General features: G+C 68.3%; 116 protein-coding genes and 1 pseudogene (1 of these 117 only partly in view). 55 read left to right on the top strand and 62 right to left on the bottom strand.

Annotated features, from left to right (window positions below):
- The 6 genes from H5J31_RS07495 to H5J31_RS07470 form a co-directional block, all read left to right on the top strand.
- Positions 1 to 534, top strand: the 3' portion of a protein-coding gene (locus H5J31_RS07495) for a BMP family lipoprotein (RefSeq protein WP_181771736.1). 603 nt of this gene lie to the left of the window's left edge; the window shows 534 of its 1,137 coding nt (coding positions 604-1,137); its start codon lies beyond the left edge, outside the window; it ends in the stop codon at positions 532 to 534.
- 84 nt (positions 535 to 618) lie between these two features.
- Complete coding sequence (locus H5J31_RS07490; protein WP_181771735.1) at positions 619 to 2,199, top strand: ABC transporter ATP-binding protein; 1,581 nt, start codon at positions 619 to 621, stop codon at positions 2,197 to 2,199.
- Positions 2,196 to 3,284 carry an ABC transporter permease gene (locus tag H5J31_RS07485; RefSeq protein ID WP_181771734.1) on the top strand — a complete coding sequence of 363 codons (1,089 nt, stop codon included), beginning with the start codon at positions 2,196 to 2,198 and terminating at the stop codon, positions 3,282 to 3,284. The genes H5J31_RS07490 and H5J31_RS07485 overlap by 4 nt, the downstream gene beginning before the upstream one ends.
- Before the next feature lie 38 nt (positions 3,285 to 3,322).
- Complete coding sequence (locus H5J31_RS07480) at positions 3,323 to 4,552, top strand: ABC transporter permease (protein ID WP_181771778.1); 1,230 nt, start codon at positions 3,323 to 3,325, stop codon at positions 4,550 to 4,552.
- Position 4,553: 1 nt separating this feature from the next.
- Positions 4,554 to 4,952, top strand: coding sequence for a cytidine deaminase (locus tag H5J31_RS07475; RefSeq protein ID WP_181771733.1), 399 nt, complete (start codon positions 4,554 to 4,556; stop codon positions 4,950 to 4,952).
- A complete protein-coding gene (locus H5J31_RS07470) occupies positions 4,949 to 6,241 on the top strand; it encodes a thymidine phosphorylase (protein WP_181771732.1) in 1,293 nt (430 codons plus the stop codon). Before H5J31_RS07475 ends, H5J31_RS07470 begins: the two co-directional genes overlap by 4 nt.
- 312 nt (positions 6,242 to 6,553) lie before the next feature.
- Here the strand turns inward: H5J31_RS07470 and H5J31_RS07465 are convergent, their stop codons facing one another.
- Positions 6,554 to 7,642, bottom strand: a complete 1,089-nt coding sequence (locus H5J31_RS07465) for a PA containing protein (RefSeq protein ID WP_181771731.1) — start codon at positions 7,640 to 7,642, stop codon at positions 6,554 to 6,556.
- Between the two features lie 210 nt (positions 7,643 to 7,852).
- Between H5J31_RS07465 and H5J31_RS07460 the strand changes: the two genes are divergently transcribed.
- Together H5J31_RS07460 and H5J31_RS07455 are read left to right on the top strand one after the other, a co-directional pair.
- The gene (locus H5J31_RS07460) at positions 7,853 to 8,953 is read left to right on the top strand and encodes an adenosine deaminase (protein WP_181771730.1); all 1,101 of its coding nucleotides are present in this window, start codon (positions 7,853 to 7,855) and stop codon (positions 8,951 to 8,953) included.
- A 111-nt stretch (positions 8,954 to 9,064) separates the two neighbouring features.
- The gene (locus H5J31_RS07455; RefSeq protein WP_181771777.1) at positions 9,065 to 10,273 is read left to right on the top strand and encodes an MFS transporter; all 1,209 of its coding nucleotides are present in this window, start codon (positions 9,065 to 9,067) and stop codon (positions 10,271 to 10,273) included.
- 20 nt (positions 10,274 to 10,293) lie between these two features.
- Here the strand turns inward: H5J31_RS07455 and H5J31_RS07450 are convergent, their stop codons facing one another.
- Entirely contained in the window at positions 10,294 to 11,538 is a 1,245-nt protein-coding gene (locus tag H5J31_RS07450; protein ID WP_181771729.1) for a primosomal protein, read from the bottom strand.
- Between the two features lie 156 nt (positions 11,539 to 11,694).
- On the opposite strand from H5J31_RS07450, the gene H5J31_RS07445 reads away from it, so the two are divergent.
- Complete coding sequence (locus H5J31_RS07445) at positions 11,695 to 14,199, top strand: DEAD/DEAH box helicase (protein ID WP_181771728.1); 2,505 nt, start codon at positions 11,695 to 11,697, stop codon at positions 14,197 to 14,199.
- A gap of 125 nt (positions 14,200 to 14,324) precedes the next feature.
- Here the strand turns inward: H5J31_RS07445 and H5J31_RS07440 are convergent, their stop codons facing one another.
- Both H5J31_RS07440 and H5J31_RS07435 read right to left on the bottom strand, forming a co-directional pair.
- Positions 14,325 to 14,981 (bottom strand): DUF2269 family protein, encoded by a 657-nt coding sequence (locus H5J31_RS07440; RefSeq protein WP_181771727.1) that lies wholly within the window; start codon positions 14,979 to 14,981, stop codon positions 14,325 to 14,327.
- Between the two features lie 53 nt (positions 14,982 to 15,034).
- Complete coding sequence (locus tag H5J31_RS07435; RefSeq protein WP_181771726.1) at positions 15,035 to 15,625, bottom strand: NADPH-dependent F420 reductase; 591 nt, start codon at positions 15,623 to 15,625, stop codon at positions 15,035 to 15,037.
- 76 nt (positions 15,626 to 15,701) lie between these two features.
- Here H5J31_RS07435 and H5J31_RS07430 point away from each other — a divergent pair, with 76 nt between their 5' ends.
- Entirely contained in the window at positions 15,702 to 16,070 is a 369-nt protein-coding gene (locus H5J31_RS07430) for a winged helix-turn-helix transcriptional regulator (protein WP_181771725.1), read from the top strand.
- Here H5J31_RS07430 and H5J31_RS07425 read toward each other — a convergent pair.
- On the bottom strand, positions 16,039 to 17,019 hold the full coding sequence (locus H5J31_RS07425; protein WP_181771724.1) for a sugar-binding transcriptional regulator: 981 nt from the start codon (positions 17,017 to 17,019) through the stop codon (positions 16,039 to 16,041). The genes H5J31_RS07430 and H5J31_RS07425 overlap by 32 nt on opposite strands.
- Positions 17,020 to 17,148: 129 nt before the next feature.
- Between H5J31_RS07425 and H5J31_RS07420 the strand changes: the two genes are divergently transcribed.
- From H5J31_RS07420 to H5J31_RS07405, 4 genes are read left to right on the top strand one after another with little or no spacing between them, the layout of a single operon-like run.
- Positions 17,149 to 18,153, top strand: coding sequence for a zinc-dependent alcohol dehydrogenase family protein (locus tag H5J31_RS07420; protein ID WP_181771723.1), 1,005 nt, complete (start codon positions 17,149 to 17,151; stop codon positions 18,151 to 18,153).
- A complete protein-coding gene (locus H5J31_RS07415) occupies positions 18,146 to 19,486 on the top strand; it encodes an ABC transporter substrate-binding protein (RefSeq protein ID WP_181771722.1) in 1,341 nt (446 codons plus the stop codon). The genes H5J31_RS07420 and H5J31_RS07415 overlap by 8 nt, the downstream gene beginning before the upstream one ends.
- Positions 19,486 to 20,421 carry a carbohydrate ABC transporter permease gene (locus H5J31_RS07410; RefSeq protein WP_181771721.1) on the top strand — a complete coding sequence of 312 codons (936 nt, stop codon included), beginning with the start codon at positions 19,486 to 19,488 and terminating at the stop codon, positions 20,419 to 20,421. The genes H5J31_RS07415 and H5J31_RS07410 overlap by 1 nt, the downstream gene beginning before the upstream one ends.
- A complete protein-coding gene (locus tag H5J31_RS07405; protein WP_181771720.1) occupies positions 20,418 to 21,233 on the top strand; it encodes a carbohydrate ABC transporter permease in 816 nt (271 codons plus the stop codon). The genes H5J31_RS07410 and H5J31_RS07405 overlap by 4 nt, the downstream gene beginning before the upstream one ends.
- 68 nt (positions 21,234 to 21,301) lie before the next feature.
- Here H5J31_RS07405 and H5J31_RS07400 read toward each other — a convergent pair whose 3' ends face one another.
- Together H5J31_RS07400 and H5J31_RS07395 are read right to left on the bottom strand one after the other, a co-directional pair.
- Positions 21,302 to 21,496, bottom strand: a complete 195-nt coding sequence (locus H5J31_RS07400; protein ID WP_181771719.1) for a ferredoxin — start codon at positions 21,494 to 21,496, stop codon at positions 21,302 to 21,304.
- A gap of 9 nt (positions 21,497 to 21,505) precedes the next feature.
- The gene (locus H5J31_RS07395) at positions 21,506 to 22,723 is read right to left on the bottom strand and encodes a cytochrome P450 (protein ID WP_181771718.1); all 1,218 of its coding nucleotides are present in this window, start codon (positions 22,721 to 22,723) and stop codon (positions 21,506 to 21,508) included.
- Positions 22,724 to 22,939: 216 nt separating this feature from the next.
- On the opposite strand from H5J31_RS07395, the gene H5J31_RS07390 reads away from it, so the two are divergent.
- Positions 22,940 to 23,575, top strand: coding sequence for a TetR/AcrR family transcriptional regulator (locus tag H5J31_RS07390; protein WP_181771717.1), 636 nt, complete (start codon positions 22,940 to 22,942; stop codon positions 23,573 to 23,575).
- Positions 23,576 to 23,732: 157 nt separating this feature from the next.
- Here the strand turns inward: H5J31_RS07390 and H5J31_RS07385 are convergent, their stop codons facing one another.
- The 5 genes from H5J31_RS07385 to H5J31_RS07365 are packed head-to-tail and all read right to left on the bottom strand — an operon-like array spanning position 23,733 to position 28,815.
- Positions 23,733 to 24,599, bottom strand: a complete 867-nt coding sequence (locus H5J31_RS07385) for an aldehyde dehydrogenase family protein (protein ID WP_181771716.1) — start codon at positions 24,597 to 24,599, stop codon at positions 23,733 to 23,735.
- The gene (locus tag H5J31_RS07380; RefSeq protein WP_181771715.1) at positions 24,592 to 26,025 is read right to left on the bottom strand and encodes an aldehyde dehydrogenase family protein; all 1,434 of its coding nucleotides are present in this window, start codon (positions 26,023 to 26,025) and stop codon (positions 24,592 to 24,594) included. Before H5J31_RS07380 ends, H5J31_RS07385 begins: the two co-directional genes overlap by 8 nt.
- A 3-nt stretch (positions 26,026 to 26,028) precedes the next feature.
- Entirely contained in the window at positions 26,029 to 27,003 is a 975-nt protein-coding gene (deoC, locus tag H5J31_RS07375; protein ID WP_181771714.1) for a deoxyribose-phosphate aldolase, read from the bottom strand.
- Between the two features lie 19 nt (positions 27,004 to 27,022).
- Positions 27,023 to 28,177, bottom strand: a complete 1,155-nt coding sequence (locus H5J31_RS07370) for a serine hydrolase domain-containing protein (protein ID WP_181771776.1) — start codon at positions 28,175 to 28,177, stop codon at positions 27,023 to 27,025.
- Positions 28,178 to 28,206: 29 nt separating this feature from the next.
- Positions 28,207 to 28,815, bottom strand: coding sequence for a DUF1707 SHOCT-like domain-containing protein (locus tag H5J31_RS07365; protein ID WP_181771775.1), 609 nt, complete (start codon positions 28,813 to 28,815; stop codon positions 28,207 to 28,209).
- A gap of 105 nt (positions 28,816 to 28,920) precedes the next feature.
- On the opposite strand from H5J31_RS07365, the gene H5J31_RS07360 reads away from it, so the two are divergent.
- Together H5J31_RS07360 and upp are read left to right on the top strand one after the other, a co-directional pair.
- Positions 28,921 to 29,361, top strand: coding sequence for a protein-tyrosine phosphatase family protein (locus tag H5J31_RS07360; RefSeq protein ID WP_181771713.1), 441 nt, complete (start codon positions 28,921 to 28,923; stop codon positions 29,359 to 29,361).
- 10 nt (positions 29,362 to 29,371) lie between these two features.
- On the top strand, positions 29,372 to 29,995 hold the full coding sequence (gene upp / locus H5J31_RS07355; protein ID WP_181771712.1) for a uracil phosphoribosyltransferase: 624 nt from the start codon (positions 29,372 to 29,374) through the stop codon (positions 29,993 to 29,995).
- Positions 29,996 to 30,203: 208 nt separating this feature from the next.
- Here upp and H5J31_RS07350 read toward each other — a convergent pair whose 3' ends face one another.
- Complete coding sequence (locus H5J31_RS07350) at positions 30,204 to 30,797, bottom strand: TetR/AcrR family transcriptional regulator (RefSeq protein WP_181771711.1); 594 nt, start codon at positions 30,795 to 30,797, stop codon at positions 30,204 to 30,206.
- A gap of 84 nt (positions 30,798 to 30,881) precedes the next feature.
- On the opposite strand from H5J31_RS07350, the gene H5J31_RS07345 reads away from it, so the two are divergent.
- The 3 genes from H5J31_RS07345 to H5J31_RS07335 are packed head-to-tail and all read left to right on the top strand — an operon-like array spanning position 30,882 to position 33,294.
- Entirely contained in the window at positions 30,882 to 31,283 is a 402-nt protein-coding gene (locus H5J31_RS07345; RefSeq protein WP_181771710.1) for a MerR family transcriptional regulator, read from the top strand.
- Entirely contained in the window at positions 31,280 to 32,263 is a 984-nt protein-coding gene (locus H5J31_RS07340) for an aldo/keto reductase (protein ID WP_181771709.1), read from the top strand. Before H5J31_RS07345 ends, H5J31_RS07340 begins: the two co-directional genes overlap by 4 nt.
- A gap of 29 nt (positions 32,264 to 32,292) precedes the next feature.
- Entirely contained in the window at positions 32,293 to 33,294 is a 1,002-nt protein-coding gene (locus tag H5J31_RS07335) for an aldo/keto reductase (RefSeq protein ID WP_181771708.1), read from the top strand.
- A 48-nt stretch (positions 33,295 to 33,342) separates the two neighbouring features.
- On the opposite strand, the gene hisS is transcribed toward H5J31_RS07335, so the two are convergent.
- The 8 genes from hisS to H5J31_RS07295 form a co-directional block, all read right to left on the bottom strand.
- Positions 33,343 to 34,629 carry a histidine--tRNA ligase gene (gene hisS / locus H5J31_RS07330; RefSeq protein ID WP_181771707.1) on the bottom strand — a complete coding sequence of 429 codons (1,287 nt, stop codon included), beginning with the start codon at positions 34,627 to 34,629 and terminating at the stop codon, positions 33,343 to 33,345.
- Positions 34,630 to 34,665: 36 nt separating this feature from the next.
- Positions 34,666 to 35,055 (bottom strand): hypothetical protein, encoded by a 390-nt coding sequence (locus H5J31_RS07325; protein WP_181771706.1) that lies wholly within the window; start codon positions 35,053 to 35,055, stop codon positions 34,666 to 34,668.
- Positions 35,056 to 35,136: 81 nt separating this feature from the next.
- On the bottom strand, positions 35,137 to 36,321 hold the full coding sequence (locus tag H5J31_RS07320; RefSeq protein ID WP_181771705.1) for an amidohydrolase family protein: 1,185 nt from the start codon (positions 36,319 to 36,321) through the stop codon (positions 35,137 to 35,139).
- On the bottom strand, positions 36,318 to 37,451 hold the full coding sequence (locus tag H5J31_RS07315; RefSeq protein WP_181771704.1) for an MAB_1171c family putative transporter: 1,134 nt from the start codon (positions 37,449 to 37,451) through the stop codon (positions 36,318 to 36,320). Before H5J31_RS07315 ends, H5J31_RS07320 begins: the two co-directional genes overlap by 4 nt.
- Positions 37,448 to 37,969 carry a hypothetical protein gene (locus H5J31_RS07310; RefSeq protein ID WP_181771703.1) on the bottom strand — a complete coding sequence of 174 codons (522 nt, stop codon included), beginning with the start codon at positions 37,967 to 37,969 and terminating at the stop codon, positions 37,448 to 37,450. Before H5J31_RS07310 ends, H5J31_RS07315 begins: the two co-directional genes overlap by 4 nt.
- Positions 37,966 to 38,358 carry a helix-turn-helix domain-containing protein gene (locus H5J31_RS07305; protein WP_181771702.1) on the bottom strand — a complete coding sequence of 131 codons (393 nt, stop codon included), beginning with the start codon at positions 38,356 to 38,358 and terminating at the stop codon, positions 37,966 to 37,968. Before H5J31_RS07305 ends, H5J31_RS07310 begins: the two co-directional genes overlap by 4 nt.
- Positions 38,359 to 38,732: 374 nt before the next feature.
- A complete protein-coding gene (locus tag H5J31_RS07300; protein ID WP_181771701.1) occupies positions 38,733 to 39,185 on the bottom strand; it encodes a flavodoxin family protein in 453 nt (150 codons plus the stop codon).
- A 10-nt stretch (positions 39,186 to 39,195) separates the two neighbouring features.
- A complete protein-coding gene (locus tag H5J31_RS07295; RefSeq protein ID WP_181771700.1) occupies positions 39,196 to 40,833 on the bottom strand; it encodes a phospho-sugar mutase in 1,638 nt (545 codons plus the stop codon).
- 29 nt (positions 40,834 to 40,862) lie between these two features.
- Here H5J31_RS07295 and H5J31_RS07290 point away from each other — a divergent pair, with 29 nt between their 5' ends.
- Positions 40,863 to 42,017, top strand: coding sequence for a glycosyltransferase (locus tag H5J31_RS07290; protein ID WP_181771699.1), 1,155 nt, complete (start codon positions 40,863 to 40,865; stop codon positions 42,015 to 42,017).
- Between the two features lie 538 nt (positions 42,018 to 42,555).
- Here the strand turns inward: H5J31_RS07290 and H5J31_RS07285 are convergent.
- The 3 genes from H5J31_RS07285 to H5J31_RS07275 are packed head-to-tail and all read right to left on the bottom strand — an operon-like array spanning position 42,556 to position 44,737.
- Positions 42,556 to 43,341, bottom strand: a complete 786-nt coding sequence (locus H5J31_RS07285; protein WP_181771698.1) for a purine-nucleoside phosphorylase — start codon at positions 43,339 to 43,341, stop codon at positions 42,556 to 42,558.
- Complete coding sequence (locus H5J31_RS07280) at positions 43,338 to 43,766, bottom strand: ABA4-like family protein (RefSeq protein WP_181771697.1); 429 nt, start codon at positions 43,764 to 43,766, stop codon at positions 43,338 to 43,340. Before H5J31_RS07280 ends, H5J31_RS07285 begins: the two co-directional genes overlap by 4 nt.
- Positions 43,763 to 44,737, bottom strand: coding sequence for a hypothetical protein (locus tag H5J31_RS07275; RefSeq protein ID WP_181771696.1), 975 nt, complete (start codon positions 44,735 to 44,737; stop codon positions 43,763 to 43,765). The genes H5J31_RS07280 and H5J31_RS07275 overlap by 4 nt, the downstream gene beginning before the upstream one ends.
- Before the next feature lie 121 nt (positions 44,738 to 44,858).
- Here H5J31_RS07275 and H5J31_RS07270 point away from each other — a divergent pair, with 121 nt between their 5' ends.
- The gene (locus H5J31_RS07270) at positions 44,859 to 45,500 is read left to right on the top strand and encodes a MerR family transcriptional regulator (RefSeq protein ID WP_181771695.1); all 642 of its coding nucleotides are present in this window, start codon (positions 44,859 to 44,861) and stop codon (positions 45,498 to 45,500) included.
- Here H5J31_RS07270 and H5J31_RS07265 read toward each other — a convergent pair.
- The gene (locus H5J31_RS07265; protein ID WP_181771694.1) at positions 45,480 to 47,288 is read right to left on the bottom strand and encodes a serine/threonine-protein kinase; all 1,809 of its coding nucleotides are present in this window, start codon (positions 47,286 to 47,288) and stop codon (positions 45,480 to 45,482) included. The two genes, H5J31_RS07270 and H5J31_RS07265, sit on opposite strands and share 21 nt — an antisense overlap.
- Before the next feature lie 127 nt (positions 47,289 to 47,415).
- Here H5J31_RS07265 and H5J31_RS07260 point away from each other — a divergent pair, with 127 nt between their 5' ends.
- From H5J31_RS07260 to H5J31_RS07235, 6 genes are all read left to right on the top strand, one after another.
- Positions 47,416 to 49,296 (top strand): methylmalonyl-CoA mutase family protein, encoded by a 1,881-nt coding sequence (locus H5J31_RS07260; protein WP_181771693.1) that lies wholly within the window; start codon positions 47,416 to 47,418, stop codon positions 49,294 to 49,296.
- On the top strand, positions 49,296 to 51,464 hold the full coding sequence (gene scpA / locus H5J31_RS07255) for a methylmalonyl-CoA mutase (protein WP_181771692.1): 2,169 nt from the start codon (positions 49,296 to 49,298) through the stop codon (positions 51,462 to 51,464). Before H5J31_RS07260 ends, scpA begins: the two co-directional genes overlap by 1 nt.
- A 3-nt stretch (positions 51,465 to 51,467) precedes the next feature.
- Positions 51,468 to 52,466, top strand: a complete 999-nt coding sequence (gene meaB, locus H5J31_RS07250) for a methylmalonyl Co-A mutase-associated GTPase MeaB (RefSeq protein WP_181771691.1) — start codon at positions 51,468 to 51,470, stop codon at positions 52,464 to 52,466.
- Positions 52,467 to 52,537: 71 nt separating this feature from the next.
- The gene (locus tag H5J31_RS07245) at positions 52,538 to 52,846 is read left to right on the top strand and encodes a hypothetical protein (RefSeq protein ID WP_181771690.1); all 309 of its coding nucleotides are present in this window, start codon (positions 52,538 to 52,540) and stop codon (positions 52,844 to 52,846) included.
- 238 nt (positions 52,847 to 53,084) lie between these two features.
- Positions 53,085 to 54,383 (top strand): amidohydrolase, encoded by a 1,299-nt coding sequence (locus H5J31_RS07240; protein ID WP_181771689.1) that lies wholly within the window; start codon positions 53,085 to 53,087, stop codon positions 54,381 to 54,383.
- Positions 54,384 to 54,582: 199 nt separating this feature from the next.
- Positions 54,583 to 55,476: a DUF559 domain-containing protein gene (locus H5J31_RS07235; RefSeq protein WP_181771688.1), complete on the top strand. Its 894-nt coding sequence runs from the start codon at positions 54,583 to 54,585 to the stop codon at positions 55,474 to 55,476.
- A 105-nt stretch (positions 55,477 to 55,581) separates the two neighbouring features.
- Here the strand turns inward: H5J31_RS07235 and H5J31_RS07230 are convergent, their stop codons facing one another.
- Entirely contained in the window at positions 55,582 to 56,034 is a 453-nt protein-coding gene (locus H5J31_RS07230) for a gamma-glutamylcyclotransferase (protein ID WP_181771687.1), read from the bottom strand.
- Between the two features lie 127 nt (positions 56,035 to 56,161).
- Here H5J31_RS07230 and H5J31_RS07225 point away from each other — a divergent pair, with 127 nt between their 5' ends.
- From H5J31_RS07225 to H5J31_RS07200, 6 genes are all read left to right on the top strand, one after another.
- Entirely contained in the window at positions 56,162 to 57,565 is a 1,404-nt protein-coding gene (locus tag H5J31_RS07225) for an NAD(P)H-quinone dehydrogenase (protein WP_181771686.1), read from the top strand.
- 106 nt (positions 57,566 to 57,671) lie between these two features.
- Positions 57,672 to 58,118, top strand: coding sequence for a hypothetical protein (locus tag H5J31_RS07220; RefSeq protein WP_181771685.1), 447 nt, complete (start codon positions 57,672 to 57,674; stop codon positions 58,116 to 58,118).
- 231 nt (positions 58,119 to 58,349) lie between these two features.
- On the top strand, positions 58,350 to 58,946 hold the full coding sequence (locus H5J31_RS07215) for a hypothetical protein (protein WP_181771684.1): 597 nt from the start codon (positions 58,350 to 58,352) through the stop codon (positions 58,944 to 58,946).
- Positions 58,947 to 59,090: 144 nt separating this feature from the next.
- Positions 59,091 to 59,768 (top strand): class F sortase, encoded by a 678-nt coding sequence (locus H5J31_RS07210; protein ID WP_181771683.1) that lies wholly within the window; start codon positions 59,091 to 59,093, stop codon positions 59,766 to 59,768.
- A 5-nt stretch (positions 59,769 to 59,773) separates the two neighbouring features.
- Positions 59,774 to 60,328, top strand: a complete 555-nt coding sequence (locus tag H5J31_RS07205) for a hypothetical protein (RefSeq protein ID WP_181771682.1) — start codon at positions 59,774 to 59,776, stop codon at positions 60,326 to 60,328.
- 127 nt (positions 60,329 to 60,455) lie between these two features.
- Positions 60,456 to 61,073 (top strand): hypothetical protein, encoded by a 618-nt coding sequence (locus tag H5J31_RS07200; RefSeq protein WP_181771681.1) that lies wholly within the window; start codon positions 60,456 to 60,458, stop codon positions 61,071 to 61,073.
- Between the two features lie 65 nt (positions 61,074 to 61,138).
- Here the strand turns inward: H5J31_RS07200 and glpK are convergent, their stop codons facing one another.
- The gene (gene glpK, locus H5J31_RS07195) at positions 61,139 to 62,653 is read right to left on the bottom strand and encodes a glycerol kinase GlpK (RefSeq protein ID WP_181771680.1); all 1,515 of its coding nucleotides are present in this window, start codon (positions 62,651 to 62,653) and stop codon (positions 61,139 to 61,141) included.
- A 13-nt stretch (positions 62,654 to 62,666) separates the two neighbouring features.
- The gene (locus H5J31_RS07190) at positions 62,667 to 63,422 is read right to left on the bottom strand and encodes an MIP/aquaporin family protein (RefSeq protein ID WP_181771679.1); all 756 of its coding nucleotides are present in this window, start codon (positions 63,420 to 63,422) and stop codon (positions 62,667 to 62,669) included.
- Between the two features lie 234 nt (positions 63,423 to 63,656).
- Here H5J31_RS07190 and H5J31_RS07185 point away from each other — a divergent pair, with 234 nt between their 5' ends.
- The gene (locus tag H5J31_RS07185) at positions 63,657 to 65,396 is read left to right on the top strand and encodes a glycerol-3-phosphate dehydrogenase/oxidase (protein ID WP_181771678.1); all 1,740 of its coding nucleotides are present in this window, start codon (positions 63,657 to 63,659) and stop codon (positions 65,394 to 65,396) included.
- A gap of 99 nt (positions 65,397 to 65,495) precedes the next feature.
- A complete protein-coding gene (locus H5J31_RS07180; RefSeq protein WP_181771677.1) occupies positions 65,496 to 66,959 on the top strand; it encodes a benzaldehyde dehydrogenase in 1,464 nt (487 codons plus the stop codon).
- A gap of 74 nt (positions 66,960 to 67,033) precedes the next feature.
- Here H5J31_RS07180 and H5J31_RS07175 read toward each other — a convergent pair whose 3' ends face one another.
- The 5 genes from H5J31_RS07175 to H5J31_RS07155 all read right to left on the bottom strand — a co-directional run bounded on the left by H5J31_RS07175 (position 67,034) and on the right by H5J31_RS07155 (position 70,701).
- Positions 67,034 to 67,564 carry a GNAT family N-acetyltransferase gene (locus tag H5J31_RS07175; RefSeq protein WP_181771676.1) on the bottom strand — a complete coding sequence of 177 codons (531 nt, stop codon included), beginning with the start codon at positions 67,562 to 67,564 and terminating at the stop codon, positions 67,034 to 67,036.
- Positions 67,565 to 67,596: 32 nt separating this feature from the next.
- Positions 67,597 to 67,971: a DUF1707 SHOCT-like domain-containing protein gene (locus H5J31_RS07170; protein WP_181771774.1), complete on the bottom strand. Its 375-nt coding sequence runs from the start codon at positions 67,969 to 67,971 to the stop codon at positions 67,597 to 67,599.
- Between the two features lie 41 nt (positions 67,972 to 68,012).
- Positions 68,013 to 68,471, bottom strand: a complete 459-nt coding sequence (locus H5J31_RS07165) for a DUF1707 SHOCT-like domain-containing protein (protein WP_181771675.1) — start codon at positions 68,469 to 68,471, stop codon at positions 68,013 to 68,015.
- Between the two features lie 46 nt (positions 68,472 to 68,517).
- Positions 68,518 to 70,308, bottom strand: coding sequence for an acetyl/propionyl/methylcrotonyl-CoA carboxylase subunit alpha (locus tag H5J31_RS07160; RefSeq protein WP_181771674.1), 1,791 nt, complete (start codon positions 70,306 to 70,308; stop codon positions 68,518 to 68,520).
- Positions 70,309 to 70,416: 108 nt separating this feature from the next.
- Entirely contained in the window at positions 70,417 to 70,701 is a 285-nt protein-coding gene (locus H5J31_RS07155; protein ID WP_181771673.1) for an SAV_915 family protein, read from the bottom strand.
- A 50-nt stretch (positions 70,702 to 70,751) separates the two neighbouring features.
- On the opposite strand from H5J31_RS07155, the gene H5J31_RS07150 reads away from it, so the two are divergent.
- Entirely contained in the window at positions 70,752 to 71,465 is a 714-nt protein-coding gene (locus H5J31_RS07150) for a hypothetical protein (RefSeq protein WP_207897631.1), read from the top strand.
- A 232-nt stretch (positions 71,466 to 71,697) separates the two neighbouring features.
- On the opposite strand, the gene H5J31_RS07145 is transcribed toward H5J31_RS07150, so the two are convergent.
- Together H5J31_RS07145 and H5J31_RS07140 are read right to left on the bottom strand one after the other, a co-directional pair.
- On the bottom strand, positions 71,698 to 73,062 hold the full coding sequence (locus tag H5J31_RS07145) for a dicarboxylate/amino acid:cation symporter (protein ID WP_181771672.1): 1,365 nt from the start codon (positions 73,060 to 73,062) through the stop codon (positions 71,698 to 71,700).
- Between the two features lie 100 nt (positions 73,063 to 73,162).
- Positions 73,163 to 73,801 carry a Maf family protein gene (locus tag H5J31_RS07140; protein WP_181771671.1) on the bottom strand — a complete coding sequence of 213 codons (639 nt, stop codon included), beginning with the start codon at positions 73,799 to 73,801 and terminating at the stop codon, positions 73,163 to 73,165.
- 166 nt (positions 73,802 to 73,967) lie between these two features.
- Between H5J31_RS07140 and H5J31_RS07135 the strand changes: the two genes are divergently transcribed.
- Positions 73,968 to 75,773: a glycoside hydrolase family 3 protein gene (locus H5J31_RS07135; RefSeq protein ID WP_181771670.1), complete on the top strand. Its 1,806-nt coding sequence runs from the start codon at positions 73,968 to 73,970 to the stop codon at positions 75,771 to 75,773.
- Between the two features lie 272 nt (positions 75,774 to 76,045).
- The gene (locus tag H5J31_RS07130; RefSeq protein WP_236004812.1) at positions 76,046 to 76,225 is read left to right on the top strand and encodes a hypothetical protein; all 180 of its coding nucleotides are present in this window, start codon (positions 76,046 to 76,048) and stop codon (positions 76,223 to 76,225) included.
- Here the strand turns inward: H5J31_RS07130 and H5J31_RS07125 are convergent.
- From H5J31_RS07125 to H5J31_RS07085, 9 genes are all read right to left on the bottom strand, one after another.
- On the bottom strand, positions 76,222 to 76,542 hold the full coding sequence (locus H5J31_RS07125; protein ID WP_181771669.1) for a hypothetical protein: 321 nt from the start codon (positions 76,540 to 76,542) through the stop codon (positions 76,222 to 76,224). The two genes, H5J31_RS07130 and H5J31_RS07125, sit on opposite strands and share 4 nt — an antisense overlap.
- Positions 76,539 to 76,745 (bottom strand): DUF397 domain-containing protein, encoded by a 207-nt coding sequence (locus tag H5J31_RS07120; protein ID WP_181771668.1) that lies wholly within the window; start codon positions 76,743 to 76,745, stop codon positions 76,539 to 76,541. The genes H5J31_RS07125 and H5J31_RS07120 overlap by 4 nt, the downstream gene beginning before the upstream one ends.
- Before the next feature lie 220 nt (positions 76,746 to 76,965).
- Positions 76,966 to 77,787, bottom strand: coding sequence for a helix-turn-helix domain-containing protein (locus H5J31_RS07115; protein ID WP_181771667.1), 822 nt, complete (start codon positions 77,785 to 77,787; stop codon positions 76,966 to 76,968).
- 117 nt (positions 77,788 to 77,904) lie between these two features.
- The gene (locus H5J31_RS07110; protein ID WP_181771666.1) at positions 77,905 to 78,123 is read right to left on the bottom strand and encodes an acyl-CoA carboxylase epsilon subunit; all 219 of its coding nucleotides are present in this window, start codon (positions 78,121 to 78,123) and stop codon (positions 77,905 to 77,907) included.
- Entirely contained in the window at positions 78,120 to 79,757 is a 1,638-nt protein-coding gene (locus H5J31_RS07105) for an acyl-CoA carboxylase subunit beta (RefSeq protein WP_181771665.1), read from the bottom strand. Before H5J31_RS07105 ends, H5J31_RS07110 begins: the two co-directional genes overlap by 4 nt.
- 68 nt (positions 79,758 to 79,825) lie before the next feature.
- On the bottom strand, positions 79,826 to 80,488 hold the full coding sequence (locus tag H5J31_RS07100; protein WP_181771664.1) for a response regulator: 663 nt from the start codon (positions 80,486 to 80,488) through the stop codon (positions 79,826 to 79,828).
- Positions 80,485 to 81,636 (bottom strand): sensor histidine kinase, encoded by a 1,152-nt coding sequence (locus tag H5J31_RS07095; RefSeq protein WP_181771663.1) that lies wholly within the window; start codon positions 81,634 to 81,636, stop codon positions 80,485 to 80,487. The genes H5J31_RS07100 and H5J31_RS07095 overlap by 4 nt, the downstream gene beginning before the upstream one ends.
- A gap of 188 nt (positions 81,637 to 81,824) precedes the next feature.
- Positions 81,825 to 82,652 carry an SRPBCC family protein gene (locus tag H5J31_RS07090; RefSeq protein WP_181771662.1) on the bottom strand — a complete coding sequence of 276 codons (828 nt, stop codon included), beginning with the start codon at positions 82,650 to 82,652 and terminating at the stop codon, positions 81,825 to 81,827.
- 52 nt (positions 82,653 to 82,704) lie between these two features.
- Complete coding sequence (locus tag H5J31_RS07085) at positions 82,705 to 83,121, bottom strand: MarR family winged helix-turn-helix transcriptional regulator (RefSeq protein ID WP_181771661.1); 417 nt, start codon at positions 83,119 to 83,121, stop codon at positions 82,705 to 82,707.
- Positions 83,122 to 83,215: 94 nt separating this feature from the next.
- On the opposite strand from H5J31_RS07085, the gene H5J31_RS07080 reads away from it, so the two are divergent.
- Positions 83,216 to 83,785, top strand: a complete 570-nt coding sequence (locus tag H5J31_RS07080) for a flavodoxin family protein (RefSeq protein ID WP_181771660.1) — start codon at positions 83,216 to 83,218, stop codon at positions 83,783 to 83,785.
- A gap of 2 nt (positions 83,786 to 83,787) precedes the next feature.
- Here H5J31_RS07080 and H5J31_RS07075 read toward each other — a convergent pair whose 3' ends face one another.
- Positions 83,788 to 84,555: an NAD(P)H-dependent oxidoreductase gene (locus H5J31_RS07075; protein WP_181771659.1), complete on the bottom strand. Its 768-nt coding sequence runs from the start codon at positions 84,553 to 84,555 to the stop codon at positions 83,788 to 83,790.
- Positions 84,556 to 84,598: 43 nt separating this feature from the next.
- On the opposite strand from H5J31_RS07075, the gene H5J31_RS07070 reads away from it, so the two are divergent.
- From H5J31_RS07070 to H5J31_RS07050, 5 genes are all read left to right on the top strand, one after another.
- Complete coding sequence (locus tag H5J31_RS07070) at positions 84,599 to 85,609, top strand: GlxA family transcriptional regulator (protein WP_181771658.1); 1,011 nt, start codon at positions 84,599 to 84,601, stop codon at positions 85,607 to 85,609.
- A gap of 60 nt (positions 85,610 to 85,669) precedes the next feature.
- The gene (locus H5J31_RS07065; protein WP_181771657.1) at positions 85,670 to 86,368 is read left to right on the top strand and encodes a lysoplasmalogenase family protein; all 699 of its coding nucleotides are present in this window, start codon (positions 85,670 to 85,672) and stop codon (positions 86,366 to 86,368) included.
- A gap of 67 nt (positions 86,369 to 86,435) precedes the next feature.
- Positions 86,436 to 86,753: an ArsR/SmtB family transcription factor gene (locus tag H5J31_RS07060; RefSeq protein ID WP_181771772.1), complete on the top strand. Its 318-nt coding sequence runs from the start codon at positions 86,436 to 86,438 to the stop codon at positions 86,751 to 86,753.
- On the top strand, positions 86,750 to 87,187 hold the full coding sequence (locus tag H5J31_RS07055; RefSeq protein WP_181771656.1) for an SRPBCC domain-containing protein: 438 nt from the start codon (positions 86,750 to 86,752) through the stop codon (positions 87,185 to 87,187). Before H5J31_RS07060 ends, H5J31_RS07055 begins: the two co-directional genes overlap by 4 nt.
- Before the next feature lie 22 nt (positions 87,188 to 87,209).
- On the top strand, positions 87,210 to 88,973 hold the full coding sequence (locus H5J31_RS07050; protein ID WP_181771655.1) for a S9 family peptidase: 1,764 nt from the start codon (positions 87,210 to 87,212) through the stop codon (positions 88,971 to 88,973).
- Here H5J31_RS07050 and H5J31_RS07045 read toward each other — a convergent pair.
- The 7 genes from H5J31_RS07045 to H5J31_RS07015 form a co-directional block, all read right to left on the bottom strand.
- The gene (locus tag H5J31_RS07045; protein ID WP_181771654.1) at positions 88,970 to 89,404 is read right to left on the bottom strand and encodes a VOC family protein; all 435 of its coding nucleotides are present in this window, start codon (positions 89,402 to 89,404) and stop codon (positions 88,970 to 88,972) included. The genes H5J31_RS07050 and H5J31_RS07045 overlap by 4 nt on opposite strands.
- Positions 89,405 to 89,465: 61 nt before the next feature.
- Positions 89,466 to 90,089 (bottom strand): LysE family transporter, encoded by a 624-nt coding sequence (locus H5J31_RS07040; protein WP_181771653.1) that lies wholly within the window; start codon positions 90,087 to 90,089, stop codon positions 89,466 to 89,468.
- Between the two features lie 142 nt (positions 90,090 to 90,231).
- Positions 90,232 to 91,062 (bottom strand): MBL fold metallo-hydrolase, encoded by an 831-nt coding sequence (locus H5J31_RS07035; protein ID WP_181771652.1) that lies wholly within the window; start codon positions 91,060 to 91,062, stop codon positions 90,232 to 90,234.
- 279 nt (positions 91,063 to 91,341) lie between these two features.
- Positions 91,342 to 91,680 (bottom strand): thioredoxin, encoded by a 339-nt coding sequence (trxA, locus tag H5J31_RS07030; protein WP_181771651.1) that lies wholly within the window; start codon positions 91,678 to 91,680, stop codon positions 91,342 to 91,344.
- A complete protein-coding gene (locus tag H5J31_RS07025) occupies positions 91,681 to 92,076 on the bottom strand; it encodes a MerR family transcriptional regulator (RefSeq protein ID WP_181771650.1) in 396 nt (131 codons plus the stop codon). It lies immediately after the preceding gene.
- Positions 92,077 to 92,141: 65 nt separating this feature from the next.
- Entirely contained in the window at positions 92,142 to 92,537 is a 396-nt protein-coding gene (locus H5J31_RS07020) for a nitroreductase/quinone reductase family protein (protein ID WP_181771649.1), read from the bottom strand.
- Positions 92,538 to 92,589: 52 nt separating this feature from the next.
- Positions 92,590 to 93,246: a class I SAM-dependent methyltransferase gene (locus H5J31_RS07015; RefSeq protein ID WP_181771648.1), complete on the bottom strand. Its 657-nt coding sequence runs from the start codon at positions 93,244 to 93,246 to the stop codon at positions 92,590 to 92,592.
- A 58-nt stretch (positions 93,247 to 93,304) separates the two neighbouring features.
- Here H5J31_RS07015 and H5J31_RS07010 point away from each other — a divergent pair, with 58 nt between their 5' ends.
- Complete coding sequence (locus tag H5J31_RS07010) at positions 93,305 to 94,135, top strand: alpha/beta fold hydrolase (RefSeq protein WP_181771647.1); 831 nt, start codon at positions 93,305 to 93,307, stop codon at positions 94,133 to 94,135.
- Positions 94,132 to 94,659 (top strand): histidine phosphatase family protein, encoded by a 528-nt coding sequence (locus H5J31_RS07005; protein ID WP_181771646.1) that lies wholly within the window; start codon positions 94,132 to 94,134, stop codon positions 94,657 to 94,659. The genes H5J31_RS07010 and H5J31_RS07005 overlap by 4 nt, the downstream gene beginning before the upstream one ends.
- Before the next feature lie 145 nt (positions 94,660 to 94,804).
- On the opposite strand, the gene H5J31_RS07000 is transcribed toward H5J31_RS07005, so the two are convergent.
- Positions 94,805 to 95,929: a C40 family peptidase gene (locus tag H5J31_RS07000; RefSeq protein ID WP_181771645.1), complete on the bottom strand. Its 1,125-nt coding sequence runs from the start codon at positions 95,927 to 95,929 to the stop codon at positions 94,805 to 94,807.
- Between the two features lie 80 nt (positions 95,930 to 96,009).
- Here H5J31_RS07000 and H5J31_RS06995 point away from each other — a divergent pair, with 80 nt between their 5' ends.
- From H5J31_RS06995 to H5J31_RS06975, 5 genes are all read left to right on the top strand, one after another.
- Entirely contained in the window at positions 96,010 to 96,834 is an 825-nt protein-coding gene (locus H5J31_RS06995; protein WP_181771644.1) for a biotin--[acetyl-CoA-carboxylase] ligase, read from the top strand.
- Between the two features lie 98 nt (positions 96,835 to 96,932).
- Positions 96,933 to 97,517, top strand: coding sequence for a PH domain-containing protein (locus H5J31_RS06990; protein ID WP_181771643.1), 585 nt, complete (start codon positions 96,933 to 96,935; stop codon positions 97,515 to 97,517).
- Complete coding sequence (locus H5J31_RS06985; protein WP_181771642.1) at positions 97,517 to 98,449, top strand: hydroxymethylglutaryl-CoA lyase; 933 nt, start codon at positions 97,517 to 97,519, stop codon at positions 98,447 to 98,449. Before H5J31_RS06990 ends, H5J31_RS06985 begins: the two co-directional genes overlap by 1 nt.
- A 108-nt stretch (positions 98,450 to 98,557) precedes the next feature.
- On the top strand, positions 98,558 to 99,427 hold the full coding sequence (locus H5J31_RS06980; RefSeq protein WP_181771641.1) for a TNT domain-containing protein: 870 nt from the start codon (positions 98,558 to 98,560) through the stop codon (positions 99,425 to 99,427).
- Entirely contained in the window at positions 99,424 to 99,699 is a 276-nt protein-coding gene (locus tag H5J31_RS06975; RefSeq protein ID WP_016331362.1) for a hypothetical protein, read from the top strand. The genes H5J31_RS06980 and H5J31_RS06975 overlap by 4 nt, the downstream gene beginning before the upstream one ends.
- Position 99,700: 1 nt before the next feature.
- Here the strand turns inward: H5J31_RS06975 and hisN are convergent, their stop codons facing one another.
- Positions 99,701 to 100,489, bottom strand: a complete 789-nt coding sequence (gene hisN, locus H5J31_RS06970; protein ID WP_181771771.1) for a histidinol-phosphatase — start codon at positions 100,487 to 100,489, stop codon at positions 99,701 to 99,703.
- Positions 100,490 to 100,528: 39 nt separating this feature from the next.
- Between hisN and H5J31_RS06965 the strand changes: the two genes are divergently transcribed.
- The 3 genes from H5J31_RS06965 (at position 100,529) to H5J31_RS06955 (ending at position 103,157) form a co-directional block, all read left to right on the top strand.
- Complete coding sequence (locus H5J31_RS06965; protein ID WP_181771770.1) at positions 100,529 to 101,296, top strand: response regulator transcription factor; 768 nt, start codon at positions 100,529 to 100,531, stop codon at positions 101,294 to 101,296.
- A 1-nt stretch (position 101,297) separates the two neighbouring features.
- Complete coding sequence (locus H5J31_RS06960) at positions 101,298 to 102,581, top strand: ATP-binding protein (protein WP_181771640.1); 1,284 nt, start codon at positions 101,298 to 101,300, stop codon at positions 102,579 to 102,581.
- Between the two features lie 63 nt (positions 102,582 to 102,644).
- Positions 102,645 to 103,157 carry a hypothetical protein gene (locus H5J31_RS06955; protein ID WP_328701402.1) on the top strand — a complete coding sequence of 171 codons (513 nt, stop codon included), beginning with the start codon at positions 102,645 to 102,647 and terminating at the stop codon, positions 103,155 to 103,157.
- Here H5J31_RS06955 and H5J31_RS06950 read toward each other — a convergent pair.
- From H5J31_RS06950 to H5J31_RS06915, 8 genes and pseudogenes are all read right to left on the bottom strand, one after another.
- Positions 103,135 to 103,548: a hypothetical protein gene (locus tag H5J31_RS06950; protein WP_181771639.1), complete on the bottom strand. Its 414-nt coding sequence runs from the start codon at positions 103,546 to 103,548 to the stop codon at positions 103,135 to 103,137. The genes H5J31_RS06955 and H5J31_RS06950 overlap by 23 nt on opposite strands.
- A gap of 4 nt (positions 103,549 to 103,552) precedes the next feature.
- Positions 103,553 to 104,185, bottom strand: coding sequence for a helix-turn-helix transcriptional regulator (locus H5J31_RS06945; RefSeq protein ID WP_181771638.1), 633 nt, complete (start codon positions 104,183 to 104,185; stop codon positions 103,553 to 103,555).
- 163 nt (positions 104,186 to 104,348) lie between these two features.
- Positions 104,349 to 104,996 (bottom strand): response regulator, encoded by a 648-nt coding sequence (locus H5J31_RS06940; RefSeq protein ID WP_181771637.1) that lies wholly within the window; start codon positions 104,994 to 104,996, stop codon positions 104,349 to 104,351.
- Positions 104,997 to 105,231: 235 nt separating this feature from the next.
- Positions 105,232 to 106,068, bottom strand: a complete 837-nt coding sequence (locus H5J31_RS06935) for an NAD(P)H-binding protein (protein ID WP_181771636.1) — start codon at positions 106,066 to 106,068, stop codon at positions 105,232 to 105,234.
- A gap of 12 nt (positions 106,069 to 106,080) precedes the next feature.
- Positions 106,081 to 107,439 (bottom strand): MDR family MFS transporter, encoded by a 1,359-nt coding sequence (locus H5J31_RS06930; protein ID WP_181771635.1) that lies wholly within the window; start codon positions 107,437 to 107,439, stop codon positions 106,081 to 106,083.
- A 237-nt stretch (positions 107,440 to 107,676) separates the two neighbouring features.
- Positions 107,677 to 108,216, bottom strand: a complete 540-nt coding sequence (locus H5J31_RS06925; protein ID WP_181771634.1) for a GtrA family protein — start codon at positions 108,214 to 108,216, stop codon at positions 107,677 to 107,679.
- Between the two features lie 205 nt (positions 108,217 to 108,421).
- The gene (locus H5J31_RS06920; protein ID WP_181771633.1) at positions 108,422 to 108,919 is read right to left on the bottom strand and encodes a GtrA family protein; all 498 of its coding nucleotides are present in this window, start codon (positions 108,917 to 108,919) and stop codon (positions 108,422 to 108,424) included.
- Positions 108,920 to 108,932: 13 nt separating this feature from the next.
- Positions 108,933 to 109,962: pseudogene (locus H5J31_RS06915) on the bottom strand (DUF11 domain-containing protein); the annotation flags it as partial.

Here is a 109,962-nt window from a genome sequence, read left to right as displayed (position 1 = left end):
GTGAACACGCCGCTGATCCAGAAGTTCGAGGCCGGCTTCCTGCAGGGTGTGAAGGCCGCTTCGTCCAAGGCCGTCATCGAGGACGAGTACCTCACCCCGGCCGGTGACTTCTCCGGGTTCCAGGACCCGGCGAAGGGCAACGTGAAGGCCGCGGCGCAGATCTCCAAGGGCGCGGACGTGGTCTACCACGCCGCCGGCGCCTCCGGTAAGGGCGTTTTCGAGGCCGCGAAGACGGGCAACGCGCTCGCCATCGGCGTCGACTCCGACCAGTACAACCAGAAGACGGTCGAGGCGTCGAAGGACGTCATCATCACCTCGATGCTCAAGCGCGTCGACGTGGCGGTGTTCGACTACCTCCGCGCTCTGGCCAAGGGTGACCTGACGTCGCTGCCGAAGCGCTTCGACCTCAAGGTCGACGGCGTCGGCTACGCCACCTCCGGTGGCAAGATCGACGACATCAAGGACGTCCTCGACGGCTACAAGGCGCAGATCGTCTCCGGGGCGATCACCGTGTCGGACAAGCCGCAGAAGTAAGGTTTTCCTTGCAGCGGGGCTCGGGAGGGTGAACCACCCTTCCGAGCCCCCACCTGTTTCTCTTCCAGAACTGGATGGCTTTTCATGAGCGCTCCCCAGGCCGAGGTCACCGACGCCCCCGACCGGGGTGAACCGGCCGTGCAGCTGACCGGGATCACGAAACGATTCCCGGGTGTGGTGGCCAACTCCGACGTCAACCTCACCGTCACCAAGGGCGAGGTGCACGCCGTTTGTGGCGAGAACGGCGCGGGCAAATCGACCCTGATGAAGATCCTCTACGGCATGCAGCAGCCGGACGAGGGCAGCATCGCGATCAACGGCGAAGTGGTGAAACTGCGCAACCCGCAGGACGCCATCAAGACCGGTATCGGGATGGTGCACCAGCACTTCATGCTCGCCGACAACCTCACCGTCGGGGAGAACGTCTTCCTCGGCGCCGAGAAACTGCACGGCATCGGCCGCGCGGCCCGGGCGAAGCTGGCGAAATTCGCCGAACAGGTCGGCCTGAACGCCCGCCCGGACGTGCTGCTCGAAGAGCTCGGCGTCGCCGATCGCCAGCGCGTGGAGATCGTCAAGGTCCTCTACCGCGGCGCGCGGATCATCATCCTCGACGAGCCCACCGCGGTGCTCGTCCCGCAGGAGGTCGACGCGCTGTTCGAGACCGTCCGCGGGATGCAGGCGGAAGGCTTCACCTTCCTCTTCATCTCCCACAAACTCGACGAGGTGCGCGCGATCGCCGACACGGTCACCGTGATCCGCCGCGGCACCACGGTCGGCACGGCCGATCCGAAGAAGATCACCTCGCACCAGCTGGCCGAGATGATGGTCGGTTCGGAACTGCCCAGCCCCGAGACCCGCGAGTCCACCGTCACCGATCGGGACGTCCTGCGCCTGGACGACGTCTGCCTGAGCGTCGAGGGTTCCGAGCGGAACGTCCTCGACCACATCTCCTTCACCGTGCACGCGGGTGAGGTGCTCGGCATCGCCGGCGTCGAGGGCAACGGTCAGACCGAACTCGTCGAGACGATCATGGGCATGCGCAAGGGCGGTGGCCGGATCGAACTCGTCGACACCGACGGCAAGACCATCGAACTGCACAAACTGGGGACGCTCTCCCGCCGCGAGGCCGGCATCGGCTACATCGCCGAAGACCGCACACGGCACAGTCTCCTGCTCACCCAGCCGTTGTGGGTCAATCGGATCCTCGGCTACCAGACGCGGGAACCGGTCGCCAAGGGCCAGCTGCTCGACATCGCCGGCGCGCGTGAGGACACCCGCCGCATCGTCGAGCAGTACGACGTCCGCACGCCGGGGATCGACGTCCCGGCCGCGGCGCTTTCGGGTGGTAACCAGCAGAAGCTGATCGTCGGCCGCGAGCTTTCCGGGAACCCGGTGCTGCTGATCGCGTCGCATCCGACGCGCGGTGTCGACGTCGGCGCGCAGGCGTTGATCTGGGAACAGATCCGCCAGGCACGGGCGGCCGGGCTGGCCGTACTGCTGGTTTCGGCCGACCTCGACGAGCTGATCGGGCTTTCCGACACCATCCAGGTCATGCTCCGCGGACGGCTGGTCGGCGAGGCCGACCCCGCGACCGTGACCCCGCAGGAACTGGGCTCCGCGATGACGGGTGCTTCCGAAGACTCCGAAGAAGAAGGTGTGTCGTGAGTTCCTGGCGTACGAGGCTGCTGCCGCCTCTGCTCGCGATCGTTTTCGCCGTCATCCTGACGGCCATCGCGCTGATCATCTCGGGCGCGAACCCGCTCGAGGCGTACGGCACCATGCTCGGGCAGCTGTTCAAGGGCTCGACCGCGGTCGACACGGTCAACCTCGCGACGGTGTACTACCTGTCCGGTCTCGCGGTGGCCATCGGCTTCCAGATGAACCTCTTCAACATCGGTGTCGAGGGCCAGTACCGGTTCGCCGCCATCGTCACCGCCATCATCGGCGGGGCGCTGCAGCTGCCGCCGGTGATCCACACGCTGGCGATCCTCGTCGTCGCGGTGCTGAGCGGCATGCTCTACGCCGCGGTCCCGGCGGTGCTGAAGGTGACCCGCGGCGTTTCCGAGGTCATCTCGACGATCATGCTGAACGCGATCGTCGGCGGCATCGTGGCGTTCCTGGTCAACGCCGACCAGTTCGGCGTGCAGACCGGCAACAACATCGCCACCCGCGAGATCGCCGCCTCCGGCCGGATCCCGGGTATCCCGATCGGCTCCGGCGAACTGTTCGGGTTCGTGATCATCGCGATCCTGATCGGCGCCGCCTACTGGTTCATGCTCAACCGGACCCGCTTCGGTTTCGAGCTGAAGGCCAGTGGTGAATCGACGACGGCGGCCGCCGCGGGCGGCGTGAACGCCAAGAAGATGACGCTGATCGCGATGCTGCTTTCCGGTGGTGTCGCCGGTCTGATCGCGATGCCGGAACTGCTCGGCCGCGACTTCACCTACGGCATCACTTCGACCCAGATGTACGGCTTCACCGGCATCGCGGTCGCCCTGCTCGGCCGCAACCATCCGGCCGGGATCGCGCTGGGCGCCCTGCTGTGGGCGTTCCTCGACCGGTCCGCGGTGTCGCTGGAGCAGATCAACGTGTCCAAGGAGATCGCAGTCATCATGCAGGGCGTGATCGTGCTGTCGGTCGTCATCGCGTACGAGATCGTGCGCCGCGCGGACCTGGCCGCCGAACAGCGACGCGTCGGTCGCGCGCTGGCGGGTAAGGGTTCCAGCGTTTCCGAGGGAGGTGCGGTGTGAGCACGGATGTTCTTTCGTCCAACGCGGGCGGGACGACCATGCCGGTGAAGCGGCAGAAGCGCCGCATTCCGGGATGGGCCAAGGGCGCCATCTGGGGACTGCTGGCGGTCGGTGTGCTGGCGATCGCGTCGTACGCCACCGGCGTCAACACGCTGACCTCGACGAACACCGCGCACACCGCGTTGCGGCTGGCGCTGCCGATCCTGCTGTGCGCCCTCGGCGGTCTCTGGGCCGAACGCGCGGGCGTGATCAACATCGGTCTCGAAGGCATGATGATCCTCGGCACCTGGGGTGCCGCGTGGGGCGCGTTCTACGGCGGTGTCTGGGCCGGGCTGCTCGCGGCGGTCGTGTTCGGCGCCCTCGGCGGCCTGCTGCACGCCGTCGCGACGGTGACCTTCAACGTCAACCACATCGTCTCCGGTGTGGCGATCAACCTGCTCGGTCTCGGTGTCGCGAAGTATCTGGCGAACCTGGTGTTCACCCCCCTTTCGGGGAACCCGCGCCAGTCGCCGCCGGTGCCGAAGTTCGACACCTATTCGGCGACGTTCCTCTCGGACTGGCTCTCGGATCTGGAGAAGATGCAGCGCGTCTTCATCTCCGACCTCGCCGGTGTCCTCAATGGACTGGTCACCGAGGTCGCGCCGCTCACGATGATCGCGATCGCGCTGGTCCCGATCAGCTACCTCGTGTTGTGGCGCACGCGTTTCGGCCTCCGGTTGCGGTCCTGCGGTGAGAACCCGGTCGCGGCGGAGTCCCTCGGGGTGAACGTCTACCTGCACAAGTACGTCGCCATGATCATCTCCGGTGGGCTCGCCGGAATGGGTGGCGCGTCGCTCGTGCTGCTCGCCGGTGGCGCGGACTACCTGGAGAACCAGACCAACAACCGCGGTTACATCGGCCTCGCGGCGATGATCTTCGGAAACTGGCGGCCGGGCGGCCTGCTCGGCGGCGCGGCGCTGTTCGGGTACGCGGACGGTCTCCAGCTCGCCGGTGGCGGCACCGCGGTGCTCGCGCTGCTGTACGGCGCGGTGATCCTGCTGGCCGTGATCGTGGCCGTGCAGCTGTTCCGCCGCCAGTGGATCGCTTCCGCGCTCGGCGTCGTCGGCGCCGGCCTGCTGTACGCGATCTACTGGACCAACGACGACCTGCCCAGCGACCTCATCCCGTACACCGCGCACTTCGTGACGCTGATCGTGCTGGCGGTGGCTTCGCAGCGGCTGCGGCCGCCCAAGGCGGACGGCGCCCTCTACCGGCGAGGTGAGGACTGACATGGCGGAATACGACTGGGAAGCCCTTCGGGCGCAAGCCGTTGAAGCGGCGAAGTCGGCGTACGCGCCTTACTCGGGCCTGCACGTCGGCGTCGCCGGTGTCGTGGACGACGGCCGGATCGTCGTCGGCTGCAACGTCGAAAACGCTTCGTACGGCTTGGGAATGTGCGCGGAATGCACGATGGCGGGACAGCTGCGGCTGACCGGCGGCGGCAAACTCGTCGCCGTCGCGTGCCGCAGCGGTGACGGCGATCTGCTGATGCCGTGCGGTCGCTGTCGTCAGATCCTGTTCGAGCACGGCGGCGCGGAGTGCCTTGTGGACACTCCCAGCGGCATCCTGCCGATGTCCGCGGTGCTGCCGGACGCGTTCGGCCCCGACGACCTGCCGGAGAACAAGTGAGCACTTTCGCCGCCGTCGACATCATTCGCGCGAAGCGTGACGGCGGGCGGCTCACCGACGAGCAGATCGACTGGACCATCGACGCGTACACGCGCGGCGACATCGCCGAGGAACAGATGGCCGCCCTCGCGATGGCCATCTTCCTGCGGGGGATGGACTCCGGCGAGATCTCGCGCTGGACCGGCGCGATGATCTCCTCGGGGGAGCGGCTGGACCTGAAGGTCAGCCGTCCGACGATCGACAAGCATTCGACCGGCGGCGTCGGCGACAAGATCACGCTTCCGCTGGCGCCGCTCGTGGCGGCCTGCGGGGCGGCGGTGCCGCAGCTGTCCGGGCGCGGCCTCGGGCACACCGGCGGGACGCTCGACAAACTGGAGTCGATTCCGGGCTGGCGTGCCGCGCTGTCGACGTCGGAGATCATCCGGCAGCTCGACGACGTCGGCGCCGTCGTCTGCGCGGCCACCGAGGGACTGGCTCCCGCGGACAAGAAGCTGTACGCGCTGCGGGACGTGACTTCGACGGTGGAGTCGATCCCGCTGATCGCCAGCTCGATCATGAGCAAGAAGATCGCGGAAGGCTCGGCCGGGCTCGTCCTGGACGTGAAGACCGGTTCGGGCGCGTTCATGAAGACGCTGCCGCAGGCTCGGGAGCTCGCGCGGACCCTGGTGGAGATCGGGACCGCGCACGGCGTCGCGACGACTGCGCTGATCACGGACATGAACGTGCCGCTCGGGTACGCCGTCGGCAACGCGATCGAGGTCGCGGAGTCGGTCGAGGTCCTGCGCGGCGGCGGCCCGGCCGACGTCGTCGAGCTGACCGTGGCCTTGGCGCGGGAGATGCTGGCGCTGGCGGGTCTGTCCGATGTGGACCCGGCCGCGGTGCTCGCTTCCGGACGGGCCTACGAGACCTGGTGCCGGATGATCGCCGCACAGGGCGGGGACCCCGAGGCGGCGTTGCCGCGGCCTCGGCACGTCCACGTCGTCGAGGCGCCTTCGGACGGCGTGCTGGCTTCTCTGGACGCGTATTCGGTCGGGGTCGCCGCTTGGCGGCTCGGCGCCGGACGGGCGCGCAAGGAGGATCCGGTGCAGGCCGCGGCCGGCGTGCTGTGCCTGGCGAAGCCGGGCGACGAGGTCGAGGCCGGGCAGCCCCTGCTGGAGCTGCACACCGACACCCCTGACGCCGTCCCGTCGGCCCTCGCCGCCCTCACCGACGCCTACTCGGTCGCCTCCGAGGCCCCTGCGGCCACGCCCCTGGTGCTGGAGACGGTGCGGCCCACAGATCGCGATTAGCCCGCTAAACGCAGGTCGCCCGGCCCACCCGCACCCGCCGCGTTTCGCCCTCTGGATGCTGTAGTGCGTAATGCGAACTACCGCATTCAGAGGGCGAAACGCGAGCACCAGATCGCGATTAGCCCGCTAAACGCAGGTCGGCGGGGTGGGGGCGGGGAAGCGTGAAGGCCCCCTTCCGTCGGCGGAGCCGGGAGGAAGGGGGCCTTCAGCGCGTAGGGGAGAGACCTCACCCGTCGCGTTTCGTCCTCTGCGTGCTGAAGTGCGTAGTACGAACTACCACAACCAGAGGACTAAACGCGAAGGAGAGAGACGTCAGTCGGTGGTCTCGTCGGTGCCGTCGGCCTTCGCCTTGGCGTCGGCCGCCTTGGGCGCGCGGCCGTTGCGGGAGCTGCGACGCGGCTGACGCGGGGCGGGCGGCGGCGGGGAGATCTGCTGCACGGCCGGGCCACCGCCGAGCATCAGCTCCGCGAAGGTCGCCATGGCCTCGTCCAGCTGGCCGCCGATGCGGCGCACGGACTCGTCGTTGGACTTGCGGACCAGCGTGTCGACCGAGTCGGTGTCCGGCTGCTTCTGCAGGGTGCTCTCGACCTTCGACAGGCCGCTGCGGATCGAGCCGTCGAGGTCGCCGAGGCGTCCGGTGAAGCCGTCCTCGACCTTGTCGAGGCGCTCGGCCAGCGTGTCGAGCCGCGAGGTGACCTTCTCGAGGCGGTCGCCGAGGCCGTCGAGGCGCTCCGAGGCGTCCATCATCTCGCCGGTCTCGGTCAGCGCGGTCTTCAGCGCGTCGGCGTTCGCGGCGAGGCTTTCCTTGGTGGCCTTGTCGAGGTTCTCGACGCGGGTGCGCAGTTCGCGGTCGACGGTGTCGACGCGGTCGCGCAGCACCGACTCGGCCTGCTCGACGCGCTCGCGCACCGGGCCGATCACCGACTGCGGCAGCGTGTCCGTCTTGACGTCCTGCTTGTCGAGGTGCGCGCCGAGCTCGTCGAGACGGCGGTGGATGTTCTGGAGCTTGTCCTCGAGCCCGTCCATCCGGCCCGCGACACCCTCGAACTTCGCGGCCATGCCGTCGAGGCGGCCGTCGAGCTGGGCGAAGGGCTTGGCGAGCTTGTCGACGATGCTCTCGACGGCGCGGGTCAGCGCGGCGATCGCGTTGTCCTGCGCTTCGAGCCGCGACATGGTCTCGTCGAGGCGTTCGGCGAGCACGCTGGTCTCGGTGCGGTCGGGCATCTCCGAGAGCCGCTTCCGGACCGCGCCGAGCGAGTCGACCGGGGCCAGGCGGGCGTAGATGTCGTCGAGCGCGTCGAAGATCTGCTGCTGTTCGCTCTCACGCACTTCGGCCGCGCGCACCAGCATGTTGCGCATCCGGTCGAAGGACGGGGCTGCAATGTGGTTGTCAGTGGTCACTGCGGTGTCCTTCGTGGGCGGGGAAATGGGAGGGACGTGACGTGAAGCTTATCCATTGCGAAATTGCTGTGCGTATGGCCCCCGGGTATCGGACAATGCCGAGCTCTGCCCCTGATGGCCGATTCAGCCCGTGATCGACAAAGCTGAGGGTTAAGTCGAGCATGAGAGTTACCGCCATGTAGGGGAATGACAGGCTGGTTACCGTTACGTATGTCCTCTGAAAGCACCAGTTCCCGCATCCCGGAGGCGGTACTGACCCGCGCTCCGAAGGTTCTCCTGCACGACCACCTGGACGGCGGCCTGCGCCCGGCGACGGTCGCCGAACTCGCCGATCGAACGGGTTACACCGCTTTGCCCACCAGCGATCCCGTCGCGCTCGGCCGCTGGTTCCGCGAGGCCGCCGATTCCGGCTCGCTCGTCTCGTACCTTGAGACGTTCGCCCATACCTGCGGCGTGATGCAGACCGAGGAAGCGCTGGTCAGAGTGGCAGCGGAGGCCGTCGAAGACCTCGCGGCCGACGGCGTCGTCTACGCCGAGGTGCGCTACGCCCCCGAACTCTTCGTCGAACGCGGCCTGTCACTCGATGCGGTGGTCGAGGCTATTCAGGCGGGGTTCGCGGAAGGTGAACGGAGAGTGGCGGCCGGAGGGGGCCGGATCCGGATCGGGACGTTGCTCTGCGCGATGCGCCAGCATGCCCGCGCGCTCGAGATCGCCGGTCTCGCCGTCCGCTACCGGGACGCCGGCGTCGTCGGGTTCGACATCGCCGGACCGGAAGATGGATTTCCGCCTACCAGAAATCTCGACGCATTCGAGTTTCTGCGGACGAATAATGCGCATTTCACCATTCATGCGGGGGAGGCGTTCGGGCTGGCGTCCATTTGGGAGGCGATTCAGCATTGCGGTGCGGAACGGCTCGGTCACGGCGTACGCATCGTGGACGACATCAAGACCGACAGTGACGGCACGGTCCATTTGGGACGGTTGGCCGCCTACGTCCGCGACCGCCGGATCCCGCTGGAGATCTGCCCCACGTCCAATGTCCAGACCGGAGCGGTGCGCTCGATCGGCGAACATCCGATCGGCCTGCTCACCCGGCTGCGCTTCCGGGTCACCGTCAACACGGACAACCGCCTGATGAGCGGCTGCTCGATGACCAGCGAATTCGCCGCGCTGGCCGAGGCGTTCGGCTTCGGCCTGGCCGATCTCGAGTGGTTCACCATCAATGCGATGAAATCCGCGTTCCTCGATTTCGACCAGCGGCTCGACATCATCAACACGGTGATCAAACCCGGTTACGCCGCCCTCCGCTGACGGCCCGGGGGTGCCGACGCGGCCGCCGGGACGGCGGTTGCGTTCGTTAGCATGGCCAACTATATTTCACTATATAGGAGAACTTTCCCATATAGTGAAACGGTGGCGACGATGGCGCAGGTCGTGGACGTGGGGATCGGCGGAAAACGACGCTGGCTCATCCTCGCGCTCGGCCTCGCCGCGCAGACCGCGAGCTGTTCGTTCCTCTACGGGATCCCGTTCCTCGTGCCGTCCATGCAGCGTGCGGAGGGGCTGACCCTCGCCGAGGCGGGGACCGTGGTCGCGGCGCCGAGTATTGGCCTCCTGTTCACCTTGATCCTGTGGGGCGCGGCTGCGGACCGTTACGGAGAGCGTCTGGTCATGGCCATCGGGCTGGGCGTCTCGGGGTTACTCCTCGTGTACGCGGCCGCCGGTGATCACTCGCTCGGGGTTCTCTTTGGGGTCTTTCTGCTCGCCGGTGCGAGCACAGCGTCAGTGAACGCCGCGAGCGGCCGGGCCGTCCTCGGCTGGTTCGGCCCGGCCGAACGCGGCTTCGCGATGGGCATCCGCCAGACGGCCCAGCCGCTCGGAGTGGGGGTCGCCGCCTTCGGACTCCCGCCGATCGCGGATCGCTGGGGGTTCCAGGCCTCCCTGCTCCTGCCGGCGGTCGCGGCCGTCGTCGTCGCGCTTCTGGTCGCGTGGCTCCTGATCGACCCGCCCCGTCCGGAGGCCGTGCCCGGGACGACGGAGAAGCCGCCGTCTCCGTACCGGAAGCCCGCGCTGTGGCGGGTCCACGGCGCGAGCGCGCTGCTCGTGGTCCCGCAGTTCGCGGTCTCCGCGTTCACGCCGGTGTACCTGGTGACCGTGTACCACTGGACGCCGTCGTCCGCGGGCTGGTTCGTCGGCGCCGTGCAGATCCTCGGCGCGCTGGGCAGGCTCGCGTCGGGCTACTGGTCCGATCGCGTCGGCAGCAGGCTGCGGCCGATGCGGCAGCTGGCCGTTTCGAGCGCCGCGGTGATGCTCCTGGTCGCGCTCGGGGACGCGACCTGGCCGTGGCTGGTGCTGCTCGCGCTCGTCCTGGCCGCGGTGATCACCGTGTCGGACAACGGGCTCGGCTTCACCGCGTCCGCGGAGATGGCCGGGATCGCGTGGGCCGGGCGGGCGATGGGCACGCAGAACACCGGACAGAACATCGCCGCCGCCCTGACGCCGCCGATGCTGGGACTCGTGATCGGCGATTCGCGCTACGCCCTGGCCTTCTGTGTCGCCGCGGTCTTCCCGGTGCTGGCCGTCGCCCTGGTGCCCGTGAGGGACGAAAAAAGCCCCTCAGGACGAACCTGAGGGGCTTTTCGCAGGATGGATCAGAGCACGGTGAGACGGTTCTCGAAGGTCTCGACGAGCTTGCGCCATTCGGACTGCTCGGCGTCGAACGGAGCACTCGGCTCGAGGCGTGTGGGGTCCGGCCGCAGCACGAACGACACCAGCCAGCCGAGGCTTTCGTTGGCGGCCAGCGCGGTTTCGACGCTGTCGTCCTCGGCCCACTCGGCCGCGTCGGTGATCAGCTCGACGGCCAGCTCCAGCTGGGTCGGGTCGATCGACTCGGGGCCTTCGGCGATGTCGTCGCCGAGCCCGTTCAGCACGTAGGTGTTCTCGATGTCGACGTCGATCTCGAGCTCACCGGCGGTGGCCTTCGTGGTCACCTCGTCCCAAGTGGACACTTGGGCGAGGTCGTTGTCGCCCAGCTCCTTGCCGTCCGCGATCGCGCGGATCAGCGCCTTCTCGGAGGTGAAGACGTCGATCTCGCCTTCGCTGCCGAGGAAGACCGGCTTGTCGTCGAGGTAGCAGCGCAGCGTGTAGTACTCGGCGCCGGAGGTGATGATCTTGATCGGGTCGATGCCGACCTCGCCCCAGAAGCCGACGGGCTCGTCGTCTTCCTCGTCGTCCGCGTCGACGTCTTCGAGGTCGTCGTCCTCGGCGGCGGCCGCCTCGGCTTCGGCGGATTCCGCGAGGAAGGTCGCGAGCTCCTCCGCCGTCTGCTCCAGCACCTTCTCGTCGACGTCGGGAGCGGTCACCAGACCGTCGATCGCGTCGAGCACGACGTCCCACTTCTCGGAGACCGCCTGCGACAGGTCCGCCCACAGACGCTCGCCGTCGCGGCCGGAGAAGGGCAGCGTGCCCTGGTCCAGCAGCGAGAAGCTCTCGTGCGCGTCGAGGACCTCGTGGACGTCGTCCAGTTCGCAGACGTCCGCGAGCGAACGCACGATGCCGATGATCTCGGCGAGCTCACCGAGCGTCCACTGGTCCGGCTTGTCGGCGACCAGTTCGGGGACGCCGACGAGGTCGTAGGAGTGGTCGTCGTCCGGGATCAGCTCGGGCACGTTCAGTGCCGGCACGACGTCCCACGCGGGGTGGTCGAGCAGGTCGTGCTGCTCGGAGGTCCGCACGAACGCGGCGAGATGCGCGGCGTCCGGGAAGGCGTACAGGTCCTCCTCGTCGCCGAGGAAGGCTTCCCACTCCTCGCCGTCCTCCCGCCAGCGCGGCGCCCAGAGAGTGACGACGTCACCCTGTGGCAGGCCGAGTTCGATCGGGATGATGTCCTGTGCCATTCCTTAGCCCTCTCGGATTACCGCCTGTGTACGCGCGATCGGATGATGCATCCTGCCCGATGGGTGCGCGGTACCGCGAAGCCTACGGGTTTCCGGCGAAGGGCGCGATCACCCCTGGGCAAGAAGCGACCAACGGATGGCACGATAGGTCCTCTGATGACTCTTACAGACCTCCTGCCTGCGGATCCCGATCCCGACTCGCTGTTCGAAGCCTTCTCCACCTGGACGGCCGAGCGCGGGCTCGAGCTGTACCCCGCGCAGGAGGAGGCCATCATCGAAGTGGTCTCCGGGGCGAACGTGATCCTGTCGACGCCGACGGGCTCGGGAAAGAGCCTGGTCGCCGTCGGAGCCCACTTCACCGCGCTCGCACACGGCCGCCGCAGCTACTACACGGCGCCGATCAAGGCGCTGGTCTCGGAGAAGTTCTTCCAGCTCATCGAGATCTTCGGCCCGGAGAACGTCGGCATGATGACCGGCGACTCCGCGGTGAACGCCGACGCGCCGATCATCTGCTGCACGGCGGAAATCCTGGCGAACATGGCGTTGCGGTTCGGTGCCGACGCGCCGGTCGGCCAGGTCGTGGCCGACGAGTTCCACTTCTATTCGGAGCCCGACCGCGGCTGGGCGTGGCAGGTGCCGCTGCTGGAACTGCCGAACACGCAGTTCGTGCTGATGTCGGCGACGCTCGGCGACGTCTCGTTCTTCGAAAAAGATCTCACCCGCCGGACCGGCCGCCCGACCGCGGTGGTCACCTCGGCGCAACGACCGGTGCCGCTGACCTTCCGCTACGCGCTGACGCCGTTGCACGAGACGATGTCCGAGCTGCTCAACGGCGGCCAGTCGCCGGTCTACGTCGTGCACTTCTCGCAGGCCGCGGCGATCGAACGCGCGCAGACGCTGATGAGCATCAACGTCACCACCAAGGCGGAGAAGGAGGCCATCGCCGAGATGCTCGGCGACTTCCGCTTCGCCGCCGGGTTCGGGAAGACCCTGTCGCGGCTGGTCCGGCACGGCATCGGCGTGCACCACGCCGGCATGCTGCCGAAGTACCGGCGCCTGGTCGAGCAGCTCGCGCAGGCGGGGCTGCTGAAGGTGATCTGCGGGACCGACACGCTCGGCGTCGGCATCAACGTACCTATCCGCACAGTGGTCTTCTCCGCGCTGACGAAGTACGACGGTGTGCGGCAACGGCATCTGAAGGCGCGTGAGTTCCATCAGATCGCCGGGCGCGCCGGCCGGGCGGGCTACGACACCGACGGTTACGTCGTCGTGCAGGCGCCGGACCACGTCGTCGAAAACGCCAAGGCGCTGGAGAAGGCGGGAGACGATCCCAAGAAGAAAAAGAAGATCGTCCGCAAGAAGGCGCCCGAGGGGTTCGTCAACTGGACGGAGAGCACCTTCGACCGGCTGATCGCGGCCGATCCGGAACCGCTGACGTCGAGCTTCCACGTCACCCACTCCATGCTGCTGAACGTCATTTCGCGGCCGGGCAACGCCTTCGACTCGATGCGGCATCTGCTGGAGGACAACCACTCGGACCGTCCCGCTCAGCGGAAACTGATCCTGCGCGCGATCGCGATCTACCGCGCGCTGCTCGCCGCGGGCGTCGTGGAGCGGCTCGATGAACCCGACGAACAGGGCCGGATCGTCCGGCTCACCGTCGACCTGCAGTTCGACTTCGCCTTGAACCAGCCGCTTTCACCGTTCGCGCTGGCCGCGATCGAACTGCTGGACCTGGAGTCGCCGTCGTATCCGCTCGACGTCGTGTCCATTGTGGAATCTACTGTGGACAATCCGCGACCGGTTCTCTCGCAGCAGCAGTTCAAGGCGCGTGGCGAGGCCGTGCAGGCGATGAAGGCCGAAGGCATCGAATACGACGAGCGGATGGAACTGCTCGAAAACGTCACGTACCCGAAGCCGCTGGAAGAGCTGCTGGAGGCGGCGTATTCCCGCTACCGGCAAGGGCATCCGTGGGTCGACGACTACGAGCTGAAGCCGAAGTCCGTCGTGCGCGACATGTACGAGCGTGCGATGAACTTCGTGGAGTACATCGGTTTCTACCAGCTCGCGCGGTCGGAAGGGCTGGTGCTGCGGTACCTCACCGACACCTATGACTCGCTCCGGCACACGGTCCCCGACGAGGCCAAGAACGAGGGACTGCAGGACCTCATCGAATGGCTGGGCGAACTGGTGCGCCAGGTCGACTCCAGCCTCCTGGACGAGTGGGAAGCCTTGCGGCATCCCGAAGAGGAAGGCCCGGTTTCGGCAAGGCCGCCGTCCGAACCGCCCGCGGTCACGCGGAACGAGAGGGCCTTCCGGGTGCTCGTGCGGAACGAGTTGTTCCGTCGGGTGGAGCTGGCTTCGCGGCGTGCGTACGGCACACTCGGCGAGCTGGACGCGGCCTCGGGCTGGGACGCCGACGCGTGGGAAGACGCCATCGAGGACTACTTCGACGAGCACGAAACCCTCGGCATCGGCCCCGACGCGCGCGGACCCGCGCTGCTGATCATCGAGCAGGAGAAGGAGATCTGGCGTGTGCGGCAGATCTTCGACGACCCGGCGGGCGACCACGACTGGGGCATCAGCGCAGACGTCGACCTGGCGGCTTCGGACGAGGCTGGCTCCGCGGTCATCCGGATCACCGACGTGAACAGCCTCTGAGGCGTGGGTCCGCCGCGTTCACGTTGCGAAAGCCACTTTCGCAACCTTCAACGTTGCGAAAGTGGCTTTCGCAACCCCTTCCGTGAGACCCGAGGCCAAGTCACGACACGCGACACGACTTCCCCTCAAGGAACGCGAACCGGGGCGGGCTGCGGACGGAGTTCCCGCCGCCGCTGCACCAACCGCACCATCAGCACGATGAGCGAAAGCGCGGGCAGTGGGTAGCCGAGGAGCAGACCCGCGGTGATGTCGACGATCGGCGCGCCGACGGCGGCGACGAAGACCCACGTCGGCGCCGTCGGCGGCTTCACGCCCGCCCGAGCCTTGCCCCACGGCTTCGCCACCGAAAGCCACGCCTGGAACGCGAGTGCGCTCGCCATCAGCGCGGTGCCGACGATCAAGGCCAGGGGAGTGGGCTCGGGTTCGCCCGCCCGCGCCGCCTCGACGGAGTCCCGCAGCGCACCGGAAAGCAGGAAGATCCCGGCGTAGAGCTGGACGAGCGTGATCGCGAACTTCGACAGCACCCACCAGTGCCGGGTGAAACCCCAGGCTGTCGCCGCCGCGAGCATGAAGCCGGTGAAGGCCGACGCGTTGGCGAGTGGCGCCAGAAGGAGCGAGTCGATCTCGTGCGCCATCGAGGTCGCCGCGACGCGGGTCGCGCCGTCGTCGGTGGTGCGGCTGATCGCCAGGAGGGTGAACAGCGCCAGCGCTTCGCCCATCCAGGCCACCGAAGTGATGACATGCAGCCACACGGTCAGCTGTCGCCAGGTTTTCGTCTTCACGCCGGACAGATTCGCGTGAGCGCCCGCTCGGCACATCCGGGACGACCCTGAGATCAGCCCGGAAGCGGTGGGAAGCAGGCCTGGGCGTCGTGGCCGTCGAACCACAGGCCGACCATGAACGCCATGGTCGCCTCCATGAGTCCCGCCCGGTCGAGTCCGCCGGCGTGCAGCGGTACGCAGCCGAGGTCGCGGACCAGTTCGCTCACCTCGTCGACCTTGTCGCCGCAGAGCGGCACCGCCAGCGGGCGGCCGCCGAACACCGGCGGAGTCATCCGCCAGACGTCCACGTGACACAGGTTGAACGCCTTGACCACGTGCGCGCCCTCCGCGGCCGCGGCGATCCGCGCCGCCTGATCCGGCACCGTGAGGACGGCACCCGGACCGACCGCGTTGGTGCAGTCGATCAGCACCTTCCCGGCGAGGTTCCCGGCCGCCGCAACGACTTCCGTCGCCGACGCCGCCGGGACGGCGAGCAGGATCACGTCGCTCGCACGGGCCGTTTCCGCCCAGGTCCCCACTCGCGGGGAGATCTCGGCGGCCTTGGCCCGGTCGCGTGCGGCGACCATCACCTCGTGCCCGGCCGCGGCCCACTGGCCGCCGAGCGCCTCCGCCATCCCGCCCGCGCCGAAAATCCCGATACGCATGTGCCGCTCCCTATGATCGAGTTACAGCGACGACCGTAGAAAGCGGCGCGGGTACCGAATGGTTACCGGAGGTCCCATGGACGACGTCTTCCTCGCCGATTGCCGTGCGCGCCTGGCCTTCGACCTGATGGCGAACACGTGGAACCCGGTCGTCCTGTGGGCGCTGCGCGACGGCGCGCTCCGGCCGGCCGAACTGCGGCGGCGGCTCGGCGGGATCAGCACGAAGGTGCTCACCGAAACGGTCCGGCGGCTGGAGTTCAACGGCCTGGTCAGCAGGCGCGACTGCGGCCGGACGGCGAAGGTCGAGTACTCGCTGACGGACCTCGGAACCAGCCTGCTCGGACCGATCGAGGCCTTCGGCGAGTGGGCGTTCCGGCACGGCGACGACGTGATGGCCGCCCAGGACGAAGCGGTCAGGCGAGCGGGCGGGCCTCGGCCAGCTTGAGCAGCGGGATGGCCGCGGCGGCGTCGGTGATCAGGGTCGAGACCATGCCGGAGCGGAGGACGGCGTCGATGGCTTCGGCCTTCGGCTCCGTGTAGCCCAGCGCGATCACCTCGGGGACGGCCAACAGCTCTTCGGCGCTTATGGCGAGCACGTGGTGGGCCAGTCCGGTGGACATCGGCGTCCCGTCGGCGTCGAACAGGCGCGCGGAGACCTCCGCCTTCGCGCCGCGTTTCGCTATCGAACTCCGCTCCGCCTCGTCGAGCGCGTCGTAGACCGTGGACTCTTCGGGCTTCCACGCGCCGATGCTGACGACGGCCTTCGTCAGGTTCTTGAACTGGCCGAACGTCTCCGCGATCCCGGGCTGCCTTCGCAGCGTCTCGGTGGTGCGGCGATCGGGGAGGACGAGCGGACCGAAGATCGGGTACGCCTCGCCGCCCGACACGGAAGCGACGCGGCTGACCGTTTCCACCGACCGGTCCCGCATGTCCATACCCGCCTGGACTCCGCACAGTTGCACGACCGGGCATTTCGGCAGCGAGTGGATCGCGTCGGTCATCGCGTTCACGGAACGTGCCCAAGACAGGCCGAGAACATCGCCGGGAGTGACGATTTCGGACAGAAGTCGAGCCGCGAGCGTGCCGATCTTCCTTCGCGCCGCTTCGCGCGGTTCGGGCTCCGGTGCTCGTTCGAGCACGAGTACTCGATCGAGCCGGTACGCCGCGCGGATCTCCTCGGAAAGGACGAGATCCACCGGCGCCGGGAGATGGAACTCGACCTTGACGATGCCGCTTTCCCGCGCTGTATCAAGCATTCTGGCGACCTTGAACCGGCTGATGCCGAATTCGTCGGCGATCTCGAGTTTCGAGGCGCCCTGTTCGTAGAACCGCCGCGCCACCGCGGCCAGGCGTAGTGATTCCACCAGGCCGGGACCCTGTTTCTTCCCGCTCATATGAGCACTATAGCGCGAAATCGCCACGAAAGGTTGACGTAACAACTGGGAAAAGTTCACCATGCCTGAACATGCAGTCTGAAGCATAAGCCTGGCCCGCTCATTTGAGCGGAGAGAAGAGGAGCTGGCATGCGTGCCGCGATCGTGGACAAGCCCGGGGAGATCAGGGTCGGCGAGGTACCCGATCCCAAACCGGGGGATCGCCAGGTCGTCGTCAAGGTCGGTGCCTGCGGTATCTGCGGGACCGATCTCCACATCGCCGACGGGCACTTCCCGCCGACGCCCTATCCGATCGTCCCCGGCCACGAATTCGCCGGCGAGATCGTCGAACTCGGCGCCGACGTGCCGGGTGGCTGGAAGGTCGGCGACCGCGTCGCCGTCGACCCGTCGCTGTTCTGCGGTTACTGCAAGCCTTGCCGGTCCGGCCGCGGCAACCTCTGCGAAAACTGGAACGCGACCGGGGACACCGTGAACGGCGCGTTCGCCGAATACGTCGCCGTCCCCTCGGCGAACTGCTACCGGATGCCCGACACGATGACCTGGGAACAGGGCGCACTGGTCGAGCCGGTCTCCTGCGCCGTCCACGGGGTCCGCCGGATCGGCGTCGAGGCGGGGGAGCGGTTCCTCGTCGTCGGCGCCGGCACGATGGGCCTGATCATGCAGCAGCTGCTGCAGCGCGCGGGCGCGCACGTCACGGTGGTCGATCGCAACACCTCCCGCCTCGGCCGGGCGAAGGACCTCGGCGCGGTCGCCGTCGCGGGCGACGTCAAGGAACTGGACGACGAGAAGTTCGACGCCGCCGCGGACTGCACCGGCGCCGCACCCGCCATCGAAGCGGCTTTCGACTCGCTCCACCGCGGTGGACGCTTGCTGGTCTTCGGTGTCGCGCCCGCCGAAGCGCGCGTCGCGCTGTCGCCGTTCCGGATCTACAACGACGAGATCACCGTGGTCGGCTCGATGGCCGTCATGAACAGCTACGGCGCCGCGCTCGACCTGGTCGCCGACGGCGCCATCGACACCGGCGCCCTGCTCACCGACACGTTGCCGCTGGAGCGGTACCCCGACGCGCTCGCCCTCATGAGGAGCGGCGCCGGCCTGAAGGTGCAGGTCTTACCGGGAGGCGAAAGTGCGTAAAACCGTCGCTCTGCTCGCGGTACTTCTGCTGACCCTCACCGGCTGCGCGGGCGCGGGTGCGCTCGGAACCGGTGACCGGACGCTCGTGGTCGGGATCGTGGCGAACCCGCAGATGAAGGACGCCATCGAGCTCTCGGGCGAGTTCGAGAAGGCCAATCCCGGCGTCACCCTCAAGTTCGTCTCGCTGCCGGAAAACCAGGCCCGCGCGAAGATCACCGCGTCGACGGCCACCGAAGGCGGCGAGTTCGACGTCGTCATGATCAGCAACTACGAAGCCCCGCAGTGGGCGGCGAACGGCTGGCTCGAAAACCTCGAGCCGCATATCGCGGCGAATCCCTCCTACGACTCGGCCGACTTCATCCCGAGTATCAAGGAATCCTTGTCGCACAACGGATCGATGTACGCGGTGCCGTTCTACGGCGAATCGTCGTTCCTGGCCTACCGCAAGGATCTGTTCGAACAGGCCGGGATCACGATGCCCGCCAAGCCGACCTGGTCGCAGATCGCCGAGTTCGCGGCGAAACTCGACGACAAGTCGAAGGGCCTCGCCGGGATCTGCCTGCGCGGCAAGCCGGGCTGGGGTGAGAGCCTCGCGCCGTTCACGACGGTCGCCAACACCTTCGGCGCGCAATGGTTCGACAAGGACTGGAACGCCAAGCTGACCAGCCCGGAATTCAAGGCCGCCGCGGAGTTCTACGTGAACCTCGTCCGGAACCACGGCGAGGTCGGCGCGTCGAGCGCGGGCTTCTCCGAATGCGGCACGCGGTACACGCAGGGACAGGCCGCGATGTGGTACGACGCGACGGTCATGGCCGGGACCAACGAGGATCCGTCGGCCAGCAAGGTCGTCGGGAAGTCCGGGTACGCCCCGGCACCGGTGGAGAAGACGCAGGCGAGCGGCTGGCTCTACACCTGGGCGCTGGCGATCCCGAAGGTCGCCAAGGACAAGGACGCCGCCTTCAAGTTCATGGCCTGGATGACCGACAAGGCCTACGTGCAGCGGGTCGCCCAGCAGTTCGGCGACTGGAACCGCGTGCCGCCGGGAGTGCGGAAGTCGACCTACGACATCCCTCAGTATCGCGAGGCCGCCAAGGCCTACGCGCAGCCCACGCTCGACGGGATCGCGGACGCCAACCAGCAGAAGGCGATGGCGAATCCGGTGCCGTACCCCGGGATCCAGTTCGTCGGCATCCCCGAGTTCCAGGATCTCGGCACTCGCGTGAGCCAGCAGCTTTCGGCGGCGATCGCGGGCCAGATCACCGTGGACGAAGCACTGAAACAGTCGCAGGAGTACGCGCAGACCGTCGGCAAGTCGTATCAGGAGGTGCAGTGATGTCCACGCTCTCCGCTCCTGCCCGCACCGAGCCCGCCCACGCCAAGACGGCGGCTCCGAAGCGAGGCACCGACACGCCGTTCAAACGAAGGCTCCCGCTGCTGCCGGCGTTGCTGTTCGTCGTCGCCGTCACCCAGCTTCCGTTCGTGCTGACGGTGATCTACTCGTTCCAGTCGTGGAACCTGGTCCGGCCGGGCTCCCGGCATTTCGTCGGACTGCAGAACTACATCGACGTCTTCGCCGACTCGACGTTCCTCGGCGCGTTGCTGAACACCGTCGTCCTCACGGTCGTCTGCGTGTTCTTCTCGCTGCTGCTCGGCCTGGGACTCGCGATCCTGCTCGACCGTAAGTTCCTCGGCCGTGGCGTCGTCCGGACCTTGCTGATCACGCCGTTCCTGATCCTCCCCGCGGCGGGCGCGCTGCTGTGGAAGACGACGATGTTCGACCCGACGTACGGCTTGCTGCACTTCGTGTTCGGCACGGACGTCGACTGGCTTTCGGAGTTCCCGCTCGCCGCGGTGATGGCCCAGGTCGTCTGGCAGTGGACGCCGTTCATGATGCTGCTGATCCTGGCCGGGCTGCAGAGCCAGCCCAAGGACGTGCTGGAGGCCGCGTCGGTCGACGGCGCCGGCCGCTGGCGGACGTTCTCCCTGATCACCCTGCCGCATCTGAGCCGGTTCCTGCAGCTGGCGACGCTGCTGGGCGCGATCTACATCGTGAACAGCTTCGACGCGATCTTCCTGATGACACAGGGCGGGCCGGGTACGGCCAGCACGAACCTGCCCTTCTACATCTATCAGCGCGCGTTCCAAGGTTTCGACATCGGGCAGTCGTCCGCGATGGGCGTGATCGTCGTGATCCTGACGATGATCGTGGCGACCTTCGCGCTGCGACTGATGTTCCGTGCGTTCTCCGTCCAGGGAGGTGCGAAATGAACCGCCGGTTCGGTCCGGGCGCGCTGACGGCCGTGACCTGGGTGATCGCGATCCTGTTCGTGTTCCCGCTGCTGTGGATGATCCTCACGGCGTTCAAACAGGAGGCCGACGCCTACACCGATCCGCCGCGGCTGTTCTTCGAGCCGACGCTGGACCAGTTCGCCGGGGTGCTCGAACGCGGATTCCTCCCGTACCTCTCGAACTCCGCGTTCGTCACCGTCGTTTCGACGCTTTTCGTGCTGCTGCTGGGAATCCCGGCGGCGTACGCGCTGTCGCTGGCGCCGGTGAAGGGGACGAGCAACGCCCTCGGCTTCTTCCTGTCGACGAAGATGCTGCCGATCGTGGCGGCGATCATCCCGCTGTACGTGATCTCGCAGAACACGCAGCTGCTGGACAACGTGTGGGCGCTGATCATCCTGTACACGTCGATGAACCTGCCGCTGGCCATCTGGATGATGCGGTCGTTCTTCCTCGAAGTGCCGCACGAGATGATCGAAGCGGGCCGGATCGACGGTGCGACCCTGCCGATCCTGCTCCGGAAGATCATCATGCCGGTCGTCGCGCCGGGCGTGGCCGCGACCGCGCTGATCTGCGTGATCTTCTCGTGGACCGAGTTCTTCTACTCGGTCAACCTCACCGCCGCGCGTGCCGGGACGGTGCCGGTGTTCCTGGTCGGGTTCATCACCAGTGAAGGGCTGTACTGGGCGCAGCTGTCCGCGGCCGCCCTGCTCGCGTCACTCCCGGTGATGATCGTCGGCTGGATCGCGCAGAACCACCTCGTCCGCGGCCTGTCGATGGGCGCGGTCAAGTAGGCCTTGGGTCGGGATGGTCGTGAGTGGCGATTCGGGTTAGAACCCGAATCGCCACTCACGACCCCCACTTAGGCGAGAGACAAGGCCTGGCTCGGGCAGATGTGCACGGCCGTGCGCGCGTTCTCCTCCGCCGCTTCGCCTTCGGGCTCGGGGACCAGCACGATGACCGTCCCGTCGTCCTCGCTCTGATCGAACAGGTCGGGATCGGTGAGCACACACTGGCCCGCGCCCACACACCTCCCGGTGTCCGCGATGATCTTCATGCGTCCTCCCTACCAGGTGACGGGAAGCTCGTGGAGGCCGTAGATCGACGAATCGTGCTTGAACGGCAGTTCGTCGACGGGAACGGCGACCTTGATCCCCGGAATACGGCTGAACAACGTGTCGAACACGATCTGGAGTTCCATCCGCGCCAGATTCTGGCCGAGACACTGGTGCGCCCCGAAACCGAAGGCGACGTGGTGCCGCGCGCCGCGCTCGATGTCGAAGTCGTCCGGGTTCTCGAAGCCGTCCGGGTCGTGGTTGCCCGCGTTGCTCAGCCCGACGACACCTTCGCCTGCGCGGATGAGCGTGCCGCCGATCTCGACGTCGGCCGTGGCGAACCGCGAGGTCGCCGTCTCCGCGATGGTGAAGACGCGAAGGAGTTCTTCGATCGCGGGAAGGGTCTTGCCCGGGTCCGCCTTGATCTTCGCGAGCTCCTCGGGGTTCTCCAGAAGGGTCACCGTGCCGAGCGAGATCATGTTCGCCGTCGTCTCGTGCCCGGCGATGAGCAGCAGGAACGCCAGACCGACGAGGTCGTCGTGGTCTTCCTTGCCCGATTCCCGCTGCTTCAGGATCTGGCGGCCGAGGAGGTCGTCCTCGGTGGCGTTCGCTTCTTTCTTAGTCACGAGTTCGTCGAGGTAGGCCTCGAGTTTCTCGAACGCCTCCATCCGCTCTTCCGCGCTGACCTCGCGGCTGAGCAGTTTGGAACTGCAGGCCTGGAAGAACTCGTGGTCCGAATAGGGGACGCCGAGTTGTTCGCAGATCACCAGTGACGGGACGGGCAGGGAAAGCGCCTTCACGAGGTCGACCGGTTTGGGGCCGGCGAGGATGGCGTCGATGTGCTCGTCGACGATCTGCTGGATTCGGGGCTGCAGCGCCTTCATCCGCTTGACCGTGAATTCGCCGACGACCTCGCGCCGGGCCTGGCCGTGCTCCGGCGGGTCCATCCCGATCAGGGACGGCCGGAAAGGTTTCTTGTCGTCGCGGCGGATCTGCCGCGCCACCATCAGCGGGAACGCCGGATTCTGCCGGTCGGAACTGAAATGCGGGCTGCTCAGCATTTCGCGGATGTCTTCGAGCCTGGTCAGCGCCCAGGCCGTCTGCCCGGAAGGCAGGCCGACCCGTGAAATCGGACTTTCCTCGCGAAGCCTTTGATATTCCGGAGGAGGCGAAAACGGGCATTTTCGGGCCAGCGGCAGCGTGGCGGTGGTTTCTTCGACGTCAGTCATCGGGTTGTCCTTCCCCAGGTGTCGGGTGGGCTCGGGCGTTATCGGACAGGAGACCCCAAAACGTATGCGGATGATTTCATTCCGCTTACCAGATCCAAGGTACTCAAGTGGAGACAGGTCGTCCACTCGCGAAGGGGTGGTTTCCCGGGAAGCGTGAAGTGCGCGGCCGTACGTGCGAGAATCACCGCGCCGAAGCACCATCGAGAGGCGAGGACCATGACAGCCGACCCGGAGACCCGCTTGCGCGCCGACGCGCGCCGGAACCGGGACCAGATCCTCGCGGCCGCGAGAGTGATCTTCGCAGCTCAAGGGGCCGAGGTTCCGATGGAGGAGATCGCCCGCTCGGCCGGGGTCGGCGTCGGCACCCTTTACCGGCGTTTCCCGGACCGGGACGCGCTGATCCGTGCGGTCGCCGTCGACAACTTCGACAGGGTCCTAGTCGACGCGAAGGCGGCGAAGGATCAGGAGGCGTCCGATTGGGATGCCCTGATCCGGCTGCTTCACCAGTCGATGGAACTTCAGCTGAGCGTCCAACTCGCGATGGTGTCACCGCGGGCGCTGGCGATCCTGAAGAGCGATCCCTCGATCAAGGCCCTGCGGGACGACCTGGTCCTGGTGCTGGACGGTTTCGTGCGTGGTGCCCAGGCCGAGGGCGAACTGCGGACGGACGTCGCCACCGGTGACGTGGCGATGTTGTTCGCGACCCTGCTACGGCAGATGCCGGGCAAGAACGAGGAAGTCGCCCGGATGGCGACCCGGCGCTGTATCGGCATCATGATCGACGGCCTCCGGGCGGGGCGGGGCGAGTCGCTCCCCGGGCGGCCGCTGACCGGCTCCGACCTGGACCCCTGATCCCTTTCACGCATTTAGTCCTCTAAATGCGATGCGTGCCCAGCGGGCGCCGAGCCCAGATGTCCGTGAAGGCCTCCTTCCCTACCCTCAAGGTAGGCAAGGAGGCCTTCACGGCACGGTGACCAAGCGCATTCAGAGGACTAAATGCGGCAGGGGGTCAGACGCCCAGCGGGTGCCAGACGGTCTTCGCTTCCAGGTACCGGCGCAGGCGTGAGATGTCGGCGTCGGCGGTCCAGTCCGGCTCGGCGTCCGGGACGGTCAGGACGCGCTTCACGGTGCCGGCGGCGTCGCGCGCCAGGTCCGCCCGGGCCGCGGGCTCGGCGCCGGTCGGGTCGAGGGCGTTGACGTCGGCGTGCGACGCCAGCCACGAACCGAGTTCCGACGCCCGTCCGGTCAGGATGTTCGCCACCCCGCCGGGCAGGTCGGACGTCGCCAGGACCTCCGAAAGCGTGATCGCGGGCAGCGGTCGCTCCGCGCTGGAGACGACCACCGCGGTCGAACCCGTCGCCAGCACCGGGGCGAGAACGCTCACCAGGCCCAGCAACGACGACTGCTGCGGCGCCAGCACGCCGACGACGCCGGTCGGTTCCGGGACGGTGAAAGAGAAGTACGGTCCCGCGACGGGGTTGGCGCCGCCGAGTACGGTCGCGATCTTGTCCGTCCAGCCCGCGTACCAGACCCAGCGGTCGATCGACGCGTCCACAAGGGACTGTGCCTTCTTCACCGCGACGCCTTCGGACGCCGAAACCTCCGCGACGAACTGCTCGCGACGTCCTTCGAGCACCTCCGCCACGCGGTACAGCACCTGGCCGCGGTTGTAGGCGGTCGCCGCCGACCAGCCGCCGAAAGCCTTGCGGGCGGCCGAAACCGCGTCACGGACGTCCTTGCGGGAGGCGTGCGAGGCGTTCGCCAGGAACTTGCCCTTGGCGTCGGAGACCGGGTAGACCCGGCCGGATTCCGAGCGCGGGAACTTGCCGCCGACGTAGAGTTTGTAGGTCTTCGCCACCGAAATACGGTCAGACATCGAGGTAGGCCTCCAGTCCGGTGCGTCCGCCTTCGCGGCCGAAACCCGACTCCTGGTAGCCGCCGAACGGCGCGGCGGGATCGAAGCGGTTGAACGTGTTGGCCCAGACGACACCGGCGCGAAGCTGGTTCGCCATCCAGAGGATGCGCGAGCCCTTCTCGGTCCAGATACCGGCGGAGAGCCCGTACGGCGTGTTGTTCGCCTTCGTGACGGCTTCGTCCGGCGTACGGAACGTCAGCACCGAGAGCACCGGGCCGAAGATCTCCTCGCGGGCGATGCGCATCGACTGCTGCACCTCGGAGAACACCGTGGGAGCGAAGAAGAAACCGCGTTCCGGCACCGGGCAGGGGCTGGTCCAGCGTTCCGCGCCCTCGGCGTCGCCGGACTCCACGAGGCCCTTGATCTTCGCGAGCTGCTCGGCGGAGTTGATCGCGCCGATGTCGGTGTTCTTGTCCAGCGGGTCGCCCAGCCGCAGCGTCGAGACGCGGTAGCGGAGCTTTTCGAGCACCTCTTCCGCGATGGACTCCTGCACCAGCAGACGCGAGCCCGCGCAGCACACGTGGCCCTGGTTGAAGAAGATCCCGTTGACGATCCCTTCGACGGCCTGGTCCAGCGGAGCGTCGTCGAAGACGATGTTCGCGGCCTTGCCGCCCAGCTCCAGCGTGAGCTTCTTCGAAGTACCAGCGATCTGGCGCTGGATCGCCTTGCCGACGTCGGTCGATCCGGTGAACGCGACCTTGTTGACGTCGCCGTGGCCCACGAGCGCGGCGCCGATGTCACCTGCGCCGGGCAGGATGTTGACCACGCCGGGCGGCAGTTCGGCCTGCTGGCAGATCTCCGCGAACACCAGCGCCGTCAGCGGAGTGGTCTCCGCCGGCTTGAGCACCACGGTGTTGCCGGTGGCCAGCGCGGGCGCGATCTTCCACGCGAGCATCAGCAGCGGGAAGTTCCACGGGATGACCTGGCCCGCGACGCCGAGCGGCCGCGGGTTCGGGCCGTAGCCCGCGTAGTCGAGCTTGTCGGCCCATCCCGCGTGATAGAAGAAGTGCGCGGCGGCCGTCGGCACGTCGGAATCACGCGATTCCTTGATCGGCTTGCCGTTGTCGAGACTCTCCAGCACCGCCAGCTCGCGCGAGCGCTCCTGGATCAGGCGCGCGATGCGGAACAGGTACTTGGCGCGTTCGGAGCCCGGCATCTTGGACCAGACACCTGTGTACGCCTTGCGCGCGGCCTTCACCGCGATGTCCACATCGGACACCGACGCGGTGCCGACCTCGGCGAGCACCTCTTCGGTGGCCGGGTTGATCGTCTTGAGCGGCTCACCGGAGCCGTCGACGAACTCGCCGTTGACGAACGGCCGGTAATGCGGTTTGAGGTTCGCGATGTCGCGCGATTCGGGCGCGGGCGCGTACTCGAAGATGCCCATGGATCAGTCCACCGTCACGTAGTCGGGGCCGCTGTAGTGGCCGTCGGCCTGGGTGCGGCGCTGCAGCAGGAGGTCGTTGAGCAGGCTGGACGCCCCGAAGCGGAACAGGTCCGGGTTCAGCCACTGCTCACCGGCGACCTCGTGCACCGCGACCAGGTACTTGATCGCGTCCTTGGTCGTCCGGATGCCGCCGGCGGGTTTGACCCCGCGCAGTTCGCCGCTCTGGACGAACCAGTCGCGGACGGCCTGCAGCATCACATGGGTGACCGGCAGCGTCGCGGCGGGCGAGACCTTGCCGGTGGAGGTCTTGATGAAGTCGCCGCCCGCCAGCAACGCGAGCCAGGAGGCGCGGCGGACGTTGTCGTAGGTGGCCAGCTCACCGGTTTCGAGGATGACCTTCAGGTGAGCGCTGCCACAGGCGGCCTTGATGGCCTGGATCTCCTCGAAGACCGCCATGTAGCGGCCCTCCAGGAAGGCGCCGCGGTCGATCACCATGTCGACCTCGGCGGCACCGGCGTCGACGGCGATCTTCGTGTCGGCCAGCTTGATCTCGCGGCTCGTGCGGCCCGCCGGGAAACCGGTGGCCACACTCGCGACGTGGATGCCGGTGCCGCGGAGCGCGTCGACGGCCGTCTCGACCATGTCCGGGTACACGCAGACGGCCGCGACCCGCGGAGTGTCCGCCCGTTCCGGATCCGGGCGCTTGGCCTTCGCGGCCAGCGCGCGGACCTTGCCCCGGGTGTCGGCGCCTTCGAGGGTCGTCAAATCGACCATCGAGATGGCGGTGTCGATCGCCCAGAGTTTGGCGGCCTTCTTGATGCTGCGCGTGCCGAGGCCCGCCGCCCGCTGCTCGACGCCGACCTGGTCGACACCAGGCAGCCCGTGCAGGAACCGGCGCAGGCTCGCCTCGTCGCGAGTCGCGTCCGTCAGCGGCGCCGGGGTGGCCGGCACCGCTGACGAGCTGGTCGTAGCTGTCATACGGGTGAGTGTAGGCGGCCTACAAGCTGGGCACCGGGGCCTGGGCGGTGGCCCGCGCGGGCAACACCGGCGCGCAGAACTCGCTGATCATCGGCAACTGGCGTTTGAGCGCGGCCTCCGGGGAAGCCGTGAGGTCCACTGTGGCCAGAGTGGAGATGTTCTTGCCGGATTCGTCCCGGAAGCTGAGGGTGTTGTAGCCGGGCAGGTCGCCGCCGTGACCCCAGATGGTGATGTCCTCCGCGCAGATGCCCGCGGTCTTGAGGTTCAGCTTCATCAGACCGAGGCCGTACTCCATGCCGCCCGCCGCGACCGTCGTCTTCATCTGCGCGAGCAGGTCCGCGGGCAGCAGACGGCCGCCGAGCAGGGCGTCGAAGAAGCGGTTGAGGTCGGCGCCCGAGGACACCATGCCTCCCGCGCCGTAGTAGCGGGAGTAGTTGTAGATGGTGACGTCGGTGAGGCCACGCGGTGCGTCGTACAGCTGCTCGTAGCCGCGGGCGGCCGGGCGGATCAGGAACGGGAAGTCACGGGGCAGCGAGGTGTCGCGCAGGTGCAGCGGGCCGGTGATGCGCTCGGCCAGCACCCGCTCCAGCGGCTTGCGGGTGGTCTTCTCGACGAGCAGGCCGAGGACGTTGTAGCCGGTGTTGGAATACGCCCAGCCCGCGCCGGGCTTGAACACCAGCGGTTGCTTCGACGTACTCAGGCGGATCTGGTCGTCGCTGTCGAAGTGCTGAAAGCGTTCGGTGTCGATCTCCGGCCACGTCGCCCAGGTGTCGTCGGGATGCAGGTCGCGCGGAAGTCCGCTGGTGTGCTGCAACAGCTGGCGGACGGTGATCGGCTCCGGATAGGGCAGCAGTCCGGGCAGGTAGCGCTGGACGGGCTCGTCGAGCCCGACGCGCTTTTCGGCCGCGAGCTGCAGGACCAGCGTCGCGACGAAGACCTTGGAAACGCTCGCGACCCGCCATCGGCCCGACGCGCTGGGCTTGCCGGGCCGGGTGATGTCCGCGACGCCGCTGACGCCGCGGAAGTCGTCGGCGACCGCGACCATTCCCGGGATGCCCGCGGCGACCGCCGCGTCCATCGCCGTCTGACGCGGATCCGCCGTTCCGGCCGCCGCCGGGAAGGCGGTGACGGAAAGCAAAGTGGCACAAGCGATCGCGACGAAACTTCGGCGCAGCACAGAAATCCCCCCAGTTCGGTTTCGAGTCAGGCTTCGAGCTCCGGTGTGCCCTGCTTGCGTGGCTTGCGCTTGACGACGACGGCGCCCCAGAACGCCAGTCCGGTGATCTTCACCGTCGGGGCGGTGGGCGGCGCGGCGGGCGTACCGGCACGGTCTTCCAGCTCGAACGCGCCCATGAAGCCGATTCCGGTGACGTCCACGTTGATGTCGTCGGGGACGATGATGTCGATCCCGCCCATGATCGCGACCGCGGTGATCGTCGTGTTCTTCTCGGCGAAGCGCGCGTGCCGCAGGTCGATGTCGGTCCCGCCCCAGAACGCGAAACTGTTGTGCTGCGGCGGAACCACCCAGCTGCCCTTGCGCGACGCGCCGGACATGACGGCGATCGACGCGCCGGAGCCCGGATGGCCGCCGATGCGGTCGTCGGGCAGGCCGAGCGAGCGCGACGTCGCCGGCTGGATCGCCGAGCGGGTCTGCGGCAGATCCGCGGTGACCGGTTTGAGGTCGCCGACGGTCTTGGCCGCGTAGACGATGGTGAGCCGTTCTTCCAGCTCGGTGATGGTGATGCGCCCCTCGGACATCGCCGCGTGCAGCACCTGCGCGACCTGCTCACGGTCGGCGTCGGAGATGCGCATCTGTTCGGGTCCCGGCAGGGCAGGCTCTTCGCTCACGCGGAGTAGCCTAGCGCCGCTTCGTGGGCCTGGCGTCCATCTTCTGGCCGACAATGGCATTCTCTCGTGATGGGGAACTCACTACTCGGAGCGATCGCGCTGCCGGACGGTGTCGAAGTACGAGGACGGGGCTTGGGTCGCCCCTGGCCAGAGGGGCCTTCGCCGGACTTCGGACTGTATCTGGGCGGGGCGAAACTGCGCCGGAAACACGACCACAAAATGGACTGGAAGCGGGACTGGATCCGTTGGCCCGACTTCCTGCTGCCGACGGACTGGGCGGAAGCCCGGCGGCGGATCGTGGCCCTGCACGCACGGGCCGCGGCGGGCGAGGGCGTCGAGGTCGCCTGCTACGGCGGCGTCGGGCGGACGGGGACGGTGATCTCCTGCTTGGCGACGCTTTCCGGGCTGACCGCAGACGAGGCCGTGGCCTGGGCGCGGGCGAACCACCACGAACGTTCGGTGGAGATGCCGTGGCAGCGTCGCTGGGTCGGCTGGTTCGCGCGGCAGTAAATTGACTCGTATGGATGTGCACGTCGTTGATCACCCGCTGGCCAAGGCCAGGCTTTCCACCATGCGCGACGCGCGCACCGACAGCGCCGCGTTCCGTGCGGCGCTGCACGAACTGACCGTCATGCTGGTCTACGAAGCCACGCGTGACATGCCCGTGCGCATCGAGCGGATCCACACGCCCGTCGCGCGCACCGACGGCTACGCGCTGGCGAGCCCGCCGCTGCTGGTGCCGGTGCTGCGGGCCGGGCTGGGGATGGCGGACCAGGCGCACAAGCTGATCCCCGACGCCCAGATGGGCTTCGTCGGACTCGCCCGCGACGAGGAGACGCTGAAGCCGACGCCGTATCTCGAGTCGCTGCCCGAATCGCTCGCCGACCGGCCGGTGCTGGTGCTCGACCCGATGCTCGCGACCGGCGGGTCGATGGAGTACACGATCCGGCTGCTCACCGACCGCGGCGCCACCGACGTCACGGCGATCTGCGCACTGGCGGCTCCGGAGGGGATCGAGCACCTGGGCAAGACCGGCCTGCCGGTCCGGGTGGTGACCGCGAGCATCGACGAACGGCTCAACGACTCCGGGTTCATCGTGCCCGGGCTGGGCGACGCGGGAGACCGCCAGTACGGCGCCGTCTGACCTGCTCACAGATCGCGATTAGCCCGCTGAACGCAGGTCGTGCGGGGTGCGCTCGGCTCAGGTGACCACAAGTCCGTGAAGGCCTCCTTGAGGGACCCTAGGTCCCTCAAGGAGGCCTTCACGGACCTCGGCCACCGGCTGGGGCGTTGGGGCGGACAGATCGCGATTAGGGGGCTAAACGCAGGTCGTGCGGGGGAGCGGGAGGGCGTCAGCGGCGTAGCCAGCCGGAGGCGTTCGCCCGTAGTGCGGTCTCGTATGCCGGGCTCACGGTGTACGCCTCCGGCAGGTTCCCGTTCAGTTCGAGCGACACGAGGCCGTGCACGGTGCCCCAGCAGCCCACGACGATGACCTCGGGCGGCGCGCCGATGAAGACGCCGTCGGCGACGGCCTTGCGGATGGTCTCTTCGAGGGGCGCCATGGTCGCGCGAGCCTGCTCGGCGGTCTCTTCCGCGGGCTCGAAACCCGGGACCGACTTCGTGAACATGATCGCGTAGAGGTGCGGGTCGGCCAGGGCGCTTTCCCGGTACGCGACCCCGAGCCGCACCAGGTCCTCGACCGGGTCGCCGCTCAGCGAGACCCCGGACATCCGCAGGCCGAAGCGCCGGAAGCCCTCCGCGAACAGGGCACTGACCAGGTCCGTCTTACTGCCGAAGAGTGAATAGACCGCGGTGGTGGACGTGCCGACGTCCGCGGCGAGTTTGCGGAGGCTCAGGGCCTTCGGTCCGTCGGCCGAGATGAGCTCTCCGGCGCGGTCCAGCAGCTTCAGCCGGAGGTTCTCGTCGTGCGTCCTGGGGCGGGGCATGATCGGAGCGTAACGCAACGCTGTTATCAATCGCTCGGATTCGGAGTTGACCTGGAGCGCGCTCCAGGTCGTAATGTCGACGACATGAGCTACTCGATAGCGGAAGCCGCGCGACGTAGCGGGTTGTCCATCGACACCCTCAGGTACTACGAGCGCATCAAACTCGTCGAGCCCCCGGCGCGGGACGCCGCGGGGCGCCGCGCCTACAGCGACGACGACCTCGGGTGGCTGGGGTTCCTGACCAAGCTGCGCCTGACCGGTATGCCCATCAAACGCATGCGGGAGTACGCGTCGCTGCGCCACCACGGCGCGTCGAGCGCGGGACGCCGCAAGTCGATCCTCGTCGACCAGCGCACGTCGGTCGCCGAGCGGATCGCCGAGCTGCAGGCCTGCCTCGACATCCTCGACTACAAGATCGACCACTACGAGCAGGTGGAACGGAAGGTGCTCGGCACCGGAGCCACCATGGAGGGAATCTCAGCGTGATCAGCACCAGGAAGCTCGGCGGTCTGGAAGTCGGGGCACAGGGCCTCGGCTGCATGGGGATGAGCCAGGCCTACGGCGTCCGGGACGACGACACCGAGTCGATCGCCACCGTCCACCGTGCCCTCGAACTGGGGGTGACCCTGCTCGACACGGCGAACGTCTACGGCGCCGGCGCGAACGAGGAACTGGTCGGCCGGGCTATCGCGGGCAAGCGGGACCAGGTCGTGCTGGCGACCAAGTTCGGCATCGTCTGGAGTGAGGACGGCGGGATGTCCGCCCGGGGCGACGCGGCCTACGTCAAGGAGAGCTGCGAAGAGTCGCTTCGCAGGCTGAACGTCGACCACATCGATCTCTACTACCAGCACCGGGTCGACCCGAACGTGCCCGTCGAGGAGACCTGGGGCGCACTCGCCGAGCTGGTGGAGGAGGGGAAGATCCGGTTCGCCGGGATCTCCGAAGCCAGTGCGGAGACGATCCGCCGGGCGCACGCCGTGCATCCGGTGACGGCCCTGCAGAGCGAGTGGTCTCTGTGGACCCGTGGCATCGAGGGCGAAATCCTCTCGACCGTACGCGAGCTGGGGATCGGCGTCGTGCCGTTCTCGCCGCTCGGCCGTGGTTTCCTCACCGGCAGCGTGACGTCGGTGAAGGACCTGCCGGAGGACGACATGCGCCGCGGGCTGCCGCGGTTCGCCGAGGGCAACTTCGAGCGCAACATGGCGATCGTCGAGGCTCTGCGCGCGTTGGCGGCGGAGAAGGGCGTGACCGCCGGTCAGCTGGCGCTCGCCTGGGTGCAGTCGCAGGGTGACGACGTCGTGCCGATCCCGGGGACGAAGCGTCGCAAGTATCTCGAAGAGAACGCCGCCGCGGCGGAACTGGAACTGTCCGAAGTGGACATCGAGGCCATCGAGAAGGCCGCGCCCGCCGAGGCGATCGCCGGTGAGCGTTACCCGGAGCGGCTCGCCCGCGCCGCCGGCAAATAAATCCTTCACCCTTCGGCGAAAGAGAAAACATGACGGGTTCGATGCTGCCCGCACGCAGGCTCGGCACGCTGGAAGTCGGCGCGCAGGGACTCGGCTGCATGGGCATGAGCGAGTTCTACGGCCAAGGTGACGACACCGAATCGATCGCGACGATCCATCGCGCGATCGAGCTGGGCGTGACCCTGATCGACACGGCGGACATGTACGGCTTCGGCCGCAACGAGGAATTGGTCGGCCGTGCGCTGGCCGGCCGGCGCGACAAGGTCGTGCTGGCGACCAAGTTCGGCATCGTGCGGGACGAGGCCGACCCGCGCAAACGCGGAGTCCGGGGCGACGAATTCTATGTGCGGCAACAGGTCGAGGCCTCGTTGCGACGGCTGAACGTCGACCATATCGACCTGTACTACCAGCACCGCGTCGACCCGAGCGTGCCGATCGAGGAGACCGCGAGCGCGCTGTCCTCACTGGTCGAACAGGGGAAGATCCGGCATATCGGCTTGTCCGAGGCGGGGCCGGAGACCATTCGGCGGGCGCACGCGGTGCATCCGGTTTCGGCCGTGCAGACGGAATGGTCGCTCTGGTCACGTGACATCGAGAACGAGATCGTTCCGGTCTGTCGCGAACTCGGCATCGGCCTGGTGCCGTATTCGCCGTTGGGCCGCGGGTTCCTCACCGGCCGCTTCAAGTCCAAAGAGGACTTCGCGGAAGGCGACTTCCGGCAGACGACGCAGCCTCGGTTCGCCGAGGGGAACCTGGAGCGGAATCTGGCGATGGTCGAGGCGTTGCGCGCCCTGGCTGAGCGGAAGGGCGTGACCGCTGGTCAGCTGGCGCTGGCGTGGGTGCAGGCCCAGGGGGAGGACGTCGTACCGATTCCGGGGACCAAGCGGCGTAAGTATCTCGAAGAGAACGTCGCGGCCGTCGGCTTGGAGCTGACAGCCGAAGACTTGGCCGCGATCGAGACGGCGGTACCGGCCGACCAGGTCGCCGGTGAGCGCTATCCCGAAGAATCCCTGCGGATGCTTTCGCGCTGAGGGGGAAACGAAAACCGGCGCCGGAATCCGGCGCCGGTTTTCGTTGTGTCAGAGCAAAGAAGTGACCGTCGAGACGACGGCGTCGACCGCCACGGTCTGCTGCTCGCGGGTCGCGAGGCTGCGGACCGTGACGTTCCCGGCGTCCCAGTCCTCCTGGCCGACGATCACCACGGCCCGCGCGCCGGCCTTGTCGGCCCGGGTCAGTTCCTTGCCCAGCTTGCGCAACTCGATGGGCGTGGACGTGCGCAGACCGGACTTGCGGAGCCGCCCCGCGACGTCGCGAGCGGCGCCGGTGAGCTCTTCGACCACCGGGATCACCACGACGTCGGCCTCGCTGCGCGGCTTCGGCGTCAGATCGTGGGTGTCCAGGAAGTCGATCAGCGTGACGTCGCCCATGCCGAAGCCGATCCCGGGGATCTGCTGCGACGTGAACAACGACGCCAGGTCGCTGTACCGGCCGCCGCCGAAGAGGGCCCGGCGGTTCTCCGGAGAGGTGTCGAAGACCTCGAACACGGTCGACGTGTAGTACGCGAGCCCGCGCACGATCATCGGATCGAACGTGATCAGGTCCGCGGCGCCGCTGGTGAGCACCTTGACCAGATTCGAGTTCTCCTTGACCTGCTCGGGCAGTTCGTCGAGCAGGGCCGTCCCCGACGTCAGGGTCTCGGTCAGCTTCTCGAACTGCTTGTCGGTCAGGCCGATCTCGGCCGCGGTGTCGCTCAGCTTCGTGCGGTCCGACTTCTCCCAGCGATCCACCAGGGTGAACACCTGCGGCAACTGCTCGGCTGTCACGCCGACGATGTCGGTGAGTGCCGAAGAGAGCAGGTTCCGGTCGTTGGCCCGCACCTGGAACATCTCCGGGGTCGCCCCGAGCGCGCCCATCATGTCGTGGACGAGCTCGAAGATCTCGATCTCGCAGTTCGCGCTGTCCGAACCGAAGATGTCCGCGTTGATCTGCCAGTGCTCGCGTACCCGGCCACGCTGCGGCCGCTCGTAGCGGTGGCAGTTCGGGTGGCTGTACCAGCGCACCGGGAACTGCAGCGACTTCGCGTTGCCCGCGATCATCCTGGCGACCGACGGCGTCATCTCCGGGCGCAGGGCCAGCCGCTCGCCGCCCTTGGTGGTCAGCGTGTACAGCTGCTGGTCGGCGATCTCCTGTCCGGATTTGCGCTCGTAGATCTCGGCGGGTTCGAGGATCGGCCCGTCGTAGCGGAGGAAACCCCGTAGTTCGAGCACGTCGTAGAGATGGCCGAAAACCTGCGTCCGGACGGACATCTCGGAGGGCAGGAAGTCGCGGGTCCCCTTGACGGGGGCTGTCGGCAGGTATTCAGGCACGTCAGCAAGCTTAACGAGCCCGTTCCACCGGTTTTGTCAGGGGAAGGCCACGCCGTACGCGGTGGTCAGCATCGCCGCTCCGAGCATGACGGCTCCGGTGCTGGTGACGCGTCCGCCGAGCTTGCCCTTGCCCGGCGCGAGGTGGAGGAAGAACCCGCCGGATTGGGCGAGTACGCCGAACAACAGCAGGAAGCAGGCGATCCACAGGGTGCCGTCCGAGAGGCCGGTGCGGTCGAGGATCTGCAGTGCGACCAGCGCGAGGACCAGCAGGACGCCGGCGTGGGCGTGCCCGGCGCGGAACATGCTCCGCTGGTGTTCGGTCAGTTTCCGGTCGCGCATGACGCCCATCAGCGCGTAGCCGCCGTACATCACCGTCGGCAGCGACACCAGCGCGATGACCGTGAACAGTCTGATCGGGCCTTCCATGGCTCTTTCCCTTCGTGGTGGGAAGGCGACGATAACACTGTTTTAAAACGGTGTCACCAAAGTTGGCGTCCCACTTCCGGGTCACACCCGGGAGCCGCGCGAAAGGACGAGGCGAAGGTTCCGGAGAGCGGAAAGATCGGCGAGCGGATCGCCGTCGACCACCAGGACGTCGGCGCTCAGGCCGGGCGCGAGCTGTCCGGTGACGTCGCCGAGACCGAGGCCGGTGGCGCTGTCCTCGGTCGCGATCTCGAGGATGCGGCGCCTGCCGAAGCCGAGCCATTCGTAGAGTTCGAGCGCGCCGACCGGATCGTCGAAGACCGAGCCGGGCAGTCCGGCGTCGGTTCCCGACAGCAGCGGGACGCCCAGCTCTTCGAGCCAGGAAAGCCTGCCGTAGACGGTTTTCGCGAGTTCTTCGCCCATCCGCTCGGCCATCGTCCGCCAGTTGCGGCTGCTCGTCGAGCACGCCGCGATGCCCTCGTCCGCCATCCGTTTGGCGACGGCCGCCCGCCTGTCCTGCTGCTGCGGCCCGGTCATCCAGGTGCAGTGCTCGATCGTGCGGACCCCGGCTTCGACCGACGCTTCGATCGCGTCGGAGCCATGGGCGTGCGCGGCGACCTGGAGGCCGTGGGTCGCCGCGTGCTCGACGATCAGGTGGAGCGTCCGGACGTCGAACTGGGACTCCCACATCTCCGCGCCGCCCTCGGTGATCTGGCCGCCACTGGCCATCACCTTGATCACGTCGGCGCCGGCGGCCGCGTTGGCGTCGATCAGCGCGCGGATCGCGACCGCGCCGTCGACCTCGCCGCCGAAGAAATGGCAGTGTCCATTCGGGACCGTCAGGGGAGCGCCCGCGGTCAGAAGTCGCGGCGCCGCCACGCCTTCCGCTTCGAGTTCCGCCCGGACCCGCGCGCCCAGGGCGGCACGATCGCCGAGATCCCGCACCGTGGTGACGCCGCTGCGCAGCAACTGGCCCAGCCGGTCCTTGGCACCCGCGCGCAGTGACGCGTCGTCGCTCGCCAGGAAGTTCGGGAGCATTTCGCGGGAGGCGTCGAAGGCCAGGTGCACATGGGCGTTGAACAGGCCGGGCATCAGCGTCGCGCCGGGGAAGTCGAGCCTTTCCGCGTCCGGTGACGCTTGCGCGACGACCTCGTCGCGGGTGCCGGCGGCGACGATCCGGTCGCCTTCGACGAGTACGGCGCCGTCCTCGATGGGCGTGCTCGGACGCGGGAGGATCCGGTCCGCCGTCAGCAGGAGCTGCAAGGTCATGCCTCGTTCCGGGATACCGCGGCCGAAAGCGCGAGCAACGGCCGTACGTCGGATTCGATGTCCGCGGCGCCGCCGGGGAGCACGAGTTTCGCCCGCCCGTCGGTCGCCTCGCCCGCGGCCTGCCTGGCGAGCGCCGTCTTCAACGCCTCCGCCGCTCCCCGGGGGTCGTCGACGGCGAGCGCCGTGAGGTCCGTTTCCAGATAGGGACTCAATTGCACGAGCCCGTCACGGATTTCGATCACGCGCCGGTAGTAGTGACGGTGGACCGTACGCGGGCGCCACCGGTCCCACGGTCCGCGCGGCGTGGTCCGGAGCACGATGTTCGGGTAGACGTCGGACAGCACCGTCCACAGTGGAGTGAGTCGTTCGTGGTGGAGTTTGTGCTGGCGCCTGCGCCGCAGTGCCGCGAACCTCGCGCGCGCCCCCGGGTACGTGATCCCGGCGAGGAAGAGCACGATCCCGAGGAGGACCAGGGGGACGGCGACGGTGAGCAGTACCGGGATCGACGGTCCGAAGGCCCAAGCGATCACGATGTAGAGCGCGCGGAAGACGCTGCCCACGGACAGCAGGATCAATCCGGCGGCGCTGAGTTTCAGCCCGGTCTTCAAATGCCGGTCCGCCGCGCGGATGTACCGGAGGATCCACCAGGCACAGGCGAGCAGGCCGTAGATCAGGTACAGCCCGGCACCGAGGTAGAACAACGCCACACCGGGCTCGTGCACGAGTTTCGGGCTCAACGCGAGCCCGCGTACCTCCACCGGAGTGACGGCCATGGCGATGAACATCAGCGCGATCGCGGCGGCCAGCGGGATCAGTTCGAAGAACACCCGCAGCGGCCGTCGCGGGCCGAGCGCCGAACCCAGGAAGACGATCAGCAACGCGCAGACCGCGACGGCCAGCATGATGTTGTTGACCAGCCGTCCGGTGCCGCGGCCGGTCAGTTCGTCCAGCCAGTCGGAGATGACCTTCTGCTGGGCCAGGAACGATCCGGCGACGCAGACGATCGTGACGGTGATGGCCCAGTTCGGCAGTACGCGCGGAGCCCGGTAGGTCTGGTAGATCCGCCAGGCGAGCGCGGTCGCGAACAGGACCATCGCGACGATGTTGACGGGGGAGAAGAGCGCGTTCACATCCACCCTTGGTGATCGCCCAGCGCGCCTTGGACGCGGCGGACGTCATCGTCGTCGGCGCGACGGGGCATCGTGTAGTTCAAGACCGACGCCCATTCGAGGATGATGGTCGCCACGGTCTCGGCTTCCCATTCGTGGGCCTCATCGTAGGAGGTGCGGCGTAAAGCCCGGTGTACGGCGTCGCCGTCGAGACCGGTCGCGGGGCCGCGCAGGAAGTCGGCGGGCTGGGCGTCGCCGCCGGGATGGTGATCGGCGAGCATATGCCCGAGTTCGTGCAGGATGATGTGATCCTGATGGGATTTCGTGGTCTCCTGCTGGAAGAAGATGTAGTCCGCCGATCCGGTGGCGATCCAGCAGCCGAACGGACCCGGCACCTCCAGCGGATACGGCATCAGCCGGATCGGCCTGCCGCGCTGTTCGCCCAGGCGCTCGCAGAGCACGCCGACGTCGAGCGGCGGTTCGATGTCGAGCTTGTTCAGCATCTTGCGGCAGCGCTTGCGGAGCTCGCGTTCCTTCATCGGCTCTCGCCCGGCAGGTCGCGCTCGGCCTTTTCGTAGCGTTCGACGAGTTCGAGCAGGTCCATCACCTGGCGACGGCCTTGCGGGGAAAGCTCCTGCGCTCGCATGGCCATGAGCTTCGCCTCGCCGAGGGGTTGTGCTTCCTGATCGTCGAAGAAGTAGGTGATCGGGACTCCGAAGAGTCTCGCGAGCGCCTCGACGTAGTGGATCTTCGGATTGATCCGCTTGCCGGTGGCGAGCTGCTGGAGATAGGCGGGCGACATGGCCGGCCCGCCGGCGCGATCGATCGCCGCGGACAGCTCTCGATAGCTGTGCGGGGCACCTTCGTCCGCGCGCATCGAATCGATCAGCGCGCTCAGTTTCTCGGCGAAGGTCTGGTGCGGCGACATGATCCCCCTTCCGGCTGTAGGCCTGCCGTTCAGGCCTGCCGCCGTGCGGCAGACCTGTCGTTCTGTAGCCGAAGTGTAACGCGATTTCGCTTGTCCGCAGCTGTTGACAGGGCATGTATGCAGTGGTTTACAGTTGTCAAGCGGTTTCGGGCCGTGTTCGGGCCTCTCTCTCCGGAATCCGTGCTCTGGGGGTGCACGGACAACGGAGTGAGAGGCCTTTTCCCCGGTGGGTGCACAAGATCGTGCTGGATGTAGTACGCTTCGGTAGCCAAGGTTGATCGCCATCACGGCGAACCCTTGGCCTAGGCCTGTTGCCGGAGGTCGACCCCCAGGGCTTCCGGTGACAGGCCCCTTACTTTTCCGGACGACGACCTTCAGGCCATGAGAGTGGCCGCCAAGGTGCCGCCCAATTCGAAACATGCCTCAAGGTCCGCTTTGCCGGGTTCTCCGGTGACGAGGACCGGAGACGCCGCGCGCTCCCAGCCGAGGCCGGTCGTGATGCTCTCGATCCCGCGTACGGTGCCGGCCGTGTCGTTGTTGCCGTGCACGAAGAAACCGAACGGCCGTCCCCGGGTGGCGTCGAGACACGGGTAATACACGGTGTCGAAGAAATGCTTCAGCGCCCCGGACATGTACCCGAGGTTCGCCGGGGTGCCGAGCAGATAGCCGTCGGCATCGAGGACGTCGGGCACGGTCGCGCCCAGCGCGGGACGGCGCACGACGCCGACGCCCTCGATGTCCGGATGGTTCGCGCCGGAGAGCACGGCTTCGAACATCGCCTGCGTCGAGGGCGACGGCGTGTGGTGGACGATCAGCAACTTCGCCATGGGCCGATGGTCAGGTCAGCCGCGACTCGATGTCGGCCCGGAGCGCGGCAAGCCGCTCGACGGCGACGGCGCGCGCCTCGGCGAGGTCGCCGGTGACAGGCTGTTTCACCTGCAGATACGCCTTCAGTTTCGGCTCGGTCCCGGACGGCCTGATCACCACGCGCAGACCCTCGCCGGTCAGACGGAGGACGTCGGCGTCGGGCAGGAGGTCTTCCATCGTGACGTCGGTGCCGCCGACGGACGCGGGGGGCTCGGCGCGCAGGCCCGCCATCAGCTTCTCGCGCACCGACAGATCGGTGACGCGCAGCGAGACCTGATCCGTCACGTGCACGCCGTGCTTCACGGCCAGTTCGTCGAGGACGTCCAGCGGGCCTCGCCCGGCCGCGAGCAGGGAAGCGGTCAGGCCCGCGGCGAGTACGGCGGCCGAGATGCCGTCCTTGTCACGCACGAAACCGGGGTTCACGCAGAGGCCGAGCGCCTCCTCGTAGGCGAAGACCAGACCTTCGCCCGCGCGGACCAGCCATTTGAACCCGGTCAACGTCTCGGCGTAGCGCGCGCCGAATTCCTTCGCGACGTCGCCCAGCATCGACGACGACACGATCGTCGTGGCCACGAGCGGATCGGCTTTGTCTACAGTGGACAGAACGTGCCAGCCGAGCAGGACGCCGGTCTCGTCACCGCGCAGCATCCGCCACGAACCGTCCCGCTCGCGGACGCCCAGCGCGCACCGGTCGGCGTCGGGGTCTAGTGCGATCGCCAGATCGGCGTCCACTTCGGACGCCAGGGCCAGCAGGAGGTCGGTCGCACCCGGCTCTTCCGGATTCGGGAAAGCGACGGTCGGGAACTCGGGGTCCGGTTCGGCCTGCTCGGGCACCAGGTGCGGATCCGCGAAACCGGCGCGCTCGAAAGCCGCGCGCAGGGTTTCCGCGCCGACGCCGTGCAGCGCGGTCGCGGCGACCTTGATCGAGCGTTCCGGACCACGCGGGAGGAGCGCGACCTTGGCGAGGTAGGCGTCCCGGAGTTCGTCGCCCAGCACTTCGGCGCCCGGCGCGCGAGGCACGCTGACCGCGGCGGGCACGGCTTCGATGGCGCGTTCGATCTGGCCGTCCGACGGCGGGACGATCTGGCCGCCTGTCGCGTCGTAGAGCTTGTAACCGTTGTCGGCCGGGGGATTGTGCGACGCGGTGATCTGGATGCCGGCGATCGCGCCGAGTTCCAGCACGGCGAACGCGAGCACCGGGGTGGGCAGCGGTCCCGGCAGCACCTTCACCGCGAAACCGGCCGCCGTCAGCACTTCGGCGGCCGCCTCGGCGAAGGCTTCCGAACCGTGCCGCGCGTCGCGGCCGACGACCACGACGCCGCCCGAATGTCCCTGTGCGGCGAGCCACTCCGCGACACCCGCCGTCGTGCGGGTCACGACCGCGACGTTCATCCCGTTGGGTCCGGCGCGCACCGGTCCGCGCAGGCCGGCGGTGCCGAACTCGAGCGAGCCGGCCATCCGGTCCGCCAGTTCGTCGGCCGCACCGGCTTCGCCGCCCATCGCGCGGGCGAGGATGTTCTGCAGCTCGACACGGGAGTCGTCGTCCGGATCGTCGGCGATCCAGCGGAACGCCTGATCCCTGAGAGCCGGGGTCAAGGAAGTCGTCACCGAGTCAGCCTACGGGTACGTTGGAGAAGGTGCGGTTGATCTTCACTTCTCTGGTCAGTCACGGTCACCTCTATCCCCTACTACCGCTCGCCGTCGCCGCGCGCGACGCCGGGCACGATGTCCTTTTCGCCACCGGAGACGAGATGCGTCCGGTCGTCGAAAAGGCGGGTCTGGCAGCGGAAAGCGCCGGATTCGGCATGCGGGAGGCGTTCGCCTCGGTGTTCGGGCCCGACGTCGAGCCCCGGCCCACGGGCGCGCCGCCCGAGTCGTTTTATCCCGTTATCGGTGAAGTGTTCGGAAACGTGCTGCCCCGGCGGTTCGTCGCCGACCTGACGCCGTTGTTCGAGCGGCACCGGCCGGATCTCGTGGTCTACGAAACCGGCAACATGGGTGGCGCCATCGCCGCCCGCCTCGCCGGGATCCCCGCGGTCGGCCACGGTTTCGGCCGGGTCTCACCGGGCGAGGTCGTCGACATCATGACCGCCCGCCTCGCGGAATACGCGGCGGAGGTCGGTTTCGAAGGCATGGAGCGGCCTTCGTTCGGCGACCCGGTCGTCGACATCTGCCCGGAATCGGTGCAGTCGCCCGATTTCCTGGCCGAAGCGAACAGGATCCCGTTGCGTCCCGTCGGCTGGGCCGAACCGGGAGACCTCCCGGCCGGTGTGCTCGGACGCGACAAGAGCCGTCCGCTGGTCTACCTCACCCTCGGCACCGCCTTCGGTGACGAGGACGTGTTGAAGCGGGCCATCAGGGCTTTGGCGCGGCTCGACGCGGACGTCGTGGTCGCCGCGGGGCCGACGGTGGATCCGGCGCGACTCGGCGACGTGCCGGGGAATGTCCGGGTCGAGGCGTGGGTGCCGCAGGCCGAACTGCTGCCGCATGTGGACCTCGTGGTCCACCACGGCGGGAGCGGGACGACGCTCGGTGCCTTCGGCGCGGGGCTGCCACAGCTGGTGCTTCCGCAGGGCGCGGACCAGTTCACGAACGCCGAAGCCGTCCTCGCGGCCGGAGTGGGCGGGCAGCTGATCGGCGAAGACGCCACCGAAGCGGCCATCTTCGAGAAGTCGCGGTACTTGCTGGCCGATGAGGGCGTCCGCGCGGCGGCGCGGAAACTGGGCGACGAGGTCGCGGCCATGCCGTCACCGGCGGAGGTCGCGCAGCGGCTTCCCGACTACGCGGGTTGAGCAGTGGACGTTCAGGAGTGACTGGGCTCCATCGTGAGTGTTTTGGGTCGTTCTAACGACACTTACCACTCACGAGCCCCTTGACCGCCTACGGCGCGGCGCCCTGGCCACCCGCGCTGCTGGTGCACGTTGACGACCCAGAAGTCCGTGAAGGCCTCCTTGCCTACTTTCAGGGTAGGGAAGGAGGCCTTCACGGACCGGACCTACGACCCGCCGCAGCAGGAACCCAGTGGGTACCTAAGACCCGGTTGGCTCTCACCGCCTTCACCACACGACCAAGCCGGGCCGGGTCGGTGCTTTCGCGTGACTGGGTGGACGGCACATGTGATCGGACGGACGACGCCCGTGATCAGACGGACGACACTCGGTGACGTCCGCCCAGTCACGCTTGCCGTCCGTCCAGTCACGCTTGCCGTCCGTCCGATCACGTGTGACGTCCGTCCGGCCACGCCAACCCGTCCGACCGTAGGTACCTAAGACACGGTTGGCCCTAACGACCCAAAACACTCACGACCTACCCCAGAAGCGTCCTTGGCGATCAGGCGCGGGCGACGAGTTCCTTGAGCAGCGTCCCCATCCGCGTCGCCGACTGGCGGCCCGCTTCGAGGACCTCTTCGTGGTTCAGTGGCTCCCCGGTCATCCCGGCCGCCAGGTTGGTCACCAGCGAAAGCCCGAACACCTCGACGCCGGCGGCGCGGGCGGCGATGGCCTCCAGCACCGTCGACATGCCGACGAGGTCGGCGCCGAGCGTCCGCAGCATGTGGATCTCCGCCGGCGTCTCGAAATGCGGCCCGGTCAGGCCCGCGTAGACGCCCTCTTCCAGCGAGGGGTCGATCTCGCGGGCGATGTCGCGCAGCCGCTTCGAGTAGAGATCCGTCAGGTCGACGAAGTTCGCGCCGACGATCGGGGACCGCGCGGTCAGGTTCAGATGGTCGGAGATCAGCACCGGCTGCCCGACGCGGAAGCCCTCGCGCAGACCGCCCGCGGCGTTGGTCAGCAGGACCGTCCGGGCGCCCGCCGCCGCGGCCGTGCGCACGTTGTGCACGACCGGGTCGATGCCCTTGCCCTCGTAGAAATGCGTCCGGCCCAGCAGGATCAGCGCCCGCTTCTCGCCGACGCGGACAGACCGGACGGTTCCCCCGTGCCCGACCGCGCCCGGCGCCAGGAATCCGGGCAGTTCGCCCAGCGGGATCTCCGCCTCGGGCTCCCCGATGACGTCCGCCGCCGGGCGCCAGCCCGAACCGAGCACGACGGCGATGTCGTGCTTCTCGACGCCGGTGCGTTCGGCGATGGCGGCGGCCGCCGCGACCTCGTTCTCACTCATGCCGACGAGCGTATCCGGCCACTTCGCACGAGCAGGAACGCCACCAGCCCGAACGGGGACAGGAAGATCGTGAGCGCCAGGATCGGGCCCGTCACCAGCGGATGGATCCTGTGCTCGCGCGATTCGAAGTACATCCACCGGGCGATGAACAGGTCGAAGGCGACCAGATGGGCCCAGATCGTCGCCGCCCCGAACGGCGAACCGGTGAACGTGCCGAGCACGTCCAGGTCCGGCCGCGACACCACCGTCCAGAGTTCGCCGAGATGCGGGATGGCGAGGGCGAAGTACGGGATCAGGGGCAGCAGCGGCACCCACGGCGAGGACATGATCCGCCGGGTCCAGGACCAGCCGGGCAGGAGGATCATCAGCAGCCAGAACGGTGTCGCCAGCGGGAAGGTCCAGGTGAACAGGGTCTCCACGCTCATCGGAGGGAATCCTCCAGCTCGCGGTCCTTCGACGGCCGTCCGATCGCGATCAGCCCGCTGACGGCGATCCCGGCGAGGAGCAGCGCGAACGCGGTCAGCGTCCGGCCGTCCGGCGCGACGATCGACTGGCCGCGCAGGGCCTGCCAGGTCAGCAGCGCGAGCAGGCCCGCGTAGCCGGCACCGGCGATCAGGACCAGCCGGCTGCGGAGGACGCCGTCGCGAAGCCGCGGGTAGCGGGAGGCCAGGACGCCGAGGGCGAGTGCGAGCAGTGGAAGCGCCTGGAGCGCGTGCAAACCGAGGAAGTGCGGGATCCGCAGGTCGCCGCCGACCGTGCTCCAGCCGAGGATCGGCAGGCCGGGGCCGCCGTCGGGGAGGCCGACGGTATGCGCGCCGATCATCGCGGACGTCCCGGTCGCGTCCAGCGCGGCCTGCTGTTCGGCGGTGGGGCTGCTCATCAGGGTCGCCAACGAGATCCCGACCATGCCGAGGAGCGCGCCGATCCGGGCCGCCCACGCGGTCGCGCGGTCCGGGATGCGGGTGAACATGACGGCGATCGTCAGGACGAGGTTGATCAGCCACAGCGTCGCGATCATCCCGCCCATGACCTGGAAGATCGTGTTGTCCAGCGGGGTCGCGTTGTTGAAGTGGCTCGCCCGGACGCGGGCGGCCTGGAACACCATCAGCACGTACTCGGCCGCGAAGATCACGACGAGCATGGTCGTGAGCCAGTTCGCGGTCCGCCGGAAACGGGGAAGCAGCGAAGTGAGCCAGCTCCAGGTGAAGAAGTACAGGGCGCCGGAGACGGCGAACTTGAACGGTTTCGCCCAGATCGGCGCGCCTTGCAGCGTCCGCTGGTCGACCAGCAGCAGCAAAACGCATACCACGGTGATTCCGGCGAGAAGTTGCGCGAACCGGTACGACGGCCGGTGCCAGGTGCGGGTTCTCTCGCGCAGATCGGTCAAGATGGTCATAGGTCTCTCCCCAAACGGATAGTCAAGCTCTCCGTTATGGAAAGTTAGACTATCCATGCTGAGAAGTCTTCAGGGATGACCCTGGAACCGTCCCCGAGATCGGAGCGAGAAGCGCGTGCGGATGGCGGAACTGAGCGAAAGGGCCGGGGTCCCGGTCGCCACGATCAAGTACTACTTGCGGGAAGGGCTGGTCCCGCCTGGGGAGCGGACGAGCCCGAACCAGGCGAAGTACGAGGACGGGCACGTTCAGCGGATCAAGCTGATCAGGGCGCTGATGGACGTCGGCGGCCTTTCGCTCGCGACGGTCGGCGAGGTGCTCGCCGCGGTCGACGCCGGGGAAGCCGGTCCGCACCGCATCCTCGGCCTCGCCCAGGAGGGCATCACGGCCACCAGGCAGGCCGGCGACGAGGAATCCCGGGCCTGGGCGCTCGCGACCGTCCAGGATCTCGCGGACCGCCGGGGATGGCCGTGCAAACACGACGACGACCCGGTCATCGACGCGCTGGTCGGCGTCCTGTGCACGATCAAAGAGGTCGGACACGGCTGGTACCTCGAAAAACTGGACGACTACGCCGAAATCGCCGACCGGACCGCCGATCTGGACCTGGAAGGCATCGCGGGCGTCGAGTCACTCGAGCGGATCATCGAGATCGCCGTCGTCGAGACCGTCTTGGGCGACAAGCTGCTTTCGATGCTGCGGAGGCTGGCGCAGCAACGTGCTTCGAAGGCGTACTTCGCGGGCCTAGCCGTCGACGATGAGTGACAGCGCGACCGGCTCGAACACCCCGGACCGGGCCGACGTCTCCTGTTCGATCGGCGCCGTCACCGAGAAGATCCACAGGTCGGTGCCCCCGCTGAACAGGTCCATGAACGTCGTGCGAGTGATGCTCTCGTTCGTGGTTTCCCGGGTCGCGGCGGAGCGCTCGGTCGTCCGGTAGACGTAGCGCATGCTGTTGTCGCCCCGGCCGGGCACGGCGACCGGTTCGCCGATGAGGGCGACTTCCGGATGCTGTGTCCTCAGCCAGCTGAAGTAGGCGGGCGGCGGGCTGTCGGACAGGAAACCGCTCAGCCGCTCGAGCCGGATGGCCTGGCGGCCGTCGGGCGAGACGTACTGGACCACGGTGCTCGGCAGGCCCCTGGTGACGTGCGGCGCGACGAACTTCTGCCAGCCCTCCGGCACACCGAGGCTGAACCGGCCGCCCTTGACGCCGTTGACCGTGCTGGCGTCACCCTGTTGCGTGATCAGCTTCGGCGGCGGCAGCGGGCTGACCGAATCACCCTGTGGTTGTCCGGCCGGTGGCTGCAGTGATTCCCCGCCGACCGCCCTGGCCAGGACGAACCCGCCTGCCGACGCCAGCAGGAAGACGATGATGGACGCGAGCGCCAGCACCACCGTGGCCACCGTCGAGCGGCCCGGCGGACGCGGCGGCAGCGGCACGACCGTCGGCATCGGCTCGGGTTCGGCCGGGGACACCGCGGGCGCCGAGGACGGGGCTGTCGGCGAGGGTGCCGGAGTCTCGGCGGGCGGGCGCAGGAACGGCAGTGGACCGGGGTCGGCGGCGAGTTCGGAACTGGTGCCCTCGCCCGGCTTTTCCGGGGCGACCGGCTTGATCACCTGGGTGTCGGTCGCGTCCAGATGCGCGCTGGTCTTCTTGCCGTCGGGCGTGTGGAACAGCTCGGCCGGGAAGAGGTCGATCAGCGTCTTGGCCTGCAGCGGGTACAGCCGGCGCCGCACCTCGCGCAGCGTGATGCGCTTCGACGGCTCCTTCTTCATGAGCGCGCCGATGACGTCCGACAGCGGACCTGGGCCGGGCTTCGGCACCTTCCCGTTGACGACTTTGCCGACCGTTTCGAGCGGGTCACCGTCGGCGTCGTAGGGCGGCGAGCCCTCGATGGCGGCGAACAGCGTCGCGCCGAGACCCCACAGATCGGCGGCGGGGACGACGGCGCCGCCGGACGCGACCTCGGGTGCGATGTAGGCGGGGGAGCCGAGCATCATGCCGGTGCGGGTCATCGTGGCTTCGGAGACGTTGCGCGCGATGCCGAAGTCGGTGAGCTTGATGCGACCGTCGCCGGCGACCAGGACGTTCCCCGGTTTGACGTCACGGTGGGTGATCCCGGCGGCGTGCGCGGCTTCGAGCGCGGAGGCCACCGCGATCCCGACGGCCGCCGCCTGCTCGACCTTCAGCGGACCGTGGTCGCGCAGGATGTGCGCGAGGCTGCGCGACGGCAGCAGCTCCATGACCACGAACGGTTCGTCGTTCTCGCGGGCGACGTCGTGCAGGATGATCACGTTCGGGTGACTCAGGACGGCGATCGCGCGTGCTTCGCGCAGGGTCCGTTCGCGCAGTTCGTCGGCCTGCGAGACCGGGACGCCCGGGGGCATCCGCACCTCTTTGACCGCGACCGGACGGTGGAGGAATTCGTCGTAGGCCGACCAGACCGTGCCCATCGACCCGGATCCGATGACCGAGCGCAACCGATATCGCCCGGCGACGACACGCGTCTCTTCGCCTGGGCTCTCGCTGGACTCGGTGGTGTCGGACGGCACGGCCCAATTGTGTCGTATGCCCCCATGGCGGGCTTATGCACCTTGCCCTGGCGAGTGAACGACCCACCCCTTTAGCGCGACTAGCGTCACAGGTAGGGGTTGTTGAGGGCCGTTAGCATCCTTGGGTATGACGGAAGTGGCCGGAACGGAGTCAGTGCCGACCCCAGCTGAGCCCGCGGAGCCGGAAGACCTCGTTCTCGCGGCGGAGTTCCCGGAAGTGAGCCGGGAGCAGTGGCGTGAGCTCGTCGCCGGGGTGCTGCGCAAGAGCGGTGCGATCGACGAGGGTTTCGAAGGCCTGCCGGAAAGCAAGCTGGTCACCCGGACGTACGACGGTTTGGAGATCCAGCCGCTCTATACGGCCGATGACACGATCGAGGGAACGGGCTTCCCCGGTCTTCCTCCGTTCGTGAGAAGCGCCCGGCCCGAAGGTTCGGTGACGACGGGCTGGGACATCCGCGCCCGGTACGCACGCCGTGAGGCCAAGGCCACCAACACCGCCGTCCTCGCCGACCTCGAAGGCGGCGTCAGCTCGATCTGGCTGCGCGTGGGCGCGGGCGGCGTCCCGGTCGCCGAGCTGGCCGACGCGCTGAACGAGGTCTATGTCGAACTCGCGCCCGTCACTCTCGACGCCGGTGAAGAGTACGAAGCCGCTTCTGCCGCTCTGTTCGAGCTCTTCGCCGAGCGGGAGATCCCGGCCAGCGCGGTCGCCGCGACCCTCGGCGCCGACCCGATCGGCCTGACCGCGCGGACCGGCGAGGCGCATCCGCTCGCCCCGGCCGCGGAACTGGCGGCGCGGGTCGCCGTCAGTCACCCGAAGGTCCGCACGATCGTGGCCGACGGCCTGCCGTTCCACGAAGCCGGCGGCTCGGACGCGCAGGAACTCGGCGCGACCATCGCGGCCGGTGTCGCGTACCTGCGCGCGCTGACCGAAGCCGGGCTGGACGTCGACGCCGCGGCCGGTCAGATCGAATTCCGGCTCGCCGCCACGGCGGACCAGTTCCTCACGATCGCGAAGTTCCGCGCCGCGCGGCGTTTGTGGGCCCGCGTCACCGAAGTCTCCGGTGGCAAGGGGGCGGGTATGCGGCAGCACGCCGTCACTTCGCCCGCGATGCTGACCCAGCGTGACCCGTGGGTGAACATGCTGCGCACCACGCTCGCCTGTTTCGGCGCCGGGGTCGGCGGCGCGGACGCGATCACCGTCCTCCCGTTCGACGCCGCGATCGGCCAGCCCGACGCGTTCTCCGCGCGGATCGCGCGCAATACGCACGCCGTCCTGCTGGAAGAGTCCAAACTGGCCGGTGTCATCGATCCCGCGGGCGGCTCCTGGTACGTCGAGAACCTCACCGACGACCTGGCGAAGGCCGCCTGGCGTGAGTTCACCGCCATCGAGGCGGCGGACGGGATCGAGGCCGAGCTGGCTTCGGGTGCCCTCGCCGAACGTCTCGCGGAGACCTGGGAGAAGCGGTCGAAGCGGCTCGCGACCCGGCGCGATCCGATCACCGGTGTCAGCGAATTCCCCAACCTGACGGAAAAAGCGGTCGTCCGCGAACCAGTCGAAACCGTCGCGGACGGCGGCCTGCCCCGGCACCGGTACGCCGAGGCGTTCGAAGCCCTGCGGGACCGCGCGGACGCGCACCCGAGCCGTCCCCGCGTCTTCCTCGCCACGCTCGGCCCGGTCGCGGCGCACACCGCGCGGGCGAGTTTCGCGGCGAACCTGTTCCAGGCGGGCGGGATCGAAGCCGTCAACCCGGGGGCGCCCGAGGATGTCGATGGCATTGTCGCGGAATTCCGCGCCGGTGACACGAAGATCGCCTGCCTCTGCGGAAGCAACACTTCCTACGCGGAGGAAGCCGCCGACGTCGCGAAGGCGTTGAAGGACGCGGGCGCCACGTCGGTGCTGCTCGCCGGAAAACCCGGCGACTACCCGGACGTGACGGGCTACCTGTACGCGGGTTGCGACGCCCTCGAAGTCCTGACCGGCACGTTGAACGAGCTCGGAGTGCAGTGATGACCATCCCGAACTTCGCCGGTGTCGACCTCGGCACACCCGACCCGGGTGACCGTCCTCAATGGACCGAAGCGCTGCACGCCGCCACCGGCAAGGGACCCGACGCGCTCGCGTGGGAGACCCCCGAGGGCATCGGGGTCAAGCCGGTCTACACCGCCGACGACCTGTCCGGAGTGGACTTCCTCGGCACCTATCCCGGTGCGGCGCCGTATCTGCGCGGCCCGTACCCGACGATGTACGTCAACCAGCCGTGGACCATCCGCCAGTACGCGGGTTTCTCCACCGCCGAGGAGTCGAACGCCTTCTACCGCCGGAATCTCGCGGCCGGGCAGAAGGGCCTTTCGGTCGCCTTCGACCTCGCGACGCACCGCGGCTACGACTCCGACCACCCGCGTGTCGCCGGTGACGTCGGCATGGCGGGCGTCGCGATCGACTCGATCTACGACATGCGCCAGCTCTTCGACGGCATCCCGCTCGACAAGATGAGCGTTTCGATGACGATGAACGGCGCCGTGCTGCCGGTGCTCGCGCTCTACGTCGTCGCGGCCGAGGAACAGGGTGTCACGCCGGACAAACTCGCCGGGACCATCCAGAACGACATCCTCAAGGAGTTCATGGTCCGCAACACCTACATCTACCCGCCGCAGCCGTCGATGCGGATCATTTCGGACATCTTCTCGTTCACCTCGCAGAACATGCCGAAGTACAACTCGATCTCCATCTCCGGCTATCACATGCAGGAAGCCGGAGCGACCGCCGACCTGGAGCTGGCGTACACGCTCGCGGACGGCGTCGAGTACATCCGCGCCGGTGTCGAAGCCGGGCTGGACGTCGACAAGTTCGCGCCGCGGCTGTCCTTCTTCTGGGCGATCGGCATGAACTTCTTCATGGAGGTCGCGAAGCTCCGCGCGGCACGACTCCTGTGGGCGAAGCTGGTGAAGGGCTTCGAGCCCAAGAGCTCCAAGTCCCTTTCGCTGCGCACCCACTCGCAGACCTCAGGCTGGTCGCTGACCGCCCAGGACGTCTACAACAACGTCGTCCGCACCTGTGTCGAGGCGATGGCGGCGACCCAGGGACACACGCAGTCACTGCACACCAACGCCCTCGACGAGGCCCTCGCGCTGCCGACGGACTTCTCCGCCCGCATCGCGCGGAACACGCAGTTGCTGCTGCAACAGGAATCCGGGACCACGCGCGTCATCGACCCGTGGGGCGGCAGCGCGTTCGTCGAGAAGCTGACCTACGACCTCGCGCGCAAGGCGTGGGGCCACATCACCGAGGTCGAGCAGGCCGGCGGCATGGCGAAGGCGATCGACGCGGGCATCCCGAAGCTGCGCATCGAGGAGGCCGCCGCGCGGACCCAGGCGCGGATCGACTCCGGTCGTCAGCCGGTGATCGGCGTCAACAAGTACCAGGTCACGGACGACGAGCAGATCGACGTCCTCAAGGTCGACAACGCGGGCGTTCGCGCGCAGCAGCTGGAGAAGCTGCGCCGGTTGCGCGAGGAGCGGGACGAGCAGGGGACGCAGGACGCGTTGCGGCGGCTCACGGCGGGCGCCGAAGCCGACGGCAACCTGCTCGCGCTCGCCATCGACGCCGCCAGGGCGAAGGCCACGGTCGGGGAGATCTCCGACGCGCTGGAGAAGATCTGGGGGCGCCACTCCGGTCAGATTCGTACGATCTCCGGTGTGTACCGCGAGGAGGTCGGCAAAGCCGAGAACGTCGAGCAGGCGCGCGAACTGGTCGAGAAGTTCGCCGAGGAGGAGGGCCGTCGTCCCCGGATCCTGGTCGCGAAGATGGGTCAGGACGGCCACGACCGCGGCCAGAAGGTGATCGCGACCGGCTTCGCGGACATCGGTTTCGACGTCGACGTCGGCCCGCTGTTCTCCACCCCCGGCGAGGTCGCGCGGCAGGCGATCGAGGCCGACGTGCACGTCATCGGCGTTTCGTCGCTGGCCGCCGGGCACCTTTCGCTGGTCCCCGCGCTGCGCGGGGAGCTCGCCGAACAGGGCCGCGAGGACATCATCGTCGTGGTCGGCGGTGTCATCCCGCCGCAGGACTACGAGGAGCTGCGGGCGGCGGGCGCGGCGGCGATCTTCGGTCCCGGCACGGTGATCGCCGACGCGGCGATCGACCTGATCGGGCAGCTGACCGCCCAGGAGTCCTGAACTTTGCCGCGCAAGATCGACGTCGGGGTCCTGGCCAAGGGCGTCCTCGCGGGCGACCGGGGTGTGCTTTCCCGGGCGATCACACTGGTCGAGTCGAACCGCGAGGACCATCGGGCGCAGGCCCAGGAACTGCTGGTCGAGCTGCTCCCGCACGCGGGCGGCGCGCAGCGGGTCGGCATCACCGGTGTCCCCGGTGTCGGCAAGTCGACCTTCATCGACCAGCTCGGCACGGATCTGACCGAGGCGGGGCACAAGGTGGCCGTGCTGGCCGTCGACCCGTCGTCGACGCGGACCGGCGGCTCGATCCTGGGCGACAAGACCCGGATGGCGAGGCTCGCTGTCGACCCGAAGGCGTTCATCCGCCCTTCGCCGACTTCGGGGACTCTCGGCGGTGTCGCGCGGGCGACGCGCGAAACGATCGTGCTGATGGAAGCGGCCGGGTACGACATCGTGCTGGTCGAGACGGTCGGCGTCGGGCAGTCCGAGGTGACCGTGGCGAACATGGTCGACTGCTTCCTCTTCCTGACCCTGGCGCGCACCGGCGACCAGCTGCAGGGGATCAAGAAGGGCGTCCTCGAACTCGCCGACGTCATCGCGGTCAACAAGGCCGACGGCGACCACGAACGGGACGCCAAACGCGCCGCCCGCGAGCTGGCCGGCGCGCTGCGGATGATCTACGGACGCGACGCCGAGTGGACCCCGCCGGTGCTGACCTGCAGTGCGCTCACCGACGTCGGATTGGACGACGTCTGGGGCGAAATCCTCCGTCACCGTGACGTTTTGACCTCGTCCGGGGAACTGGACGGACGGCGTCGGCGGCAGCAGGTCGAGTGGACCTGGTCGATGGTCCGGGAACAGCTTCTCGGAAGGCTGGCCGCGCATCCGGACGTGCGAGCGGTCGTTCCGGACGTCGAACGGGCGGTCCGGGACGGTGAACTGACCCCGACGCTGGCCGCCCAACGGATCTTGGAGGCGTTCTCCGGTCCTCCGCGTGGCGGCTGACGCCGGAACCCGGCAGAGTGCAGAATCGGATCCGCACTCTGTCGACGACCGAGTGCCGATGAAAGGGAGTCATGCCGAAAAGGTCTCGTCTCGGGCAGCTTGCCGGGCTGCTGATCGCCGGGCTGCTCGTGTGCGCCCCGGCCGCCCAGGCGTCGCGGACTTCGGCGAACCAGGCCGTTTCGCCGGTGATCATGCAGGCAGCGGCGGTGCACGAGGTGCCGGCGCAGGCCCCGCCGGGCCCCGTCCTCGACCCCGCCGAGACCGACAAGGCCAACAGCGAAGAGACCAAGAACAAGGTCATCGCCGGCATCCTCGCCGTGGTACTGCTGGGTTTGGTGATCCTCGGACGGCGCGCCCGCTCCAAGAAGAAGAAGTCCTGAACCGCTACCGGTAAGTAGAAGGACTCTCCGCTTAGCCCGGACCGAACTCTCGTAGCCGTTCGCCGCAGATCCACTACCGGCCGTCTCGGGCTCGATCACTCGACGAGCGGCTTGTCATCTGCATGGTGCACGATCTATCGCAAATGCGTATCACAGATCGAACGGCACCCAGCGTGTCTTCAGCGTCCACTCGTACGGTGGTAGACGAAGGCAACTGTGTTGCGGGAGGAGGTGCGGCGTGACGGTGCTCGATTCACGTCCGGACATTCCAGGCGACCCGGAAGGTCGCGTCATCACCCCTATCGAGGCGTCCACCGCGCTTATTTCCGAGGCCGGCGTCAGCATGGCACCTGTGCATGATCTGGGTGCGGGCCGTGGCCCCTTCTGGCTCGACGACTGGCTCCGCGCGAACGCGACCGACGTCCTCGCGTGGCGTCGGCACATCCACGCGCACCCGGAGCTCTCCCGGCACGAGTTCGCCACCACCGAGATGGTCATGTCCCTGCTCCGGTCGGTCGGGCTCAAGCCCTGGGTCCTGCCAGTGGGCACCGGTGTCGTCTGCGACATCGGCAGCGGCGACCGCTGCGTCGCGCTGCGCGCCGACATGGACGCCCTGCCGCTGACCGAGGCCACCGGACTCCCGTACGCCTCCAAGACCGACGGCGCCGCGCATATGTGCGGGCACGACGCGCACACCGCGATCCTGCTGGGCGCGGCGCGGGCACTGGCCGGCGCGCCGGAGCTGCCGGGCCGGGTGCGGCTGATCTTCCAACCCGCCGAGGAGGTCATGCCCGGCGGTGCGCTGGACATGATCGCCGCCGGCGCGATGGAAGGCGTCGAGCGGATCTACGGCCTGCACTGCGACCCGCGGCTCGAGGTCGGCAAGGTCGGCCTGCGCGAAGGCGCGCTGACCTCCGCCGCCGACCTCATCGAACTGCGGCTGACCTCACCCGGCGGCCACACGTCGCGACCGCATCTGACCGCCGACCTGGTGCACGCGCTCGGCACGGTGATCACGTCGCTGCCCGCGGTGCTCTCGCGGCGCGTCGACCCGCGGTCCGGGACCGTGCTGGTCTGGGGTGCGGTGCACGCCGGGCAGGCCGCGAACGCCGTCCCGCAGGACGGGGTGCTGCGCGGCACGCTGCGCACCGCCGACCACGAGGTCTGGACGATGCTGGAGCCGCTCGTCGCGTCTTCGGTCGAGTCGCTGCTCGCGCCGACCGGCGTCGGGTTCTCGCTCGACTACCGCCGCGGCGTCCCGCCGGTCGTCTCCGACCCGGAATCGACCGCGCTGATGCGGGCCGGCGTCGAAGCGGCGCTGGGCGAATCCGCCGTGGCCGGCACCGAGCAGTCGTCCGGTGGCGAAGACTTCGGGTGGTACCTGGAGCACGTCCAGGGCGCCTTCGCGCGTCTCGGCGTGTGGCCCGGTGAAGGCCCCATGGCCGACATCCACCGCCCGACGTTCACCCTCGACGAGCGTTCGCTCCTCTGCGGTGTCCGGACCTTGGTCCACACCGCCCTGGCCACCCTCGCCTGACGTCCACCCAATCACGCTTGCCGTCCGCCTGATCACGCGTGCCGTCCGTCTGATCACGCTTGCCGTCCACCTGGTCACAGGTGTTCGCCACGACCGGTGTCGAACACCTGTCCACAGGGTTATCCACACCTGTGGAGTTATCCACAGGTGTGGATAGTGGCCCTTTTCTGTGGCCGCGAAACCCGCGATCGTCGAAGGCATGATCGATTGGGGAGGACGACATGGGGCGGTCTCGCGTAGTGAGGCCGACAAGGTTCTGGGGCGTCGGCGGGTCCTCGAAGGATTGGCCACGGGTGTCCTCGCGCAGCCATGGCGAGGGGTGGTCATTCGTGCCTCGGATTCGCTCGAACTGGCCACTCGGGCTCAGGCCGCGCTGCTCGTGGTGGGACCACCCGCGGCCCTGTCCGGAGCTACAGCCCTTGCGCTGCATGGGATCTCGGCCGTGGACGACACGAGAATCCACATGACGGTGCCCTCCTCGCGGCGGATCAAGTCGAAGCCGGGACTGGCGATCCACCAGGCTGATTTCCAGCCCTCGGACGTAGTCGAGCTCAACGGGCTCGCCACGTTCTCCTTGGATCTGGCGCTGGCCGATTTCCTCTGCGATGGGGACAAGCGAACCGCGTTCGCCGCGGTGGACGAGGCGATGCGCGGGCTTGTGCCGGACCATGTCCGAACCCTGCGTGCGAACGTTCGGGACCGAGTCGTGGATCGCCACGACCGGCGAGGTATCCACAGGGCCGTCATGTTGCTCGACCTGGCGACCGGCAAGGCGGAATCCCCGCCGGAAAGCATCATCCGGTTGATCGTCGTCGAGGCAGGGTTCCCGATACCGGAGGCGCAGTACGCGATCACCACCATCGACGGCCGGACGCTGTACATACTCGACATGGCGTGGCCGTCGCGGCGGATCGCCCTCGAGTACGACGGTTTCGCGTCCCACGAGGGGCGTCGCGATTACGACGCCGAGCGGGACGCGCGGATGGCCGGGCGAGGGTGGATCACGATCCGGGCGTCGGCGGCGGACCTGCGTGACCCGCGACGCCTCCTGGCCGAGCTGTCCAGGGCGTTCGAAAGCCGCGCGGTCGCGTGATCAAACGGACGGCGGGCGTGACTGGGCGGACGACACGCGTGACTGGGTGGACGGCAGGCGTGACTGGGTGGACGGCAGGCGTGACTGGGTGGACGGCAGGCGTGGTCAGCCGGAGATGCCCGTGCAGGGGCGGGTGCGGAGGGCGTCGACGTAGTCCGCGGGGGCGCCGGCGGCCTCGGCGGCGTCCGCGAGGACGCCGAGGTAGCGCGCGGACGGGAGGCCGCCCTCGTAGGCGTCGAGGACGTACAGCCACGGCAGGACGGAGCCGTCCATGGTCTGCACGCGGAGGCGGAGCTTGGTGTGCATGCCGAGCTCGCCGCCTTCCCAGCGGTCGAGGCCGTCCTCGTCCAGCGGCGTGACGTCGTACAGCACCACGAAGACCCGGGAGCCCGGGTCTTCGACGATGGTGGCCAGTGCGCCTTCCCAGCCCAGGTCTTCGCCGCCGAAGGTCAACCTCCAGCCTTCCAGCCAGCCGGTGCCGGCCATGGGCGAGTGAGGAGCGCGCTCCAACATCTGGGCGGGCTCCATATTGGATCCATACGCGGCATACAACGGCACGGCCACAGCCTAGCGACCCGTCGCTCACCCGGCCGGACGCACATGCCGTGTCCGGCCACTCAATCCGCCCAGCGGTCGCCCGCGTACGGTAAACGCAGTCACAGACACCGCTGCGAGGAGGAGACCAGTGACCAAGATCGTGATCATGGGCGGAGGACCCGCCGGTTACGAAGCGGCACTGGTCGCGGCGCAGCACGGGGCCGACGTCACCATCGTCGAACGCGACGGTCTGGGCGGCGCCTGCGTGCTCTACGACTGTGTCCCGTCGAAGACGTTCATCGCCTCCTCCGGGGCTCTCGCGAACATGCACGACCTGCGCGAACTCGGCATCAACACCGACATGGCGGACACGAGCGTCGACCTGCCGACCGTCCACGGCCGGGTGAAGGGGCTCGCGCTGGCGCAGTCCGCCGACATCCGCGCCCGGGTGCAGCGCGAAGGTGTCCGCGTCGTCATCGGCCAGGGCCGGTTCGACGACGACGAGACCGGCCTCGCCACGCACAAGGTCGCCGTCACCGCGCACGACGGCTCCGTCGAGGTGCTCGACGCCGACGTCGTCCTCATCTCCACCGGCGCCACCCCGCGTGTGCTGCCCGGCGCGGTGCCGGACGGCGAGCGCATCCTCGACTGGCGTCAGCTCTACGACCTGCGCGAACTGCCCGAGCACCTCGCCGTCATCGGTTCGGGTGTCACCGGCGCCGAATTCGCCTCGGCGTACACCGAGATGGGCGTCAAGGTCACCGTCGTCTCCAGCCGCGACCGCGTGCTCCCGCACGAGGACGCCGACGCCGCCGCGGTGCTCGAAGAGGTCTTCTCGCAGCGCGGCACCACCGTCGCCAAGCAGGCACGCGCCGACAAGGTCGTCCGGACCGAAAAGGGCGTCGAGATCCACCTGGCCGACGGCCGGGTGATCGAAGCCAGCCACGCGCTGATGACCGTCGGTTCGGTGCCCAACACCGGCGACATCGGCCTGGACAAGGTCGGCATCGAGCCCGGCCCCGGCGGTTTCATCGGCGTCGACCGGGTCTCCCGCACCAGCGCGCCCGGCATCTACGCCGCCGGCGACTGCACCGGCGTCCTCATGCTCGCCTCGGTGGCCAGCATGCAGGGCCGCATCGCGATGTGGCACGCGCTCGGCGAGGGTGTCGCGCCGATCAAGCTCAAGACCGTCGCCGCCAACGTCTTCACCCACCCCGAGATCGCCACCGTCGGCATCAGCCAGCAGGCGATCGACTCGGGTGAGGTGCCCGCCCGCACCATCATGCTCCCGCTCGCGACGAACGCCCGCGCGAAGATGGAAGGCCTGCGACGCGGTTTCGTGAAGCTGTTCTGCCGTCCCGCCACCGGCGTGGTCGTCGGCGGCGTGGTCGTGGCGCCGAACGCGAGTGAACTCATCCTTCCCATCGCGCTCGCCGTCCAGAACCAGCTCACCGTGGAACACCTGGCACTGACCTTCTCGGTGTACCCGTCGCTGTCGGGGTCGATCACCGAGGCGGGCCGTCAGCTGATGCGCCACGACGACTTGGACTGATCTTCTCCGGCGAAGCAACCCCCGCGGGGGTGCCCGCGTCTAGCGCGTGTCGGTGTTTCGGTGACAGCTAGGGGTTTTCGTGGTTCGCAGGGTTCTTCTCGGAGTGATGGCGATCGGCGCGGCGGTGCTGGCGGGTCCGGCGACCGGTCTCGCCCAGCAGCCCTCTCCCGAACCCCAGCCCGCGCCCGGCGTCACCGTGCAGCTCAACGACGACACGGCCTACGAACTCGGACTCGTCAACAAGTACGTCCACGGCGACTCCAATGTGGCGTTGGCGCAGTGCCCCGGCGAAGGACTGAAGGCGCCGAAGACCACGACGTTCAGTTCGCCGGTGCTGACCTTCGGGAAGTACGACTACGGCCCGCTCATCGGGGTCCCGGCGAACGTCAGCGCCGACGCCGAACTCAAGCAGGGCACGGCTCCGGGTAACTACCCGCTGACCGTCAACTGCAACGGGAAGTCTTACACCGCAACGTTCTCGGTTCCGCCGCGACAGGTGAGCGCGGTCCCGTCCGGTGCGGCCCGCGCCGGTGACGGCAGTATGGCGCACTGATTCAAGCAGGCTTGAAACCGCCCTCGGACTCGCTCCGGGGGCGGTTTTCTCATTCCCGGGAACGTGCGGATTTCCGCGACCTTTTCGTGATGAAACCGGGCAACCCGTGGGTGCGCCGCGACGTCTTGGGGGTGTTGGGAAACGAAGTGCCGCCACTGGGGGAACAGGGGCGCGGATTTCTCCCTTTCCCGCATTCTCCGCAGTATTCGTATTCACTTATTGGGGTTGACCATGAAGCGCACCATTATGCTCGCAGCCGGTTCCATCGCCGGTTTCCTTCTTCTCGCGCCAGGCGTCGCGTTGGCGACTTCGCCGACCGGAACGTCGTCGCCCACTTCTTCGGCGTCTCCCTCGCCGTCCCCGTCCTCGTCTCCTTCGCCGACCGAGGACGTGGACGGGCCGGGGCCGCACGGCACCCTGTACGGACTCAAGAAGCCGTTGAGCGTCTCGCCCGCCAAGGGGCGCGCCGGTGACCGGATCAAGCTGGACTTCGACTGCAGATACCGCGAGGACGACAACGGCGGCCCGGCGATCTCCTCGGCGGCGCTCACTGCCGACGTCACGAAGAAGACCGCCGTGGTCAAGAACGTCAAGCCGGGCAAGTACACGGTCACGCTGAGCTGCTGGATCGACAAGTCGACGGTGACGTTCGAGGTGCTCCCGGAGAAGGGCCAGGTCACGAAGGTGCCGGCCGGTGCGCCCCAGACGGGAGGTGCCGAGGGGCCCGCCGACCACGCGGGCGTCCTGGCCGCTGTGGCCGGCGGTGTCGCGCTGGTCGCGGGCGGGGTCGGGGCCGCCGCGTACCGTCGTCGGGCGGCACGGGACTGATCGCGATCTTTTCGTGACCTGGGCGGGCAACCGTCCGGTCGCGCGTGGCGTCTGGCATGCGTGGGGTGAACGACGAGCCGGTCCCGGTCTGGGGGCCGGGACCGGCTCGCGCTTCACCGGCACCGTTTCACTACAGGGGTGAACATGAAGTCGACATGGTTGAAGGGACGGCGGGCGCCGCTGGCGCTCGCGGTCGTCCTGCTGGCCGTTTTGGCGACCCTGGCGTTCGTCCTGTCCGGACCGGGGGGTTCCGGGCAGGACGCGGCGCCGCAGGTCGTGGGGGAGACGTCGGCGGTCGAGCCGAGCACCGGCGCACCCGGTGCTTCCCGTGCGGAGGCCGAGGGTGGGGCGGCCGTCGAGGGGATGCCGAAGGTCGATCCGGTCTCGATCGACGTGCCGAAGATCGGCGCGAAGTCCACTTTGGTCCCGCTCGGGCTCAACGCGGACAACACCGTCGAGGTACCGCCGGTGACCCAGCCGATGCAGGCCGGCTGGTACGTGAACGGGCCGACCCCGGGGGAGGTCGGGCCGTCGGTGATCCTCGGGCACGTCGACGGGAACAAGCAGCAGGGCATCTTCTTCCGGCTGAAGGAACTCGCGCCCGGCGACAAGGTCTCGGTCGCCCGCAAGGACGGCACGACGGCCGAGTTCGCGGTCACGAAGGTCGAGCGGGTACCGAAGGACAAGTTCCCCACCGACGCCGTCTACGGCGACACCACCGAGCCGGAACTGCGGCTCATCACCTGCGGTGGCGTCTTCGACAAGGTCGCGCACAACTATCTCGACAACATCATCGTCTTCGCTCGGCTGATCGCGAGGTGAGTCCCATGATCAAGTACCGGTCCGCGCTGGTGGTGGCGTGCGGGGTGGCGCTGGTCGTCCCCACCGTCGCGTACGCGCAGGACGACGTCCCGGCGGTGCCGCCGCCACCGACGTCGTCGTCGAGTCCCGCGCCGAGCCCGAAGGCGGATCCGTATCCGTTCCTGGGGCTTTCCCCGCGCGAGTCGAAGGCGGGGGAGGAGATCCTCGTGTCCGTCGGCTGTCCGGTGGGGGAGCTGGGCGAGGTGAAGTCGATGGTGCTGGACCGGATCGGGGAGTTCGAGGTGACGAACCCGGAGCCGGTGATCCAGGGGACCGTCGCGCATATCGGCGACAAGGCCCGGCCGGGGTTCTACGCGGTCACCGCGGTCTGCAAGAAGACGACGATGACGGCCAATCTGCAGATCCTGCCGGATAAGACGGCGACTCCTGCTCCGACGCCCAAACCGCATAAGCCGACGCCGTCGAAATCGGTTTCTCCGGTGAAACCGGCGTCGGGTGGTCAGGTTTCTAAGATTCCGGTGGGGGCGCCGCAGACCGGTGGCGGGGGAACGGCGAATTGAGTCGTGAGTGGTAAGGACGTGAGAACCGTCCTTGCCACTCACGGCTATTTTTTTGGGGCACGAAGGCAACCGATTTCCCTTCCCGGAGGTATTCCCCATGCGAGGGCACGCACTGAGGGAGAAAATCATGGGAATGAAGGGAATCGTCGCGGGCGCGGGTCTGCTCGCGATGACGGCGGGAGTGTTCCTCGCGCCACAGGCGGCCGCGACCGCTCCGCCGCCGAAGCTCTGGGTCAGTTCGGCGAAGGTCGCTCCCGGACAGGCACTCGAATTCACGGCCAGTTGTCACGGCACCCGCACGGCGGTGACGTCGCCGGGCCTGGCCGGTCCGGTCACACTCGTCGTCCAGTCGGGTTCGGGCAACCAGGCGCCGCTCATCGGCCACGGCAAGGCGGCGGGGAAGACCGGCAAGTTCAAAGCGAGCTTCCACTGCGACGGCGGCCCGAATCTTCCGGCCGCCAGCGGGACGGCGACCGTCGAGTTCGAGATCGTCTGCCTGCCGACCACGACGCCGACGACACCGCCGACCGCGCCGCCGTCGAGTGGCAAACCCCCGTCGAGCAGCGAACCGCCGTCGAGTTCCAGCGCGCCGTCGTCGAGTCCGGCGCCGTCCAGTTCGCGTGCCGTCGTCCCGGCGGCGCTGACGAAGTCGTGCGGCACGCCGCCCTCTTCGCCCGGCAAGACGCCGCAGGTGAAGGTCACGCCGAAGGGCGCTCCGCAGACCGGTGGCGGCGCGCTCGGCTGAAATGCCGTGAAGGCCTCCTTCCCTACCTTGAAAGTGGGGAAGGAGGTCTTCACGGACTTGACAGGTCAGGCGTCGTCTTCGACCCAATCGAAGGTCTTCGTGACGGCCTTCTTCCAGTTGCGGTATTCGGACTCGCGGCGGGCCTCGTCCATCGACGGGTCCCACTGCTTGTCCTGCGCCCAGTTGTTGCGGATGTCGTCTTCGCTCTTCCAGAAACCGACGGCGAGACCGGCCGCGTAGGCGGCACCGAGCGCGGTGGTCTCGTTGACCACCGGGCGGATCACGGGCACGCCGAGGATGTCCGCCTGGAACTGCATGAGCAGTTCGTTGACGACCATGCCGCCGTCGACCTTCAGCGACTTCAGCGGGACGCCGGAGTCGGCGTTCATCGCGTCGATCACCTCGCGGGACTGGAAAGCGGTCGCTTCCAGGACCGCCCGCGAGATGTGGCCCTTGTTGACGAACCGGGTGAGGCCGACGATCGCGCCGCGGGCGTCGGAACGCCAGTACGGCGCGAAGAGGCCCGAGAACGCCGGCACGAAGTACGCGCCGCCGTTGTCCTCGACGGTACGGGCGTGCTGCTCGATCTCGGCCGCGGAGCCGATCAGGCCGAGGTTGTCGCGCAGCCACTGCACGAGCGAACCGGTGACCGCGATCGAACCTTCGAGCGCGTACACCGTGTCGTTCGAGCCGATCTTGTAGCAGACCGTCGTGAGCAGCCCGTTCTCCGACATGACCTTCTCGGTGCCCGTGTTGAGCAGCATGAAGTTGCCGGTGCCGTAGGTGTTCTTCGCTTCACCAGGCGAAAGGCACGCCTGCCCGAACGTCGCGGCCTGCTGGTCGCCCAGGATGCCCGCGATCGGGACCCCGGCCAGCGCACCCTTTTCGCGGACCTTGCCGTACTCCTCCGAGGACGACCGGATCTCCGGCAGCATCGACACCGGGATCGTCATCTCCGCGGCGATCTCGGTGTCCCACGTCAGGGTGTCGAGGTCCATCAGCATGGTGCGGGAGGCGTTGGTCGGGTCGGTGACGTGCACGCCGCCGTCGACCCCGCCGGTCATGTTCCACAGCACCCAGGTGTCCATGTTGCCGAAGATCAGGTCACCGGCTTCGGCCTTCGCGCGGGCACCGTCAACGTTGTCGAGGATCCACTTGATCTTCGGACCGGAGAAGTAGGTCGCCAGCGGCAGGCCCACCTTCTCGCGGTAGCGCTCCTGTCCGCCGCCGAGCGCGCCCAGGTCGTTGACGATCTTGTCGGTGCGGGTGTCCTGCCACACGATCGCGTTGTACACCGGCTTGCCGGTGGTGCGGTCCCAGACCAGCGTGGTCTCGCGCTGGTTGGTGATGCCGACCGCGACGATGTCGCCGGCGACCAGGTCCCCCTTGGCGAGCGCGCCCGCCGCGACGGCCCGCGTGTTCTCCCAGATCTCCTCGGCGTTGTGCTCGACCCAGCCCGCCTTCGGGAAGATCTGCTCGTGTTCCCGCTGGTCGACGGCGACGACCCGGCCGGAGTGGTCGAAGATCATGCAGCGGGTCGACGTGGTGCCCTGGTCGATCGCGGCTACGTACGAAGTCATCGAAGCTCCAGTCTCAGGTCAGGTTGTGGACGGCGAGGAAAAGCAGGGCGGCCAGGGCACCGCCGACCAGCGGGCCGGCGACCGGGATCCAGGAGTAACCCCAGTTCGGGTTGGCCTTGTTCTTGATGGGCAACAGGAACGCGTAGGCGATGCGGGGGCCGAGGTCTCGGGCCGGGTTGATGGCGTAACCGGTCGGGCCACCGAGGGACTGGCCGATGACCAGCACGACGAACGCTACACCGGCGTAGCCCAGTGCGGAGTTGCCGAAACTCGGCGTTCCGCTCTCACCCGCTGCGTTGGTGTAGACCGGGCTGAGCAGGATCCACGCGACCAGCACGAAGGTGCCGATGATCTCGGTGACGAGGTTCCACGCCTTGTTCGGGATCTGCGGGGCGGTGGAGAAGATGCCGAGCGTCTCGTCGCGCTGCGGGTGGTCGTCGAACTGCAGTTTGTAGGTGGCCCAGCAGAGCACGGCGCCGAGGATGGCACCGATCATCTGCCCGGCGAAGTAGATCGGGACGTCCGCCCACTTCGTCTTGTCGGCGATGGCGAGGCCCAGTGTCACCGCGGGGTTGAGGTGCGCGCCGCTCGGCGCGGCGATGCTGGCACCGGTGAAAACCGCGAACGCCCACCCGAGGGTGATCATCACGACGCCACCGTTGTGGCCGTTGTTCTTTCGCAACACGTGGTTGGCGACCACGCCGTTACCCAGCAGGATCAGGACCGCCGTTCCCAGCAGTTCCCAGACGAATATGGCTCCCACACTCACCGTACGACCTCCACATTGGACATTCCGCGCAGGGTCGAACACGGTGTGCTACGGCGCCCTTGCCGACCCACGTTCGTGGCACGTTACCGCCGCGTATTTGTTCCTTCCAGGCGTTGAGCGGACGAATTCTTTCAAGATCCACGAGGGTTACGCCACATGTGTCACCCGCATAACGGACCGGTAGCGGCCGATCGTGCGATGCTGGAGACACAGCGGCACAAGGAGGAATGTCACGTGGCAAGCTCTCAGCGCGAAGCCGAAAACAGCCCCGCCAGGCTGGGACCGCTCAAGCGGGAAGAGTCGTGGCAACGCCTGGGTGAGGACAAATTCGACCTTGTCGTGATCGGCGGCGGCGTGGTCGGGGCGGGCACCGCGCTCGACGCCGCGACCCGGGGTCTGCGGGTCGCTCTGGTCGAAGCGCGCGACCTCGCTTCGGGGACGTCGAGCCGGTCCAGCAAGCTCTTCCACGGCGGGCTCCGTTACCTCGAACAGCTGGAATTCGGTTTGGTGCGCGAAGCTCTGCGTGAGCGCGAACTGATGCTGACGACGATCGCGCCGCATCTGGTGAAGCCGGTCAGCTTCCTGTACCCGCTGACGCATCGTGTCTGGGAGCGTCCGTACACCGCCGCCGGCCTGCTGATGTACGACACGATGGGCGGCGCGCGCTCGGTCCCCGGCCAGAAGCACCTGAGCCGCGCGGGCGCGCTGCGGATGGTCCCGGCGCTCAAGCGGTCCGCGTTGATCGGCGGAATCCGTTACTACGACGCGCAGTCCGACGACGCGCGTCACACGATGACCGTCGCCCGCACCGCCGCGCATTACGGCGCCGTCGTGCGCACCTCGACCCAGGTGGTCGGTTTCCTGCGCGAGGCGGACCGCATCTCCGGCGTCCGCGTGCGCGACGTCGAAGACGGCCGCGAGACCGAGATCGAGGCCTCCGCGGTGGTCAACTGCACGGGGGTCTGGACCGACGAACTGCAGCGCCTTTCCGGTGGCCGCGGCCGGTTCCGCGTCCGCGCGAGCAAGGGCGTGCACATCGTCGTCCCGCGCGACCGGATCGTCTCGGAATCGGGCATGATCCTGCGCACCGAGAAGTCCGTCCTCTTCGTCATCCCGTGGCGCAACCACTGGATCGTCGGTACCACGGACACGGACTGGAACCTCGACCTCGCGCACCCCGCCGCGACGAAGCACGACATCGACTACCTCCTCGAACACGTCAACACCGTGCTCGCGACGCCGCTGACGCATGACGACATCGAAGGTGTCTACGCGGGGCTCCGGCCTTTGCTCGCCGGGGAAAGCGAAGAGACGTCGAAGCTTTCGCGTGAGCACGCCGTCGCGCGGGTCGCGCCGGGACTCGTCGCGATCGCGGGCGGGAAGTACACCACCTACCGGGTGATGGCGGCCGACGCCGTCGACGCGGCGGCGGTCGATCTGCCGGGCAGGCCGCAGCCGTCCATCACGGACAAGGTGCCGCTGCTGGGCGCGGACGGCTACCACGCACTGGTGAACCAGGCCGACCACCTGGCCGCGGAGCACGGGCTGCACCCGTACCGCGTCCGTCATCTGCTCGACCGCTACGGCTCGATGGTGCACGAAGTCCTCGCGCTCGGCGAAGGACGGCCGGAGCTGCTGAAGCCACTGGAGCACGCGCCGGACTATCTCGGCGTCGAGGTCGTCTACGCGGCCAGCCACGAGGGCGCGCTGCACCTGGAAGACGTCCTGGCGCGCCGGACGCGGATCTCGATCGAGTACGCACACCGCGGGGTGGACTGCGCCGATCAGGTCGCCGTGCTGGTGGGCGAGGTGCTCGGCTGGTCCAAGGACGAGATCAAACGCGAGGTCGAGGTCTACAAGGCGCGGGTCGACGCGGAGCGGAAGTCCCAGTCGCAGCCGAGCGACGAGGCCGCCGACGCGCTGCGGTCGTCCGCGCCGGAAGCGCGTTCCGGGATCATCGAACCGGTGAGTTGATCGCCGCTGCCGAGTGGTGTGCCAAGCGCGCAAGGATCATTGCCTGATCGGGTGAATCTGTCATAGCGTCGGCCGTCCCTCGCGACGGAAGGCGGACCTGTGGTGTTTCTCGACTCGTCGACCTGGACGGACCGGATCTTCGCCGGCGGCTCGTGGGTGCCCGGCACCGGCGGCACCCGGAAGGTGACGGAGCCCGCGACCGGTGCGGTGCTGGGAAGCATCGGCGTCGCCTCGGCCGAAGACGCCGCGAAAGCGGCGGAAACCGCGGCCGAGGCGCAACGGTCCTGGGCGGCCACACCGCATGTCCAGCGCGCCGCGATCCTGCGCACCGCGGCCCGGTTGTGGTCCGAGCACGCCGACGAGATCCGCTGGTGGAACGTCCGCGAGGTCGGTGCGGTGCCCGGCGTCGCCGGCTTTTCGCTGCACGTCGCGGAACAGGAGTGCTACGAGGCGGCGGCGTTGCCCGGCCGCCCGTACGGCGAACTCCTGCCGAGCGAGGAACCGCGCCTCTCCATGGCGCGCCGTGTCCCGGCCGGTGTCGTCGCGGTGATCTCGCCGTTCAACATGCCGATCATCCTGGGCGTCCGCTCGGTCGCCCCGGCGCTCGCGCTGGGCAACGCGGTCATCCTGAAGCCGGATCCGCGCACCGCGGTCACCGGTGGCGTCGTCCTCGCGCGGATCTTCGAGGAAGCGGGCCTGCCGCCGGGAGTACTGCAGATGCTGCCCGGCGGCGCCGACGTCGGCGAGGAACTGGTGACGCATCCGGCGGTCCGGGTCATCTCGTTCACCGGATCGACCGGCGCCGGGCGCAAGGTCGGCGAACTCGCCGGAAAACACCTGAAGCGCGCGCATCTGGAACTGGGCGGGAACTCGGCGCTCATCGTGCTCGACGACGCGGACGTCGACGAAGCCGCCGGGCTGGCCGCCTTCGGCTCCTTCTTCCACCAGGGCCAGATCTGCATGACCACCGGGCGGCACCTGGTGCACGAGCGGCTTTACGACGACTTCGTCGAGCGGCTCGCGGCGAAGGCGGCGGCCCTGCGGGTGGGCGACCCGGCGCAGGAGGAGGTCGCGCTCGGGCCGATCATCGACGCCGGGCAGCGCGACAAGATCCACGACCTGGTCACCTCCAGCGTCGCGGCGGGCGCGCGGATCGCGGCCGGTGGCGAATACGACAGGCTCTTCTACGCCGCGACGGTGCTCGCCGACGTGCCGCCGGACGCGCCCGCGGTCGCCCAGGAGATCTTCGGCCCGGTCGCGCCGATCGTGCGGTTCTCCGACGCCGAGGAGGCCATCCGGCTGGCCACGACGAGCGAGTACGGGCTTTCGCTGGGCATCGTCACCCGCGACGTCCTCAAAGGACTGGAACTGGCCGACCGCGTCCCGACCGGGATCGTGCACATCAACGACCAGACCGTCAGCGACGAGGCGAACAGCCCCTTCGGTGGCGTCGCGGCTTCGGGCACCGGAAGCCGTTTCGGCGGTGCGGCGGCGAACGTCGAGGCCTTCACCGAGACCCGCTGGGTCACCGTCCGGAACACCCCGGCCCGCTACCCCTTCTGACCCCGCATTCAGTCCTCTGAATGCGGTGGTTCGCACTACGCACTACCGCATTCAGAGGACGAAACGCGGGGGAGTCAGGCGGTGCGGCGCCAGCGGATGAGGCGTTCCCCGGTCGGGGCCGGATCCAGTTCGGGGCCGATCAGGGTGAACCCGCATTTACGGGCGACCGAGGCCGAGACGTCGTTGGTCTCCTCGTAGCGGTAGCTGACCTCACGCAGGCCGAGGCCGCCGAAACCGAACCGCAGGGCGGCGTTGAGCGCGGTGCTCGCGACGCCCTTGCCGCGCGACGCCGCCCGGACCCAGACCGACGCCTCCGCGTAGCCGAGGTCGAGATCCAGATCGCGCAGGCCGACCTCGCCCAGCAGATCGCCGGTCGTCGGCTCCGCCACCGCCCAGGAGCAGCGCTCGTCGCCGGCCCACTGAGCAGCGCGTAGAGCGACGTACTCGGTCGCCTCGTCGAGGTCGCGCAGCCGGTAGTTCAGGACGTACTTGCGATGTGTCGGGTCGGCGAAGGCCGCGACCAGCGCCGGACGGTCGTCGAGTGCCTTGTCGGCCCGAAGCTGTCGCAGGTAGTACTCGCCCGCGTTGATCTCCACCGGTTCCACCCTTCGAGGGTAACCGGACCGGTGGCGCCGCTTCAGCGTCGGCGGCTCATGATCAGCGCGACCGCCAGCGGGAGCAGGAACACCAGGAACGTCCCGCGGGTGAAGAAGAACAGCGCGATCGCGACCGCGGCGGCGATCGGCACGGCGCTGGCGGTCAGCCATTTCGCCGGTGGAGCGTCGTTTTTCGCGGACGCCTGCGCGACACCGGGCATCGTGGGCAGGGGGAGCAGCGCACTGGGTCTGGGCGATGGGAGGTCCGTGAACAGCGGTTCGAGGTCGCTCGCCATCCTCGCCGCGCTGATCTTCGCCGACCGGGTGCCGAATTCGTCGAGGTCGAGTCTGCCGGTGCGGACATGCTCTTCCAAGGCTTCGAGCGCGTCTTGGCGTTCGGCGTCGCTCAGCCGTATGTCCGGTCTCCCGTCACTCACATCCCGAGTCTACGGGCGGATCAGCCGTCCAGTTCCCGGCGACGTTGCTTCGCGAGCTTCTTGTGCGCGTTCTCCCAGCCCTTGCCCCAGATACCCTCGCCGAGGGCGCTGATCCCGATCGGGACGAGGATGAACCACCAGGTGACGCCGGTGGTGATGATGAGCGCGATGGAGGCGATGAAGAGGATCGGCAGCAGGGCGCCCATGACCCGCTGAGCCGGGGAGATGCCCGCCCACGCCGGTTTCTCCGGCTCGCCGACCGCTGTTTTCGGCACGTCGTAGGCCGGGTGCGGTTCAGGCAGGTCGGCGAAGATCTCGGACAGCTCACCGCGGGTCTTGGCGGCGGTGACCTGAGCCGACCGCTCGCCGAATTCGTCGATGTCGATCCGGCCCACGCTCATGTGCTCACCCAGTGCGGTCAGCGCGGACTCTCGATCCTGGTCACTGATCCGCAGCCGCGGAGACGGAACCTCGCTCACCCTTTCGATGGTAGGCCGAGCGAGGGTCCGTCAACCACGACAATCGTCAGTCTTTCAGCTCGAACAGCTGGGTTCCCTGCGTCACCGCTGCGCCGACCTCGACCGAAAGGCCGGTGACGGTACCCGCTTTGTGCGCGGTGACCGGGTTCTCCATCTTCATCGCTTCGAGCACGACGACCAGTTCGCCCGCCTCGACCTGCTGGCCCTCTTCGACGGCGACCTTCACGATGGTGCCCTGCATCGGTGCGGTGACGGCATCGCCGCTCACCGCGGCCTTGGTGCCGCCGGCCCGCTTGCGCGGCTTGGCCTTGACGGCCGTGCCGCCGCCACCGCCGTCGAGCGAGAAACCGCCGGGAAGCGACACTTCGAGGCGGCGGCCGCCGACCTCGACGACGACGTTCTGGCGCGGCTGCTCTTCTTCGGCGTCGGCGGCTTCGGGGGCGACGAACGGCTCGATCTTGTTCTCGAACTCGGTCTCGATCCAGCGGGTGTGCACGCTGAAGCCGTCTTCGTCGCCGATGAAGGCGGGGTCGTCCACGATCACGCGGTGGAACGGCAGGACCGTCGCCATACCGTCGGCGACCATCTCGGCCAGTGCCCGGCGGCTGCGTTCGAGCGCGTTCTGCCGGTCCGAGCCGGTGACGATCAGCTTCGCGAGCATCGAGTCGAACTGGCCGCCGATGACGCTGCCGGACTCGACACCCGAGTCGACGCGGACGCCGGGTCCGCTCGGCGCGACGAACTTCGTCACGGTGCCGGGGGCGGGCAGGAAGCCGCGACCGGCGTCCTCACCGTTGATGCGGAATTCGATCGAGTGACCGCGCGGCACCGGGTCTTCGGTGATGCGCAGCTTCTCGCCGCGGGCGATGCGGAACATCTCGCGCACGAGGTCGAGGCCCGTGGTCTCCTCGGACACCGGGTGCTCGACCTGGAGCCGGGTGTTGACCTCGAGGAACGAGATCGTGCCGTCGACGGCGACGAGGTACTCGACCGTTCCGGCGCCGTAGTAACCCGCTTCCTTGCAGATCGCCTTCGCGGACTCGTGGATGCGCTTGCGCTGCTCGTCGGTCAGGAACGGCGCGGGCGCCTCCTCGACCAGCTTCTGGTGGCGGCGCTGCAGCGAGCAGTCGCGGGTGCCGACGACGATCGCGTTGCCGTGCTGGTCGGCGAGTACCTGGGCCTCGACGTGACGCGGCTTGTCCAGGTAGCGCTCGACGAAGCATTCGCCGCGGCCGAAGGCGGAGATCGCCTCGCGGGTCGCGGACTCGAAGAGCTCCGGGATCTCCTCGCGGGTGCGCGCGACCTTGAGGCCGCGGCCACCGCCGCCGAACGCCGCCTTGATCGCGACCGGCAGCCCGTGCTCGTCGGCGAACGCGACGATCTCGTCCGCGTTCTTGGCGGGGTCCTTCGTACCGGGCACGAGCGGGGCGCCGGCGCGCAGCGCGATGTGGCGCGCGGTCACCTTGTCGCCGAGGTCGCGGATGGCCTGCGGGCTCGGCCCGATCCAGGTCAGTCCGGCGTCGATCACGGCCTGCGCGAAGTCCGCGTTCTCGGAAAGGAAGCCGTAACCCGGGTGCACCGAGTCCGCGCCCGACCGCTTGGCGGCGTCGAGCAGCTTGTCGAAGACGAGGTAGCTCTCCGCCGCGGTGGTCCCACCGAGGGCGAAGGCCTCGTCCGCGAGACGGACGTGGGGTGCGTCACGGTCCGGATCGGCGTAGACGGCCACGCTGGTCAGCCCGGCGTCCTTCGCCGCCCTGATCACCCGGACCGCGATCTCGCCACGGTTCGCGATCAGGATCTTGGTCACCGGACCACCTGTGCCGGCCTGCTCGGTCACGCCGTACCTCCTGCGTTCGCACGTCGGGCCGCCCCGATGCGGCTCCGCAGCAGTTTACGGAAGTTCCACTCTGATCGAGTGAGAGCAAGGCCACCCAGTGACTTCTGTTTATACCAGCGCCTCGCGGTGGCGCAGTTCTTCTGGAAGGTCGGAATCGAGCACGATGAGGTCGTACGGCTGTTCCCGGTAGACCCGGCCGAGGTGCTCGGATTTGACCAAGGCCCACGGCTGGTGCGGGCCGCAGCATTCGACCAGGCGCTGCACCGTGGTGAACGCGATCAGCGCCATCCGGCCGTCGCTGGTCCGGCGCAGCTCGATCTCCGCGCTCGTGAAGTCCTTCGGCTTTTTCGCGGTGGGGAGGAACAGGGCGTTGGGCAAGGCTGGGTTCGTCACGGGAACAACATAGACGTGCACTCTGTGCTAGATCACTTACGCTCTCGGATATGCGGACTCAGGAAGCGCGGACACCGCGATCCGTGCTGTTCACCGCGGTGCTCGCCGCCGTGGTGACGGCGGGCGTGTTCGCGGCCGTGTTCCTGCTCCGTCCGGATCCTTCGGTGCCCGCGGACACGATCCAGGCGCCTGCGCCCGACGCCGCCCCGACGACGCCGGGCGTCAACTGCGGCCACTCGGTCTGCCGGGAGATCGGCGCGATGACCGTCGCGGGGCTGCCCGTCGTGCTGCTGGGTGACGAGGCGGGGAAGCAGGGCGTGGTCCGGATCGGCGCGGACTCGGTCTTCCCCTTGATGATCAACGACATGGGTGTCACCCTCGCGGGCGATTCGCTGCGCTGCGTCGACGGCACGACGCCGGTCTGCCTGGTGCGCGGCGACACCGACGGCGGCTCGGCGGGCGAACTGTTCGTCGCGCGCGGCGGGATCTGGCGGGACACCGGGAAGCCGTACTTCTCGGATGCCGGGACGATCGCCCTGAGCGACGTGACCACGGACGGGATCGCCGACGTCATCGTCGTCCGGCACGAATGCCCGGGAGCGCAGTCCGGTTCGGCCCGCTGCCAGGCCGCGCCGGTGCTGGCGGAGGTCTACGACGTCGCGAAAGGTTCGGTGGGCTGCACGCGCCGGTACACCGCGCCTTCGGAGCTGAAGGGCTGGCCGGACGTCCGGGTCACCCGGGCTGACCTGCGGCCCTGTCCCTGACGCGGTAGCAAGGGACCTTTGCTATCACTTTGGCGGCAGGTGGCTTCAGGACTTCGGGCGGGCGGGGTGTTGCGAAAGCCACTTTCGCAACCTTCAACGTTGCGAAAGTGGCTTTCGTAACCTCGGGCCTCGATCCTTTCCGATGAAATCCTCGCCTGCGGTTCTCCAAGCCCGTGAAGGCCTCCTTCCCTACCGTCAAAGTAGGGAAGGAGGCCTTCACGGACTTCGGTGACTACTTGGCGCCTGCGGCGACGGGCTCCTTCTCCGCGGCAGTGGCTTCGCCGTCAGCAGCGGGCGAAGGGTCCGTCGTGGAGTTCAGGACCTCGTCGTCCAGCAGGCCTTCGCCGCGGGCGACGACCACCGGAACGACGATCTGGCCGGCGACGTTGGTCGCGGTCCGCATCATGTCCATGATCGGGTTGACCGAGTAGATCAGCGCGATCCCGAGCGCCACCTGCTGCGCGTCGAGTCCGATGAACGCGGTGGTCAGGGTCAGCGCGGTCAGCCAGCCGGTGGTGCCCGCGGTGGCCAGCGCGCCGAGCACGGCGACCACGACGATGCCGGCGTACTGCCAGAAGTTCAGCGAGACACCGGAAAGGTTCGCGATGAAGATCGCGCCGATCGCCGGGAACACCGCGGCGCAACCGTCCATCTTCGTGGCGCTGCCCAGCGGAGTCGCGAAGGCGGCGTACGCGGGCTGGACGCCCAGGTTGACGGCTGACTGCCGGGTGAGGGGGAGCGTCGCGGCCGAAGACTGCGAAGCGAACGCGAACTGGATCGCGGTGCCCGCCTTGGAGAAGAACTTCAGCGGGCTGACCTTCGCCACGAACTGCAGCAGGATCGGGTACACCACGAAGAGGACCAGCAAGCAGCCCACGTACACCGCGAGAGTGGTGGTGAACAGCGGCCGGAACAGCGCGTCACCGTAGTTCGCGACGGCCGCGCCGATCAGGCCGATGATGCCGATCGGGGCGAGCCGGACGATCCAGCCGAGGTAGCGCTGGATGATCTCGAACACGCTGGTGGTGAAGTCGACGAACGGCTTGGCCTTGTCCCCGAGGCTGTAGGCGGCCGCGCCGATCAGCACGGCGAGCACCAGGACCTGGAGCGTCTCACCCTCGGTGAAGGCGGTGAGGAAGTTCTTCGGCAGCAAGCCGTCGACGAAGGCGCTCCAGGAGCCCCAGTTGTCCACGCTCTTGGTGGCCTTGTCGGCGTTCTTCGCGGTCGCCGCGACGCCTTCGCCGAGGCCGCCGCTGCCCGGGTTGAACAGCTTGGCGACGGCGATGCCGATCAGCGACGCGATGAACGAGGTGATCGCGAACCACAGGACGGTCTTGCCGCCGAGCCGGGCGGCCTTCTTGCCGCCGCCGAGATTGCGGAGGCTGTTGATGCCGACCACGATCGCGGTGAAGACCAGCGGGATCACGGCGATCTGCAGCAGCGTGGTGAAGATCGAACCGATCTGGTCGAGCAGCTCGGTCAACCAGCTCGCTTCGGTCGTCCTGGCGAGGATGCCGAGGAGGGCGCCCACGACGAGCGAGCCGAGGACCGCCGCCGCGAAGACCCTTGGCCTGGTGTAGGTCCGAATGAAAGACACGGGGCGACTCCGGTGCGTGAAAGTTTCCTGATTAGCCGAACGTGAAGAACGTTCGGCGAAGCAGGACTCTTCCGGATCACCCGATCGTGTGGGAGCCGTCTCAGGATGCGGGACGGGTCCAGAGATCGACGACGCTCACGCCGACCTCGGTCAGGAGACGGCGGGTCAGCGGCAGGCTGATCCCGATGACGCTCGAGAAGTCCCCGTCGATTCCTTCGACGAACCAGCCGCCACGCCCGTCCAAAGTGAAGCCGCCCGCCACCTGAAGCGGTTCGCCGGACGCGATGTAGGCCTCGATGTCTTCCTGCGAGGGGGTACCGAAGCGAACAGTCGTTCCTTCGGTCCCCGAAGCTTCCTTCGTCTTCTCGCCGTTCTCGACGCGGATGATCGCGTGGCCGGTGAGAAGTTCACCGGTTTTGCCCGCCATGGAAGCCCAACGCTCGCGCGCGGCCTCCGGAGTGATCGGCTTCCCGACCATTTCCCCGCCTATCGACAGCATCGAATCGCAGCCCACGATGACCATGTCGGCGCTGCCCTCGTGAGTGCCGACGAGGGTCTCGAAAACCGCCTCGGCCTTCGCCGCGGCCAGCGCGCGGACCAGTTCCACGGGAGCCGGATCGGTCAGGGACGCGGCCACCGCGTCCTCGTCGACGCCGGAGACGACGACGCTCGGATCGAGGCCGGCGGAACGCAGGACGGCGAGGCGGGCGGGGGACTGGGACGCGAGGACGAAACGCACATCCGGAAGGTACTCGACGGCCCGCCGTTGCCTAATTGTGACCTGGAACACTCGGACCTGGAGCTAGTTTGTTGTGGCGCGCAACATATGGATTGTTCGAGCTACGGAGGAAACAATGTCGTCCCGCCTCCGCGTCAGAAGATCTCTTCGCACGACGCAAACCACAGTGCTCGCAGGCCTGCTCCTGGCCGGTTCGGCACTGGCCCCGATGGCGTCCGCCGCCCCGGGGCCGGTGTACAAGAATCCCCACGCTTCGACGTCCGCCCGAGTGAACGACCTGCTCAAGCGGATGAGTCTCGACGACAAGATCGGCCAGATGACGCAGGCCGAACGCGGCGCGGTCACCCCCGATCAAGCCGCCGCGCTCAAACTGGGGTCCCTGTTGTCCGGCGGCGGCTCCGTACCCGCCAGCAACACGCCGACCGGGTGGGCCGACATGGTCGACTCGTACCAGAAGGCGGCGGTTTCGACGCCGCTCGGCATTCCCACGATCTACGGCGTCGACGCCGTGCACGGCCACAACAACGTCTACGGCGCGACGATCTTCCCGCACAACATCGGTCTGGGCGCCGCGAACAACCCGCGGCTGGTCGAGAAGATCGGCCGCGCGACGGCGTTGGAAGTCGCCGGAACCGGTCCGCAGTGGGACTTCTCGCCTTGCCTCTGCGTCGCGCGTGACGATCGCTGGGGCCGGACTTACGAGTCGTTCGGCGAATCCCCGCGTGACGCCATCGCGAACGCGTCGGCCATCACCGGTCTCCAAGGCCGCAAGCTCGGCGAGAAGCCGGGCTCGGTGCTCGCGACCGCGAAGCACTACATCGGCGACGGTGGCACTACGAACGGCGTCGACCAGGGCAACACCGAGATCAGCGAACGCGAACTGCGCCAGATCCATCTGCCGCCGTTCCGTGAGGCGATCGACCGCGGCGTCGGCTCGGTGATGATCTCGTTCTCCAGCTTCCAGGGGGTGCGCATGCACGCCCAGAAGTACCTGATCACCGACGTCCTCAAGAAGGAACTGCGGTTCTCCGGCCTGGTGATCTCGGACTACAACGCGATCAACCAGATCGACGGCCAGGAAGGCTTCACCCCCGAGGAAGTGCGCCTTTCGGTCAACGCGGGCATCGACATGTTCATGGTCCCGTGGGACGCGCCGCAGTTCCTCTCCTACCTCAAGGCCGAGGTCGAGGCGGGTCGCGTCTCGCGCGACCGGATCGACGACGCGAACCGCCGCATCCTGGCGGAGAAGTTCAAGCTCGGCCTGTTCGAGCGCCCGTACACCGACCGTTCGCTCCAGAAGACGTTCGGAGGCAAGGAACATCGCGATCTGGCCCGGCAGGCCGTCCGCGAATCCCAGGTGCTGCTGAAGAACGACGGTGTGCTGCCACTGGCGAAGAAGAACAACAAGATCTTCGTCGCGGGCAAGAACGCGAACGACATGGGCAATCAGGCGGGCGGCTGGACGCTCACGTGGCAAGGCCAGAGCGGCCCGGTCATCCCGGGCACCACCATCCTCGACGGCCTCAAGTCGGGGGCGGGGAAGGGAACCACGGTGACCTATGACCGTGCGGGTGACGGAATCGACGGCAGCTACAAGGTCGCGGTCGCGGTGGTGGGCGAAACGCCGTACGCCGAAGGGCAGGGAGACCGGCCGAACGGCTTCGGACTCGACGCCGAAGACCTCGCCACGATCGCCAAACTGAAGAGTTCCGGTGTCCCGGTGGTCGTCGTGACCGTGTCCGGCCGCCCGCTCGACATCGCCGCGCAACTGCCGAAGTTCAACGGGCTCGTCGCCGCTTGGCTGCCGGGTAGCGAAGGTGCCGGTGTCGCCGATGTCCTTTACGGCGACTACGACCCGACCGGGAAACTGACGTTCAGCTGGCCGACCAGTGCGGCTCAGGAACCGGTGAACGTCGGTGACGGCAAGAAGGCGCTGTTCCCGTACGGCTTCGGCCTGCGGTACCGCCGATAGGAAGCTTCCGCCCTCCCGCGGATGCCATGAAAGACCCGTTACTTGCAAAATTTGCAAGTAACGGGTCTTTCATTGCGCGACTGAGGGGACCTGCCGATCGCAAGTAGTCCTCTAGATGCGGGAGGCGGTGCTGGCGGCCTCGGGAGCGGGGGCCGGGGGAGGCGTGCGCGGGGTCGGGCGGCGCATGGCCGGCGCGGCCAGTACGCCCAGCAGCACTACGGCCGCCGGCAGCAGCACGGTCACCCGGGCCGACGTACGAGTTCGTCGACGGCATGAAGGACTTTTCGCCGCCACTGGACATGGTCCTGGTCCCGGTGACGGACTCGGTGTTCGGGGCTTCAGGTGCCGGGCCGTCCTTCAGTGAAGACTGGATGCCCGTGGTCTTCTCGACGCTTTCGACCGGCACGGAGTGTGTCTACCTCGGGATGCGGGCCGCCCCCGAGGTCGCCTAGTTCAGGCGTCTCGGTCCGATTTCGCGTTCGAGGAAGCGGTGATACTCGATGGCGGCTATCGAGTTCTCGAGCTGTTCGAACGTCGGTGCGGGGAGCGCGCCGTTGAAGACGATGGTGAGGCTCTTCCGCGGGATGTTGATGACGTACGGGTCGACGCCGAGTTCTTCGCAGTTCTCGCGCAGCACGGCCGTCCATCGCTCCAGGTCCTCGTCTTCGGCGAGGTGCTCCCAGCGCGCGACGATCCAGTTGCCGTTGATCAGCTGGCCCGCCATCTCCCGCGGATCGTGGACCATATACGGCTCGGCGACGTCGTTCATCGGCCCAAGTGATCGATCAGGGCGGCGAAGGACGCGGCCGGGAGGACCAGGATCGGCCGGGTCTCGTCCGGCAGTGCCCACTGTTTGGTGTCGCGGATGCCGACCAGACCGGGCAGCCCGCCGATTTCGACGCAGGCGTTCTCTTCCCAGTGCGTGTAGGTCGACTTGTGCCAGTCGGTCATGCGTTCGTGCCAGGTGGTCATCGGAGTGCCTTTCCCCAGTGACTGTTTCGGCAAGTAGACGGCTTGCGCGGAGGCAAAGTTGTCAATTTCGGGTGATCTGCCGCCGCGGTTCGGCGAACGGTCCGTGAAGGGCACCAAGATCGCGCTCGGCGCAGAAAAAGGGACCTTCACCGACAGCTGCTTTACTCACGATGCACTCTCAGGGTGCATAGCGCCAAGAGTCCTTGGTCACTGGAGTAGTTCAGCCGGCCAACCGTCGGTAGTCGTCCGCGATCCGGGCCAGATGAGCGCAGGCGACGGCGTCGTAGGTGGCGTAGTGCTCGACTTCGGCGAAGTTCTTCTCGTAGTCGGCGACTTCGCGTTCGTCCGTGACGAGCGCCGTCGCCGTCTGCGTGCCGAGAAGCACCGCGCGCGAGTCGTAGATGTCGAAACCGTGGAGGACGGCGACCGACACGGGCGCGGTCCACGGGATCACGCCCAGCCGGACCTTGCCGCGGCAGGACAGGTCGATGAGGTGGCCGAGCTGGGCCAGCATGGTCGTCGCACCGCCCATGTTCCAGCGCAGGGCGCCCTCGGTCAGCACGAAATGGAACTCGCGGTCCGATTCGAGGATCTTCTGGCGTTCCAGTCGCGCTTCGATGGTCTGGTCGCGTTCGCCGTCCGGCAGGGAATCGCGGAACAGCGCGGTGATGTAGTCGCGGGTCTGGAGCAGGCCGAACACGATGGTCGGCTGGAAACTCCGGATCCGGGCGGACGCGGTTTCGATCTTGCCGATGCGCTGCTGCATCCGCCAGGCGCCCCGCTGGAGCACGACGCGGGCGGAGGCGGCCTCTTCACGCAGGTCGCGGGTGATCGCGACCAGGGTCCGCCGGACGGACGCGGGCGCGCGGTAGGCGCGGCACAACGTGACGACCTGGTCCTCGGTCGGCATGAAAGCGCCGGTTTCGACCCGGGAGACCTTGGACTGGCTGAGGCCGGTGAGCCTCGCCGCCTCGGTGCCGGACAACCCGGCGGCTTTGCGCAGACGGCGCAATTCGGTGGAGAGGTGGTCCTGGTTCGTCACGCACGGCTTTCTGGGGCGATCACGGTTCGTAGGACCTGGCAAGCCGTCCGAGACGGCCCGCCAGGCCTGCAACGATAGTCCGCGAAGCCTGGATCCGCGCCGTTCGCCGAGCCGGGGTCAGCGAGGAAGGGCCGAAGCCCGCCAAGCGCCGTCACCCGGGGCGAGTGGTGCCCGCACCAGCGCGGCCTTGTCCGCCCACCACGAGTCCCGTTTCGGCGCCGGTTCCGGCGCCCGTGAGCCGGCCACCGCCGCGACGACGGCCGTCAGCGCGGCGACCTCGGCGTCGCTCGGATTGCCTCGGACGACCCGCAACAGCGGGGTTTCGGGCGTGCTCACAGCGGGATGTTCCCATGCTTCTTCGGCGGCGTCGACTCTCGTTTGCCCTGCAGCAGCGAGAGTCCCTTCGCGATGTGGCCGCGGGTGTGCGCGGGCACGATCACCGAATCGACGTAACCGCGCTCGGCCGCCGCGTACGGGTTCAGGAGGGTGTCTTCGTACTCCTGGATCAGTTCGGCCCGCAGCGCGTCGACGTCCTTGCCGTCGGCGGCGGCCGCGGCGAGCGTCTTGCGGTGCACGATGTTCGCCGCGCCCTGCGCACCCATGACGGCGACCTGCGCCGTCGGCCACGCGAGGTTGATGTCGGCGCCCAGGTGCTTCGACCCCATGACGTCGTACGCGCCGCCGTACGCCTTGCGGGTGATGACGGTGATGAGCGGGACGGTCGCTTCGGCGTAGGCGTAGATCAGCTTCGCGCCGCGCCGGATGATGCCGTTCCACTCCTGGTCGGTGCCCGGCAGGAAGCCCGGGACGTCGACGAAGGTCAGCACCGGGATGTTGAACGCGTCGCAGGTGCGCACGAACCGCGCGGCCTTCTCGGACGCGTCGATGTCGAGGCAGCCGGCGAACTGGGTCGGCTGGTTCGCCACGATGCCGACGCTGCGGCCGTCGACCCGGCCGAAGCCGACCAGGATGTTCGGCGCGAACAGTTCGTGGACTTCGAGGAAGTCGCCGTCGTCGACGATGCGGTTGATGACCTCGTGCATGTCGTACGGCTGGTTCGGCGAGTCCGGGATGAGCGTGTCGAGTTCACGGTCCGAGTCCGTGACGTCGTCGAAGAACCCTCCGGCGGGTGCGTCCGTTTCGAGCAGCGGCGCTTCGGACAGGTTGTTCGCCGGGAGGAACGAGAGCAGTTCCTTGACGTACGCGATCGCGTCATCGTCGTCGGAACCGAGGTAGTGCGCGTTGCCCGAACGGGTGTTGTGCGTGCGCCCGCCGCCGAGTTCCTCGAAGGAGACCTCTTCGCCGGTCACGGTCTTCACGACGTCGGGACCGGTGATGAACATGTGGGAGGTCTTGTCGACCATCACCACGAAGTCGGTCAGCGCGGGGGAGTAGACGTGCCCGCCCGCGTTGGCGCCCATGATCAGCGAGATCTGCGGGATGACACCGGACGCCTTGACGTTGCGGTTGAAGATCTCGCCGTACAGGCCGAGCGAGACGACACCTTCCTGGATCCGCGCGCCGCCGCCCTCGTTGATGCCGATGATCGGGCGGCCGGTCTTGATCGCCAGGTCCATCACCTTGACGATCTTCTCGCCGTAGACCTCGCCGAGCGAACCGCCGAAGACGGTGACGTCCTGGCTGAACACGCACACCGGACGGCCGTCGACGGTGCCGTAGCCGGTGACGACGCCGTCGCCGTAGGGCCGGTTCTTCTCCTGGCCGAAGTTGACCGAGCGGTGCTTCGCCAGCTCGTCGAGCTCGACGAACGAGCCTTCGTCCAGCAGCAGGTCGATCCGCTCGCGAGCGGTCTTCTTGCCCTTGGCGTGCTGTTTCTCCACCGCCCTCGCGGAACCCGCGTGCACCGCCTCGTCGTAACGGCGGTACAGGTCGGCCAGCTTGCCGGCCGTGGTGTGGATGTCCGGTTCGTCCTCGGGCGGCGTCCCGAGCGGCTCCGTCGCACTGCTCATGAATCCGCAGCCTAGCTACTCGACGGTCACTTCGCGTGTGGCGTAGGCAACGTCCTCCGCCCTCCGGGTCACCGCGCCGCGCGCACCAGACCGGACTCGTAGGCGGCGATCACCAGCTGCGCCCGGTCGCGTGCCGCGAGTTTGTGCAGGAGGTGGCCGATATGCGTCTTGATCGTCGCCAGCCCGAGGTGCAGCGTGCCCGCGATCTCGTCGTTCGACAGCCCGCGCGCGATCAGTCCGAGTACTTCCCGCTCGCGTGCGGTGATGTTGTCGAGCGTGGCCGCGACGCGCCGGCCGGGTTCCGGCAGCCGCGCGAACTCGGCGATCAGCCGTCGCGTGATCGACGGCGCGAGCAGCCCTTCGCCCGCCGCGACGACCCGGATCGCGGACAGCAGTTCGGCGGGCGGGGTGTCCTTGAGAAGGAAGCCGCTCGCACCCGCGCGCAGCGCCGAGTAGACGTAGGCGTCGAGGTCGAAGGTCGTCAGCATCAGCACGTGGACGCCTTCGGTGGCGGCCGACGCGCAGATCCGCCGGGTCGCCTCGATCCCGTCCAGCTCCGGCATGCGGACGTCCATCAGCACGACGTCGGGGCGTTCCTTCTCGGCCAGTTCGGCCGCTTCCACGCCGTTGCCCGCCTCGCCGACGACCTGGAGGTCGGGCGCGCTGTCGACGAGCACGCGGAAACTGCCGCGCAGCAACGCCTGGTCGTCGGCGATCAGCACGCGGATCATCGTGTCCCCACTTCTTTTACGGCGTACGGCAGCCGCGCGTACACCCGGAATCCCCCAGCGGGTACAGGTCCCGCTTCGAAGTCCCCACCGTAGACCGCGACCCGCTCCCGCATACCGATCAAACCGTGTCCGCCGACGGTGGCGACAGTGCCTTCGCCGCGTCCGTCGTCGACGATCTCGACGCCGACCTCGCCCCGGCCTTCGGTGATCGTGACCCGGCAGGTCGACGGTCCCGCGTGCTTCACGACGTTGGTCACCGCCTCCTGCGTGATGCGGTACACCGAAAGCGCGACGCCTTCGGGGAGATCGTCGATCTCCTCGCCGGTCAGTTCGACACGGACACCGGCCTGCCCGGCGCGTTCGGCGAGCGTCCTCAGTTCGGAGAGTTTCGGCGCGGGACCGAGTGCCGCTTCGGGGGTGCCGTCCCCGGATCGGAGGACACCGAGCATCCGCCGGAGTTCGACGAGGGTCTCGCGGCTGGTGAGTTCGATGACCCGCAAGGCTTCGCGTGCTTCTTCCGGCTGTTCTTGAGCGACATGGTTTCCCACCGCCGCCTTCACCGCGATCAGGCTCATGCTGTGCGCGACGACGTCGTGCATTTCGCGCGCGATCCGCAGCCGCTCGTCGGAAACCGCCTGGTCGGCTTGGGCCTCCGCGAGCTCGGCGAGGTTCGCCTGCCGCTGCCGTGCCGTCCAGCCCAGCGCCCACGAACCGGCCATCCCGCCGCCCGCGAACGCGGCCGAAGCGAGCGTGTTCGGGCCGAGGTGCAGGAGTTCCAGGAACACGACGACGACCAGGCCCGCACCCATCGCGATCAGCGAACGGGGGCGTGGGTATTCCAGCGCCACCGTGTAGAGGGCGGTCGCGGTGGCCAGGGCGGTGGCCGGACCGAGGCCGCCGCCCGCGAGCGAGGCGGGCAGCATCGTGACGAGCGCGAGGCCGAAGGCCGCCACGGGTTTGTGGCGTCGCAGCACGATCGCGACCGCGCAGGCGCCGATCGCGGCCCAGGCCACCCATACCGGGATGGCGACGTTGAACGTCCAGGTCCCCGCGGCCAGGTTCCCGCCGACGGCCACGACGAGAACCAGCGCGAGAAGCACGTCAAGAACGCGCGATACCCGGGCAGGGAGCGCGGACGGCGGTTTCATACGGCGAACCTAGCCGGACGTCCGGCTTTCGCGCGTCCGTCCGGCGGAGGTCATCCCCAGGGTGGAGATCAGGGGTCGTGATCGGAGGGACGACGCCCGTGATCGGAGGGACGACGCCCGTGATCGGAGGGACGACGCCCGTGATCGGACGGACGGCACGCGTGATGGGACGGACGGCACATGACGAGTCAGGCTCCGTGAGCCGCCGCGAAGAACTCCTTCAGCCTCTTCCGCCATTTCCGCAGCGCCTCGGGCACGACTTCGTCGAGTCCACTCGGAACCGTCCGGGTCAGCTCGACCATGGTGCCCTCGAGTTCGGAATGGCTGAACTCCCAGCGGACGATTCCGCCGTCGGGCAGGGAGAACTCCAGGACCCGCGGCGGTTCCTCGCGGGTGACGGTGCCCGAGCCGATCGCCGCCCGCTCGGGGGTGAGCAGTGCCCAGACCTCGTCGAGCGGCTTCCAGATCAGGTCGTGGCGGAAGCGGATCACCTTGCCGTCCGCGGTTTCCAGGACTTCGCCGTCCGCGAGACCGAACTCCTCGATGTAGGCCTCGATGGGGCCGACCCAGTCCTTCGGTTGCTCGTACTCTTCGCCGTCGAGCAACGCGGTGAGGGCGCCGAGGCAGCTGTCCCAGCCGGCGGCCGTGCGCCCGGCCGCGACCCTGGCGATGGCGGGTTCACCTCGGCCGAAGGTATGCGTGAACAGCAGACGGCTGCCGTCCTTCTCCGGGGTGATCTCCCAGCGCAGGACGTCGTCGTTCCAGGTGAAGGCGAAGACGCGCGGTTCATCGGCTTCGAGGACTTCGCCCAGCGTCGGGGCCTCTTCGCCTTCGAAGGTGAACTTGATGGCCCCGCCCGGTCGCAGGTCCACGGCGACCGATGCGGGGAACCACCGCGCGAGTTCCGCCGGTTCGGTGATCGCCCGCCAGACGCGTTCGGGGCTGTGCGCGAGTCGTCGTTCGACGCGGAGCGCGGGACGCTCTCCGGTGGTTTCCAACCGGGCGCGATCGGTCACGGTTACCTCCTAATGTGCCTTTAGGGGAATATAACCGCGAAGGAATACTGGGTCAAACGTCGCGGAGGGCGGCCACCGCGGTCGTCAGGTCGGGGTCGGCGTGGGCCTTGTCGAGGGCGGCGGCCAGGACCGCTTGATAGGTCGGCTCGGTTTCGGCGTGCCGTTTCCGGCCTTCCTTGGTGATGCACGAGTACACGCCGCGGCGGTCGTTTTCGCAGGGGTCGCGGTCGGTCAGGCCGGCGTCTTCGAGGCGGGCGACCATCCGGCTCACCGAACTCTGGTTGAGCCCGATCGCCTCGGCGAGTTCCTGCATGCGCAGGACGCCCTTCTCGGTGGCGGCCAGTTTGCCGAGCGCGCGGTACTCGGACAGCCCGAGTCCATGCCTGCGCTGCAGCGCTTTGGTGAGCTCCTGCTCGATGCGTCCGTGCAACATGATGACGCGGCCCCACGCCAGCTCGTCGGCGGTCATGGCGATCTCCCTGCGTTCCTTGACAGCAGTTTACATGCAGTGACAGCATCTGCTTGCGCATACATGTACTTTGAAATCACTTCGGAGGATCGCGATGCCCGACGAACGAAGCTTCCTGTTCCTGCTCGGCAGCGCCCGTGCGGGCGGCAACACGGAAATGCTGGCGAGGCGGGCGGCGAAGGAGCTTCCCCGTAGCGCCAAGCAACGGTGGATCCGGACGTCCGAGGTGCCGTTGACGCCGTTCGTGGACCGGAAACACGACGGCGAGGACTTCGTGCCACCCGCCGGTAACGAGCGGTTGCTGTACGACGCGACCATGGCGGCCACGGATCTGGTGATCGCGTCGCCGGTCTATTGGTACAGCGTTTCGGCGTCGGTGAAGCTGTACTTCGACCACTGGGCGGGCTGGCTGGACCAGCCGGAACTCCGCTTCAAGGACCAGATGCGCGGCAAGACCCTGTGGGGAGTGAGCGCGCTCGCCGAGCGGCCTGAGCAAACGGAACCGGTGATCGGAACCCTGCGTAAGACCGCCGAATACCTGGGAATGCACTGGGGCGGGCAGTTGATCGGCAACGGGAGCCGTCCCGGCGACGTCCTGCTCGACGAGGGCGCGCTCAAGGCGGCCGAGACCTTCTTCGCCGGCGCGGACCTCGTGCGCGTCTGACCTCAGGACGTGTGGACGCCGATTCCGCTCCGGCCGGGCGCGAGGTCGTCACGCAGGACCAGGTCTTCGTCGTAGTCGCCGCCGTTCTGGCGGCGGAACGGGATCGGGTCGCTTGTGGACAGTGACCGCAGCCTGCCGCGCAGCGCTTCGGCGGCGGCGTCGTACCGCTCGGGGGAAACGCGGTCGGCGCCGCAGATCGTGAGCGGCGGGAGTACGGACATTCCCGCGTACCACAGGGTTCCGTGCTGCAGCGGGAACAGCAGGTCGTTGATCTCGCCGTTCACACCCCGCGGTCCGATCGTCCGCTCGGGCGCACCCGCGGTCAGCAGGACCATCGCGCGCTTGCCGGCCAGTGTCCCCTCGCCGTACCGCAGGGTGCGGCCGTCGGGACGCTGGACGCCGTAAGCGAAACCCTTGACGAAGACGCGGTCGAACCAGCCCTTGAGGATCGCGGGCATTCCGTACCACCACAACGGGAACTGGAAGATCACGGCGTCCGCCCATGCCAGTTTTTCCTGCTCGGCAAGGATGTCGTCACTCAGTTCATCGTCGTTGAAGGCCTTTTTCGACGTCGCGCCGACGATCAGCCGGTCGCTTTCGGCCGCGGCGCCGAAGTCCTCGGCGTTGACGACGGGGTTCCATTTCATCGCGTACAGGTCGGATTCGCGCACGTTCGCGCCCTGCTCGCGGAGCGTGCGCAACCCTTCGTCGCGCAACGCTCCGCTGAGGGAGCGGGGTTCCGGGTGGGCGAAGATCCACAACACGTTCATGGCTCCAAGGTCTCTCAGGCCGGCCTCGGAATCGAGTGGCCCGATGGCCAACATGTGCAAGAATCGAGCCATGGCCTTTTTCGCGCATCCGGGCCGGCACCGGGTCGCCGTGCTGGTCCGCCACGGAATGCTGGTGATGGAGCTGGGCATCGTGACCCGGCTGTTCGGCACGGCCAAATCGCCCGATGGCGAGCCGCTCTACGAGGTCGTCACCTGCGCGCCGGAGCCGGGGCGGATCCGGACCGACGCCGACGTCACCGTCACCGTCACGCACGGGCCGGAGGTGCTGGCCGAGGCCGACACGGTGGTCATCCCCGCGTCGTCCACCGAGTACGAGCCGTCCGGACACGACCTCACCGCGCCGCTCGCGCGAGCCCTGGACCTCATCCGGCCGGAGGCGCGGATCGCGTCGATCTGCACGGGCGCCTTCGTCCTCGCCGCCGCCGGCCTGCTCGACGGCCGGAAGGCGACCACGCATTGGCGGTCGGCGCTGGACTTCCAGGCGAAGTTCCCGAAGGTCGACCTCGATCCCAACGTGCTCTACACCGACGACGGGAACGTGCTGACCGCGGCGGGCGTCGCGTCCGGGATCGACCTCTGCCTGCACATGATCCGCTGCGATCACGGTGCCGCCATCGCGAACGAGGTCGCGCGCGGAACGGTCGTCTCGCCGCATCGGGAGGGCGGGCAGGCGCAGTTCATCCGGCGTCCGGTGCCGGAACCACAGTCGTCGTCGACGGCTGCGGCGCGAGCCTGGGCGCTGGAGAATCTCGACCGTCCGCTGACGTTGCGCGAACTCGCCGCCCGCGAGTCGATGAGCACGAGGACGTTCACCCGGCGTTTTCGCGACGAGGTCGGGATTTCGGCACTGCAGTGGCTGACCCAGCAGCGGATCGAACGGGCCCGGCAGCTGCTCGAAGAGACCGACCTGCCGGTGGACAAGGTGGCGGCCGAAGCCGGTTTCGGGACCGCCGCGTCATTGCGCCAGCATCTGCAGGCGTCACTGGGTGTTTCGCCGAGCGCCTACCGGAACACCTTCCGCGAAGCCGTTTAAGAGACGTCCGCGTGCTGACCGCCTGGTAACTTACCCGGAAATAAGTTCCGGAGGTGGTTGGTGAAGGTCCTCAAGTTCGCCGAGCGGGTGCTGTTCGGCGCCGCCGCGATCGGCACGGTGTACTCCGCCAGGACCGGCAACCGGCGGTTGCAGCTGGTGACCAAACCGGCCGCCGTCCCCGTGCTCGCTGCTCGCGTCGCCCGGGCGCAAACGCTTGCACCGGGGGAGAAGGGCCTGCTCGTCGCCGCCTTGATCGCGGCAGGCGCGGGCGACCACTTCATGGGCCGGTCGCATGAAGACCGCGAACTGATCAAGGGTGCGACGTCGTTCGGCGTGATGCAGGTGCTGTACTCCGCCTTCCTGTGGCGTCGCGGCGCGCGGCCGCGTACGGCGACGGCGTCACCTCGACTCGGAGCCTGGGCGGCGGCCGCCGTCGCGATGACGCTCCCGAAGCCGTCTCCGGTGTCTTCGGTGCTTTCGATCTACGGAGGTCTACTGAGCACGACGTCGACCCTCGCGGCCGATCCGGTGCTCGCGCCGAAGGCTCGCGTGTCGGGTGGGATGGTCGTCCCGTCGGGCGACCGCCGGACCTGGCTCGCCGTCGGCGCGCTGCTGTTCTCCGCGTCCGACCTGGCGATCCTGATCCGCCGCAACTTCGTCACCAGCGAGCGCGTGCGGGCCAACCTCGAAACCTTCGTGCTGACCTCGTACCTCGCGTCCCAGTGGCTGCTCGTCGAAGGTATGACCGCGGAGGAGTAGAAAGTTAAGCATCTGCTTGACTAACGCTCGGCGTGGGTGCATGGTTAAGCATGTGCCTAACCAACGGATGGACCAGGTGTTCAAGGCCCTGTCCGACGGGACCCGCCGCGAAATCATCGAGCGGCTCACGCGAGGACCGGCTTCGGTCGGGGAACTCGCGCAGCCGTTGTCGATGTCGCTACCCGCGGTGATGCAGCACCTTCAGGTGCTCGAAGCCTGCGGGCTGGTCCGGTCGGAGAAGGCCGGCCGCGTCCGCACCTGCCATCTCGAGCCGGACGGGCTGCGAATGGCCGAGGACTGGCTCGGCGGGCAGCGCACCGGCTGGGAACACCGGCTCGACCGGTTGGGCGACTTTCTGAACTTCGATGAAGGGAAAAAGTCATGACCGTCAAACACGCCACCTTCACCCTCGAACGCGTCTACACCGCGCCGCCGGAGCGCGTCTTCGCTGCTTGGGCCGATCCCGCCGCGAAGGCCGGATGGTTCGCCGTGCCCGGCGGAGGGCATTCACTGGACTTCCGCGTCGGCGGCCGCGAGGTCACCAGCGGCCCGCCCGATGACGGGAAACGGATGACCGCCGACTCGCACTACGAGGACATCGTCGAAAACGAGCGGATCGTCTACGGGACGAAGCTTTCCGCGAAAGGCGTCCTGGCGACCGTGTCCGTCACGACGATCCTGTTCGAAGCCGAGGCCGGTGGCACCCGGCTGACGTTGATCGAACAGGGCACCTTCCTCGACGGTCACGAGGAGCCGGCCTGGCGGGAACAGGGCACCGGTGACTGGCTCGACAAACTGGGCAAGGCGTTGTCGGAGTAGCTTTTTCCGACAGTATGGGGACATGCTGAGTGCTGAGTCGATCGTCGACAGCCATGTCCCGTCGGAACCCGCACTGTCGCCGGACGGGCGCTGGGTCGCCTATCGGGTGGCGACCGTCGCGAAGGGCGTTCCCGAGATCTGGCTGGCCGCCACCGACGGCGGTGAAAAGCCTCGGAAACTGACCGAAGGCACCTCGCCGAAATGGTCGCCGGACTCCACGACGCTCTATTTCCTCCGGGACGGGCGGCTCTACTCGGATGACGAGCCGATCGCCTGGCGAAGCGAGATCACCGCTTTTCTGCCGACGCGCGACAAGGTCGTGTTCATCGCCGAGGACGAGACGCCGGTTCCGGGAATCCGGGTCTGGAGCGAGAGCCTTCGCCCGGCACGGCTGCGGAGTTTCGACCCGCGGACCCGGGAGATCAAGACGCTCGCCGAAGACCACGTCGTCGACGTCGCCTGCCGTCCGGACGGGATGCTCGCCGTACTCTCCTGGCCGACCCCGGAACTCGATCCCGGCGCTCTCGAACCGCGTCTTTCCTTGCTGGATCCGGAAACCGGTCGTACGACCGACCTCGGGATGGCGGAGGTCGAGGCCACCAGCCCCGTCTGGTGGCGAGACCACGACGGCTGGCACATCGCCTATCTCGGGACGCCGGAACTGGTCGGCGGGTTCGCGGTCTTCGATGTCCCCGTGGAAACGGGGGAGCACCGGAACCTGACGGCCGGAACGACCACCTGCCCGGTCCGGCTCGCCCAGGTCGATTCCGGTGCGCCCTTGGTGCTCGTCGCCGAGGGCCTCGACACCGCGCTCCACCGGCTCGGCTCCGGCGAGGTGTCGCTGTGGCGCGGTCTCGCGGACGCGGTGGTGTCGAACGGCGAAGTCGTGGCCACCGTCCTGAGCACGGCTCACCGGCCGAAAGAGGTCCACTGTGGACCGATCGGCGGTGAGCTGTCGCGTATCAGTGACACGGCACCGGAGCTCGGAGAATTCGGGTGGGGCGCTCAGGAACGGTTGTCCTACAAGGCGTCCGACGGGCTCGCTCTGGACGGCCTGCTGGTCCTCCCGCCGGGAAGGACCCGGCGGGACGGACCGTTCCCGATGGTCACCATGGTGCACGGCGGACCGTACGACCGGCACGCCGATCGCTTCATGCTCAACTGGTACCCGTCCGCGCAATGGCTGGCCTTGGCCGGCCACGCCGTCTTCCTGCCGAATCCCCGTGGCGGACAAGGACATGGGCACGAATTCGCCGCCTGTGTCGCCGGCCGGGTCGGGTTGGAGGAATGGGGCGATATCGAAACCGGGATCGACCTCCTCGTCGACGAGGGGGTCGCCGACCCGGACAGGCTGGGGATCGAGGGCTGGAGTCACGGCGGTTTCATGGCGGCCTGGGCCGTCGGGCAGACCCGCCGATTCAAGGCGGCGATGGTGGGCGCCGGGATCTGCGACTGGGGAATGCTCGCCGCGACCGGGGAACTCGGTCCCTTCGAGGCCGCGCTCGGCGGCAGTTTCGGCTGGGAAGGAAGCGGCCCGCACCGGCACGATCAGCTCAGCCCGATCTCCTTCGCGTCGAAGATCGAGACCCCGGTGCTGATCGTGCACGGCGCGAACGACACCAACGTTCCCTTGTCCCAGGCGGAGTTCTTCCACCGCGCACTACGCCGCTTCGGCGTCGAACACGAACTCGTCGTCTATCCGGGCGAAGGACACTCGATCCGCGGACGTGACCACCAGTTGGACGTCCTCCGTCGCTGCCGCGAGTGGTTCGCCCGCCTGCTCTAGCTCCAGGCGGCCTGGGGAACGCCGGGAACGTGGGTGCCGAAGGTCCATTCATAGCCTTCGAGATCGTCGACGCGGCAGCGGTAGTTCCCCCACTCCGTGCTCGCCGGTTCCCAGACCGGCGTCGCGCCGGCCTCGACGGCGGAGGCGAAGACGGCGTCCACGGCTCCCTGCGTCGGAAGGCTGATGTAGAGCCCGTGGCCGACGGTTTCGCCCTTGCGCGTCAGGCGGTCGTAGTCCTCCTCGGCGCTGAAAACGACGACTCCGACTCCGCCGAGTCGCAGCTCCGAATGCAGGATCAGGCCGTTCTCGTCGGGGTGCTCCATGAGGGTCTCGAAGCCGAAGGCGCGTTCGAGCCACCGGAGGGCTTTCGGCGCGTCGCGGTAGGCGAGGTAGGAGTGGAGGGTGGCCGGGCGTTCCGTGGTTTCGGTCATGGGCTCAGGCTCGCAACCCATGCGGACAACCACGGTCCTCGATCGGAAATCCCTGCGGGGATCACCAGAGCAGGCGGACGCCGAGCACCGTGATCAGCGCACTGGACGCGAGCGCCGTGACCAGCCGCCCGCGACGTCCGGTGAGTGCCCTGCCGAGGACGGCGCCGCCACCCGCGAGGAACAGTTGCCAGCTCGCGGAGGCCACGAACGCCGCGACCACGAAGACCACGTGTTCCGCGCCGGTCGCCGAAGCCATCTCCTCGCTGCCGAGGACGAGCGCCGCGAAGTAGACCACCGTGGTCGGGTTCAGCAGCGTGATCCCGAGCAGGCTCACGTAGGCCCTCAACGGCCCGATCGCCACTGGCTCCTTCACGTCGGCCTTCGCGGAGTCGCGGAAGTTCCGGATCCCAGTGAATCCGATGTGGAGGGCCAGTCCGAGCAGCACCGCCACCGAAACCCACCGCAGCGGTACGGCGATCGGCTGGATGACCGGAATGAGCCGGCTGCCGCCGAGCACCGCGATCAGGGCGTAAAGCCCGTCCGCCGTGGCGACGCCGAGTGCGGCGTAAGCGCCGATCCTGAGTCCTGTCCGAGCCGTCAGCACCACCAGATAGGTCGCGACCGCGCCCACCGGGACGGCGATGCCGTATCCGGCGAGCAGGCCCGCGACGAGCGCGGCGCTCACGGTCGGACCGGTGTCGGCCTCCGACCGGTCCCGGCCTGCTGCCGCACCCGCACCCGTCGGGAGACGGACGGCGTCGGCAGGAAGGCGAGGGTCGATGTCATGTGCTGAAGAATGCGAACGGAAGGCTCTGTGCGCAACACGATTACGGGCTCAGGCGGTCCGCTCCTTGGGCGAGGCGCCGGAGTTGCCCTTCGTGGATGTCGTTCACCCACTCCCAGCCGGGCTCGACCGACGAGCCGATCCGCGGGTCGTCGGGAACCCGGGCGTCACGTACGGCGTGCACGTACGCTCGATCCAGTTCGATCCTCTCGCGTACCTCGGCACCTCTGCCGACGGACCCGTGACCGGGGATGACGACCTCGACGTCGTCCGCCACGCCCTCGAGCAGCCGCAGTCCGGCGAGGTACTCCTCGATCGGGTCATTGGCGCCGTTCACGTCGCCGAACATCGGGATGAAGAGATCGGAAAGCATGTCGCCGACGACGAGAACCCCGCGTTCTTCGATCACCAGCGCCGCGTGGCCCTGGGCGTGCGCCGGATGCTCGATGATCCTGACCGTGGGGCCATCCCAAGGAATCCGCGTCGTTCCCGGAGGCAGACCCGTGATGAGGCCGAACAGGTCCAGTGGTGTCTCCTCGGCGATTTCCGGCGGTAATCCCTCGGCGGCACGCGCCCTCCAGTCCGCGTTCGACAGCAGATCCCGCATGAAGGCCGCGCAGCGGGCAGTGCCGTAACGAGGCGCTTCACCGAGTTCGGCATGCCAGAGCACGTGATCCCAATCGGGGTGCGTCGAGAAACCGGCTATGACGGGCTGTCCCGACTCGCGGAGGTCGCTCGCCAGACAGGCCATCTCATCGCCCGTTATCCCGGCGTCCACGAGTAACACGCCGCCTCGGCCCTGCACGACCACGGTGTTGTTCCGGAGTATCTCGCTCCGGTGGATCAGCACACCCTCTGCGACCTGGTTCAGCATGAGGCTCCCGTCGTCGTGGTGGTCGATACCGTACGTCGGCTTCGAAGACGGGGTCGTTTCGGTCGAGGGGACGCGTGCGGGAGCGCGGCCAGTGTCGTGAAAGGTACTTTCACGACACTGACCTGGCCTGAATATTCTCGTATTATCGCCACTTGACCTGCGAAAGCATATTCGCTGGGGAAAGGCAAGAGTTCGCGGTTCGCTGAATTGTTGCTAGCACGTACGTTCGAATCTCGGTAATGTCGAAGGCGAGCTGGAGATCGGCGGGAGGGGAGGTGATCAGACGCCGGTCGTCTGCAGAACGGCGTCCAGGTCGGCCAGCAAGCGGGCCTTCGGACGTGCGCCGACGGTCGTCCACACAGGACTTCCGTCGCGGAAGAGGATCAGCGTCGGCAAGGACATGACCTGATAATTCCTTGCCGTGAGGGGGTTTTCGTCGGAGTTGAGCTTGCGGATGATCAGCGCGTCGGCGCGCTCGTCGGCGATCTCGGCGAGCACCGGCGCGATCATGTGACAAGGCGGGCACCATTGCGCCCAGAAGTCCACCAGGACGGGCTTGTCCTGGTCCAGGACCAGTTCTCGGAATGTTTCATCGGTGACGACGGAAAGGGCTGACATTCAGGATTCCTCTTTTCCTGGAATGACGACACACGGTCCCGGCGGCGTCTTCAAGGCGCCCGCCAGCTTGGCCAAAAGGCCTCCCCGCACGTCGTTGAGCTTGGCCAGACAGGCGTCCACCTCGGCGAGTTTGCGTTGGTAGACCTCGATCGAATCGGCGCACGAATCGCCGGTCTCGTGACCGGCGCGCAGGCATTCGACGAACGGCCTGGTGTCTTCGAGGCTGAGCCCGACCGCCTGCAGGGTCAGGATCTCGTTGACCAGGCGGTAGTCGTCTTCGTCGTACTCCCGGTATCCGTTCGACGCGCGCCGTGCGTCGAGAAGTCCTTGTGACTCATAGAAACGCAGCGCGCGCGTGGTGGTCCCGGTCCGCGCGGCGAGTTCGCCGATCCGCATGGTTCCGAGCGTAAACCTTGCCCTTGGCGTCAAGGCAAAGACGAGATCCGGGCGGGCGGTTCCGGTCAGTCGTCGAGGTCGACCCTGATGGTGAGGAGATTCGTGCCCATGGCCTGGACGGCGGCGCTGTTGAGCCTGGGCAGGGCCTTCAGCCGGGCGCGGGGGTCGTCGTCGGGGAGCAGATGCGCCGTACCGGTGTGCCACCGGCCCTTGAGCCGGACCCGGACGCTCGGATCGGCCTGGATGTTGCGGACGTACTGCGACTTCTCGCCGAACTCCGACACGATCCAGAACTCGCGGCCCACTCGGCGTCCCCCGATCGGGGTTTGCCGGGGCACCCCGGACTTGCGGCCGGTGGTCTCCAGGATCGCCTGATTCGGCAACCGGACGAGAAGCGGGTTGCCCACGCGCCGCTGGAAGGTCGTGACCACCCGGTGCTGGATCTCATGAAAGCGAGACATGCGACTCCTGATCCTTCTGCTCGAAGAGAGGGACTCGAAAGGTCGGGCAAGGTCAAGGTTGCCCGATGGCGGTCCGGCGCAACAGCAGGGAGCAGCGTTCGCTGGGGTGTTCGACCCCGGCGTGCGGTCCGCGATCGAGCCGGGCGACAAGGGCGAAACCCGCGGTCCGCAGTGCCGAGATCTCGGTGTCGGGGTCGAGGAACCGGAAATCCAGGGCGACGTCGTGGTCCCACCAGGTGTCGAGGGTCTTCACCCCGCCGGCCGGGAAGTCGGCGTCACTGACATGGAAGGAGAGCAAGGCGGGCGCGCCGGGCCGCAGGACCCGGGCGAACTCGCGATAGGCGACGGCCCGGCGGCCGTCGTCGAGATGGATGGTCGCGTAAAGACAGACCAGACCGGCCAGGCCTTCGGCCCGTACCGGCAAGGCCGTCATGTCCGCGGCGCAGGCGGGAAGGGAGGTACGCCGTCGGACGGCGTCGCACATCGAAGTCGAGAGATCCAGGCCGACGACCTGTAGCCCTCGGGTGGCCAGATGGGCGGCGACCTGTCCGGGGCCGCAGCCGATGTCCGCGACGGTCCCGCCCTGGACGAACTCGGCGAAGGCGTCGAGGAGGGCGCGATCCAGCGGTTTGTGCCGGAGTTCGTCGCCGAGTTCTTCGGCGTACCGGTCGGCCACGAGGTCGTAGCTCCGGCGCGTCTGGTCGGTCACGCTCGCCGACGGTACAGCGATTCCGGAACCTGTCGGTTCCGGTCGTTAAGCTCGGCGCATGGTGAACGAGTCCGACGTGGACCTGGGGGACGGGACCACGCTGCACGCGTACGACACGGGCGGCGACGGGCCGGTGGTCTTCTGGCACCACGGGACCCCGAACATCGGCGCCCCGCCGGTTCCGCTGTTCGCGGCCGCCGAGCGGCTCGGACTCAGGTGGGTCTCGTACGACCGGCCCGGCTATGGCGGCTCGACTCCTCGGCCCGGCCGGGACATCGCGTCTGCGGCGTCGGACGTCGAGAAGGTCGCCGATGCGCTGAAGATCGAGAGGTTCGCGGTCTTCGGGCATTCCGGCGGTGGCCCGCACGCACTCGCCTGCGCGGCCTTGCTGCCGGAGCGGGTCCCGGCGGTGGTCGGCGTCGCGAGTATGGCTCCGTACGGAGCCGACGGGCTCGACTGGTTCGCCGGAATGAGCGCGGCGGGAGTCGCGTCCTTGACGGCGGCTTCGGCGGGGCGGGCGGAAAAGGAGAAGTACGAGGCCTCGGCCGAGTACGACGCCGAGATGTTCACCCCGGCGGATCATGCGGCCTTGTCGGGTCCCTGGAACTGGTTCACCGAGGTCGTCGGCCCCGCGATCGAAGGCGGGCCGGACGGGTTGATCGACGACGACCTCGGGTATGTCGCGCCGTGGGGGTTCCAGCCGTCGGACATCAGCGCACCGGTGCTGTTCCTGCACGGCGGCGAGGACCGGATCGCGCCCTTCGGGCATGGAGAGTGGCTGTCCCGTCAGTGCGCGACGGCGGAGTTGCGCTCGTTCCCCGGGGACGGGCACATCTCGGTCCTTCGTCATGGCGAAGCCGCCCTCGAGTGGGTGGCCGAACGCGCGTGAACTGCGAGATCGTTCTCGTCCGTCACGCCGAATCCGTTCCGCCGACACCGGGGGAACCGGACGACCCGGACCGGCCCCTGACGGCGGCGGGTGCGGCCGCGGCCGAACGTCTCGCTCAGGAACTCGTCGCGCTGAAACCGACGGCCGTCGTGTCGAGTCCGTATGCGCGAGCGATCCAGACGGTCGCTCCAGCAGCCCTGCGAGCCGGGCTTGAGGTCACCACGCGCTGGGACCTACGCGAGTGGGACTCGGGTCTGGAGCCGACGCCCGACTACGCCAGGCACTACGCACGCAGCTGGGCCGAACCTGACTTCGCACGCCCGGGCGGCGAGTCCTTGCGAGAACTGACGGCGCGGGCGACGGCCGTTGTCGAGCAACTCGCGGCGGAGCACCCCGGCGGTGTCGTGCTGGTCGGCAGCCACGGGACGTTCGTGTCCCGTCTGCTGGCCGGAGTCAGGCAGGGAATCGACTGGCCGTTCTCACGCGACATGCCGATGCCCGCGGTCTTCCCCCTGATTCTCTGATGCGGTGGTGTACGGCATCTGAGCACGCGAGATCCGTCCTCAAGAACGTGAGATCCGGGTCTGCGCACGCGAGTGCGGTGTTCGCAACACCGCTCTCAGCGGACCGGCAGCCAAAGCGCGAGACCCGGCGGACCGCCCGTGAGAACTAGGCCGACGGCCGTCCGGCGCCGGCGTAGTCGTCGCCCTTTTTGTGATACGTGTGGATCTGGATCGCCTGGCCCTCGGTGGGCGCGTTGATCATCAGGCCGTTCCCGAGGTACAGCCCGACGTGGTGGATCCGCGTGCCCGGGTTCCCGTAGAACACGAGGTCGCCGAGCTTCGGCTCCTGCCCGCCGGGCACTTGCGGCAAGGCGCGGAACTGGCTGTCCGCGGTCCGTGGCAGCCCGACGCCTGCCTCGTCGTAGGACGCCTTGGTCAGCCCGGAGCAGTCGAAGCCCGCGGCGCCCGCTTCCGGACCGTTGCCGCCCCAGACGTACGGGAGTCCCAGCTGGCCGAGAGCGAATCGGGTCGCCTTCACCGAGGGGCTCGAAGCGCGGGACGGGTCGAGCGACAGCGTCGCGTACAGCTGGGCGTTGCCGAGGACGCGCTGGCGGAACAGTTCGGCCTCGTTGCCCTTGCCGCCCTGGTAGCCGGCGACCGCCTTCCACCAGCCGTTGCCGCCGCCGAGGTCGGCTCCCGAAGCGCACAGGGCGCGACCGGCGGCGACCGAAGCGGAGTCGGGGTCGGCGAGCGCGGGCTTCGCGATGCCCGGAATCGACGTCCCGTGCTTCTTCCACTGTTGCGCCGAGAGGCCGAGCGGATTGTCGCCGCCGCGTCCGTGGTTCGAGCTCGCCGCGCCGACACCGGCCAGCGTGACCCAGGACAGATGGCAGTTGGGCTGCTCGCCGCGCAGGGCCAGTTCGCCGTTCGCGTAGCCGATCAGCGACTTCGCCGGGATGTCGAGCGCTCCGGCGAGCTTGTTAGCCCACTCTTCGAGCGGCCGGGCACCCTTGGGCGTCTCCTGCGCCTTGACCGGTGCGCTGACTTCGAGGACCGAGGGACCCGCGCCGCCGCCGACGGTGGCCGGATCCTGGTTCGCCGCCGGAACGGGGACCTGCTGGTTCCCGTCCGCGGGTGCCGGATCGTTGCCGCCCGCGAGCAGCCAGCCCGCCGTCGCCAGCCCCGCGACGAGCGGGAGGGCGACCAGGCTTCGCATCGCCACACCGTGCGCCCACGACTTCTTCTTCGGGCCGGTTTCGGGCGCGCTCGACGCGGGCTCGGGCTCAGTCACGCCGTCCAGGTTATTGGAGACCACCTGTGTGTAACGAGCGGACGCCTTGCACGTTAGGGGGACTCTCATATTCTGGACAGATGACTGAGACGGGAGCGCTCGACGCCGGGCGTCTGAGCGCCGCGCTGTCCGACCGGTACGCCGCGATCCAGGTCGTGGCGAGCACCGGATCCACCAACGCCGACCTGCGGGAAGCCGCCGAAAAGGGGGCAGAGGACCGCACCGTGCTGATCGCCGAGGAGCAGACGGCGGGCGTCGGCCGCCGCGCCCGGCAGTGGTCTTCACCGAAGGGCTCCGGCCTCTACGTCAGCTTTTTGCTGCGTCCGCGCGAGGTCCCGTTCGCCAATCTGGGTTCACTTTCCGTGGTCGCCGGCCTGGCGGTGCGGGAGATCGCCGGGGACCTCGGCGTCGACGCCGTCCTCAAATGGCCGAACGACGTCCTCGCCGGGCCGGATCGCGCCAAATGCGCGGGCATCCTGGCCGAGGCCGTCGCCGGGGGCGAGGCCACCGTGATCCTCGGGATCGGCCTGAACGTGCTGCCACTCGGCGAAAGCGTCCCGGCCGGGCCGGGTGGTCTGCCCGCGACCTCGCTGGCGGAGCAGGGAGCGACCGAGACCGATCGCGCCGAAATCGCCGTCCGCCTGCTCACCGTGTTCGGTGACCTCGAACGCCGCTGGCGGCTCGCCGGCGGGTCGCTGGCCGAGGCGGGCCTGCTCGGCGACTACCGGCGGCATTGCGCCACGCTGGGCCAGGACGTCGAGGTCCAGCTGCCCGACGGTTCGGCGCTGACCGGCCGCGCCGCCGACATCGATCCCGCCGGCCAGCTCCAGGTCGACGTTCCCGGCGGGGAGCGGTACACGGTGTTCGCCGGAGACGTCGTCCACGTGCGGCCCGCCCGGTCCTGAATCGGGCGGCGGCGATTTGCGGCGTCCGGTCTTCCGCCGGAGCCGTTCGCCGGTACGGTGAGCTCACCAGCGTCGAACACACTTTGGGAGCGTCCGTCGTGGCCTATCCGGACGATTTGCTCAGCGAAAACGAGCACGTCGTGGTGCACAGTCACCCGCATTTCAAGATGCTGATCTTCCCCGTCATCGCGCTGATCGTCACCCTCGGCGTGGGTATCTGGCTGGGGATCCTGGCGAAGGACGCCCAGGCCCCCTGGGACCTGATCTCGCTGATCGCGATCGGAGCCGTCGGGCTCGGGCTCGTCGCGTGGCTCTTCCTGGCGCCTTTCGTGCGCTGGCGTACGACGCACTTCATCGTGACCACGGACCGCCTGATCGCCCGCGAGGGCGTGCTGAAGCGGACCGGGATCGACATCCCGATGTCGCGGATCAACAGCGTGCAGTTCGAGCACGGGCTGCTGGACCGCGTATTCGGCTGCGGCACGCTGGTGATCGAGTCCGCTTCGGACGAGCCGCTGAAGTTCGACGACATCCCCAAGGTCGAGCGGGTGCACACGGTCATCTACCGCGAAGTCAACGACAATCCGTATGACGACTTCGCGCCGCCCGCCCCCAGTGCGCCGCAGCAGACCGAACCGCTTCCCCCGCAAGGACAGCAGCCGCGCGGAAACCGGCGGCGTTGATGGGCACGCGAGAGCTGGGGCTGCCCGATCGCGTCCCGTCCTCGGCGGCGCTGCCGGAGCGGGTGACGATCTGGGAGGTCGGTCCGCGCGACGGCCTGCAGAACGAGAAGTCGATCGTCCCGGTCGAGGTGAAGCTCGAATTCCTGGACAGACTCGCCGATTCCGGGCTGACCACGCTCGAAGCGACGAGTTTCGTGAGCCCGAAATGGGTTCCGCAGCTGGCGGACGCCGAACAGCTTCTGGCGGGGCTCGACCGCCGCGAGGGCATCCGGTATCCGGTGCTCGTGCCGAACGAGCGAGGGCTGGACAGGGCGCTGGAGGCCGGGGTCTCGCATATCGCGATCTTCGCCAGCGCCACCGAGACCTTCGCGAAGAAGAACCTCAACTCGACCGTCGACGACCAGTTCGCGATGTTCGAGCCGGTCGTCACCCGGGCCCGGGCCGAAGGTCTCGACGTCCGCGGGTACGTCTCGATGTGTTTCGGCGACCCGTGGGAGGGCGCCGTCCCGGCCGGGCAGGTCGCCGGCGTGGGCAAACGCCTGCTGGACCTGGGCTGCTCGCAGCTTTCTCTCGGCGACACCATCGGCGTCGCCACCGCCGGCCAGGTCGAGGCGTTGATCGGGCGGTTCTCCGACGTCGACGCCCTCGCCGTCCATTTCCACGACACCTACGGCCAGGCCCTCGCGAACACGCTGGCGGCCCTGCGCTGCGGGGTATCCACTGTGGACTCTTCGGCCGGTGGGCTGGGCGGATGCCCGTACGCCGAATCGGCGACCGGGAACCTCGCGACCGAGGATCTGGTGTGGATGCTCGACGGTCTCGGCGTGGAAACCGGGGTCGACCTCGACGCGCTGGTCGCGACGAGCAAGTGGATGGCCGGGAAGCTGGGCAGGCCGAGCCCGTCCCGGGTGGTCAACGCGCTCGCGGGCTGAGGTTCACCGAACTCGCCGAAGTGAAAGCCGTTCGGCGATAGGGTCTGATCGCGTCCTGTTCGCTGCCTCCCCTCAACGTGGGGAATCGATTCCTCGGGGGGAGGTGCGGTGACCGATCCGAGCGAGGCCGGCACGGGCCCGGTCCGGCTGCCCGTCCAGTACGGAGACGCCGACGCTCCGACGCCGCCTCATGGGCTACGCGCTCCGTACGCGCCTTCGCCGTGGCCGCCGGCTGTGGCGCCGCTGCGACTGCCGTTCCCACCGGCCGCGCCGCCTCAGCCCATCGCCCCGCCCCAGCCCGCGATGCCGCCCCAGCCGCCGCCGATGGGGGCGTTGCGGACCGAGCGGGAGAGCGTGATCGCGCTGTTCCTCGTGCATATGTTCCCGATCGGGCATCTCCCGGTCGCGATGGGGAAACCCGCACGCCAGTTGCCGCTCCCCGGTGGCGGTTCCGGTCCGCTGGATCACCCGGAGGCGGACGTGCTGGACGACCAGGACGCGTTGTCGCATGTCAGCAGCGGCTTCCGGCGATCGCCGACGTCGCCGGCCGCTGTCCCGCCCGAGGCGTTGACCAGGGGGCACGACCCGTGGGGCGGACGATCCCGCGAGGATTGGGAAGGCCGGTTCACCGACGAGACCGGGCTTTTGTGGCCGCCCGCCGAACTCTTCCCCGAGGGTGCCATCGACCCGCCGACGCCGGTGATGCTCGACGTCGGCACGCATCTCGACCGGTTCGGCGACCGGCACGGCCGGGTCTTCGCCGAAGACGCGACCTTGTTCTCGATGCGCTCGCTGCCGCCGGATCAGGTCGGCGGATATCGGCGCTACCGGGTCGTCCGGTCGCTGCCGGTCTGGCGGTCGGTGAACGCCGAATGGTTCGGGCAGCCGGGCGGCGGGGTGCGCTATCGCGCGGTGTTCGGCGCGGATGAACTCGTCACGCTGGGCTTTCTGGCGGACGTCACGGGGGAGGTTCGGTGAACACGGGGACGATCCTGCGCTGGCTGGCTGCGCTGGGCGTACCGCCCGAGGTGGTCTCGGTCGGCGCGGAGGCGGACAACGCCTGGTGTCTCATGCGTACGGAAGAAGAGGGTGCCGAGCCCGCCTGGGAGGTCTTCTGGCGTGAGCAGGGCAACCGGTACGACTGGGCACGGTTCACCAGCGAACAGGTCGCCTGCCACTACCTCTTCGGACGTCTCGCCTGGTCACAGGTCGCGCGCGGCGCCGTCGGCCTCCTTCCGGGCGCGCAGTGACTCACCGCTTGAGAATGGCGAGGACCTCGTCATGGAGCAGGCCGTTCGTCGACAGGGCCGAGCCGTTGTCGTAGCGCTCTTCACCGTCGAGATCGCTGAAGCGGCCGCCGGCCTCGGTGATCAGCACCTGGGCCGCGGCGACGTCCCACGGGTTCACGATGCACTCCGCGGTGACGTCGAGCGCGCCCTCGGCGACCAGGCAGTGGTGCCAGAAATCGCCGAAAGCGCGGCTTTCCCAGCACGCGTTCACGAGGTCGAGGTACTTCTCCCGTGAGTGGTATTCGACCCACGAGTTCAAGTCCGTTGTGGACAGATACGCGTCTTCGAGCGACGCGACCTTCGACACCGAGAGACGTCGCTCACCGGCGGAATCGCTCATCCAGGCGCCGTCCCCGGCGGCCGCCCACCAGCGGCGGCCCAGCAGCGGCGCGCTGATCATGCCCACCACCGGCGTTCCGTCCTCGACCAGCGCGATCAGTGTCGCCCAGACCGGGACACCGCGCAGGAAGTTCTTGGTCCCGTCGATCGGGTCGAGCACCCAGGCCCGGCCGGTCGCGGCCGAACCGCCGCGTTCCTCGCCGAGGACCGTGTCGTCCGGGCGTTCTGTGGCGAGGATCGCGCGGATCGCGTCTTCGACGGCGGTGTCCGCGTCGGTGACCGGAGTCCGGTCGGGTTTGCGTTCCACGGCCAGGTCCAGCGCGCGAAAGCGGTCGGTGGTGATGGCGTCGGCGGCGTCGGCCAGCCGAGTGGCGAGTTCCAGATCATTCTCGTAGCCAGGCACGGTAACGATGCTTTCACGCCCGGCAGTCGTAGAGTTGGCCAGGTGAGCATGGTGCTACTCGCCGAGGACGACCCGGCCATCGCCGATCCGCTTTCCCGCGCGCTGCAGCGGGAGGGATACGACGTGCGTGTCGTCGGCGACGGGCCCGCCGCCCTCGACGCGACCGAGAGCGACCGCGTCGACCTCCTGGTCCTCGATCTCGGCCTGCCCGGGATGGACGGTCTCGAGGTCTGCCGCCGTCTGCGCGCGAGCGGGACCGAGGTGCCGGTGCTGATGCTCACCGCGCGCACGGACGAGGTCGACTTCGTCGTCGGGCTCGACGCCGGCGCCGACGACTACGTCGCGAAGCCGTTCCGGCTCGCCGAACTGCTGGCCCGCATCCGCGCGCTGCTCCGCCGACGGGCCCCCGAGGTGCTCGAAGCCGGGGGAGTGCGGATGGACCTCGGCGCCCGGATGGTCACCGTGGATCTGCACGAGGTCCAGCTGGCGAACAAGGAATTCGAGCTGCTGCGGGTGCTGATGAGCCGCGCCGGCCAGGTCGTCAGCCGCGACGAGATCCTCGCCGAGGTCTGGAACGACCTCGAATCGAAGACTTCGAAGACACTCGACATGCATATGTCGTGGCTGCGCCGGAAGCTCTCCATCGCCGCCGACGAGGCAGCGATGCGGGGCAGAGCGAGTGGCTTCGCCGACAGTAGCGATCGCATCGCCGCCGACGAGGCCGCGGGCCGGGCGGGCAAACCCGGCGGGAACGGCGACGGCGAACGGCGGATCGCCACGGTCCGCGGCGTCGGGTTCCGCTTCAACGCGGAATAGCATGCGCCGTCGCATCCTCCTGGCGATCCTGCTCGCCGTCGCGGTCACCGCGGCGGTGCTGGGCATCCCGCTCGGCATCACCGCCTGGCAGCTGGTCGAGAACCTCAACCGCGAGAACCTCGCTTCCTCGGCGCGCGGGATCGCGGCGACGCTGGACAACGAGATCGCGGTCGGCCAGCCGATCGACCTCGACCTGGTCCGGGTGGCCGTGCCGGCAGGCGGCTTGCTGACCGTCCGCGCGCAGGGGCAGATCGAGAAGCGCTACGGCACCGATCCGGGCACCGACGTCGTCTCCGAGAAGGTCCCGATCGCGCTGCACGGCGAGGTCGAGCTGGCCGTGCCCGCCGGCCCGATGCGTACTCGCCAGACCCAGGTGACCTTGCTGGTGGTGCTGCTGGTCGTGCTGTCGGTGGGCACCGGCACGGTGGTCGCGACGGTGACCGCGCGCCGGCTCGCGAAACCGCTGAGACACGTCGCCGATCGCGCGGTCAAACTCGGCGGCGGGGATTTCCGGCCGGATCCGAAGCGGTACGGCGTCGGCGAACTCGACATGGTCGCCGAGGCGCTCGACGCGTCCGGTTCGGCGCTCGCGCAGCTCGTCCAGCGAGAACGGCAGCTCGTCGGTGACGTCTCCCATCAGCTGCGGAGCAGGCTGACCGCGTTGCAGCTGCGGCTCGAACCGCTCACCGTCCATCCCGATCGGGACGTCGTCGACGAGGCGATCGCCGCGCAGGAACAGGCGGATCGGCTGGCCGAGGCGCTCGACGAACTGCTGGCCGCCGCCCGCGCCGCCCGCGAGGTGGGGGCGGAACCGGTCAATCTGCCGGAAGTGCTTCCCACGGTTTCGGAGGAGTGGCGACAGCTGCTTCGCGCCGAAGGCAGGCATCTGCGGCTTCGCGTCACCGACGGGCTGAGGGCCAGGGCGACGCCGGGCCGGTTGCGCGAGGTCGTCGGCGTGCTGCTCGACAACGCGCTGCGCCACGGCGCGGGCACCGTCACGCTCGCGGCGCGGCGCGGCGACACGGACGGCACCGTGGTCATCGAGGTCGCCGACACCGGATCCGGCGTGCCCGACGAACTTGCCCCGCATATCTTCGAACGCGGTTTCTCCGGCGGCGGTTCGACCGGTGTCGGCCTCGCCCTGGCCCGCGCGCTCGTCGAAGCCGACGGCGGACGGCTCGAGCTGTCGAGCAAGCAGCCCGCGATCTTCAGCCTGTTCCTCAAAGTCCCCCGCCCGGGCGATGTGGCCGAGGTGCGCTGGCCCGCCGAACGGGTCCCTCGCTAAGACCTCCCGAAGGACGTCCCGATCGGGCAGCGCGGCGGGGGCGCGCCGACTTAACGTCGGGAGGTGCATGCGACGGCGTTCCGATATCGGCCACCGGGGAATCCGGTGGCCGCGGCGACCGCGGAGATCGGCAAGGTGGCGGTCTCGGTGCGCTTGTTCTTCGAAGGCGACCTGTACGCGTGCCGTCGTCCGCCAGGTGTGCTGGAGCGGCTGGAAGCCGAAGCCCTCGATCTGCTGTCGAAAGGACTGTTCGTCAGCGGGATCGACACGCCTCTCGCGGCCATCACCGGAGCCGCGGGACACCGGTTCGTCCAGGAGGACGTCGTCTTCCAGCCGCCGGACCGCTGGGTCCACCGCGGCACCTGCTGGGTCGGTGCCACCCGGAACGGGCTGACGCTGACCGGTGTACTCGGCTACCGCCTCGAAGTGCGGGCGGGCTGGAACCGGCGGGCGCCCGACTGCGGTCCGCCCGCGACGGCGGCCGAATGGTGCGAGTTCTTCGGCGCGCCGCTGGCGTCCATCGGCGGTGTGGTGCTGCGGCGGGCGTCGGTGCTCAGTCCCGGTACTCCGCCGTGACCGTGACGACGAACGCCGCCCGGGCGGGCAGACCGAGGCCGGCCCACAGCCCGGTCGGATCGGTTTCCCCGAGGCGCATCCGCAGCGGCTGCGCCTCGACCATCAGGAATTCGGTGCCGAGCAGCACTCGTAACGACCGGTCGAGCAGGGTGTGTTCGTCCCGGACCCGGTCGGCGCGTGCGGTGACGAGATAGGACAGTTCGCATTGCTTCGCCCGCACGGCACCGGCTCCTGGGCCGGCGCCGTGCAGGGCGAAGAGGAACAGGTCGACGCTCGATTCCCGGGTCTCGGTCTGCCAGGTGGGTTTCGGCGCGTCGAGCCGGACCACCGTCCCCTCCGGCAGATGAGGCGCGATGAGCAGGCACAGGGCCTCGTCGACCTGCGTGATCACGGCGTCAGATCAGTCCCTCACGCAGTGCGTAGGCCACCGCGTGCGAGCGGTTCCGCAACTGGAACCGGTTGGTTACGTCGTGCAGGATGCTCTTCACCGTGCGCTGCGAGTAGCAGAGCTGATCGGCGATCTCCTGCGTCGAGAACCCCGACGCCACCAGCTTGAGCACCTCGGTCTCCCGGTTGCTCATGCCGCCGAGGTGCAGGCCGCGCGGCTGGAGGACCTGGCGCTGCAGCCGGGAAACCCGGTGCAACAGCCTGCCGAGCAGGTCGGGCGGAAGCGCGCCCTCCCCGGCGGCGGCCGCCTTGATCAGCCGGACCAGCACGTCGGCCCCGGCCTCCGAGCGGCGCGCGACCGCGCAGACGCCGTGCTCGATGGCGCCGAGGATCTCGTTGTCGTCGACCTCACCCGCGATGAGCACGATGCGGGTGAACCCCTGGTGGTGGAGGGCGGACAGCATCCGCGTCATCGCCTCGTCGAGGCGATCGGTGACCAGGAGGGCCACCATGGTCGGGTCGGCGGTCTCCCCGTCCACCAGCCGGACGTCGTCACGGGAGCGGAGCGTCATGCAGACGCCGTTGTGCAGGATCGGATCGGTGGCTCGGACGACCACGGGTGTCCGGTTCGGTTCGAACATGTGATTCCCATTCCCCTCGAACAGTGCGAGGGTCCCACCCCTCGCACTACTCACCCTGCCGGGTGAGGTGTCCCGGGCACATGGGACTCCGGTCCCGACCTTGCCCGAAAAGCCGCCCCGATCGGGGTCGCTTTTTCAGCGACCTTGGTTCAGTGACCTTGGTTCAGCGACCGAGCCCGGCTTCGCGGGCGCGCACGATCGCTTCCGCGCGATCCGTGATGTGCAGCTTGCTGAAAACGTTCGAAATATGGTTCCGGACGGTTTTCGGGCTGAGGCACAGGGTGCTGGCGATGACGGTGTTGCTGTGCCCGCCCGCGATCAGCGAAAGGACCTCTCGTTCGCGAGCGGTCAATTCCGGGAACACCGTGTCCGTGCTCGGCTGAGACTGGTTGAAGAAGCCGAGGACCCGCGTCGCGATGTCGGGGCCGAAGATCGCTTCGCGCCTTGCGACAGCGTGGACGGCCCGGATGATTTCGTCGGGCTCCGCGTCTTTCAGCAGATATCCGCGGGCTCCGGCACGCATCGCGGAGAAAACGGACTCGCTTTCGTCGGCCATCGTCAACATGAGCACGCCGACACCGGGCCGTTCGGCGACGATGTGCCGCGTCGCTTCGGCGCCGGAGAGGTCGGGCAGATGCAGGTCCATGACGACGACGTCGGGCCCGAGCGCGGTCGCCGCGTCGATCGCGTGCGCTCCGCTCGCGGCCTCGCCGACGACGTCGATCCCCGGTTCGTTGTCGAGCAGCGTGCACACCCCGAACCGGAACAGCGGATGGTCGTCGACCACAAGCACCCGAAGATGTCCGTCCATGGATCCCCCTGTCTCCCCGAGGCGGCACGCTAGCGAGAGGGTCGGCCGGGAACAATGCGCGGTCCGGACAGCGGACCCGGCGAGAATTAAACGCCTGATGAGTGTCGCGCACCTCGGGCATCCGCCCAAGTCATTAACCCTTTCGGCCCAGACCGGGGGAGCAAGGGACCTTTGCTATCGCTACCTAGTGTCGCTGAGGAGCGATAGCAAAGGTCCCTTGCTCTCTTTTCGCAGGTCAGGCGAAGGTGGCGGCGTGCTCGCGGGCCCACTCGGCGAACGTCAGCGGTGCCCGGCCGAGGAGTTCGCCGACGGTGTCGAACACGATCTCCTCGTTCCCGGCGGACTGCCGCTTGAGCTCGAAGAGCCCGTCGACCGACGAAGCGGGCCAGCCGTATCCGAGCATCCGGGCGCGAGCGTCGGCTTCGGGTTCTTCGACGTAGGTCAGGTGCCGCCCGACGGTGTCGCCCAGGATCTCGACCTGCTGCCGGGTCGAGAGGGCTTCGCCGCCGGTGATCGGATACGTCTTGCCCGCGTGCCCGTCCGTGGTCAGGACGGTCGCGGCGACCTCGGCGATGTCGCGGACGTGCACCAGTGCGGACGCCGGGTCGCCTTCGGGAACGCGGATGACGCCGTCACCGCGCACGGCGGGCACCCAGGCGAACCGGTTGTCCATGAACGTGCCGGGGCGCAGGATCGTCCAGTCCGGCCCGGCCTCGCGGATGGCCTGCTCGGCCGCTGCGTGCGTCAGGGAGGGTGGGTCGGTCTGTCCGAAGTGGACTCCGGTGGTGGAGAGCTTGACGAGCCGGGCGACACCGGTGGCGGCCTTCGCCACCGCACGTTCCTGGGCGAGGCCGTCGGAACCGTGCCCGGAAGTCAGGACGAACACGCTGTCGACGCCGTCGAGAAGCGCGGGGTCGAAGGCGTCGAGATTGCCGGCGACCACTTCGGCGCGCTGGTCGACGCGGGCACGGGAGGGATCGCGGGTCAGCGCCCGCACGCGAGCACCTTTGTCCAGCAACGCGGGAACGAGTTCGCGGCCGATCTTGCCGGTGGAACCGAGGACGAGAATCATCGAAAAACTCCTTCAGTGGTGGCGCCGCAGCGAAACGCGCGGTAGGAAGAGGGAGGCGGCGAGGCCCAGTGCGAGGGCGGGGACCATCACCCAGAACACGCCGTCGAGCGCGGAGGCGTACCCGGCGGGACTGTCGATGGTGAAGGCGTTCGTGAACACCGCGCCGAATACGGTCAGCCCGGCCGTGGTGCCGAGCGAACGCAGGAAGCCGACGGTCGCGGAAACCGCGCCGAGATCGGTCCGGGGCACGTTCTGCTGGGCCGCCATGGACAGCACCTGCATGTTGAGACCCGCCGCCGCGCCGAACACCACGAGATAGGCGACGACGACCGGCAGCGGCGTGTGTTCGTCCATTGTGGACATCGCGAGCGCGGCGGCGAGGCCGAGCGTCATGCTGAGGATCGGCGCCCAGCGGTAGGCGCCGGTCTTCGCGATGATCCGGCCCGCGACCATCGACGACGCGGCGACCGCGAGCGTCATCGGCAGCAGGAGGAGCCCGGCCCGCGACGGTCCGGCGCCACCCGCGGTCTGCAGGAAGAGCGCCAGATAGTTGACCGAGCCGAGGAAGACGAATCCGGCGGCGGCACTGGCCAGGACGCTCAGGCTGAACATCCTGACGCGGAAGAGCCGGAGCGGGACCACCGGCTCGGCCGCCCGGCGCTCGATGATCAGGAAGGCGACGAGCAGGACGGCGCCGACCGACGCGGACAGCGGCGTCGCCAGGGTCAGCCCGACGATCGCGCCGGACAGGGTGACGATTCCGGCGACGTCGAACGGCGCTGACGTGCGACGTCGTTCGAGCTGCAGGAACCTGGCGACGACGCCGAACGCGACCAGTCCGATCGGCACGTTGACCAGGAAGATCGACCGCCAGCCGGCGAGGTCGGTCAGCACGCCGCCGACGACCGGGCCGGCCAGCGAGGAACCGGCGAAACAGATCGAGAACCAGGCGAAGTAGCGGGCGCCTTCGCGACCGGGGAAGAGTTCGCCGATGATCGCGGCGACCGCGACGAACAGGCCGCCGGAGCCGATTCCCTGCAAGACGCGGGCGGCGATCAGCAGCGGCATCGTCGGGGCGAGCGCGCAGGCGAGGGAGCCGAGCACGAACAACGCGAGCGCGGCGAGAACGACGCGTTTGCGGCCGAACAGGTCGCCGAGCTTCCCGTAGACCGGCGCGCTGACGCTGCCCGCCAGCAAGTAGACGGTGGTGACCCAGGCGAACGAAGTGGCACCGCCGAGCTCGCCGACCATGCGCGGCAGGGCGGTCGCGACGACCTGGGCGTCGAGCATCGCCAGGAAAACGGCGGCGAAGAGCCCGACGAGGGCAAGGGTGTTTCGGGCGCGCGGAGGCGCGCCGAGAGTGGTGCTCAAGAAAGGAATCCGTTCACTGGAAAGAAACGAGGGAACGCGAGGGACGCGGAGGGTCACTCCGGATCCCCGCCAAGACGGGAAAAGGCTCAACCGTCATCCGAACCGGATGCGGTCCTCTTCGCGCTTGGCGATCACCTCGAATTCGTCCCGCTCGACCGTACGAACCCGGCCGGCGTCATCAGTGAAGGAACGTTGACATGGATGACCTTAAGCAATCACATGTCTTTTGACAAGTACTTATCGCAGCGGGATGACGTCGTCGTCCTGCTCGTCGCTGTCCCGGCGGCGTTTGCCCAGCTCATCCGGGAAGACCCACTTCTTGAAACCCCAGAAGCGGAAGAACATCGCCAGCAGCATGCCGATGATCGACCCGCTCGTGAAGTCCGCGAACTCCTGCACGAACCGCGTCACATGCGGCACTTCGAGGTCGAAGATGTACCGCGACGTGTAGAGCGGGATCAGGTTGACCACCACGGCGATCCCGCTGATCACGAAGAAGAGCGCCGCCTCGTGATGCCGCTCGCGCCCACCGCGCGTCCGGAAGGACCACTCGCGGTTGAGGATGTACGACACGATCGTCGCGACGATGATCGCGATCGCCTTCGCCGTGGTCGGCTTCGACTCCAGCACGCTGAGCTTCAGCAGGTACCAGACGCCGTTGTCGACCAGGAACGTCGTGCCGCCGACGATCCCGAACTTCAGCAGTTCGCGGTGCTTGATCAGCACGGATCGGAGCGGCTCGGGCGTCCGGGAAAGGACGGATTCGACCACGGTCACTCGGTCAGTCTAATTCGCCCGGGGGACCGAACGGCCTGGCAGGGGCATAGCTGGAGCGTTATATGACACTTTGGGCGATTCAAGGTGGTGATCTCGCCCAGGTCTGCAAGCCCGCATGTCGACCACCTCGGGGAAGCAAGGGACCTTTGCTATCGCCGGGCGCTCTGACCTGCGAAAAGAGAGCAAGGGACCTTTGCTATCGCTGTCAGGCCGCGCGATCGTCCACGTCGGTGGAGCGTCGCCCGCCACCGCGCAGCAGCCGAGGCCGGGCGTCGGCCTCGGGGAACACCCACTTCTTGAACGACCACCAGCGGAACGCCGTCCCCAGCAGCGTCCCGATGATCACGCCGCTGACGAAGTCCGCGATCTCCTGCGTCAGCAGCCCGACGTGCGGCTGTTCCAGTTTGAGCACGTACCTCGACACCAACTGCGGAACCGCGTTGAGGCCGAGCGCCACCGCGCTGAGCAGGAAGAAGAGCGCCGCCTCGTGGGCCCGCTCACGGCCGCCGCGGCTGCGAAAGGACCACTCGCGGTTCGCCACGTACGAAAAAACGGTCGCCACCAGGACGCCGATCATCAGCGCGGTCACCGGTTTGTCGGTCAGCACGGTGAACTTCAGGCCGTACGTGATCGTCATCGTGATGACGAAACTCGCGCCCCCGACCACGGCGAAACGCAGCAGCTCACGGTGTTTCCCCAGCATTGGGGGCACGCTACTAAAAGATGCCGCCGAGGATCCCGTCGGGCTCGACGGTCGGCTTCGACTTGCCCGGCCGCGGCGGCGCGCTCGTGGTCGTGGGCGGCGGGACCGGGTCCTTCTTCGCCGGTTCCGAAGGCGTCGCGGACGGCGACGGCTTCTTAGACGGCGAAGGCCAACCGGGCCGTCCCGGCTTCGTCGTCTCCGACGTGACCGGAGGCTTCGAAGTGACCGAAGGTACTGAAGGCAGCGAAGGCGGAGTGGTCGGCGGAAGCAGTGCGGAGTCGTCGCACCAGTGGTGCCAGCAGCCGAAGTAGACCTCGACGGGCTTCGCCTTCGCGATACCGAGGGTGGCGTTCACCGTCACCGGGAGGTTGTCGGCCGGGCGGCCCTTCATCCGCACCCACAGGCTCACCTGGCGCCCCGGAGTCAGCGAGCCGCGCGAAGTGCACGACGCGCCTTCGCCGGTCGGGCGGCACGGGATGCCGTAAACGCTCCACGAGCTGTGCACCGGGTGATCGAGGGTGACCGTCACCGGCTTCGTCGTCTTACCGGTGTTCTTCACGCGGATCAGCACCAGCGGGTTGCGGTTCCACGGGAACGCGGACAGCCCGTCGCTCTCGGCCCTCAGGACGAGGTCGTCCGGCGGCGGCTTCACGGTGACCTTCACCGCGACCGACACCTTGATCTGCGCGCCCGCCGTCACCGAACCGGTCACCGTGCTGCCCGCTTCGGCCGTTTCGTCGGCGCGCAGCCGGAACGTCAGCACCGCGGACTGTCCCGGTTCGAGGCCGGTCCCGGTCTTGCAGGTCACCGTGCCGGTGCCGCCGGGGCAGCTCACCGCGATCGGCCCGGGCACGGCCTGCTGTGGGAAGGCGGTGACACCCCTACCGCCGCCAACGGGAACGGCCGTCACGCCCTTCGGCAGGTTCAGCGAGACGGCGACGGGTTCGGACTTCGAGCCGCCGTCGTTGCGCACGGTGATCGGCAGGTTGGCGTCCTCGCCGGGCTGGAGCTGGACACCCTCGGCCGGGGCCGACGCCGTCATC

Source organism: Amycolatopsis pittospori (assembly GCF_013870525.1).
Classification (GTDB): domain Bacteria; phylum Actinomycetota; class Actinomycetes; order Mycobacteriales; family Pseudonocardiaceae; genus Amycolatopsis; species Amycolatopsis pittospori.
The sequence above is the reverse complement of the archived record's forward strand: the minus strand, read 5'-3'. Positions and strand labels throughout refer to the sequence as shown.

What these genes read in the sequence shown, in the direction of transcription:
- H5J31_RS07490 (WP_181771735.1), top strand. Translation starts at nt 619, where the DNA reads ATGAGCGCTCCCCAGGCCGAGGTCACCGACGCCCCCGACCGGGGTGAA.
- H5J31_RS07480 (WP_181771778.1), top strand. Translation starts at nt 3,323, where the DNA reads ATGCCGGTGAAGCGGCAGAAGCGCCGCATTCCGGGATGGGCCAAGGGC.
- H5J31_RS07475 (WP_181771733.1), top strand. Translation starts at nt 4,554, where the DNA reads ATGGCGGAATACGACTGGGAAGCCCTTCGGGCGCAAGCCGTTGAAGCG.
- H5J31_RS07460 (WP_181771730.1), top strand. Translation starts at nt 7,853, where the DNA reads ATGTCCTCTGAAAGCACCAGTTCCCGCATCCCGGAGGCGGTACTGACC.
- H5J31_RS07455 (WP_181771777.1), top strand. Translation starts at nt 9,065, where the DNA reads ATGGCGCAGGTCGTGGACGTGGGGATCGGCGGAAAACGACGCTGGCTC.
- H5J31_RS07450 (WP_181771729.1), bottom strand. Translation starts at nt 11,538, where the DNA reads ATGGCACAGGACATCATCCCGATCGAACTCGGCCTGCCACAGGGTGAC.
- H5J31_RS07445 (WP_181771728.1), top strand. Translation starts at nt 11,695, where the DNA reads ATGACTCTTACAGACCTCCTGCCTGCGGATCCCGATCCCGACTCGCTG.
- H5J31_RS07435 (WP_181771726.1), bottom strand. Translation starts at nt 15,625, where the DNA reads ATGCGTATCGGGATTTTCGGCGCGGGCGGGATGGCGGAGGCGCTCGGC.
- H5J31_RS07430 (WP_181771725.1), top strand. Translation starts at nt 15,702, where the DNA reads ATGGACGACGTCTTCCTCGCCGATTGCCGTGCGCGCCTGGCCTTCGAC.
- H5J31_RS07425 (WP_181771724.1), bottom strand. Translation starts at nt 17,019, where the DNA reads ATGAGCGGGAAGAAACAGGGTCCCGGCCTGGTGGAATCACTACGCCTG.
- H5J31_RS07420 (WP_181771723.1), top strand. Translation starts at nt 17,149, where the DNA reads ATGCGTGCCGCGATCGTGGACAAGCCCGGGGAGATCAGGGTCGGCGAG.
- H5J31_RS07410 (WP_181771721.1), top strand. Translation starts at nt 19,486, where the DNA reads ATGTCCACGCTCTCCGCTCCTGCCCGCACCGAGCCCGCCCACGCCAAG.
- H5J31_RS07405 (WP_181771720.1), top strand. Translation starts at nt 20,418, where the DNA reads ATGAACCGCCGGTTCGGTCCGGGCGCGCTGACGGCCGTGACCTGGGTG.
- H5J31_RS07400 (WP_181771719.1), bottom strand. Translation starts at nt 21,496, where the DNA reads ATGAAGATCATCGCGGACACCGGGAGGTGTGTGGGCGCGGGCCAGTGT.
- H5J31_RS07395 (WP_181771718.1), bottom strand. Translation starts at nt 22,723, where the DNA reads ATGACTGACGTCGAAGAAACCACCGCCACGCTGCCGCTGGCCCGAAAA.
- H5J31_RS07390 (WP_181771717.1), top strand. Translation starts at nt 22,940, where the DNA reads ATGACAGCCGACCCGGAGACCCGCTTGCGCGCCGACGCGCGCCGGAAC.
- H5J31_RS07385 (WP_181771716.1), bottom strand. Translation starts at nt 24,599, where the DNA reads ATGTCTGACCGTATTTCGGTGGCGAAGACCTACAAACTCTACGTCGGC.
- H5J31_RS07380 (WP_181771715.1), bottom strand. Translation starts at nt 26,025, where the DNA reads ATGGGCATCTTCGAGTACGCGCCCGCGCCCGAATCGCGCGACATCGCG.
- deoC (WP_181771714.1), bottom strand. Translation starts at nt 27,003, where the DNA reads ATGACAGCTACGACCAGCTCGTCAGCGGTGCCGGCCACCCCGGCGCCG.
- H5J31_RS07365 (WP_181771775.1), bottom strand. Translation starts at nt 28,815, where the DNA reads ATGCGCATCTCCGACGCCGACCGTGAGCAGGTCGCGCAGGTGCTGCAC.
- H5J31_RS07360 (WP_181771713.1), top strand. Translation starts at nt 28,921, where the DNA reads ATGGGGAACTCACTACTCGGAGCGATCGCGCTGCCGGACGGTGTCGAA.
- upp (WP_181771712.1), top strand. Translation starts at nt 29,372, where the DNA reads ATGGATGTGCACGTCGTTGATCACCCGCTGGCCAAGGCCAGGCTTTCC.
- H5J31_RS07350 (WP_181771711.1), bottom strand. Translation starts at nt 30,797, where the DNA reads ATGCCCCGCCCCAGGACGCACGACGAGAACCTCCGGCTGAAGCTGCTG.
- H5J31_RS07345 (WP_181771710.1), top strand. Translation starts at nt 30,882, where the DNA reads ATGAGCTACTCGATAGCGGAAGCCGCGCGACGTAGCGGGTTGTCCATC.
- H5J31_RS07335 (WP_181771708.1), top strand. Translation starts at nt 32,293, where the DNA reads ATGACGGGTTCGATGCTGCCCGCACGCAGGCTCGGCACGCTGGAAGTC.
- H5J31_RS07325 (WP_181771706.1), bottom strand. Translation starts at nt 35,055, where the DNA reads ATGGAAGGCCCGATCAGACTGTTCACGGTCATCGCGCTGGTGTCGCTG.
- H5J31_RS07320 (WP_181771705.1), bottom strand. Translation starts at nt 36,321, where the DNA reads ATGACCTTGCAGCTCCTGCTGACGGCGGACCGGATCCTCCCGCGTCCG.
- H5J31_RS07310 (WP_181771703.1), bottom strand. Translation starts at nt 37,969, where the DNA reads ATGAAGGAACGCGAGCTCCGCAAGCGCTGCCGCAAGATGCTGAACAAG.
- H5J31_RS07305 (WP_181771702.1), bottom strand. Translation starts at nt 38,358, where the DNA reads ATGTCGCCGCACCAGACCTTCGCCGAGAAACTGAGCGCGCTGATCGAT.
- H5J31_RS07300 (WP_181771701.1), bottom strand. Translation starts at nt 39,185, where the DNA reads ATGGCGAAGTTGCTGATCGTCCACCACACGCCGTCGCCCTCGACGCAG.
- H5J31_RS07285 (WP_181771698.1), bottom strand. Translation starts at nt 43,341, where the DNA reads ATGAGTGAGAACGAGGTCGCGGCGGCCGCCGCCATCGCCGAACGCACC.
- H5J31_RS07280 (WP_181771697.1), bottom strand. Translation starts at nt 43,766, where the DNA reads ATGAGCGTGGAGACCCTGTTCACCTGGACCTTCCCGCTGGCGACACCG.
- H5J31_RS07275 (WP_181771696.1), bottom strand. Translation starts at nt 44,737, where the DNA reads ATGACCATCTTGACCGATCTGCGCGAGAGAACCCGCACCTGGCACCGG.
- H5J31_RS07270 (WP_181771695.1), top strand. Translation starts at nt 44,859, where the DNA reads ATGGCGGAACTGAGCGAAAGGGCCGGGGTCCCGGTCGCCACGATCAAG.
- H5J31_RS07260 (WP_181771693.1), top strand. Translation starts at nt 47,416, where the DNA reads ATGACGGAAGTGGCCGGAACGGAGTCAGTGCCGACCCCAGCTGAGCCC.
- scpA (WP_181771692.1), top strand. Translation starts at nt 49,296, where the DNA reads ATGACCATCCCGAACTTCGCCGGTGTCGACCTCGGCACACCCGACCCG.
- H5J31_RS07245 (WP_181771690.1), top strand. Translation starts at nt 52,538, where the DNA reads ATGCCGAAAAGGTCTCGTCTCGGGCAGCTTGCCGGGCTGCTGATCGCC.
- H5J31_RS07235 (WP_181771688.1), top strand. Translation starts at nt 54,583, where the DNA reads ATGATCGATTGGGGAGGACGACATGGGGCGGTCTCGCGTAGTGAGGCC.
- H5J31_RS07220 (WP_181771685.1), top strand. Translation starts at nt 57,672, where the DNA reads ATGGCGATCGGCGCGGCGGTGCTGGCGGGTCCGGCGACCGGTCTCGCC.
- H5J31_RS07215 (WP_181771684.1), top strand. Translation starts at nt 58,350, where the DNA reads ATGAAGCGCACCATTATGCTCGCAGCCGGTTCCATCGCCGGTTTCCTT.
- H5J31_RS07210 (WP_181771683.1), top strand. Translation starts at nt 59,091, where the DNA reads ATGAAGTCGACATGGTTGAAGGGACGGCGGGCGCCGCTGGCGCTCGCG.
- H5J31_RS07205 (WP_181771682.1), top strand. Translation starts at nt 59,774, where the DNA reads ATGATCAAGTACCGGTCCGCGCTGGTGGTGGCGTGCGGGGTGGCGCTG.
- H5J31_RS07200 (WP_181771681.1), top strand. Translation starts at nt 60,456, where the DNA reads ATGGGAATGAAGGGAATCGTCGCGGGCGCGGGTCTGCTCGCGATGACG.
- glpK (WP_181771680.1), bottom strand. Translation starts at nt 62,653, where the DNA reads ATGACTTCGTACGTAGCCGCGATCGACCAGGGCACCACGTCGACCCGC.
- H5J31_RS07150 (WP_207897631.1), top strand. Translation starts at nt 70,752, where the DNA reads ATGCGGACTCAGGAAGCGCGGACACCGCGATCCGTGCTGTTCACCGCG.
- H5J31_RS07130 (WP_236004812.1), top strand. Translation starts at nt 76,046, where the DNA reads ATGAAGGACTTTTCGCCGCCACTGGACATGGTCCTGGTCCCGGTGACG.
- H5J31_RS07125 (WP_181771669.1), bottom strand. Translation starts at nt 76,542, where the DNA reads ATGAACGACGTCGCCGAGCCGTATATGGTCCACGATCCGCGGGAGATG.
- H5J31_RS07120 (WP_181771668.1), bottom strand. Translation starts at nt 76,745, where the DNA reads ATGACCACCTGGCACGAACGCATGACCGACTGGCACAAGTCGACCTAC.
- H5J31_RS07105 (WP_181771665.1), bottom strand. Translation starts at nt 79,757, where the DNA reads ATGAGCAGTGCGACGGAGCCGCTCGGGACGCCGCCCGAGGACGAACCG.
- H5J31_RS07100 (WP_181771664.1), bottom strand. Translation starts at nt 80,488, where the DNA reads ATGATCCGCGTGCTGATCGCCGACGACCAGGCGTTGCTGCGCGGCAGT.
- H5J31_RS07095 (WP_181771663.1), bottom strand. Translation starts at nt 81,636, where the DNA reads ATGAAACCGCCGTCCGCGCTCCCTGCCCGGGTATCGCGCGTTCTTGAC.
- H5J31_RS07085 (WP_181771661.1), bottom strand. Translation starts at nt 83,121, where the DNA reads ATGACCGCCGACGAGCTGGCGTGGGGCCGCGTCATCATGTTGCACGGA.
- H5J31_RS07080 (WP_181771660.1), top strand. Translation starts at nt 83,216, where the DNA reads ATGCCCGACGAACGAAGCTTCCTGTTCCTGCTCGGCAGCGCCCGTGCG.
- H5J31_RS07075 (WP_181771659.1), bottom strand. Translation starts at nt 84,555, where the DNA reads ATGAACGTGTTGTGGATCTTCGCCCACCCGGAACCCCGCTCCCTCAGC.
- H5J31_RS07070 (WP_181771658.1), top strand. Translation starts at nt 84,599, where the DNA reads ATGGCCAACATGTGCAAGAATCGAGCCATGGCCTTTTTCGCGCATCCG.
- H5J31_RS07060 (WP_181771772.1), top strand. Translation starts at nt 86,436, where the DNA reads ATGGACCAGGTGTTCAAGGCCCTGTCCGACGGGACCCGCCGCGAAATC.
- H5J31_RS07055 (WP_181771656.1), top strand. Translation starts at nt 86,750, where the DNA reads ATGACCGTCAAACACGCCACCTTCACCCTCGAACGCGTCTACACCGCG.
- H5J31_RS07050 (WP_181771655.1), top strand. Translation starts at nt 87,210, where the DNA reads ATGCTGAGTGCTGAGTCGATCGTCGACAGCCATGTCCCGTCGGAACCC.
- H5J31_RS07045 (WP_181771654.1), bottom strand. Translation starts at nt 89,404, where the DNA reads ATGACCGAAACCACGGAACGCCCGGCCACCCTCCACTCCTACCTCGCC.
- H5J31_RS07035 (WP_181771652.1), bottom strand. Translation starts at nt 91,062, where the DNA reads ATGCTGAACCAGGTCGCAGAGGGTGTGCTGATCCACCGGAGCGAGATA.
- trxA (WP_181771651.1), bottom strand. Translation starts at nt 91,680, where the DNA reads ATGTCAGCCCTTTCCGTCGTCACCGATGAAACATTCCGAGAACTGGTC.
- H5J31_RS07025 (WP_181771650.1), bottom strand. Translation starts at nt 92,076, where the DNA reads ATGCGGATCGGCGAACTCGCCGCGCGGACCGGGACCACCACGCGCGCG.
- H5J31_RS07020 (WP_181771649.1), bottom strand. Translation starts at nt 92,537, where the DNA reads ATGTCTCGCTTTCATGAGATCCAGCACCGGGTGGTCACGACCTTCCAG.
- H5J31_RS07010 (WP_181771647.1), top strand. Translation starts at nt 93,305, where the DNA reads ATGGTGAACGAGTCCGACGTGGACCTGGGGGACGGGACCACGCTGCAC.
- H5J31_RS06995 (WP_181771644.1), top strand. Translation starts at nt 96,010, where the DNA reads ATGACTGAGACGGGAGCGCTCGACGCCGGGCGTCTGAGCGCCGCGCTG.
- H5J31_RS06985 (WP_181771642.1), top strand. Translation starts at nt 97,517, where the DNA reads ATGGGCACGCGAGAGCTGGGGCTGCCCGATCGCGTCCCGTCCTCGGCG.
- H5J31_RS06965 (WP_181771770.1), top strand. Translation starts at nt 100,529, where the DNA reads ATGGTGCTACTCGCCGAGGACGACCCGGCCATCGCCGATCCGCTTTCC.
- H5J31_RS06960 (WP_181771640.1), top strand. Translation starts at nt 101,298, where the DNA reads ATGCGCCGTCGCATCCTCCTGGCGATCCTGCTCGCCGTCGCGGTCACC.
- H5J31_RS06945 (WP_181771638.1), bottom strand. Translation starts at nt 104,185, where the DNA reads ATGTTCGAACCGAACCGGACACCCGTGGTCGTCCGAGCCACCGATCCG.
- H5J31_RS06940 (WP_181771637.1), bottom strand. Translation starts at nt 104,996, where the DNA reads ATGGACGGACATCTTCGGGTGCTTGTGGTCGACGACCATCCGCTGTTC.
- H5J31_RS06935 (WP_181771636.1), bottom strand. Translation starts at nt 106,068, where the DNA reads ATGATTCTCGTCCTCGGTTCCACCGGCAAGATCGGCCGCGAACTCGTT.
- H5J31_RS06920 (WP_181771633.1), bottom strand. Translation starts at nt 108,919, where the DNA reads ATGCTGGGGAAACACCGTGAGCTGCTGCGTTTCGCCGTGGTCGGGGGC.